The sequence below is a fragment of the Chryseolinea serpens genome (assembly GCF_900129725.1).
Taxonomy (GTDB): Bacteria; Bacteroidota; Bacteroidia; order Cytophagales; family Cyclobacteriaceae; genus Chryseolinea; species Chryseolinea serpens.
Window position 1 is genome coordinate 173,015 of the sequence record NZ_FQWQ01000006.1, and the last position, 115,343, is coordinate 288,357.

Below are 115,343 nucleotides of genomic sequence, written 5' to 3' on the forward strand. Positions count from 1 at the left end.
GCCGCCATAGCCTACGTTTACGGTGTCGGCGATGGTTTTTGTTTGCAGGTCAAAAACATCCTGGGTGAAGTCGCCGCTGCCCGAGTGGTTCAGACCTTTCAATTCCATGTAGAAGGGAAGGGACTTGTCGTCATACACCAACACGCCGTCCTGGATTTCCCAGTGGTCGATGCCGAATGAAAATTCGCTTGAGCCTTCTTCCGTTTTCGCGGTGTCGGACGAGGGGATGGCGATGTCGTAGTTGGCGCGGCCGTCTTCCATCACGATCACGTTGATCTTGGGACGCACCAGGGTGATCCCTTTCAACCGCAGCTGACTGCCGAAGAGAATTTCTTTCAGGTTCACCTCCACTTCAAATTTCTCGGTGGCAAAAAGCACGTCGCCTTCAAAGGGCGCGCGATTGATCACGCCCAGGTCGTTCAACTCGGCCGTGATGTTGGGAAAATTCCGGAAAAGTGTAAGATTAAATTTGTCGACGTCAAACATCACATCGGCATTCACCGACTTGGCCAGTTCCTTTTTTATAGCGGCCTGGATGTCATCTTTAAATACAATAGGAATGATAAAGGCAGCAGCCAGGATCAACACAACCAATCCACCGATAACAATAAAGGTCCATTTAAGCGCTTTTTTCATATATGAGATATTGTTTTTGAATAACGATTCAGGGGTTAAAGTTACTAAAGAGAAGGTTAAATCTGCCTAACGGAACGGCATGTTAAAATCGTGTGCAGGTCGTTCAAAGATTTTCTTATTCTTTTACAGGCTGTTAGGCGGGCTACGGCGGGTCAAAAAAGCTTGAGGAACCAGTCCATCATTTTGCGCACAGTGGCCGTATAGGGCGGGTAAAACACGTTGGCGGTGGTGAAGCCCTGGCGCTGTTTCATCACGGCCTTCTCGTTCGAAAAGGCCAGAAAGCCCGCATGCCCATGCGATTTGCCGATGCCGCTGTTATTCACACCACCAAAGGGCAAGTCCGGATGCATAAAATGAACGCCACAATCGTTCACGCACGCTCCGCCCGACGATGTCTCTTCCAGCACACGTGTCTCTGTTATTTTATCGTTAACAAACACATACAATGCCAAAGGCTTCTGTTTCCCGTTGACGATCGCCAGGGCTTCGTCGAGATTGTCGTAGGCCAGCACGGGCAACACCGGGCCAAAGATCTCTTCCTCCATCAGCCGCGCCTGCAATGGCACGCCCGTGAGAATGAGCGGGTGAATAAAACGCGATGCCGCGTCCATCTTTCCACCAAATTCTATTTTCGCCCCTTGCTCCAGGGCATTTTGCACCATGTCGTGGAGACGGTCGAAATGTTTTTGATTGACGATGCGGCAATAGTGCGCTGAGTTCTCGAAGGACTCGCCTTTTTCGGTGAAAAGCAGTTGGGTTTGTTCAATCAATGCTTTCGTAAAATCGGCCGCCATGGTCTTGTCTACGAGCACATAGTCGGGGGCGAGACAGGTTTGCCCGTTGTTCAGGAACTTGGTGAAGGCAACGCGTTTGGCGGCGTCTTTCACATGGGCCGACGCGGTCACAATCACAGGTGATTTGCCCCCCAACTCCAGGGTCACCGACGCCAGGTTTTCGGCGGCGGCTTTCATCACCACTTTGCCAATGGCAGGACTGCCCGTGAAAAAGATGTGCTCGAACGGAAGCTGCAAAAGCGTCTGCGAAACTTCCGGGCCTCCTTCCCACACCGACACCATGGCGCCATCGAAGATCTCGTCGGCCATCTGGCGGATCAGTGCCGACACGTGTGGCGTGAGTTCCGAAGGTTTTATCACCACGGCATTCCCCGCGGCCAGCGCCGACACGAGGGGCCCCACGCAAAGACTGAAAGGATAATTCCAGGGCGACAGGATCAGGCATACGCCACGCGGTTCGTATTGAATAAAAGAACGTGTGCCCAGCAGCGTGAGCGGCGCATCGATCTTGGTTGGTAGCGTCCATTCCTCCAGGTTGTCCAGGGCGTGCTTCAGTTCGGCGAGCACGTGGTAGATCTCGATCGCATCCACCTCCGTGGGATTCTTCCGAAAATCGGCATACATGGCCTCCTGGATATCCCGGCGGTGTTGGTGTATCCAGGCCCTGAGTTTTTCCAGGCGGGCTCTCCGGTTTTGGATGGGCTCTGTGCGCAGGCTTTTGGCCGCGGCCTGGTGACGGCGGAAGTCGTCGGCAGGGGAAATTACTGCCGGGGTGGGAGCGATGGCTTGCATCCCTCAAAATAGCCAAAAAACCACCACTTCACCTCATACATTACGGCCAGGTTATTTAACATGGATATTTGTTAAGTATATATTAACTTTAGTAACAGAGATTTAACATTAACGTAACATGAGGAGTTGGGCAGTTATTTTCTTTATCCCTTTTATGGCTTTTGGCCAGGGACAGGAAAGTGCGCAGACCTCCCGTCTCACCTATTACTTCACCCTCTACAGCCAGGCCGATGGCCCCACCACCGTGGATGTGGACGCAATAGCCGATTTTGCTAACAAGCTCGAACAAAAACGTACATCGTTCCGCAAGGAAAAAGACTTCCTGGAATATCTCTTTGTAAAAACCCATCGCCAGTTCCTCAAGACCTATGTGGAGCAGTCTTCTTTTCGCGACCTGACAGAGAGCAAAACCTACAATTGTCTTTCGGGAACGGCTTTGTATGCCTTGCTGCTGGACCATTTCCAAATTCCTTACCGGATCATGGAAACCAACTATCACATTTTCGTATTGGCCACCACGGCCGAGGGTACGGTGTTACTGGAAGCGACAGACCCGTTGCATGGTTTTGTGGATAAGGACAAATTTGTCGAGGCGAGGATCAATCAATACAAACAAAATGCCCTTCGCGATGGCGCGCCTTCCAAGACGTATTATAAGTACGAAGCCAATCTTTACAACGAAGTGAACCTCGATCAACTGTTGGGATTGTTGCATTATAACTTATCCGTCGTGGCCTTCAATGCACGCGAGTTTCCCGGGGCTGTTCAGCACTTGGGCAAAGCGTTGGATCTTTATTCATCGCCGCGCATCGAAGAGTTTTCGCGCATCCTCATCCTTTCGGTTGTGGCGAGCGACCTGGATGTGTCGGTAAAAGAAAAATATTTGCGCAGCATCCAATCGCTCCGCAAGAAGCAACTTGCCGTGACGGCCAGCGTCCAGTAAAAAAATCCAGTCTTAGTTCTCCAGAATGCGCAGCTCCACGCGACGGTTCAAGCGGTGGGCTTCCGGTGTGTTATCCCGCGACAGCGGCTGGCTTCCGCCAAAGGCTTTGGTTTTGATGCGGGCCTTGGCAATGTCTTTTTCCACCAGGTATTTCTTCACCGCGTCCACACGCATCTGCGACAGCTTCAGGTTTTCTTTTGGATCGCCCTGAAAGTCGGTGTGACCCTCCAATTGGATCACCATCTTTTTGTTTTGCTGCATCATGTTCAGCACGGCCTCCAATTCGGAATTCGAATCGGGGCTGAGCCGCGCCTTGCCCACTTGGAAGATGAGGTTATCGAGGCGGATCACTTTTCCTACTTCCGTGGAAGGGGCTGAGCTGCCCGCGGTGAGTTCGATGTCTTTGATCACGTTCCTTCCGTCTTTCGCTTCGGCGGGATCGAGCATGTATTTGGCCACCGAGTAGCCCGGGGCCTCCACGATGATCGAATATTTTTCGTTGCCGAACATGGGAAAGGAATACGCATTATTATTGAGCACACCAACCTTGTTGCCGTAGGGCAAGCTTTGGTAGGTGATGCGGGCCGTCACCGGTTCTTTGGTGCTGGCGCTTAGGATTTTTCCTTGGGCTACGATCAGACTGTCTTCCGTTTGGCAAAGGGAGCACGTGGTGATGAAGAAAAGCGGGAATACCAGCTTAAAAAATTTTCTTCCCATATAGGTTTATGTTTAAGATTATAGTTTCAAAATCTTGAATTCAACCCTACGGTTTTTCTTTCTACCCTCTTTTGTTTCGTTCGACTCTGTAGGTTTGGTTTCGCCAAAGAACAACACGGTCATGCGGTCTTTGGGTACGCCTTTGTCACTAAAATATTTCATGACCGCTTTTGCTCTCCGCTCCGACAGGCCGAGGTTGTATTGCTCGGGACCCGATGTATCGGTGTGACCGGAGATCTCAATCTGCATGTTCGGTTTATCGGTCATTAACGTAACCACGCGATTCAACTCAGGGAATGATTCTGACTTGAGAGTGGCTTTATCAAAATCAAAGAACACGTTGTTCAGCACAATCGTGACATTCTCGGCGATGGTCGCCACGGCGATCGGATCGAGGTTGAAGTTTTTATCAATCACCTGGTCGGCTTTAATATCGCGCGTGTCGAGGTTTTGACTTTCCGAAAGTTTTCCATCGGCTTCTGCGCGCAGGCCATAGAGGTGGCCGGCAGGAAGTCTGATCTCATACTCGCCGGTTTCGGGATTGGATTGCGCTATGCCCACGCCTTTGCCATCGGGCAGGCGTTCATACACGATCTTGGCGCCCAAGGGTTGGCCGGTGGTTTTGTCGATGATCTTGCCGCGAACCGTGACCCACGGTTCCGGATTTTTGATAATGGGCAGCTTCACGCGGAAGATGTCGGTGTTGGTTTCGCTCACGCCACGGGAGTAGTAGGCAAACTCGCTGGATGCGGGGATGTTGAAGAAGAGGTCTTCCAGGGGTGAGTTGATTTCCGGACCGAGGTTTTCGGGTTCGGACCAATTGGTCCAGGTATCGTCCAGGCGCTTGGACACGTAGATGTCGCTGCCGCCGTAGCCGCTAAAGCCGTTGGAGGAGAAGTATAAGGTCTTGTCGTCGGAGGCCAGGAATGGGGCGGTTTCTTCGTTGGCGGTGTTCACCACGTCGCCCAGGTTTTTGGGTTCGGTCCAGCTGCTATCCTGTTTCAAGAAAGAAACATACAAATCACGGCTGCCTTTTGTATCCTCGCGCTCTACCGACATGAGCAATGTCTGGCGGTTGTCGGTGAGAAAGTAGTTTGCCTTTTCGTTGACGTTGTAGTCGTTGTCGATGTTCAGCGCCTTGGGTTTGGACCATTGGCCGTTCACGTTGGAGCTGATGGAAACACCGGCTTCCATCTTGCCATTTTTGTTATACTTGTTGCCGAGCAACATGATGGCCGATTTGCCATCGGGTGTCACCGAGCGGATGGTGTTCACAAAGTTGGGGCCGGCGTTGTTGAACTCGCGTCCCATGTTCTGGGCCAACTGCCAGTGACCTGCCGAATCCAATTGAGAATACCAAATGTCTTCCTTGTCGTTCACCCCACCGACGTTTTGCGGGTGGTTCTTACGGCTGAAATAGAGTGTCTTTCCATCGGGCGACAGCAAGGGGTTTAACTCGCTGTACTCGCTGTTCACATTTTTGTCCAGGGCTTCGATGAGGATGCCGGAGGCCAGCAGCTGCATGGTGGGGATGTCCGCGATGATGGGGTAGTTGGAATCGGAGATCGCCACGGCGTCGATGCTGTAATAATCGGGCACGGCGGCACCATCGAACTCGATCTTGATGGCGGCTACTTTATACGATGTGGGATCCATGAACAAGTTGAGCATACGGCCTTTGAGGGGCACAGCGCTGGGGTTGAGTGTGTTCACGACATATTCTTTGCCGGCTTCGTCATAGGCCAGCACGCGGTAAATGGCGCTGGGGTTGTGTGATTCGGCGATGGCGATCTGACGGATGCTGATGGGGTTGTCGAAACCCAGTTTCAGGAATTCTTTGCGTTTGGGTTTGTCGGGGGCCCAGGCGTTTGGACTTTGGCCACCGGCCGGCAGCACGTTGGGCTTGCCCAGGGCCTGTTTAGCCGAATATTGGACGGGTGTTAGCTCTGACGAAAACTCGATAACTTTGGATGCCCATTGAACCACTTGGGCTTTTGATGTAAGGGTTATTCCCGCCAATAAGATCAGGGAAAGTAGAAAACGCTTCATGCACACGTCGGGTTAGAATTTCTAGTTTTAAACTTAGCTAAAAAAATCAAATTTCGGCCCAAAACAGTACATCAAAAAGGAATTAAAATCCTATTGCCCAATGTTTGAGCCCCCCGAGCCTTTACCGATCCTTTATTCCAGCGAGTGTTTGTTAAACAACAGGAAACCTACGTGTAATAAAATCCCCACCTGGTTCTCCTTGTCATCGTAGTAATTGACGCAAAGGCTGAGGGGTCCGATCGGTGAGTGGAAGACAAGATTGGCAGAGCCTGCAAAGAAGATCGTGCTCAGGTCTGCCACATTCACGGCGTCCTGGTTCGTGTCTTCCCTCAGGTATTCCCAGGGTTTGAACAAATAAGCTTCTACCCGGAAATCGAGCTTACTTCGAAGGGAAAACACGTTGCGTATGCCCCCGGCCAGGTAGTTGAACGAGCGGAAGTTTTGCAGGATAAGCGTCCGGCTGTCTTGTATGGGGAAGAAGGAGGGCGCATTGATGATGGTGCCAAAGTAGTTTTGGAAGGTCGGCTGGTTGGAGATCACTCCCTCCACCAGGAAACCCAGTTTGTACCAGCCGAAGTTCACGTACTGTTCGGCCGATCCCCTGAGCCGGAACCAGGAGTGGTGGAGCGACACGGGCTGCGTTTGCACCGACGTGTTGCCCGGTGTGAACCTTTCTTGTAAGGAAAAGTACTCGCCGGAAAACGAGTACGCTCTTCCCGCGGAGGCGTATTGCCGGCGGTTCAACGTGTTGGTCGAGAAACTCAGACCGGTTTTATACCCGCTCAGCCGGAGCTCGTCCAGTTTGTCGGTGCTGATAAAAACTTCTCCATTGATGTAACGGTCATAGGTGCTGATGCCCTCCATGCTCAAGATGGCCTTGAACGAATTTTTTACCGGCACGCCAACGTGCACACCATACTTCCGGTTGATGCGCCGCAGCACGGTGGGGTTCGAGGGCGACGACACGGGCTCCAGGAGATCGTCGTTGTTCAGGTAGTTCCAACTGTCGAACGCCACAAAGGGCTCCACATAAAATTGGTAGGGGAAGTCCAGACGCATTTTGATGAGCGCCGATTTATAAAAGTTTCCGGTTTGAAAGCCGACCGATGTGTGGGTTAATATTTTATTAAAAGAATAATAATTCAATCCCAGGAAAACGTTGCTGATGTCGCGCGTGGCAATGACGCCGCCGAATCCGATCTGGAAATTTTGCTGGGGCCGCCGCGTGAGTTGAAAATTGAAATTGTTCTTCTCGTGGTTGTACAGTATTCCCGGGTAGGTGTTGCTGAAATAATCCTCCGACACCAGGTTGAAATAGCCTTTTTTGATTTCGCTGTAGGTAAACTGATTTTGATTTTTCCGGTTGCGGAAGATCGCGCGTATATACCCCCGTTGGTTCGAGTTGTAGCCTTTGAAAAGCAAGGCATCAAAAGCCATGGGCACGTTCTTGTTGTTGAATCGGGTGCGTTTGGCCATCACATCCTCGCAGGTGGTCCGGGCGGCGATCTTCTGTTTGATCTCGGGCATCTGGCGCATCGTTTGTGCATAGCCGCTGTCGATGAAGCTTTTCACCTGCGCGAAATCGTAGGACGTGAAGCCTTTCAGGTTGGGCTGGATGTATACACCGTTCTTCGGAATGCGCTTGGGGTCCGATTTGTCGAGCAGCAAGTAGAGCAGGGAGTGCGAGATCAGCCGCTCGTCCTGATCGTAGGGATACTCGTCAAAGATCTTTCCCGACACGTTCACACCCACGATGACGTCGGGTTTGAAATCGCGTTGGGCCACGTCTACGGGGAAGTTGTTGTAGACCCCGCCGTCGAAAAGATACTTGCCGTCTACGCGGATGGGGTTATAGAAAAAGGGAACGGTTTGCGTGGCGCGAAGGGCGTCGCTGAGCGAACCCTTGGAAAGGATCACTTCGTTTTGGGTGAAAATCTCGGCCGCCACCGCCCGGAAGGGTACAAACAAGCTATCGAAGTTGTTGCGCGAGATGGCCGAGGCTTGCGCCATTTTTTCGGCCAGCACAAAATTGAGCGACACGTCGTTGGCGATGCTGGAGTTGAGCTGGAAATTGAAGGTGGAGTCGAGCGCCAGGTTCACTTTCAGGAACTGTGGCGTTTCCTCGGGACGATGGTAGTAGTAGTTGTAGCCGGTTTCGGGGAGGCCGTTGATCCAACGCAGGAATTGCTCGGAAAGCACCAGGTCTTCGATGGCCGAAGGGCTCATGCCGGCGGCGTAGCACCCCCCGATGATCCCCCCCATGGACGTGCCGACCACGTAGTCGACGGGAATTTCATTTTCTTCCAGGGCTTTCAGAACGCCCACATGGGCCAATCCCTTCGCAGCGCCTCCACTGAGCACGAGCCCCACGCGCTGAGCGTGGGCCAGAACTGCCGCAAAGAGAAGGAATACCAGTAGCGCGTGTCGCCTCATGAAACATTTGTTTAGCAAAAAAAGCTAAGAAATGCACATGATCTCCAAAGAGGAGCAAATAAAAGAAATGAGACGAAAAAGATTTTAAAGTGAAGCGATCGGATCCTGCTTCTGTTCCGGGAACGGAATAGCCTCCAGTTTCTTCACGAGGTTCTCCTTCACCTTGTTGAAGTCGGCCACATGGTCTTTCTTCACCGGTTCGGAGGGAGGAAGCTCTACGCGCAGCGCGTCCACTTGCACACCGTTGCGCCAGAAGCGATAGCAGAGGTGCGGGCCGGTGGCCAAGCCTGTGCTGCCCACATAGCCGATGGTCTGGCCTTGTCTCACGCGTGTTCCGGCACGAACGCCGTCGGCGATGCGCGACATGTGGAGGTATTGTGTGGTATAGGTGCCGTTATGGCGTACTTTCACGTAGTTACCGTTGTTGGATTTGTATTGTGCTTCTTCTACCACACCATCGCCCACGGTACGGATAGGCGTGCCCACGGGAGCAGCAAAATCGGTGCCCAGGTGTGCCTTCCAGCGTTTTTGTACAGGGTGAAAGCGGCTCATGGTGTAGCGCGAGCTGATGCGCGTGAATTCGATGGGATATTTCAAGAGCGCCTTACGGGTGCTTTTGCCTTGATCGTCGAAGTAGTCAACGCCGTCGCCCTGGTCGAAGGGGAATGCGTAATACGGGCTGCCAAAGTGTTCGAAGTAAATGCCGTTGATCTGTTTGATGCCTACGGATTGTCCTTCCACCTGTGCTTCTTCATAGATGAGTTTGAACTTGTCGCCTTTTTGGAGGCGCTGGAAATCTACCTGCCAGCCAAAGATGTCGACAAATTTATTAGTGAGTTCGTGGGAGATGCCCAGTTCTTCGATGGTTTCGCTAAGGTTGGAGCGGATCTCGCCGGCAACACCTTTTTCGACGATCACCACTTCGCGCTTGTGCACGTCTACCTTCAGCGAGTCGCCAAAACGGAAAACGATGTATTCAATAGGGTTGGGTTCATACACCAGCACCTGGGCCGTCTTGGCCGAGTCCTGGTTGCAGAGCAGTGTATATTTTTTGTTGGGAGCGATCTTGCGCACATCGAAAATGCTGCGCGAGATCTGCGACACCTGGTGGATCAGCTTAGCCGGCACGTTGTAGGCCGTTAAGATATCGCCGAGGCGCTCGTTGCGTTTGATCTTGTCTTCGATGATGGTGTAGTTGTCGACCACCATCCCATAAAGGATGCTGGGTTCTTTCGGGACAACCACCTGAGCGGTGTCGGCTTTAGCGGTTTCCGTTTCTACCAGGGTGGGGAGGTAATACCTGTTGACGAGGACGACTGCTACGGTGAGCAGGGCAATGATTAAAAATCCAAACCAGCGTTTTTTCTGCATGAGGGTCTTGTCTTTGAGCCTTTCGGCGTTAAAAAATAGAGTGACAAAGATACAAAGTTTAAAAAATAGACCTAGGCGATGTAAGAAACGCCTTGTAATTCAAATATAACGGATTGTTTCAGAATTAAAAATCTCACTGAAGGGGTCTTAACCCTTCTGGATCTGCACATTGTCCAAAAAATACCTCACCCCTGAAATGTGCGAATTCAGAGTTAAAACATCATTTTGAAGCCAGCTCGGTGAACTTCTTTTTGGCGCTGTCCAGGAACTTGACGAACTGTTTGACATCCTTCTTATAGCCGTAGGGCGACACCAACACTTTCTCGTCGTTGCCCTCCAGAATATAGAACGGCTGGGCATTGTTGTTCAAGTTGGTGATCTGAAGATCAGCATTTTGCTTGCCGATCGTCTTTTTCACCTTGTTGTCATATTTAGAGGTATACCATTGCGACTCGGGGAGTTCGGTTTTGTCGTCTACATATAGAGCCACGACCACGAAGTCGTTTTGGAGTCTCTTCAGTACCTCGGGATCGGACCAAACCACCGCTTCCATTTCGCGGCAATTGGTGCAGCCATGACCGGTGAAGTCTATAAAGAGTGGTTTTTTCTGTTGACGGGCGCAGGCCAGGGCCTGGTCGTAGTCAAAATAGCCCTGCAAACCGTGGGGCAGGTGTAGAAATTCGGCATACTTGGGTTCGTCGCAAATCTGATTTGCCTTCGTATTCTGTGAGATCAAGTCAAAGTCGTGTGTGTAAAGGGGTGGCAAATATCCCGCAAGGGCCTTTAAAGGAGCGCCCCACATGCCAGGAATGAGGTAAACCAAAAACGTGAAGGAGACCATCGCCAGCATCAGGCGAGGAACACTTACCCGTTTGTCTTCGACGTCTTTGCCCGTATCGCCGGGAAGCCGGAAGGCCTTCATAAGATATAGACCAAGCAAAGCAATGATGACAATCCAAATGGCAATGTTTACTTCTCTATCCAGTATTCTCCAATGAAAAGCCTGGTCGGCGATGCTGAGGAACTTAAACGCAAGACCGATTTCAATAAAGCCCAACACCACTTTCACGGCGTTAAGCCAGCCACCCGATTTGGGCAGTGTACTTAACCAGCTTGGGAAGAAGGCAAAAAGCGTAAACGGAATGGCAAATGCGAGTGAGAATCCAGCCATGCCAATGACGGGTTTCAGAACCTCGCCGCCGGCCGACGACACCAGGATGCTGCCCACCAAAGGACCCGTGCAAGAAAACGAGACCAGCACAAGTGTAAACGCCATAAAGAAAATGCCAACCCAGCCACCCTTTTCCGATTTCTGATCCATCTTGTTGATGAACGTGCCGGGCAGCGTGATTTCAAACAAGCCTAAAAAGGAAAGGCCAAAGACGATGAATACGAGAAAGAAAATAATGTTCGGTAGCCACTCCGTTGAAAGATGGTTGGCGGTTTCCGGACCCATGAGGGGTGCAACGGCCAAGCCGATCACCGTGTAAATAGCAACAATGGAAAGTCCGTAGACGATGGCATGCATTTTTGTTTTGCCTCCGCCCGTGAAGAAGCTTACGGTCATGGGCATCATGGGGAAAACACAGGGCGTTAGCAAGGCCACCAGACCTGCCACAAATGACAACAGAAAAAAGCCAAGGAAAGAATTCTTCGAAGGATCGTCTTTGATCAGAGAAGGATCAAATTGCGGACCTTTGTTTTTGCCGTAAGCCAATTTTGGTGAAGCATGGCCAACGGTAGCGTTAGCTGCGGAGTCAACTTTTGTTGTTGCTGGCGTTGTTTCCGTCGCAGCTGCTGTTACCGTTGTTGGTTCCGGGGAGGGAACCTGGGCTTCGGTTTTTATCTTTGCCGGTGTGGGGTTGGCGGATTTTTCACCGGAGTTTTTTTTTTCGCCTTGTACTTTGATGGGACCGACCATAAAATCGCCACCCACTTGTACACACACCTCGGAGCATGCCTGCCCGCCCCAGCTTCCAATGATCTTCAGGTCGGGCGACAGTATTTTGATCTTTTGGCGAAACTCGCCTTTTCCAATAAACACCCTCACATCGCAGTCGAAACTTTTATCGTGCTCTGCCTTATCGCCAACTGCCGTCAATTTGCCCACCAGGCTGAAGCTGGGGTGTTTCTCAAATTTCAGCGTCATCGGAATGGGGCCGCAGTCCTCATCAAAGCCTACAGAATAAAGATGCCAGTCTTTATCGATCGTGGCTTTAAACACCAATTCGATTTCATCGCCGACGGCCACGGCTTTGGTCGGTGTTTCCACGATGAGCTTCGCAGGCTCCAAAATCTGCGCCTGACTCGCGCCAAGGAGGGAAACACTAAAAATGAGGCTGTATGCAAACCGTTTCAACATGGGATCAAAGATTTTCGAGTGCTAAAATAACGAACGGTTTCTCAAAAAAGTTGATGCCACTCGTGTAAAGGTATTCCAGGCGACATTTCTAGACGTCTATTTCCACCTGGTGTTTCAGGATATCGTCCAGCGTTTCGCGTTCGCGGATCAGTTTGGCCTCGCCGTTGATGACCATCACTTCGGCCGGCCGGAGCCGCGAATTGTAGTTGGAGGACATGGAAAAGCCATAGGCGCCCGCGTTTTTCAGGGCCAGGACATCGCCTTCGCGCACCTCGTTGAGCTTGCGATCGGCCCCAAACGTGTCGGTTTCGCAGATATAGCCCACCACGGTATAGACCTTGTTGCCGCCCTTGGGATTGGAGACATTGAGAATGTGGTGATAGGAATCGTACATCATGGGGCGGATGAGGTGGTTGAGCCCCGAGTTCACCCCCACAAAGGTGACGGTGGGTGTGGACTTCACGATGTTGGCTGTCACCAAAAGTGTTCCGGATTCGCTGACGATATATTTTCCCGGTTCTATCCACAGTTCCAGTTTGCGTCCGTAGTGCTGGCAGAAGTCGGTGAATATTTTGGTGAGCTTCAGGCCCACGTCGTATACGTTGGTCACCATATCGCCTTCCTTGTAGGCCACTTTGAAGCCGCTGCCAAAGTCGATGAATTTGAGATCGGGGAAATCGTTGGCAACGCTGAAAAGGATCTCGGCCATTTTCAGGAAGATATCCGTTTCCGTGATCTCCGAACCGGTGTGGACGTGGAGGCCGTGAATGATGATGCCGTATTTATCCACCACTTCGCGGATCTGCGGAAGCTGGAAGACCGAAATGCCAAACTTCGAGTTGCTGTGGCCGGTAGAGATCTTATAGTTGCCGCCTGCCAGGATGTGCGGATTGAGGCGGATGCCACAAGGGTAAGTGTTCTTGTACTTCTCACCAAACTTTTGAAGCGACGACAGGTTGTCGAGGTTTATGCCCAGACCCATGCTGACGCCTTCCACGATCTCGCTGAAGTCGACACCGCTGGGTGTGAAAACGATTTCGTGTGGGGTGAAGCCCGCCTTCAGGGCGATGTGGGCTTCCTGGAGGGAAACCACTTCGATGCCCGCTCCATTTTTCCGGATCAATTTTAAGACGGAGAGGTTGGTGAGGGCCTTGGCGGCGTATTTGATATTTACGTCCGTGCCCGAAAAAGCATTCCGGAGGCTTTTGATCTGGTCGGCGATCTTGTTGGCGTCGTACACATAGAGGGGTGTTCCGAATTGCCGGGCGATGTCCAGCACGGGAAGGCCTTGGATCGAATAGGTTCCGTCTAACAGTTCCATTGGTAAAATTAAAAGTGTCAAATATACCGCACCGGGTCTTATATTCTGCGTTCCCCTTATTTAATTTGCCGCATGCAATTATTTTTCAGGGAATACGGCGCAGGCCGGCCGCTCGTTATCCTCCACGGACTGTTCGGCTCCAGCGATAACTGGCTAACCCAGGCCAAACTTTTCTCCACCCAATTCAAGGTATACACCGTCGACCAGCGCGATCATGGTCTGTCGCCCCACAGCACGGCCTTCGACTATCCCTCGATGGTGGCCGACCTCGCTGAATTTATCGACGCACACAACATTCAAAACCCGGTGATCATCGGGCACTCCATGGGCGGAAAAGTGGCCATGAATTTTGCGTTGGCGCATCCCGACAAGCTGGAGAAGTTGATCGTTGTGGACATTTCACCCCGGCTCTACGACCTGGAACACTACGTGATCGTGAAGGGATTGAACGCCATCCCCATCCAAAGCATCGGCTCGCGCAACGAAGCCGACGCCTTGTTGGCCGAATACGTGCCCGAATCCGACGTACGTCAATTTTTACTAAAAAATCTGCAACGCAAAGCCGAGGGTGGATTTTCGTGGAAGATCAACCTGCCCCTCATCAGCGCCCAGCTCAGCAACATTGGGGTGGACCTTCAGGTGCAGGGAACGTTTGAAAAGCCCACGCTTTTTATCCGCGGCGTTCGCTCGAAATACGTGCCCGACTCCGACTGGCCAAAGATCACCAGCATCTTCCCCAACGCCCGCCTCGAAACCATGGAAACCGGCCACTTGGTGCAGGCCGAAAAGCCCCAGGAGTTTGTGAACGTGGTAACGCAATGGTTGAACGCATAACCCAAACCCTTCATGGAACGCAAAGCCCTTCATAAAGACGGCCCTGTATTTTCGCGCATCGTAGTGGGCGCCTGGCGCTGGAACATCGCCACGGAAACGGTGGAACAACTTATTCACAAGGCGCTGGACGTGGGCATGACCACGTTTGATCACGCCGATATTTATGGTGACCACAGCAACGAAGAGATCTTTGGCCGGGTGCTGAAACAAGATCCCGGGCTGCGGCAGAAGATGGAGATCGTGTCGAAGTGCGGCATTAAGTTTCCTTCGGCCAAACGGCCCGAGTCTTGGGTGAAGCATTACAATACGTCGAAGGAGCATATTGTTTGGTCGGCCGAAAATTCGTTGAAGATGCTGGGCACCGACCGGCTCGACCTGTTGCTGATCCACCGGCCCGATCCTTTGCTGGACCCCGAGCGGGTGGCCGAAGCATTTTCTTCGCTCAGACAAAGCGGCAAGGTGCTGCACTTTGGCGTGTCCAACTTCACGCCCCCGCAGTTTGAAATGCTGCAAAGTTATTTGCCCTTTCCGCTCGTGACCAACCAGCTCGAAATTTCCATCACCCACCACAGTCCTTTGTTCGACGGCCATGTGGATGTGCTCATGAAGCACCGCGTGGCGCCGATGGCCTGGTCGCCTTTGGGGGGAGGTTCGCTGCTGGGTCAGCACCTGGAGCAGATCTTTTCGAAGGCCCCGGCCTACCAGGCAACACCCGCGCAGCTCTCCCTGGCGTGGTTGCTGCGACACCCGGCATCGATCTTCCCCGTGATTGGCACCACCAAACCCGAGCGTGTAGCCGAAAGCGCCAAGGCCACTGACATGCATCTGGATATTCAGGATTGGTTTGAGATGTTGAAGGCGGTTCAGGGGCGAGAAATGCCTTAAAGAGTCAAAGTATTTTATATTCGCGTTGCGTTATTTTTTTCGAACCATTCCGTGGTTTCCTCCGTTTAATTTAGCTTGACCTTTTCCCAACACGATGGGGTCGATTATTCGATTAGTTCCCGGTTTCTCTTTTAGTTTATGTATTTTCTTTTTTAGTTGTACTGCAACAATAAGCCGTACATTTTTGTATTCTTCCTTTATTACCCTTCATGGCCAAATCAACAGCGAAAAAGAAATTTGACACTACGGGCCACGATGTCATCGAGATTGTCGGTGCCCGTGAACACAACCTGAAAAACATTTCCGTCAGCTTTCCGCGCAACAAGCTTGTGGTGATCACGGGCATCAGCGGAAGCGGCAAATCGTCGCTGGCCTTCGACACGATCTATGCCGAAGGGCAACGCCGCTACATGGAAAGCTTCTCGGCCTATGCGCGCAGCTTCATGGGCAACCTGGAGCGCCCCGACGTGGACAAGATCAATGGGCTGAGTCCCGTCATTTCCATCGAACAAAAAACCACTTCACGCAACCCACGCTCCACGGTGGGCACCGTCACGGAGATCTACGACTTCATGCGCTTGCTGTTTGCCCGCGCCGGCGAAGCGTTTTCCTATATTAACGGCGAGAAGATGGTGCGCCAGTCGGAAGACCAGATCCTGGATTCGTTGCTGACGCATTTCAAAAACAAAAAGCTCGTACTGCTGGCACCGATCGTCAAAGGACGCAAAGGGCATTATCGTGAGTTGTTTCAACAGATCCGCAAGTCGGGCTATACCAAAGTGCGTGTCGATGGCGATGTGCAGGAGATCACGGCCAAGATGCAGGTGGACCGCTACAAGATCCACGACATAGAAATTGTAGTCGACCGCATTGTGGGCGACGACAAAGACCGCGCGCGCATTGGGCAATCCATCAACAAATCGCTGAAGGAGGGTAAGGGCATCATGATGGTGATGGAGGAAAATGGAAAGGTGCATCACTTCTCCAAATTTCTGATGGACCCCAAAACCGGGCTGGCCTATGATGAACCGGCGCCGAATACTTTTTCATTCAACTCGCCTTATGGCGCCTGTCCCACCTGTAACGGCCTGGGCCAGATCGAAGAGATCACGGAAGCTTCGGTCATTCCCGACAAATCGTTGAGCATTAGCCGGGGTGGCATTTTGCCGTTGGGAGAATATCGCGACATCTGGATCTTTAAAAAAATAGAATCCATTTTGAAGCGGTATAAAGCCACGTTGAGCACGCCCATCAAAGACATCCCAAAAGATGTGATCCAGATCATGCTCTATGGCGACGATGTGCCGGTAGCGGTGTCGTCGGTGAAATATCCGGGTACGGAATGGAATACAAAATTCGAAGGCATCATCAGCTTCCTGGAAAAGCAACGCGATGAAGGCTCGGAGGCGATCAAGAAATGGGTGGAGGATTTCACCATCGTAAAGACTTGTCCCGAATGTCATGGCATGCGTCTGAAAAAAGAGTCGCTTCATTTCAAGATCGACGACAAGAACATCGCCGAACTGGCTATGCTCGACATCACCGCGCTGCAGAAATGGTTCGAGGGTTTGGAGAAACGCCTCAACGAAAAGCAACGGGTGATCGCCACGGAAGTGTTGAAAGAGATCCGCAAACGCATTGGCTTCTTACTCGATGTAGGGCTTGACTATCTCAACCTAAACCGGCCCATCCGCACGCTGAGCGGCGGCGAATCACAACGCATCCGCCTGGCCACGCAAATCGGAACCCAGCTGGTGGGCGTGCTCTATATTTTGGATGAACCCAGCATTGGTCTGCACGCACGCGACAACGTGAAGCTGATCAAAGCGCTAAAAGATCTCCGCGACCTGGGCAACTCGGTGGTGGTGGTGGAGCACGACAAGGACATGATGCTGGAGTCGGACTACATCCTCGACATCGGTCCGGGTGCGGGCCGGCATGGTGGTCATGTGGTAGCGGAGGGGGTGCCGGAAGAATTTCTGAAAGGCAACAGCTCCACGTCGAAGTATCTGAACGGCAAACTCAAGATCCAGATCCTTCATGAGCGGCGCAAAGGCACAGGCCAAAAAATAAAGCTCACACAGGCGAGCGGCAACAACCTGAAAAATGTGGACCTCACCATACCGCTGGGCACACTCACGTGCATCACCGGCGTTTCGGGAAGTGGCAAGTCCACGCTCATCCATGAGACGTTGTTCCCGCTGCTCAATCAATATTTTTACAATTCGCGCACCGAGCCGCTGGCGCATAAAAAAATCGAAGGACTCGAGTTAGTCGATAAAGTGATCGAGGTTGACCAGTCTCCCATCGGTCGGACGCCGCGTTCGAATCCCGCCACCTACACCGGTGTGTTCTCCGACATCCGCGACTTGTTCTCGCAATTGCCGGAGGCCAAGATCAGGGGCTATAAAACCGGGCGGTTCTCCTTCAACGTGAAGGGTGGACGCTGCGAGACCTGCGAAGGTGCCGGCTTGCGCCTGATCGAAATGGAATTTCTTCCCGACGTCTACGTGCCGTGCGAAACCTGCAAAGGCAAACGCTACAACCGCGAGACGCTGGAGGTGCGCTTCCGTGGAAAGTCCATCAGCGACGTGCTCGACATGACGGTGGAAGAAGCGGTAACGTTTTTCGAAAATCAACCGAAGATCCTCCGGAAGATCCAAACCCTTAGCGAAGTGGGCCTGGGCTACATCTCCCTGGGGCAACACGCCACGACGCTCTCTGGCGGTGAAGCACAACGCGTGAAACTGGCCACCGAACTTTCAAAGCGCGACACGGGAAAAACATTTTACATCCTCGATGAGCCCACCACCGGCCTCCACTTCCAGGACATCGCTCACCTGCTGGATGTGCTGCAGAAGCTGGTGGACAAAGGCAACACCGTGCTGGTGATCGAACACAACATGGACGTGATCAAGTCGGCCGACTATATCGTGGACATGGGTCCCGAAGGCGGCGAGAAGGGCGGGCGTGTCATTGCCCTGGGAACGCCGGAAGAAGTTTCGAAGAACCCCGCCAGCTACACCGGGAAGTTTTTGAAGCTTGAATTGAAGGCCTGATCGTGTGAAAAATTTTATCCCGGGCCCCGAAAGGCAAGCGACCGATCTTTTCACACGGGTCGTTGCGTTTTCGTTTTTAGTGGGCATCGGCTTGAGCTTTAAACTCTGGGTTTCCGATCGGCAGTTTCCACTCGTGCCCGCGCATTCCTTTTTTCTTAGCGTGCTGCGACCCATCGATGGCTTCCTGCTGATCGTGCTCGCCGGTTCTTTGATGGCTCTGTTGTTCACCAAAAAACAAGGGGTGGTCGCCGTCATGCTGACATCGCTCATGCTGCTGGTGGCGGAAGATCAGATGCGGCTTCAACCTTGGGTGTATTTGTATTTTCTCATCTTCCTTCCCTTTGCTTTTTCGCAACCGTCCACGGATGCAAGCGCGCTCTCGCGATACCTTCAGTGGATCTTTGTGGCGTGCTATCTTTGGAGTGGCGTGCACAAGATCAATCCCAATTTTATCGACAAAACATTTCAGGATGTGCTGCGGAATTTGTTCAGCGTATCACTTCCTGAACGCTATAAATTTTTGGGTTATGTTATCCCTTTTATTGAGATAGCCGTCGGCTTCCTGCTGGTGTTTATCAAAACCCGGAAGACCGGTGTTGTTGCCGCAGTCGGCACGCATCTTTTTATCCTGCTGTATTTAAGCCCGCTGGGCATCGGTGGCAACTATGTGGTGTATCCCTGGAATGTAGCGATGATGTCGGGTGTTATTTTGCTTTTCTGGCGAAATGAGGAGACACTTTTCGCGTTTCCCAAGACCACCGTGTGGCGCGCGCTTCAGCTCGGGTCGTTTGTGCTTCTATTTGTGCTGCCGTTGTTGAATTTGGCTGGTCGTTGGGATCATTATTTATCGTTCTCGCTGTATGCCGACAAGACCCACCATTTGTTTATCGCCATCGAGGAAACGGAAGCAAAAAAATTGAATGGCCTCTACAGCAACTATGAGGTGACGTTGCCCGGGGTGCAGGGCGGCCGCATCATTGGCGCCGATCAATGGTCGATGGCCGAACTCCACGTGCCCGTCTATCCGGAGACACGGATCTTCAACACCATCGCGCGGCAATTTTGTCGGCACGATATCCCGGAAGGAAAAATGGTTTTTATGGAATGTCAGTTGCCTCTTTCGCGGAACGCGCTCCAGACGTTTGGATGCGACCTGATCCGTCACCCTAATTACACCAACCCTTGATTTGCATTTTTGACGGAAGCCAGTAGCTTGCACCCTATCTCCCCGCTATGAACGCACGAACCCGACAATATCTTTTCGCCTTCATTTTTTTTGCCGTGGGCATCTACCAGCTCACCCGGCACGATGCCCTCGAGGCGTCGCTTTATATATCGGCGGCGACAGCCTTTGTGTTCAACAGCCTGGCCATGGAGCCGCGGCTGTTGGCCTATAAAAAGGGGCTGGTCATCACCACCTGGGTGCTTATCATCGGCACCGGCCTCCTCCTGCTGTGGCTGGTGCAATTCAAGTACCTCTAACCATCCACATAAAAGAGCGGAAACCGTGGCGTTGTTTGCGTAACTTTACCTACCGGTAAATAGAGGCGTGAACAAACACAGAGTATATTGGTCGATGCAGATTGGCGGGTGGCTGTTGTACGCCCTGGTCCAAATTGTGGGCAGCTACCTGGCGTCGGGGGGAATTTCGACGAAACGCCTGCTCTTCCTCCTGGCCGAGGCCCTGTTGTGCCTGGGGGTTACCCACGGGTTCAGGGTGCTGCTGAACCGCTGGCGCTGGCTGTATCTGCCCATGCATAAATTGCTGCCCAGTGTCTCGGTGGCGCTGTTCATTATGGGGCTGCTGGTGTATTTCCTGCGCATCCCGGTGAACCTTGCGCTGGGTCGTTTGTTCAATCCCATGGATGCGTTGGATATTCAGCAAATCCTGGGACAATCTGTGTTCTATATCTTCGTTTTCTTTCTGTGGACGGTGTTCTATTTCACCTACCACTATTTTGAACGCTATAATAAATCGTTGAAGTACGAGGCTTCCATGATCGAGATCGAACTGAACAACCTGAAGTCACAGCTCAACCCCCATTTTATCTTCAATGCCCTGAACAGCATCCGGGCGTTGGTGGACGAAAATCCATCCAAATCCAAGCAGGCCATCAACCAACTCTCCAATATCCTGCGCAATTCGCTGGCGTCGGACAAGAAGGGGCTTACCAATTTTGAGGACGAGCTGAAGATGGTGAAGGACTACCTGGGCCTGGAGAGTATCCGGTTTGAAGAGCGGCTGAAAACGGAGTTCGACATCGACCCTGACTCGACGAAGTTCCGTGTGCCTCCACTGATGATCCAGACACTGGTAGAGAACGGCATCAAACACGGCATCTCTAAACTAACGCCGGGCGGTATTATCCAGCTGAAGACATTTGTCGCAGACGACCGGCTGAATATCCATATCCGCAACAGCGGCCACCTCATCAATGGGGTCAAACGCAGCAAATCGGGCCTGGGCCTGAAGAATACGGTGCAGCGTTTGAAGCTTATTTATGGGGACGAAGCCTCCTTCCGTATTGTAAATGAAAACGATAATTTTGTACTTACTGAAATAATCATTCCTCAAATCAATAGCCATGAGAGCATTAATCGTAGATGACGAACGTTTGGCCCGCAAAGAACTGATGAAGTTGCTGGAAGACCATCCCATGATTGAAGTGGTAGGCGAAGCCATGAACGCCGAAGAGGCCACCCAATTGGTAAACGACCTCAATCCCGACCTTCTTTTTCTCGACATCCAGATGCCGGGCAAAACGGGCTTTCAATTACTGGAGGAGCTCGACTCCGTTCCGCTGGTGGTGTTCACCACGGCCTACGATGAGTTCGCTTTGAAAGCATTCGAAGTGAATGCCCTGGACTATTTATTAAAGCCCATTCAACCCGAGCGTCTCGCCGAAGCGGTGGCCAAGCTGGCCGATAAAGAGCGCGCCAAGAACGCCGCCATCCGCGGTCCCGAAAAGAAGCTGGGCCTCAACGACCAGGTCTTTGTGAAAGACGGCGATCGTTGTTGGTTTGTGAGCCTTTCGAATGTGCGCCTGTTCGAATCGGATGGCAACTATATTAAAGTATACTTCGACAGCAACCGGCCGATGATCCACAAGTCGCTCAATGCGCTGGATGAGAAATTGGACGAGCGTGCTTTTTTCCGTGCCAGCCGAAAACATATTGTCAACCTCAGTTGGGTGGAAGGTATCGAGCCTTGGTTCAATGGTGGGCTGATGGTGAAGCTTCGCGGCGGCGACAAAGTGGAGGTGAGCAGACGGCAGGCGGCGAAGTTTAAGGACATGATGAGCTTGTAAAAATCAGGCTTAACGGATCCATCGCGAAGTCTTGGAAATTTAACTAACCGAGAGAATCACGCCGCAAATACGAGATTCAGCGACAATTGGTCGCCGTTGACTATTACGGCTATTCCTTTATTCGTGCCCGAATAGTTGGGCGTTAAGATCATAGCGATCGGTCGATACAAGAATCATACTTCCCAAGATGCTTCATTCCATTAACGTAAATCCTCATCAGACTACTCTATTTATAATCATCCTATCACTTTTGTGCTCCTATGTTAAGGAAGCAAATGCTGTCAATATCCACTCCAGTAAGACGATTAGACTAAAAGGATTTTCTGAACAATATAAAATCAACATAGAGCTCGATTCAACAATTGCTTCTTTTGGTCTGGATGAGGTTAGGATTGCAATAAACGGATTGAAAAATCAAAGACATTTTAAACCAGAACGCGATCAGAATCGAATTCGAATGGTTCTAAGTTTTCTGGATGAGAACCAAGACTACACATTGAATTATCAACTGGGTGCAAAAAAAATGATTTCACAAGGGGCAGCTTCCATGGAGGCTTCAGAACTCATTATGCGATATGTTTTTCCGAAGCTAATGAAAAGAGGTCATGCCAAATTGCTTAATAAGATAACGAAGCAATTCGAACAAAAATTAGTGTGCACGCACTACAAAGTGGACATGAGCGGTGAGCGCCATGAGGGATACGAGTACAAATTGTTGAACGACTTTATATTCTATACACACTTTATTTCAATATAGGCGTCTGACGACGGTACGCAGTCTGACACCGCTCGCGCTATTTCCCTTTCTTCCCCCGCTTCGTTTTCGCTGTCCTTCCTTTCTCATCAAAGACATCCCTCTTTTTCTTCGCCGGTGCACTCCCCTTATCAAGAGCATCCTTCCGCTTCGCCGCCAGATTCTTCTTGTCAAAAACAACCTTCTTCTTTTTAGGAGCATCCTTTTTGTCAGGGGTCCGCTTCTTCTCATGAAACGCCCCTTTAAAATCCGGATTCTCTTTTCGCTTTTGCCAATCGATATCCAACGCCATGGCCTGGGCCTCCTCGTAAGGCGTCTTCGTGATCTCTACTTCTTCCGGAATTTGTTTGACGGGAATTTTTTCACGGATGAGGGTTTCTATTTTTTCGATGTGATACAACTCCGACTTGGTCACAAACGTGATGGCCTTCCCTTCCTGGAACGCGCGGCCTGTTCGCCCGATGCGATGCACATAATCCTCATGCAAAGGAGGCACATCAAAGTTGATCACGTGCGATACCTTCACCACATCGATACCCCGCGCCGTCACATCCGTCGACACCAACACGCGCAGCTGTCCTTCTTTAAATTCAGTCACGGCGTTGATGCGGCTGTTCTGTCCTTTGTTGGAGTGGATCACTTTCACCGGACCCAACGCCTTTCGTTCGAGGAAATTGAAAACATTGTCGGCCACTTCCTTGGTGCGCGTAAAGATCATGACACGGTTAAAAGTTTCTCTATCCTGCAGCAGGCGCTCCAAAAAGTTGATCTTGGTGCGCATGTTGGGCACGTGATACAACTCTTGCTCTACCTGCTTGGCGGCGGTGGCTTGTGGCGTTACTTCAATCTTTACCGGAAACTCTAAAAATTCGGCAGATAACATTTCCACCCGTTCGGAAAACGTGGCGGAGAACAACAGGTTCTGTCGCTTGCGTGGCACCACCTCCAGGATCTTGCGCAGCTGGTGCATAAAGCCCATGTCCATCATGCGGTCGGCCTCATCCAAGACCAGGAATTTGATCTGCTTGGTGGGCAGTTCTCCTTTGAGGTAGAGCTCCAGAAAACGACCAGGTGTGGAGATGAGGATGTCTATGCCTTCGCGGATCTCCTGGATCTGTGTTTTGGGGCCGATGCCACCGTAGATCGGCAGAATGCGCAGGTCGGTATATTTCGCCAGGGCCCTCGTGTGTTCCGCGATCTGGATGGTCAGCTCCTTGGTGGGTGCCAGGATCACCGCGCGGGGCTCGTCGCCTTGTGCGTATTTCACTTTCATGAGGATGGGCAACAGGTAGGCTGCCGTTTTGCCGGTGCCGGTTTGCGCGATGCCGATCACTTCCTGGCCGCCCAGGACAAGCGGGATGCATTTCTGCTGGATTTCAGTGGGTGTTGTGAATCCCTGGTCAGCCACGGCGTTGAGCAGCTGTTTGTTGAGATTAAAACCTTCGAAAGTTGGGATTGCTGACACTTTAGCTTTTAATTTTACCGGCGATGAAGACAAAACTGATCACCAACGCAAATATAGTCAATGAAGGCAAGGTCTTTGAAGGCGACGTGCTTATAAAGGGACAATACATTGAAGCCGTGGGCAAAGACCTGTCCTCGCGGTCGGCAGACGTGATCATCGACGCTGCGGGAAAGTACTTGCTGCCGGGCGTAATCGACGACCAGGTGCACTTTCGCGAGCCCGGACTGACCCACAAAGGCAACATCCACTCCGAATCCAGGGCGGCCGTGGCCGGAGGGGTGACCAGCTTTATGGAAATGCCCAACACCAATCCGCCAACATTCACCCAAGCCCTGCTGGAACAGAAATACAACATCGCTTCCCAAAATGCCCTGGCCAACTATTCCTTCTTCATCGGCGCCGCCAACGACAACCTGGAGGAAGTGATGAAGACCGACATCACCCGTGTGTGCGGTCTCAAGATCTTTATGGGCTCGTCCACGGGAAATCTGTTGGTGGATGATCCGAAAGTTTTAGAACATTTCTTCTCGCGTTTCCCCTCGCTCATTGCCGCGCATTGTGAAGACGAGGGCACCATTAGAAAAAATACAGCCCTCTATAAAGAAAAGTATGGCGAAGATGTGCCCATCGCGTGTCACCCCCTCATTCGCAGCGAAGAAGCGTGCTATCTCTCTTCGTCGTTTGCCGTGAAGCTGGCCAAAAAACATGGCACGCGTTTTCATATTCTCCACATCTCTACGGCGAAGGAAACGTCGTTGTTCGACAACACCATTCCCCTCGAGCAAAAAAAGATCACCGCCGAAGCCTGTGTGCATCACCTCTGGTTCAACGATGCCGACTATGCGCGCCTGGGCACACGCATCAAATGGAACCCGGCTGTGAAAACCGCTCAGGATCAGCAAGCGATCCTGGATGCCGTGCTCGACGACCGCATCGACGTGATCGCTACCGATCACGCACCCCATACCTGGGACGAAAAGAGCAACACCTATTTCAAGGCGCCTTCGGGTGGCCCCCTCGTGCAACACAGCCTGGTGGCGATGCTCGAACTGTATCACCAGGGGAAAATAAAACTCGAAAAAGTGGTTCAGAAGATGAGTCATCATCCGGCCATTCTTTTCCAGATCGAGAAGCGCGGCTTTATCCGCGAGGGCTACTTTGCCGACCTGGTGCTGGTGGATTTGGATACCCCCTGGAAAGTAGGGCGCGAGAACATTGTGGCCCACTGCGGCTGGTCGCCTTTTGAGGGCGTAACGTTCCGTTCCCAGGTGGAGCGCACCTTTGTATCGGGCCACCTGGCCTATAGCCTGGGGGCGTTCGACGAGAGCAAAATGGGCGAGCGGCTCCGGTTTGACCGGAAATGATTTTAGAAAATCGTTTTTGCATATTTCAGCGGTCTGTCTAACTTTGCAGTCCTCAAATGGTGGATGTAGCTCAGTTGGTTAGAGCATCAGATTGTGATTCTGAGGGTCGCGGGTTCGAGTCCCGTCTTTCACCCCAAAATACTTGTAACCCTATGTTTATCAACAACATAGGGTTTTTTTGTTTCTCACCGATAGGAGCCGGTGCGTATATTTTGGCGGTTGGGCCCGGGTTAGGGTGTAGATGCCGGATTTTCTATTTCTTGCCCCGAAAGAATTTGATTTGATTGAGCCGGGTGACTGCGTCTTCGTCAGAATGCTCGCTGCCGTCCAGAATTTCGACGGATTTGAAATTGCCAAAATTTGAAACCACCGCTCGAAAGCAAGCTGTACTCCGGGCACAAGTCGCATTGGCAAATTATCCAGTAGTTCGGAACACCACTCATCTTCGAGGTCATGTTCAAATTCAACGGGCCGTTACACGCTGCGTAGGCAAATCGATTTTGTTCCAACCATGACTTTCTTTCTCTTTAGTAAGCGCTATCATTGTTCCTACATCTCACCGTACATCCAATAATTTAAGCTCTCACCCATATTGATCCCGACCACCTGACCAATTTTATAAAACTCATCTCCGATAAATTCTTTCTCCTCGGTGTCGTAGTATGTCGCGTTGAATCGCTCTAATCCTTTTATCAAGGTTCCCTTCATTTGTTCTTCGGGTGCATCGGACCGGACATCTGCCAACAGTTCGTCGAGACATACATTGGTCAACCGCGTCATCGCTTCGATGATTGCCGGATCGGATGGATTAAGTCCGCGCTGTTTCCATTCGGGATTTGTAAATTTTTTTCTTTCTCGTAAAACGATCAGTTTATTCAGTGCTTCTTTTTCTATCGCCATGTTGGTGTCCGTTAAAAATCATTGCGAAAAACATGCAGCTTCGAGGCTCAGATCTTTTTCACGCAATCGTTTGGTGCTCTTTTCTCTCTGGAACAAATTACTATAAATCCCCAACATCGCGAAGAGCGCATCGGCCCACTTTAAAGAAAAACTAAGCCAGAATCAATCTTGTGCTCCAATTATTTTTAGCTTATGTTTAATTCATGATCGCATATACTGAATTTGATGAGTTGACGCTGGAGGACAAGATCAGTACGCTCTATGAAAAAGGCACTTTTGTAATGGCCATTCGCTATTACGGCTATAAAATAAATTTATACTTGCTCGGTAATTTTTACCTCGAAGTATTCATCAATCACAAATTCTCGCTCATCGAGAAAATAATTCCGCTGGACCACATGCATACGCGGATGAAATTTTATTCCGACCAGATCAAATTGCCCAAAGAAGAACTTTAAACGGCTGAACGTCGCGTTTGTTTTCGGATTGGTACTATTTTTTTTGATCTATCATTCAAAAAAAAATAGCGCGATCGAATCGACGGCAATGTCATGCAGCCGACATCGTTTTTATTTTGAGTTGAATTTCTTTGAAGAAAAATTATTCAAAATATGAAATCATTCATGACCTGTTTTTTCCTCGTGCTGTTGCTGGCTCCTGCATTTGGACAAGAAGTATTCACAAAATCAGAAGCGGCTATTCAAGGCTACGATCCCGTGGCCTATTTCAAGGAATCAAAACCTGTGAAAGGGAAAAAGGAACTCAACTACACCTGGAAAGAATCAACCTGGCTTTTTTCTTCCGCACAAAATCTCAGTGACTTCAAAGCCAACCCCGAAAAGTTCGCGCCACAGTTCGGAGGCTATTGCGCCTATGGCATGTCGCAAGGGCACAAAGCATCAACCTCGCCCGATGCCTGGACCATTATCGACGGCAAGCTGTACCTGAACTACAACAAGGACGTGCAAGTGCTTTGGAAAAAAGATCCGGCCGGTTTCATCACGAAGGCCAACGCGAACTGGCCCACGGTGAAAACTGAAAAATTCGAGTAAATATTCAGATGTGAAAAACCCACTCGGCGTATAGTGGATCGGCGGCGTCAAAATCGTTGCGTACAAAAAACGTTCGGGGCAATACTTTCACACCCGAGCACTCCATCAGCATAAGGTTCCGGTATCCGGGACCTTTGCTTTTGGCGCTGTATCCATATTCCTGCCAGCACACCAGCACGATCTTGTTTTGCTTCGTGCGACAAACACCATAGGGATGAACGACTCTCGATCCCGTTTCCTTGAACAACTGTATGCTGCAAACGCGTTTGGATTGCGCGGCGTCGTAGAGTTGCTGGGTGATGACGCCGGTATCATAGTCAGGTAAAGGCATGGCTATCCGGTTAAATTTGAATTTCTAACGATCACTTGCATAACCTTCATACGGCAATTCAGGGATATGAACCACGGCATCGGGGCGCATCCCATGCTTACGTTCTTGATCTCGTGTTGATCCTTTGCCCGGTTAAAAATTGGGTGACAATAAGTACTTGGAATAGAAATCGTCGATGACGCGCACGGCTTCTTCCGGGGTATCGACCAGGTTAAAGAGATCGAGATCTTCTTCGTTGATCATCTTGTCGGTGACCAACACTTTCTTCCACCAGTCCAACAAACCCTTCCAGAAACTTTTGCCCACCAGTACGATGGGGAACCGGCCGATCTTTTTGGTTTGGATCAACGTCAAGGCTTCCGTCAGCTCGTCTAACGTGCCGAAACCGCCGGGCATGACGATAAAGCCCTGTGAGTATTTCATGAACATGACCTTTCTCACAAAGAAGTAATCGAACGTGATCAGTTTGTCGGGGTCGATATAGATGTTTCCTTTTTGCTCGTGGGGTAGATAGATGTTGAGGCCCACGGATTTTCCCTTGGCCCGGTTGGCCCCGCGGTTACCGGCCTCCATGATACCCGGTCCACCGCCCGTGATGACACCATAGCCGTGTTGCACCAACTGATAGGCGATCTCGTCGGCCATTTTATAATAGGGGTTGCTGGGTTTTACCCGGGCCGATCCGAAAATGGTGACACAGGGACCGATCTTGGCCAGCTTCTCGAGGCCCTCCACAAACTCCGACATCACCTTGAAGATCATCCAGCTGTTGGAGCCTTTGATCTCCGCCCAATCCTTGTCTTTGAAAGCCCTGCGGATGCGTTGCTCTTCTTCCAACGCCTCGGGACTTAACGATACCTCTGCAGTTTTCTTTTTCGTTTTCATACGTATACCTTGTACATAAAAAACGAATATACAAGGATGAAACGAAAAACAAGCGTCTTCTACTTTTCTCTTGTTCTAGGCGCATGTTTGGTCCTGTGCGGTTGCCAACCTAAACCCACGACCACCACCGGAACGACGTGGGCGCTGGTGCCGTTCGAAAAAGTTGATAGTGTCAATCCCATCCTCGTGCCCGGAGAAAATGTGTTCCAATGCCCCGTGCTGGGGAAAGCAGTGACGTGGGAAATCAAAGATGTTTTCAATCCCGCCGCCGTCGTTCGTGAAAATAAAGTGTACCTGCTGTTCAGGGCCGAAGACACCGTGGGCCGCTTTGCCGGCACGTCGCGCATCGGCCTGGCCACAAGCGATGATGGTCTCCATTTTTCAAAAATGAAGGAACCCGTCCTCTATCCCGACAACGACAGCCTGAAGCGTTTTGAATGGGAAGGCGGCATCGAAGATCCCCGCGTGGTGGAGTCTGAAGAAGGCCAATACATCATGACTTACACGGCCTACGATGGCACAACGGCAAGGCTATTGCTTGCCATATCGCCCGACCTGATCCATTGGACAAAGTACGGAACGGTGTTGCAAGGCAGCCACAAAGATACCTGGAGCAAGTCGGGCGCCATTGTCGCGCGACGCGAAGGGTCGAAGATCGTAGCCACAAAAGTGAACGGGAAGTTCTGGATGTACTTTGGCGACACAGACTTGTTTGCCGCCACGTCCTCCGACCTGCTGCACTGGACACCGGAACTGGAAAACGGAAAACTAAAGTCCGTCCTTAAACCGCGCAAAGGTTATTTCGACAGCTTTCTGGTGGAGAGCGGTCCCTATGCATTGCTCACCGACGCCGGCATCGTGCTCCTCTACAATGGCATGAATCACAATACCCAAGGCGACACCACGCTGGCCAAGGGTGCCTACTGCGGTGGGCAGGTTTTGTTCGCCAGGAATGATCCAACGCAAGTAATAGACCGGCTGGAGAAAAATTTCATCCGGCCCGACAAGCCTTACGAGATCACAGGGCAAGTAAATCAAGTGTGTTTTCTGGAGGGCATGATCTATTTCCACGACCGGTGGCTTTTGTATTATGGTACCGCCGATTCAAAAATCGGTGTGGCGGTCAAGTAAGGCTTCTGCTTTATTTTTTTGATGCTACCGGCGCGACCGGCCGTTTTTTTTGAAGCAAATTTACGAGGGCGTCGTCTACGTTTTCAAAAGCAAATTTGAATCCGGCGCGTTGGATTTTCTCACTCGACACTTTGCTTCCCCGCAGCACCAGGTCGGCCATTTCGCCCAACAGCAGCTTGAGGATAAACGAAGGAATGGCGGGAAAAATGATGGGCTTGCGCACCGCGTTTGCAATGGCCAGGGTGAGCTCCCGGTTTGTCGCGGGATGAGGCGCCACGGCATTGTAGGCGCCCTCCAGCGCATCGTTCTCTACGGCCATGATGAAGATGTTGCAAAGATCGTCGAGGTGGATCCAGCTCAGGTATTGATTCCCCGATCCCAGGGGCGCACCGGCATACCATTTTACGGGCCGCAAGATCTCATGCACCACACCGCCGTCTGCGCTAAGCACGATGCCAATACGAAGGCGCACCACGCGAATATTTAACTTCAGAAATGCATCCACCTCCTGCTCCCACCGCCGCGTGACCTGCGCCAGGAAATCATCGCCCGGCGGATCGTCTTCCGTATAGGTAATCGCTTCGTCTTTGAAACCGTAGTAGCCGACCGCCGTGGCGGAGATGATGGTCTTGACGGAGTGGTTGCCTTTTTTTAGTTCGTCGTAAAGCAGCTGCGTGGATTGGGTGCGGCTTTCGAGGATCTCGCGTTTGCGTTCTTTGGTCCAGGGTTTGTCAGCAATGCCGGCGCCGGCGAGGTGGATGATGGTGTCGGTGTCCTGGAAGGCACCGCGTTCGATGTAGCGCCGGTCAATATCCCAAACGAAGGACCGGGCAATGCCATCGCGCTTGGCGCGACCCAGGTGGGCCACACGGTGGCCATGGCTGTGCAACAAGTTGGTAAGCCGTGAGCCGATGAGGCCGGATGCGCCGGTGATGAGGATGCTGTGCAAGGATGCTTATGGATACGATTATGTACCGAAATTATAAAATTTCTTCAAAAAGAAAACCGCACTCCCGGGTGACGGATTTAAGAAGTCAAGGCGCTGCTAGGCTTTCGTTTTCCACTTCCGCTCCGCTTTGTCGTAATACACATTCGGGTCCGGAAACTCAACATACTCTTCACCGTTGCTGTTCTTCGTCCAATAGGGTTCGAGTGATTCACCCTTCACCATGCGATCGAACAACATGCCGCCTCTGCGCAGCAATGTGTCGGGCATCATTTTCCAGGTCCTGAAAATTTCTTCGTATTCAACTAACTCTCCCTTGTCATTCAGTTTGAATTTTCCACCCGTGGCGTGGCGCTTACCATAGAGACTTGCCGCTTCTTGAGAGATCAGGAAGTATGTTTCTCTACCTGCCGGATAGTAAAGCTCCAGCTTCGCGCGGCTCATTTTATCAAGATAGTATTCGTCGTATTGTTTGTCGAATTTCTCCACGTCGGAAGTGTTTTCGGGTGGCTTGGCCAGGTAGCGGATCAACTTGGTCATCACTTCATCTTTCGTCGCTGCCGTCAGGTGATCATCGGGGTTGTAGTTCGCTTTCTTATCGCATGAAAAAAACAGGAGGGCCAGGGCAAACAATAACAAATGGTTGTACTTCATATTCAGTTGGAATGCGTGCAAAATTAAAAAGACTTACCCAGAATAGGGTAAGTCTTTTTTACAATAATTCGTTTTTCTATTTACGCGATCGAAGCGATTAGTACGCTTTCACACCGGGTTGGAATTCAGTCCAGGTATCGGTCCAGTCGCTCGTGCCAAAGGCGCCGATGTAAGTCGGTGTCTTGTCGAAGAAAGTACCAAACTTGTCATCGCTATAGTCTGCGCCAGTAGCCAGTGTTCCGGAACCGGAGCTGAAGTCAGGGTTGACAGGGTATGCGCCAACTGCGCCACCACCCCAATAACTGGTCAGGGGTACACCATAACCAGCGTAAGGAGGCAACACAGACCCGGCAGGTGTTCCAGCTACTGCGGACCACTGTATAGCTTTTGTGGGGAACTGGCTGACGTTGTCGTTGGCAGCGTTCGTCCAGATGGTCTTCACAGCTGTGGCGTCGCCACTTGCCGTATTGGTGCTATATACCACACCCAGTTCACCGGAAACGGTACCCACTTCTTTTTCGGTGTTTGCAACGGCGATCGTCGCCAACAATACGTTGTTCTTCAATTTACCCAATCCGCTCTTGTAGGCTGCGATGGTAGCATCGTCATCCATACGGAGACCGGTAGTGAAGCCCGACAGATACGAGTTGAAGATAGAAAGGTTCGTTCTTCTGCGGATGTGCATGGTGTTCTGGAAGCTACCCGAGATCGTGCGTGAGTTCACATCTTTAGGACCCAGTACGGTGACGTTGGAGAACACAGCTTGCGTACAGCCATCGTGGCCACCGCCGGTTACGCCCGTTCCATCAAAGGTGAAGTCGCAACCATTCGTAGCGTTAGCATTGCCTTGGTTATCGCTTTCAAAAGCGTTGGAACCAGATTGGTCGGCATAGAAAGGATAGCGCACTACGAGGGCGAACTGAACATTTCCACGGAAACCGAAGTCCGTATCCAAATCGTCATCCCAAGCGCTGAAAGAAACAAGGTGTTTTGCATTTACTGTACCGCCGAACCATTCGAAGCTATCGTCACCACCATAAGATGATTGTACGTGGTCGATGGTTGTGCCGTTACCTACGCCGCCCATGGTCAAACCATTGGTTTCGTTATTCGGCGTGAGCTCGATACCGGCGTATTCAATTCTAACATAATTCAAGATTCCGCTGCTTTGGTCAGCATTGGTGGTAGGTGTAGCGCTTTCAGCTTTCGAAGAGCCATAGAGAACAGAAGGAGTGATACCTTCGATGCTAGGCTTGGTGTCCTGGTTCACCCATGCACTTCCCAAGAGGAGTACGCCGGCCCAGTCGCCACGATCACGGCCGTTTGCAGGCTGTGCCGAAGTGAATACTACAGGCTTTTCAGCTGTTCCGTTACAAACGAGTTGTCCACCGGGCTCAACGATCAACGCAGCTTTGGAAGCTTTGTCACCTTTAATAACCGTACCGGCGGGAACCGTCAACACGGCACCGCTCTTCACAAACACTTGGCCTACCAGCAAATAAGCTTTAGCTGCATCCAGGGTTTGGTTGGCACTGATGTTACCTTGCAAAGTGATCACCGGGTTACCCACGGTAATGGTTAATGTCACGGGAGCGGAATTCTGATTGGAGTTGTCCGATGCCGAAAAAACTACCGTGATGGTAGAACCTACAACGGCGGAAGCGGGGATGGCAATGACCACGTCCTTATCTACGCTGGTAGCACCAGCGAGGTCGATGGTTTGGGTTGAGCCGCCCGTAACGAGCAGTGATTTTCCACCTCCAGGAGCAGTCACAGTGGCTTTCACCGTAACATTTGCTCCAGGCACGTCTTGTGCAGTGGATTTGTCTAAGCTAACGGTGGGGGCGGTTGGGGTCGATGGATCGTCATTATTACAAGCGACGAATCCCAACATCGCAGAAAAAAGGAAAAGTCCTAAGATTTTTTTCATGGTGTCAGATTTAGAATGGTTCGAATTGAATGGCTCAAAGGTATGCGGACGATGTTCAACGGGTGTTAAACCCATTTTAACAAATCGTTACGTGTTGTTTCCCCGCGGTTAACATTTAACATTAAAAAATAAAAGAGGCCGGAGCCTCTTTACTTTTATCGTGTTGTCACGCACAACTATTTTTTCATAAACTTCCACGACCATGACAGCGTGAACAATTGCGATGTCTGATAAACCTGGATCGGGTCGTCAATTTTTTCATCGATCTTTTGGTTTTCGTCATTATCCTGGAAAATGCGATATTTTGCGTTGAGCACATTTTGTACGTTCAACTTTATTTCCATTGAATTCTTGAACTCCTTCGCCACCTGGAGATCAACGGCGTTGCGGGGTCTCTCAATCCAGGAAGGAGCAATAACACTTCCCACCGCCATGATCCGGTTGCCGATCACATTGTAGGCGATATTAACAGAATAGCCCAGGTCCGGATCGTTATAATACAATCCCGAGTTGATCACATAAGGCGATTGTCCCTGCAGCGGTCTTCGTCTTTTCTGGAAGGTCACATCAGGTCCCATATCCACCTCACTCTTCATCAGCGACGAATTGATGTTCACCGAAAGATTGCGGAGGAACTTAGACACGCCAAGGCTAGCCAGCGATTTCCGGACTTCCAATTCAACGCCTGTGGTGTAGGCCTTGGGCGCGTTTTGATAACTGAACTGGATATTACCCGATGCATTTTGTTGGTAGAATTCGATCGGGTTTTTAAAGTTTTTGTAAAACGCTCCAAAGCTGATCAACTCACCCGGGTTCGGATACAGTTCCCAGCGAAGATCGATGTTGTCGATCGTGGCGGGTTTGAGGGTGGGATTTCCGATCAGGTTCAGGTTATATTCAAATTGATAGAACAAGAAGGGCGCAAGCTCGCGAAACTCCGGGCGGTTCACCGTTTTGCTGTAGGCGACACGCAGCAACGACCGCTCTGTTAAATTATAGGCGATGTTCGCCGAAGGCAGTATCGACGTTTTTACGTTGTGCACCGGATCCAGATACGTCTCCAATTTCTGGTCGAAGTGTTCTACACGTACGCCTCCACCAATGTCAAATTTTCCAACCGGAACGTTACCCATGACAAAGCCCGAGGTAACAAGCGTCTTGCCGTGATAAACAAACGATGGATCGCTACCCTCCTGGATGGCAAACCCAGGGGATTGTGTCCCGTCGGCATTATTCGTGAACATATTCTGCTGCGAGAAAATCGTATTTATCGGCAAATAGGAAAGCTCGTTGCCATAGGCGCCGTCGAAGTTTGCAGGATACAAATAAGAGACATAGCGTGCGCTGAACGCGCGTTTCTTATAGTCCAGGAAATATCCGGCTTTCAGACTCGGTGTTCTTTTCTCGTCCAGGTTCCCAAATTTTTTCTCAAAGGTCACACTGTTCTGGTAGCCGTTGTCCGTTAAACTGGAAAAGTAGCGGTTGGCGTCAAAGAGGTTGGAGCCCGGAGGCAGGATCATACGAAACTCGCTACGCGTGTCGTCAAAATTTCTTCTGAACTTGCGGTAGTCGGGCTCACTCCGGTCAACATAGTTCATCGCTAGCATCCAGTTGAACTTCCCGGAGTTGTCTTTCAGCGAATAGGTGCCTTCTAATTGGCCCGAATAAATAAAGCGGCTGAGGTAATAATAGGAATTGTTATTCCACAAGCCGGGAAGCTGTGTGTAATCGTGTCCTTCGCGCAACGTTGTTTTGTTGTCGCCAATCTGTACCAGGAGGTTTTTGAACTCGATCTTATTTCGATCGCTCAAGTTGAAGAGCCAGTTGTGAATGAGGCTGATCTTAGTTTCGTGACTATAGTTGCTATCCTTGAAGTCGTTTTGAAAGTCTGATTTCGTTTCCGGATTCGTATCAAACGTTGTATAGCGATTAAAGCTCGCCTTGTAGTATTGATAGTTGACCGAGTAATTCAAAGAGGTGAGTGTGCTCGCCCGTACTCTTCCCAACATGACGTTGCGGGCATAACCAAAATTGAATCCATAGTCAACCGGCGCCCTTGACGTTGTGTAATCAAATTGATTGGAGAGCGACTTACCGGCTTGCTCGCGAAGCGGGGAAACCTGGCCGGTCGTCTTCAAGGCTTCCACCGAAGGGAATCCGCTGGGCAGTGACCGGAATCCATTATCGAATCCCAGGAAGTCCGTGGGACTCTTTGCCGACTCATTAAAATCCTTGAGCGTCGTGTTGGCGCGATAACCAAAGTTCAGGCCAAAGCTGGTATACTCATCGGAAGTCGTCTGCTTTGTCTTCACTTGGATAACACCCCCCGCAAAATCACCCGGTAGGTCGGGAGTTGCCGATTTATAGATCAACAACTGGTCGATGGCACCACTGGGAATAAGATCAAACGCGAAGGTTCTTTTATCCACTTCGGTGCTCGGTGCAATAGCGCCATTGATCATCACCTGGTTGTAACGGTCGGGCACCCCTCTCACTAATACAAACCGGTTATCCACGATGGTGACACCGGGCACGCGCTTCATCACCTGCGCTGCGTCGTTGTCGGGTAACTTTATGATTTGTTCGGCGGAAATACCGCTCACCACCAGCTTGCTTTCTTTAATGGCATTGATCAGCGACATGTCGTTGTTGATCTCACGTGTTGCCGCCACCACGATTTCAGTAAGCTCAGTGGCAGAATCTTCTTGCATGGGCACCTTAAGGTCGGTGCGTTTAGCGCTTTCCACCACCACATCGGCCACGATGTTGGCTTTGTAGGTGATGAAAGTAATCGCCAGCGTGTAGGTGCCGGGCTTCACATTGGCAATCGTGAATTTGCCCTCCACGTCCGTAACAGCTCCCACTTGTGTGCCTTGAATGATGACATTCGCGCCAACAATGGCTTCACCGCTTTTAGCATCTGTTACAATACCGCCGATGGTTCCGTTTTGAGCCCAGGCAGCAAATGAAATGATCAGGAAGGATAGAGACAATAGTATGCTTCGCAACATAGGGGGTAATTTGAGGCAAAGGTGAGGTCTTAATATTACCTGACGGGGACGGGTTTATTACCAAATTGTTAAGAGGGAAATAACGCCAACCCGAGTTCAAACCCACAAATTGACCTGTTTTGGGCTGCCCGGTGATAATCAGCGGTTTTCGAATATATCGGCTTAACAATTCTTACAAGTTTTTTTAATGTGCATAACGTCACCATAATAGAACAAAATAAACGTAGCCCTCCCGTTGACCAAAATTCAATTTGGTTTTTGATTGAAGGCGAAATATCCCTCGCAACTTCCATCCCCATCCATAAAAAAAATAGCCGCGACAACGTCACGGCTAGGCAGGTTATGAAAAGACAGAAAATTATTTCGTGATGGGCACTTTGTTCAGGATGGCTTTGATCACATCGGCCGTGCGCACGTTGTCGGCTTCCGCCTCGTAGTTGAGAATGATGCGATGGTTCATCACATCGCGGGCCACTTCTTTAATGTCTTCCGGCAACACATAGTCGCGGCCTTCCATGTAGGCCAGCGCTTTGGCCGACAGGTTCAGGTTGATGCTGGCACGGGGACTGGCACCGAATTGAATATACTGCGCCTGTTCATTGAGTTTATACTCCAGCGGATTGCGGGTGGCATACACCAGCTCGATGATGTAGCGCTCCAATGACTCGGAGATCTTCACTTTGTTCACCTGGTCGCGCACGGAGAAAATGTCCTCTTTGCTCAGGATGGTGCTTACTTTATAATCGAATTGCATGTTAGAGATCCGCCGCATGATCTCGATCTCCTGGTCTTTGGTGGGATAGTCCACAAATACCTTCATCATAAAACGATCGACCTGGGCTTCCGGCAGTGGATAGGTGCCTTCCTGGTCCACCGGGTTTTGGGTAGCCAACACAAGGAAGGGACGGTCGAGTTTGAAAGTGGTTTCGCCAATAGTCACCTGCTTTTCCTGCATGGCTTCCAGCAAGGCCGACTGCACTTTGGCAGGCGAACGGTTGATCTCATCAGCCAAAATGATGTTGGCGAAAATGGGACCTTTTTTCACGTCGAACTTGCCGTCTTTCTGGTTATAGATCATCGTGCCCACCAGGTCGGAGGGAAGCAAGTCGGGGGTGAACTGGATGCGTTGAAAATCGAGGTGCAATACTTGGGCGAGGGTACTCACGGTGAGGGTCTTGGCAAGACCGGGCACGCCTTCCAGCAGCACGTGGCCGTTGGTGAACAAACCAATGAGGAGGCGGTTCACCATGTACTCCTGGCCCACCACGACCTTGGCCATTTCGGCATATACCTGCTTTACTTTTTCCTTGTGTTCTTCGTGCTTTTCAATGGCCAGGGCTTCCATGGGAATTCTTTTTGTTTAAAAAATCAAAAATAAGGCAATTCTAAAAAAATGCCCTTGAAAAATGCGATGGGAGGGATTTTTTCGGGGAAAATGTTTTGCAGAGGGTTGGGGGGAGGTTTGGTGCTGTCGGGGGATGTGAGATGGAGGTAGGTCGAAGGGCTGGGTGGTGGAAGCTGCGTTTGTTGGTGAAGAACACCAACAAAGGCGGCAACAAGTTATAGAACCACTACCTCGGCTCCCCTTGGATTGGTGATGTAGGAGTGGATGAGATTTTTTACGGTGGGGGTTTCCACGCTGCGCTTTACGTAGTTCTTGGCCGATTCCAGGTCAGAGATGGAGGCCTGGCGATCGAAGAAGCCGAAACCTACGTAGGCTCCCCGCTCCACCAACACCAGCGATTGCTCCTCGATGTTTCTTCCCTTGCCGATGATGGCCACCGATTCGCCGTCTTCCTGGAAGGATTGGATGCATTTCACGATGCGCTTGTTGTATTTCTTGGCCGACTCCACACCCATACAGGCGCCGTGACATTCGCCGGCCTGATAGTCAAAGCACAGTCCTTTGGCCACTTGCAGTCCGCTGAGTTTTGGGCAAAGATCGAATTCGCGCACTTTCTGCCAGAGGAAATTCCAGGCATCTCCTTTTGCTCTAAAGCGCATGAGGGGACGTGCACCGCGGTTCACCACGTTCACCGAGAAACGCCGGTAGCCATTGCGGTCTTCGTATTCGAAGATGCCCCACTCTTCGGTCTTGAATTTTTGGGCCTGGTTGTACTTCGGCCACAAGCGCCGGATCTCCTGCGACTCGAGGATGAGTGCGATCAGTTCGTTGCCCGTCAGTTCGTAGTTGATGTGATGGATCTCGTTCCGGATCTTGGAGCGGCTCCATTCGCGGGCATCGCCGGTGAAGTGGCCGGCGATCCTTTTCTTGATGTTCAGGGCCTTGCCCACATAGATCACATGACCGCGGGCATTTTGGAAATAATATACACCCGGCAACGCGGGAAGCCGGTCGAATTCTTCTTTCGGCAGGTTGGGTGGCAAAATGGTTTCTCCCGAATTGCGCTTCAGTGTTTTCACAATGAAACCGTAATGGTCGCGGCGCAAAAGCTGGTCGAAGACCTTCACGGTGGCGGCAGCATCGCCCCCGGCCCGGTGGCGGTTCACAATTTCGATGCCCAGGCTTTCGGCCAGGCTGCCCAGGCTGTAGGAACGCAGACCAGGGATGATCTTCCGGCTGAGGCGCACCGTGCAGAGTTTTTTGGACTGCCAGTTATAGCCGGATTGCTCCAGCTCTTTTTTCAAAAAGGAGTAGTCGAAATGGGCGTTGTGGGCCACGAAGATCTTGCCGTCGAGACGCAGGAAAATTTCTTCGGCCACCTCCTGGAAGGTTGGCGCGTCCAACACCATTTCGGTGCTGATGCCGGTGAGCCCTGTAATATAGTAGGGAATGTTCCTTCCCGGGTTGACAAGCGTGTGGTAGGTATCCGTGATCTGGATACCGTCGTGGTGATAGATGGCAACCTCCGTGATACGATGGTTTTCTGCGTAGCCTCCCGTGGTCTCTATGTCAACAATGGCGTACATACGGGTGTAAGTTAAAATTTGACAATTGAACCTAAAAGCAGAAATTGAATCAAATTTTAATAACGCGAAAATGAGTGGAATTGTACGTTTTCTTTTGTCAGGGTTGGCCGTTTTGCTCACCGCCTACCTGCTTCCCGGCGTGCACGTGGAACATTATGGCTATGCTTTGCTGGTCGCGGCCGTGCTGGCCATTGTCAATTTCATTATCAAACCCATCCTGATCGTACTCACCATCCCCATCACCGTGCTCACCCTGGGCCTTTTTCTGCTGGTGATCAATGCGCTGATGATCTTGTTGGTAGATTCGCTCATCGACGGATTTAGGGTGGATGGTTTTTGGTGGGCGCTGGCGTTTAGTCTTATTCTGTCGGTTTTCAATAGCCTTTTTTCGGATTTGGCGGGGGAGAAGAAGCGGGATTAAACAAAACTCTCCCCGGGGCAATCCCGGTGAGAGCTGTTCAGACTACCAACTACATTTTAAAAAGCAATCATCCAACGTAGGGAGAGAGGGCCTTACATGTTTGGATTGAAATGCGGAAAACGGAGAATTTTTTTGAGGGAAGCGGTCGATCAATTCAACCTGGAATTTGACAGGAGATCGTTCCACTTTTTGTCCGGCTCGGGTCTCACTTGGTCGCTCACGATGCCGGCCAGCCGGTTGTCTACTTCTGTCATGACCAGCATGGCGGCCACACCCAGGGCATTGCCCAAGTGTTGCGTTTTTTCGTCTACTTCGTCGGACAGAAAAATGACGGGGGTGTTTCGGTTCACGGAATTGGTGCGCACGGAACGCACGAGTTCAAAACCTGTGACCACAGGCAGGTCGGTGCCGCAGATTATCAGATCGAAATGTTCGATTCGCGAGGTTAGGAGCCCATCCAAACCAGATTCTGTGTGAAGAACAACGGGATTGCAATTGCTAAGCACCGACTTTATTTGGCTAACGATAGTTTTCTGCCTGTGGACCACAAGGATTTTCATTGTCAGTATGTGTGGTGTTAAAAACATTTAGCTTTCCTGAAACCTCTATCAAGGTCGCTCAAGAATTCGAACGTTTGGAAAAATCGGGAAGGGAGGCGGCTGACGAGTTTGGAGGGTCAATGAAAAAAGGTGCCAAAAAGGTTACAAAAAACGACTTTTAGGGTCTGGGCATCCCTGGATCCTGGTAGTAAGATAATACTAGAAAAATAGTACAATTATACTACTCGCGCTTTCGGGAAATCAGGTGATCAACCCGGTCTCGTAGGCATATTTTACAAGCCCAACGATGTTATTGACACCCACTTTGTCCATGATGTTTACCCGGTGATTGCGCACCGTGTTTTCACTAAGGAACAGGCGTTGCCCAATTTCTTTCATGGTGAGCTCGCGGCAGATCAGCAGCAGGATCTCTTTTTCGCGATCGGTAAGTTCGGCTTGCTGGAAAACGGGGCGTTGCCCGGTTTTGCGGTCCTTCACATTTTTTCGCAGCACCGACGCCACGAGGTCGTTGTGATAGAAATCTTTTTCCACCACCGAGTAGATAGCTTTTTCCAGTTCGTCGGGTTCGGTATTTTTTAACAGGAACGCATGCACGCCCATCTCCATCATGTGGAGGATGAATTTGTTACTGTCGTGCATGGTGAGGATGATGATCTTTATTTCCGGAAATTTTTGAATGATCTGCTCGCTCGTTTCGGCGCCGTCCATCACGGGCATTTGCAAATCGACGATGACCACATCGGGTGCTTCATATTTGATGAGCGCGAGCAGTTCTTTGCCGTTTTCCGCGTCTTTCACTTCGCTCACGCGCTCGAAAGTTCGCAATAAATTTACCATCGCTTTGCGGAAAAGGGTATGGTCGTCGGCGATGTAAACTTTATACAAGGGCTTCATGAGGTATCGTGAGGGTGATCTTGCTTCCTTTCTTGCGATGCGGTTCAAAATCAAGATGGGCGTTGAGGAGCCGCACGCGGTTCTCGATGTTAAACAGGCCGAGGCCTTTACCACTATGGGTCACGTTGCGCTGCACCTCGATCTCGAAACCCACGCCGTCGTCTTCCACTTCGACGCGCAGGTTTTGGATGGAATATATGCTCACCTGGATGCCGGTGGCTTGCGAATGCTTGATGGCATTGTTGATCAGCTCCTGGATGATGCGAAAGATCATCAACTCCTTTTTGGGATCGAGGGCGGGCACGTCGCCTTCTTCGTGGAAAACGACCGGTAGCAGGGAGGTTGCCTGGAAGCGGTCGCAGATCTCGCGAACGGCCTGCACCAGGCCAAACTTTTCAAGTGTCGAGGGCATGAGGTCGCGGCTGATCTGTCGCACAGAGGCAATGGTGTCGTCCAGCATCTGTTTGGGTTGCTCAATGCTTTCAGGGTCCGGGATCTGGCGCGCCAGGGTGGAAAGGCCCACGCGAATGGTGGAAAGCATGCCCCCGATGCTGTCGTGAAGGTCGCCGGCCACGCGACGGCGTTCGTTCTCCTGCGATTCCAGCGCGGCCTCCATCATTTTTTGCTGATAGTCCAACTCCAGCTGCTGATGCTTCATTTGTTCCTGGATCATCTTTTTTTGATAGAACACCATGAACATGATGATGGCAACCGAAAGCAGCAACATGGCCACCGTGCCTACGGCTATGATGAGGGCAACCTGATATCCTGGGGATCCATCCATAACCTGCGGAATGTCTAAAAACTGTCTGCGGTGAAATTGTTAGGAAAAGTCCAGTAAATCAATAGATCATACTGAAATTTTCGAGAAATCACAGCAAACGATCGCCGGCAGTCGCAGCGAATATTCGCGCGAGACGTCGGGTGTTCAATCCTGCGGCAATCGCAGAAAAATTTTTGACCATCACCTCACCGGGACAATGACCCCTTGCGCGACACCCCGGGTTGAATTTTGCGCGGAGCAACGATCACATTTTTAAGATCTACGGATACGCCAATGATAATCAGGATCAGCTCAAGAATTTGCAGCAGATTGTGAAAGGTCCAATATAGCAACGCATCATTGAAGAAAAACCGGGTGAGGTATGCCGCGAAGAGATAAAGAAAAAACGACCCGGCGCTCTGCACCAGAAGGCCAGTGCTGATCCAAAACATGGGCACCCGTTGCAGGTGTCGCGCCGGCAGCTCGGTCAACAATTGGTAGAAGTATACCACGCAGCAAATAATGACAATGAAGTTCGAAATCGACGCCGTGTAAGAATTAAAGTACATTTTTTGAACGAAAAAGATGTTGACGTACCAAAAAATCATGAAAAGAATCACCACGACCAGAAAAGTCCAAGTATGCCTTTTTTGAAATTGGAGATGATAAATACGGCAAATGATCAGGAAAGAAATAGAGAGCAATATGTTGCTGGGGATATTGACTTCCATTCCCTTGGCATGATACCAGTCAACGCTGTAGTAAGCCAAGACCGGAAACAAAAAGTACAAGCCCCATAACTTGATCTGCGTTTCCCTTCTTCTATAAAACAAGAGGGAGAGCAATGCGATGAGGGCGTTTAGCATCATGATGATCCTCGCGGTCATCAGATATTTTTCTATGGTCATGGCGTTCGGGTGATCAAATTCTTCCGGATCTTCACCATCAGCAGGAATGCGTCTATAAAATCCAAGTCAGTAATTAAAAACGATGGCATCGATACCAAGAAAAAAGATACACCGATGGTCTGAACGATCATCATGAATTTTTTATGGTCATATATTTTTGATCGCAGCGCGGGTAGAAGTGACATTTTTAAGATCAACAGCCACACCGATAAGGATCAATATTTCCTGAAAAATATTCAAGATGTTGTGGAAGGTCCAATAAATCAACACATCATTGAAAAAGAATTGGGTCAGGTAGGCAGTGAATAGGTAAAGGAACAGTGCACCGGCCGCATGTATGAGAAACGCCGCACTAATCCAAAACATCGGCAGCTGCTGAAGGTGTTGCGCCGGAAGGTCGACCAACAGTCTGTAAAAATACGTGACGCAATAAACGATCAGGATCACATCCGAGAGCGCCACCGTATAGGAATTGAAATACATTTTCTGACCGAAGAACGCGTTTACAAACGCAAAGATTGAAAAGACAATAAAAACGGCCACAAACATCCGGGTATAGCGCTTCTGCAAGCCAAAATAATAGAGGTTCCACAGGATCACGAAATGACAACACGTCTCGATGTTTTGGGGAATATTCACGGGCAACCCGCGCAAGTTGAATAGGCCAAGGGAAAAATAGCCGAGGATAGGAGGGACGAAATTCAATCCGATCAGCTTTATTTCAATCGACCTCCTTTTGAAATGCACCCAGGAGAGCACCACGATGAGACCACCCAAGAGCATGATTACCTGCGCAATTACCAAGAATTTTTCTATCGTCACAAGTTCTTCATTACAGCAACCCGGCGGGGCCTCGTGTTTCTAAGGTCGACGACTACACCGATAAGAATCAAAATCTCCAGAAAAATATTCAAAAAATTGTGAAACGTCCAGTAAATCAATACATCGTCAAAGAAGAATTTAGTCAGGTAGGCCGTAAAAAGATAAAGAAAAAGTGCTCCTGCCGCTTGCATTAGAAAACCCGCGCTAAACCAAAACATAGGTAACCTTTGTAAATGTTGCGCGGGCAAGTCGATGAGCAGCCTGTAAAAATAGGCCACACAATAAGCAATAGCAATCACGTTGGAAATAGTAACGGTATACGAGTTGAAGTACGTCTTCTGTAAAAACAACATGTTGACAATCGCAAAGATTGAAAATACAATCAGCAAGGTTAAAAAGACTTTTGGATATCGTTTCTGCAACGCTAAGTAATACATGATCGTAATGATCACAAAATGAACGAGCATCTCGATATTCTGGGGTATATTCACCTGCATGCCTCGCAGATCGAGGAGGTCGATGCTAAAGTAGCCTACAACCGGCGAGAGGAAATTAAATCCAATCAATTTTATTTCTATTGCTCTCTTTTTAAAATATAAAAAAGAGAGCAATACAATGACGCTGGCCAAGACCATGATAATCTTAACTATTATCAGGAATTTTTCTATGGTCATGTCGTCTTACTTAGGGCAATAGGGTGGACATGGCAATGAACCGTCATAGGCACCATCTTGCAGCGCCGCGCTTTCTTTCCAAAGCAGGGTGCCATCTTCTTTGGTACCGACCATGATCAGGTCCACAACGTCTTTCTGAGCAAATTCACTGTACTTGAGCGCCAGGAAAAAACTGATGCCTGCACACTCATCTCCAGGCTGATTAAGAATTTCATTTATTGCATCCTTTCCAAAGAAAACCGACTTGGTGTCTTTGCCCTTATCGGCGCGGAGCTGGTCGTCATACTTTTTGATCATGGCCTCGGCTTCACCTTGTGAAATGCCGTTGCCCACGGTGGGTTTAAATTCGTCTGCCATAAAATTGAGGGTAAAGGTTAAGGGTTAAAATTACCCCTGAAAATAGGTATTTTTTTTAAACGGGATTTTTTGCTCTTCTCCTCCGGTCTATATTTGTCGCCTACGATACAACCATGCACAGCTCTTCTAAACTCACGCAAAGTGTTCATGCGGGCTCGCCCGGCGACCCTCAATTCAACGGCACCGTAACACCCGTCTATCCCTCTTCCGCATACGATTACGAAGGAGTACCCACATCACTTTACCCCCGCTACTTCAACACGCCAAACCAAAAAAATGTGGCCGAGAAGCTGGCGGCACTGGAAAACGCCGAAGACGGCATCATCTTCAGCTCGGGCATGGCGGCCATCATGACCGCCATCTTTGCTGTGATGAAAAAAGGCGATCACGCCATTTTCCAAAACGACCTCTACGGCGGCACATTCCACGCCGTGATCACCGAGCTTCCGCGCTATGGTATGGAATACACCCTGGTGGACGGCCAGGTGGCAGCCAATTTCGAGAAAGCCATCCGCCCGGAGACGAAGCTGATCTATATCGAAACACCGTCCAACCCAACCCTGACACTGACCGACATCAAAGCCGTGGCCGATATCGCCCGCAAGCACGGCATCCTCACACTGATCGATAACACCTTCGCCTCGCCCGTCAACCAAAATCCCATCGACCTGGGCATCGACATGGTGGCACACAGCGGCACCAAATACATTGGCGGTCACAGCGACATTTGCTGCGGGGCCGTGCTCACCTCCAAAGCGCTGGCCCAACAGATCTGGAAGAGCGCCATTAATTATGGCGGCTCGCTGGATGCCCACACCTGCTGGCTTGTGGAACGAAGTCTGAAAACCATCGTGTTGCGTGTTCGCCAGCAAAACCTCAATGCCCAGGCCATCGCCGAGTTCCTCACCACCGATCCACACATCGGCAAAGTCTATTACCCCGGCCTCGTCACGCACCCGGGTCACGCCCTGGCCAAGACACAAATGCCCGGCGGCTTTGGCGGCATGCTCTCGTTTGAGGTGAACCCCGACGCACATCTTTTTATGAGCAGGCTCAAACTGATCAAACGCGCCATCAGTCTTGGCGGCGTGGAGTCCACCATCACTTCGCCTGTTAAAACTTCGCACAGCAAGATGGACGCGGCCACACGCAAAGCCATCGGCGTGACCGACAACCTGGTGCGCCTTTCGGTAGGCATCGAAGAAACGGAAGATCTGATCAACGACATCAAACAAGCCCTGGCATAAGTCAATAACCTTTCATCATGATCGACATTCAAAAAGCTACTGTACGAGAGATCGATACCTTAATTGATTTCCAGCAAAAGCTCGCCTTCGAGTCCGAGGGGGTAACGCTCAACGGCGACGTGCTGCGCAAAGGACTGCAAGCAGTTTTCGCAGACCCCAACAAAGGTTTTTATTTTGTGGCGAAAGAAAACACCGAGGTAATCGGCTGCCACATGATCACATTCGAATGGAGCGACTGGCGCAACGGCATGGTGTGGTGGATACAATCGGTCTATGTAAAAGAAACCCATCGCAAAAAAGGCGTGTTCAAACTCATGTTCGACAACCTACTCAACATCCTGAGCACAGACCCCGGCATCATCGGTCTCCGTTTGTACGTAGACAAATCCAACGCAAGAGCTATGAAGGTATATGAAGCCATGGGTATGGATGGCTCACATTATACGGTGTATGAGCGCATGAAGGAATAAACCTGGCAACGGTCAAGGCCAGCAGGTGGAAGGCTACTCCACTTCAACCACCATTTCTACTTCAATGACCATGCCGTTTGGCAAGGCATTCACCCCCATGGCTGCGCGAGCATGCTTTCCTTTTTGCTCGCCAAACACGGCTACCATCAGGTCGGAAAATCCGTTCACCACTTTTGGCTGGTCCGCAAATTCCGGTGTGCAATTCACCCAACCGTTCACCTTTACGATACGCTTGACCTTATTCAAATCGCCTAGCTCTGCCTTCAGGGTGGAAAGAACGCCGATCGCCGTTTGACGGGCCGCCGCATAGCCTTGCTCGATGGTGAGGTCCTTCCCCACTTTGCCAAGCATGTAGGTTCCGTCCGCCTTGGCGGGTCCTTGTCCCGAAATAAAAAGGAGGTTGCCCGTACGCACCGCCTTCACATAATTGGCAATGGGCTTGGTGGGTGTCAGCAATTCGATATTCAATTCCTTAAACTTCTTATCAAAGTCGACACTTTGCGCCAGCGAAGCCGTATATAAGAAGGTGATAAAAAGAAGAGCAACAATATGTTTCATATGCGATAGTTTTTTCAGTTTTATATCCCCGCCCGTTCAACCTTTAACAAAAGCAGGCCGTGCCCGCCGAAGCTTTAGCGAAGGAGGGCCGTGCCCGCCGAAGCCTTAAAGAAGGTGGGCTGCGCCCGCCGAAGCTTTAGCGAAGGCGGGCCCTTCATCAAACTTAACCCTATTCCAAAACAATGCCCATAGCCAAACAAGAAAAATTCCGCTGTCCCTGGTCGCTCGGCTTCGACCAATACATCGAATACCACGACAAAGAATGGGGCGTCCCCGTCCACGACGACAACGTCCACTTTGAATTCCTCATCCTCGAAGGCGCCCAGGCCGGGTTGAGCTGGTCTACCATTCTCAAAAAACGTGAAGGCTATCGCAAAGCCTTTGCCAACTTCGACCCCAAAAAGGTGGCCCGCTTCACGGAAGCCAAATTGGAAAAACTATTGCTCGACCCCGGCATCGTGCGCAACCGCCTCAAAGTATACGCCGCCGTGAACAACGCCAAGCGTTTCCTGGAAGTGCAAAAAGAATTCGGCACCTTCGACAAATACATCTGGAGCTTTGTCGGTGGCAAACCGATCGTAGGCAAGCTGAAGACCTTAAAGGAAATCAAACCCACCACGCCGGAGTCGGACGCTCTGAGCAAAGACCTTATCAAAAGAGGATTCAAGTTCGTAGGCAGCACCGTCATTTACGCACACATGCAGGCCTGCGGGTTGGTGAACGACCACCTGGTAGATTGCTTCCGATACCACGAGGTGCCTAAGCGCTGAGTTAGTCCTGAGTCCTGAGTAGTTAGTCTTTAGTGATTGATCCTGGATGTTTTTACTAAGGACTAACTACTCAGGACTAACTACTCACTTGCGGGGCATCAGACCCTCGCGGTTGGCTGCGCCGATGGCAAATGTGGCCAGCATGACGGCGTTTTGTTTCAGGTCGGCCTCCACGGCGCGCTCATACATGTCCATGCTGGAATGCCAGCTTCGTGCAAAATATTCGATGGGGTCGGTGATGAATTGAAATCCCGGCAGCCCCACGTTGTCGAACGGAATGTGGTCCGTGCTGCCGGTGTTGCTCAGGCTTAGGGTGGACGTTCCGTCCTTTTCAAAGGGTTTTAACCACTCGCGAAAAATCGGGCGCACGTTTTCGTTGCCTTGCAGGTACACGCCGCGCCACCGGCCACCGCCGTTGTCGGTGTTGAAGTATACCGAGAACTTCTCTCCTTCCGCGGTCAGTTTCACGCTATCGGCCACGCGTTCGCCAAGATGCTTCTTCACATAACCCGTCGACCCCAGCAAGCCCTGCTCCTCGCCACCCCACAACCCGATGCGAATGGTACGGGAGGGCTGTACGCCGGCAGCTTTCAACAAGCGCATCGCTTCCATGCAAATGGCCACACCCACGGCGTTGTCGGTGGTACCCGTTCCGCTGTGCCACGAGTCCAGGTGGGCGCCAAACATCACGACTTCTTCTTTCTTATCTGTTCCGGGAATTTCACCGATCACGTTGAAGCCGTCTTCGGGTTTGGTGAATTCGGTTTCCATGGCAAGCTCGAGCTTCACCGTCAAACCTTGTTGAAGCTGTCGCACCAGCCGGTTGTAGTGCTCGGCGGCCACCACAATTTGCGGAAGGATCTCAGGGGCATTGTCGGCTTGTGCACTGACGCGCGCGCCGGTTGCCGTGGGATCGGTGGGGACGGTTGCCGCGCTGGCATAAAACGTTCCGTAACTTCCACGGCTGCCTTCCATCACCGCCAACGCTCCTTCGCTCTCACAGAGCCGCCATTTTTTGTAGGTCAACATTTCCGGCGCACCGGCCGCGAACCGTCGCCGCGAACCGCCGGAGCGATTGGATGCCGCGGCATTGGCCATCTTCAACAACGTGGAGTCGGTGAGCCGCGTAGCATCCGGTTTGAAAGCCGGCTTGGGCATGATGGGAAAATCGAAAAGCACGATCTTTCCTTTCAGCTTGCCTTTGTATTTTTCGAGGTCCTCTTCGGTCTTCACGTCCAGGTAGATCGCTTCGGTCTTGTGTGTCCCTTTCACACCGGGCGACCAGGCCTTGGGGTAGCCGATCACCGAAAAATAAACCGGCGCCATGACCTGCAGGCTGAATTTTTTCACAAACCATCCCCGCCCAAAAGGACCAAACGAATCGAAGTGCACATTTCCAACACCCCAACCCTCCAGGGCAGACTTAGCATAGTTCGCTGCATTCTTATAACCGGGTGAATTGGTCAGCCGCGGACCGTTCATGTCGGTAAGCATGCTCAGGATCTCCATCACCCTGGAATTCTTCAATCCTTCCTTTCTGAACTTCGACACCAGCGCCGTGTCCACCGCATCGCGATGTTGCGCCAGTAGTGTCGGGGCGGAAAGCATGAGCAAGGCAGCGTACAGATAGGAACGGAATTTTTTCATGGATGACACATTACAATTTGAAGGGTAAATTAGACTTCATTGCCTTGGATCGGGCTACCGCTTATTTATTTTTCGATGAAAGCAGAAAAATTCTTTCGAAAACCGGACAAGTGCCTGAACATTTTGAAACATTAAAATCGCGGAAGAAAGTGGCAAGGCAACGTCATGATCCTTTCTGTTTAAGCGGATGGTTCGTCGCTAATGTTTTTTGCTAAGCGAAAGGATGACGTCTTTCTTGGCCCGGTAAATATTCCAGACACCGTCTACATTCACCGCACCATCCGGCAGCGGCGAAACGAGGGGGCGCGAATACAACACGGAATCGTAGTCCTCCTGTCGGCCCTCTTTGTAAATTTTCTGGATGTTGTCTTGTGTCGAGCCCGTTTCCGCGCCGATCACATAGGCCTCGATGAGCTGGCGCTCCACCTCCATGGCGTTGCCCGAACCGGGCACGATCCAGCGCGCACGGGCATGGTAGTGGCGGGCAACGGAATCGGCCTTCGCCGGATCAAAATGCACCTTTTCCAGCGCCTTAAAAATCTCCCGCCCCTGATCCAACGCACCGGTCATGATCTCGGCATCCGACAGCTTCACAATTTGGTGCTGTTCCATGTCCTCGTGCATTTTCCGGCGTTGTTCGTCGGTCAGTTTGCCACCACACGCCACCAGGGCAAAAAGTCCTGCCAATACGATTTTTCTCATGGTCCCAAAGGTCCAACGGGCCGCATGAAAATCCAAGCCGCAAGCCCATATTTAGCGTCCACCCTCAGGCTAGGTTTTCCAGGGAAACAACAATATTCCGTGGACCCTTTACGTCTTTCTTTTTGTTACCTTTGCGGGTTCAATATTGGGTATGATCGAAAAACTGGAAGAAATCAAGCTGCGTTTTGAGGAGGTGGGCCAACTGCTGGCACAGCCGGAGACCGTGAAAGACATGAAGAAATTCTCTCAGCTCAGCAAGGAATACCGGGACCTGGAAAAGATCGTGATCAAATACAATCAATTCAAGGATGCCCGCAATCATTTGCAGCAGGCCAAAGAGGTGCTTCAAAAGGAAAAAGACGAAGAACTGCGCGAATTGGCAAAAATGGAGATCGACGAACTGGAGCCCAAAATAGAGCACCTGGACGGCGAGATCAAGGAACTGCTCATCCCCAAAGATCCCAACGACGACAAGAACGTGATGCTGGAAATCCGCGCCGGAACGGGTGGCGACGAAGCCGCCATTTTCGCGGGCGACCTCTGGCGCATGTACCAGCGTTTCTGCGAACGCCGTGGCCTGAAAATGTCCGTGCTCGACGTCACGGAAGGCACCGCCGGCGGCTACAAAGAAGTGATCTGCAGCGTCAGCGGCGAGTCTGTTTATGGCTTGCTGAAATTTGAATCGGGTGTACACCGCGTGCAGCGCGTTCCGGCGACGGAACAAATGGGTCGCGTCCACACCTCGGCAGCCTCGGTAGTAGTGATGCCCGAAGTGGAAGATGTATCCATCGAGATCAACCCGGCGGACCTGGAATATCAAACCGCGCGTTCCAGTGGTGCGGGTGGCCAGAACGTGAACAAGGTGGAAACCAAAGTGCAGCTCACTCACAAGCCCTCGGGCATCGTCATCACCTGCCAGATCGAACGCTCACAGCATGGCAACCGCGAGCGTGCGCTGCAAATGTTGAAGACAAAATTATACGAGATCGAATTGGAAAAACAACAGTCCGAAATCGGTGCCACCCGCAAGTCGATCGTGCGCACCGGCGACCGCTCCGAAAAAATACGGACCTATAATTATCCACAAAGCCGTGTCACCGACCATCGCATCGGTTACACGCAACACAATTTACCGGCCGTCATGAACGGCGACCTCGACGGCTTCGTTGAACAGCTGCGCATCGCCGACAGTGCCGAGCGCATGATGGAAGGCGCAACACAATAACCGCATCACTGCCGTGTAAAATATTTTATTAACTTGAATAGATTCCTTTTCAGTAAATTCGTTTCAAACTAAAAAAGCAATATGAGTAAAGGATTATTGATAACCCTCATTGTAGTCGGAGTGGTTGTTGTTTCAGTCTTAGGTTTTATTTCCTGGGGTAGCGGCGTTTACGACAGTGCCGTGAAGCTGCAGGAAAGCGTAAACGCCGAGTGGGGCGATGTGCAAGCCGCCTATCAACGCCGTGCGGACCTGGTGCCCAACCTGGTGGCCACTGTGAAAGGCGCTGCCGAAAATGAAAAAAGTATATTGGTGCAGGTAACACAAGCCCGCGCCGGCATCGTGAATGCAAAAACTCCGGAGGACCTGGAGATTGCTGGTCGCAAAATCAACACCGCCATCAACCTGGCATTCGAGGCGTATCCGCAGATCCGCTCCACCGAAAATTTCCAGGACCTGCAATCCCAATTGGAGGGCACGGAGAACCGCATCAATGTGGCACGTCAACGCTATAATGAATCCATAAAAGGATACAATAGTTTCATCCGCGGCTTCTGGAAAAGAAAGGCCCTGAGCTGGTTCGGTGGCGAAGAAGACTTCAGCACCCGAAAAGGATTCGAAGCTTCTCAAAGTGCACAAGATGCACCTCAAGTGAAATTCTGATCATACGATCTTACCTCTCCGCTTGCACGAAGAGGGGCCCCGCCAGAATTGGTGGGGCTTTTTTGTTTATTATTCTTTCACGGTTCACCTTTCAAATAAGAAATAAACTCTGGCGAAAAGAAATTTGGTAGATTCGTAGACCCACATAACACTACGCCTATGCTACGACCACTTTTCTTTTTTGTAACGCTACTCGTTTGTGGCCTCAGCGCCCAGGCCCAATACGAAGCCAACTGGAATTCGATCGACAGTCGTCCCGTGCCCACGTGGTTTCAGGATGCCAAGTTCGGCATCTTCATTCACTGGGGCGTGTTCTCGGTGCCCGCGTGGGGACCCACCAAGTCTGCCGTCTATGAACAATATGCCGAGTGGTATTGGTGGCGCCTGCTCGATCCCAAGGCGGCGACATACAAAGAGTTCAATGATTTTCACAACCGCACCTACGGCAAAGATTTCAAGTACCAGGATTTTGTAAAAGGTTTTACATGCGAGATGTTCGAGCCCGCCGATTGGGCCACCATCCTGGAACAATCCGGCGCCCGATATGTCGTGCTCACCTCCAAGCACCACGAAGGGTTCACCCTTTGGCCCAGCGCCCAGTCCTGGAACTGGAACGCCGTCGATGTGGGTCCGCACCGCGACCTGGCCGGCGATCTCTCCCAGGCCGTGAAAGCAAAAGGCCTCCACATGGGCTTCTACTATTCGCTCTACGAATGGTTCAATCCCCTCTACAAATCAGACGTAAACAAATACGTTGACGACCACATGATCCCCCAAATGAAAGACCTGGTGACCCGCTACAAACCCGACGTGGTGTGGACCGATGGCGAGTGGGACCACCCCAGCGAAACCTGGAAAAGCACGTCGTTCCTGGCGTGGCTCTACAACGAATCGCCGGTGAAAGAAACCGTGGTGGTGAACGACCGTTGGGGAAAAGAAACGCGGAGCAAACACGGTGGCATTTATACTACCGAATACGACCTGGTGCATGACCAAACCTCCGTCGGAAAAAAGATCGAACATCCCTGGGAAGAATGCCGGGGCATTGGCGGGTCGTTTGGCTACAACCGGAACGAACAACTCTCGGACTATTCGACATCCGAAAAGCTCGTACACATTCTGATCGACAAGGTAGCGCGCGGAGGCAATCTGCTCTTGAACATCGGCCCCACCGCCGACGGGCGCATACCGGTGATCATGCAACAACGGCTGGCGGATATGGGTGGATGGCTGCGCGTGAATGGTGAAGCCATCTATGGCACACGCTCGTGGGATAAGGCTCCGGCGGTGACAGCCGATACCAAAGTGTATTATACACGGAAAGGAAATGATCTTTATGTGATCTGCACAAAATTTCCGGAACAATCGCTCACGGTGAAGGGCGTAAGCAAAAACGCAAAAGTTTCGTTGCTGGGATATTCCGGCAAGGTGGCGCAGGCCGCCAGCGGAAGTGATCTCAAGATCACACCTCCTTCGCTAAATCCGGCCACTAACCCCTGTCAATATGCGTGGGTATTTAAAGTAGCAAACGCGCTGTAAAAATTTGAACCGCCTCACCTTCGCTAAAGCTTCGGCGAGCAAGAAAGGCGCAGAGGCGCAAAGTCAACGCAAAGCCCTTCTCTGCATTAACTTTGCGCTCTTTGCGTCTCTGCGGTTCTAAATGATTTTCGACAAATTAGTAAAGCTAGTGGTCACACTTTCCATCGACGGCGCCATGTCCTGCTCATAAAAGAAATGCTTCATCCCCGAGAGCTTGGCATTCTCAAACACCGGCTTAAACTGCACCACACCATTCCCGATCTCCGTGATTGTATTCAAATCGCTGGCAATATCTTTCACATGCCACAACGGGAACCGTCCCGGATATTGCTTGAACAAATCCACCGGATTCTGTTTCGCCTTCGTAGCCCACGCCAAATCAAGCTCCATCTTCACCAGCTCTTTATCGGTCTGCGACATGATCAAATCATACGGCCGCTTTCCTTCCACCAGGTCAAACTCCGTGGCGTGGTTGTGATAGGCAAACTGGATCTTCGATTTCTTACAAGCCTCCCCGGTCTTGCTAAAAATATCGATCGAACCTTTGATCTCGTCCAACGTGCCCACCGGTGCGCTGGCACAAACGAGATACGGCAGTCCGCCCTCCGCCGCTTCATCCACCAGCTGTTGATAATTGTCGCGAAGATTTGGCAGCGACGCAATGAATGCATATTCCGGGGGCAACGCCCGACCGTCAGGCATCTTGAACGGGGCGCCCATCACGTGGTGGCTGCGCCATTTCATGCCCGCGTCTTCGATCATGGTCTTCAATTCCTTTGGCTTCAGACCGTAGTAATATCCCTTGGGACTGAACGCCGTTTCGATGTCCTTGAACCCAATGTCGGCAAGCTTCTTGAAGGTTCCCTTCACGTCATCGCCCATCAACCTTAGCAAGGTGAACATCTGGATGCCGATGGGTTTAGCGGCCCCTTTCATAAAAGCAGAAAACGCATCCGCGCTTCCCGGCAACATAAGGCCACCCAATGCCAGTGCACCCGAGCCCTTCAAAAAATCTCTGCGATTGATCATGTCTCTGTCTGTTTAAATGAATCTTGATTTACTTATTTCGAATACGACAACCCAAAACCGAATTTGTACAGCGGATCTTTCGAGTCATAAGGCACATCTTCTTTTTGATTGCGCACGGCCTCCATCGAAGAGGGCAATTCAAAGGGCAGCTTGCCTTCGGGTTTTGCTTTTCCAAAGATCACATCCAACACCGCCGCGTCGCTGGCACCATAGTTGGCCACGAGCGCCTTTGCTTTGGCGCTGATCTCGGGGATCACCGCGGGACGGTCGAGATAGATGTCTACAATGGTGGGCACGGTGTTGAGCAGTTTGAGAATATCTTCTTTCTCTTTGCCTTTAAAATCCAGGTCGCCATGGTGAAACATCTTCGCCATAAAATTTTCGGTTTCCACAGGCACCCACGGTGTTTTCAAGCGAATGATGGCCAACTCCGCAGCCTCCGGTGTGTCGACCACTTCACCGTATTGCGCGGCCACGGCCTTGTCGATATTTTGAACAAAGATCTTTTTCTTGCCCGAGAGGGGCAGGGTTTTCGCATCGTTCTTTAGCAACGTGATGGCACGGCGCTGGGCTACTTCGCCTGCTTTCTTGAATTCTTCCTTGCCCACGATCTGTGTGGCCTTATCGACGTCCACATAGGGGTTATCGAACAATCCCAATTCAAACTTCTGACGGAGCAATCGTCTCACCGATTCGTCGACACGCTTCTCGCTTAACTGGCCATCCTTTACCAGCGCCACAACATGCTCGGGCACACTCTCGCCACCAAACTGATCCACGCCGGCGTTTATTACCTTCAACACTCTTTCCTTCTCACTCAAATTCTCAACACCCCACGCGCGGGCGGGCCACACCACGTTGCCCATTTTAGCATCGGTGATCAGACCCCAGTCGGTGCAAACCACGCCGTCGTATTTATATTTCTCGCGCAGCAGTTTGGTGATGATGTCTTTGTTGAAACTGAACGCTACGTTCTCGCTGGTCTGATCCGTCGGCACACCATAGTAGGGCATGATGGCCGCCGTCTTGGCCGCAAACGCCGCTTCAAACGGAATGAGGTGATAGTTGAAATTATTACCCGGGTAAACTTGTCCTTTTTGGAACTCGAAGTGAGGGTCAAGTCCTTCTTTTTGCGGACCTCCACCCGAAAAATGTTTCGTCATGCAAGCCACGCCGTTCTTGTCGAGAGTGGCGCCCTGGAAGCCGAGCACATAGGCCTTGATCATTTTGGCCGACAGGTTAGCGTCTTCCCCAAAGGTTCCGCTCACGCGAGGCCAACGCGGCTCCGTGGCCAGGTCGGCCATGGGGTGCAAGGCTTCGCGGATGCCCACCGCCAGATATTCCTGACGGGCAATGTCAGCAAACTTTCGTGTGAGCGCCTCGTCGCCAATGGCGGCAAAGCCAAGCTGCTCGGGCCACTGCGAAAAGGTCTCGGCCGACATCGCGAAGATGTTGTTGCTAAAATAATGGCGCGGGTCCGATGCCAGCGTAATGGGAATGCCCAACCGGCTTTCCTCTGCCATCTTCTGAATGTTGTTATACCAGGTGGCCAGAGCCTTCGTGCCCGGCGCTGCCCAGATGTTGAGGTGGTTCATTTTCTTGTCGCGGATCAGCGAGGGGGCGGTGGGTGCAAAGGCAAACATGCCGGTGCCCGGCCGTTCTTCAAGACTGCCGTCGTCGTTGAGACGCACGCCGTTGATGAACATCATGCCGGCCTTCTCCTCCAGCGTCATCTGCGACAAAAGATCATTGACCCGGGCCGCCACGGGCTTCGATGTGTCTTCGTACACATCCATCTTGCCGTTTTTATTGAGGTCGCGGTAGGTCGGGCGGGTGGCAAATGACAGACCCAGGACAGCCGCCAGCGGGATCGCCAGCAAGGTATAGCGGAAAGAAACCTTCATTTTTATTGTGTTTATGGTACACAATGATACAAATTTTCAATGTGTCTAAAGTACGCATTGAAAAATTTTTTATGCACCCCGCGGTTTCTCTATATTAGCAGCATGGGAAAAAAACCAGCGCAGAAGCTTAGTCGGCGCGAATTCTTTGAGAAAGGCCACCTGTATTACCTCACACACCTTTCCATCGACAATGTGATCTTCGGCTTTCACGACAACCAGCTCAAGGTATTGTTGCTGGAGTGGAAAGATACGCACCGCTGGTGCCTCCCCGGCGGATTCATTCTCAAGGGCGAGCACATTGAGGAAGCCGCGATCCGGGTCCTCCATCAACGGACGGGGCTCAACAACATTTACCTGCAGCAGTTCTACGCCTTTGGCGATCCAAACCGCGAACGGTCGAAGCATGGCATCGAGCCACCCGTGGAGGTGAAGAACAAATCATGGTTAACCGAACGCTTCGTCTCCATTGGCTACTGGGCCCTGGTGGAGTTTTCCAAAGTGGTACCCAAGCCCGACGAATTTTCAGAAACCTGTCAATGGTGGGACATTGAGAAAGTTCCAACGCTTATTCTGGATCACAACAACATCCTGGAGAAAGCCCTGGAGTCTTTGCGCCGGAATCTCAACGACTACCCTGTAGGAAGGGACTTGTTGCCTCCAAAATTCACCATGCCCGAGCTGCAACGGATGTACGAAACCATCCTCGACAAACAACTCGACCGCCGTAATTTCCAAAAGAAGATACTCGCCCTCGATATCCTGGAACGCCTCAACGAACGCAAACAAGGCGGCGCCCATAAAGCACCTTTCCTCTACCGCTTTGATCAGCGCAAGTACGAAAAGGCAATGAAGCAGGGGTTGAAATTTGGATTGCAGTGATTAGATGAAGCTGCTAATCCCTTAATCTTCGTCGGCATGCCGCACACAGGGTTGCTTTGACATGATCGATGGTGGCGATCGTTTCCGCCGCATCGGCCATCACACAACCCTCTGTTTTGCAATGGTCGAGCCCGAGGTTGTGACCGATTTCGTGGATACAAATTTTCTTTAAACGCTCCCTAAATTTCTTTTCGTCGCCTTTTATGCGAAAGGTAGACACCACACAACTCTGCCCCGGGCGATATCCCAAACCCATAATTCCCCAATCTGAATATTTCGTCACCGGTTTTTTTATGTTGCCGTCATCATCTCTTTTTGTAGTAGAGATGTCGTAGGACGTCACTCCTAAAATAAAGTCCAGCGAGTCCGGTCTTTGTTCGTCCTGGATTCTCAAAATCTTGTCCGCCCGATACCGGGGCGACTTTTCGTTCACAAAAGTCTGAGCAGGAATGGGGAGGGCCTTCAAGACATGGACCTTGAAGCCATACACTTTGGCAATGACCGCCGCGATGGTGTCTGCCTGGCTCCGGTTGAACGGTTCATAGGGCTGGATGCCCACGGTCGCTTTGGGAAAAGTTTTATCCTTTACGCTGCAGGAAATTAGCAACGGCACAATGACCAGTAGCACCAAAAATTTACCAACCCGGGGACCTTTCATGTATTCACATCTTCAAACGAAACTCATGAAAAAAACCCTGACCGTTTTTAAAGATCAGGGTTTCCTTTATGTCAATCATGAAGAGTCTTACAAGGTTCTCTTCACTTCGCGTTGCTCGTAGCTTTCGATCACGTCGCCTACTTGCATGTCGTTGAATCCGTCGATGCCGATACCGCAGTCGAAGCCTGTCTTCACTTCGCTTGCATCGTCTTTGTGACGCTTCAATGAGCCCAGCTTGCCGGCATACACCACGATACCATCGCGGATGAGTCGGATCGGGTTGCTGCGTTTGATGGAGCCATCGGTCACCATACAGCCGGCGATCGTTCCGATCTTGGAGATCTTGAACACTTCGCGCACTTCGGCGTTGCCCACGATCACTTCTTCGGTTTCCGGTGCCAACATACCCTCCATGGCGGCCTTCACATCGTTGATGGCGTCGTAGATGATGGAGTACAGACGGATTTCGATCTCTTCGTTGTCTGCTACACGGCGCGCAGCTGCGGAAGGCCGTACCTGGAAGCCCAGGATAATGGCATCCGATGCCGATGCCAACAACACATCCGATTCTGAGATCTGGCCCACACCTTTGTGGATGATGGCCACTTGTATTTCTTGTGTCGAAAGTTTCAACAGGGAGTCGGTAAGGGCTTCCACCGATCCGTCCACGTCGCCTTTCACGATCACGTTCAATTGCTTGAAGTTACCGATCGCCAAACGACGGCCGATCTCATCCAGCGTGATGTGTTTCTTCGTGCGGATGCTTTGCTCGCGCATGATCTGTCCGCGTTTCGTAGCCACTTCGCGTGCCTCACGATCCGTTTCCATGACCATCACTTTCTCACCGGCTTGAGGCGCTCCGTCAAGACCCAGCACCACCACGGGTGTGGAAGGTCCTGCTTCAGCCACTTTCTTTCCGGTGTCGTCGAACATGGCTTTCACGCGTCCGTAGTTTGCGCCGGCCAGCAAGATGTCGCCTACGCGCAAGGTTCCGGTTTGCACCATGATCGTGGCCACATAGCCGCGGCCTTTATCCAACGATGCTTCGATCACTGAACCGGTAGCCCGGCGATCGGGATTTGCTTTCAGGTTCAACAATTCTGCTTCGAGCAATACTTTTTCCAGCAGGGAGTCGATACCCTTTCCGGTCTTCGCAGAGATCTCGGAGCTTTGATATTTACCACCCCACTCCTCCACAAGAATATTGATCTTGGAAAGACCTTCGCGAATGCGTTCGGGGTTGGCCGAGGGCTTGTCAATTTTGTTGATGGCAATCACGATGGGCACCCCAGCCACTTGTGCGTGGTTGATGGCTTCTTTCGTTTGCGGCATCACATCGTCGTCGGCAGCCACCACGATGATGGCAATGTCCGTCAGCTTGGCTCCACGTGCACGCATAGCGGTAAACGCTTCGTGACCGGGTGTATCGAGGAAGGCGATCTTGTGACCGCTCTTGGTCATTACGTCGTAGGCACCTACGTGCTGCGTGATACCGCCGGCCTCGGATGCTGTTACTTTGGTATTGCGGATATAATCCAGCAATGAAGTTTTACCGTGATCGACGTGACCCATGATGGTCACAATCGGTGCGCGCGGTTGCAAGGCGTCTTGGTCCTCAACTTCCTCTTGCATATCCAACTCTTCTTCGGCAGAGGTGAATTGCACGGCATAGCCAAACTCGTCGGCAATGACGGTGATCGCCTCTGCATCGAGACGTTGGTTGATGGATACGAACATCCCCAAGCTAAGGCAGGTGGAGATGACGTCGTTCACGGAAACGTTCATCATCGAAGCCAAGTCGTTGGCGGAGATGAATTCCGTTACTTTCAGGGTCTTCGATGCTTCCTGATCTTGCAGCATTTGCTGCTCCTGCGCATCGGAGTTCGCCTGACGTTTTTCTCTTCTGTATTTGGCGCCGCCTTTCTTATTACCACCGCCGCTCAATTTGGCCAGCGTGGCGCGGATCTGATCTTGAATTTCTTTCTCGGTAGGCTCTGCCTTTTGAACGCGGGGAGGCTGAGGACCTCTGCCACGCTGCGGCGGTTGCTGCGGGCGCGGGCCACGCGGCGGACCTCCACCGGGCTGTTGCTGCTGCGGGGGTGCATTGCCACCGGGTTGATCGGTAGGGATGCGCTTGCGGGGGCGCTTGCCTTTGTTGTCTTTCTGTGTATCGGAAGAAGCTACGGGAGCATTCGTCTTCTTCTCCGGAAGCTGGATCTTATCCACGACTTTCAAGCCCTGCAAACGGTCTGCACGACCTTTAATGAGCTCCTGTTCGGGTTGTTTTTCAACCACGGGTTCTTCCTTGACGGGCGGCGGCACCACCACAGGTGGCTGGGGCTGCTCTACCGGCTTCTTGGGTTCTACTACAGCGACGGGCTCTTCAACTTTCTTAACTTCTTTCGGAGCTTCTTTTTCTACTTTCTTCTCCGGTTCGACAACCTTGGTTACGGGCTTTTCTTCTTCTACAACGGGCTTCTTTTCCAGTTCGATTTTGCCCACCACCTTGATGCCTTCCAGTTTCGGCTTTTCGCGCTCCACTTTTTCGGCCTTGGGTTCCTCTTTCGCCTTGAGGTCTTTGGAACCCAGGTTCTTGATCATGATGCTGCTTTCCTCATCATCGACCCGTTTTTTAGCCGTTTCTTTTTCCGTTTCCAGCACGACGTTGTCGGCATGTTTCACGCCGATAGAGAGCCCGGAGGCTTCCAGTTTTTCGGTGGCGGAAGAAGCAAACTCTTTCGACAAAAGAGTTACTTGCTCAGGAGTGAGCTTGGCATTGGGGTTGTTTTCTACCTCAAAGCCCTTCTTCGCCAGAAAATCCAAGATGGTGCCATGGCCCACATTGAGCTTCCTTGCTGCCTGACTCAACCTGATCAATTTTTCTTCTGCCATACTCAAATATGCCTGTTTTTTAAACACTTTAAAACCTATATCGCCGATGCCGCGAAATTTAACGTTGTATTCATGCTTGCATCACAGCCTCACCAACTTCTCTATCCAACTTGCGGCGAACAGATAGGTTCGCCCTCTATTCAAATTCCTTCTTCAAGATGCCCAGCACACCATCGACAGTTTCTTCTTCGAGGTCCGTGCGGCGCACCAATTCTTCTTTCGATAATGCCAATACACTCTTGGCGGTGTCTAAACCGATGCGGTTCAATTCGTCGATCACCCAGCTTTCGATCTCGTCAGAGAATTCGCTCAGATCCACATCCTCTTCCGATTGTCCTTCGGCCAATTCGCGGAATACATCGATTTCATAACCCACTAAACGGCTGGCCAACTTGATATTCAAACCACCTTTACCGATGGCGAGCGATACCTGATCGGGTTTCAGGTAAACAGAAACGCGCCCGTTGTCTTTGTCTATCTTAATGGAAACAATTTTCGCCGGACTTAGTGCCCGCTGAATGTAAAGTTCCAGGTTTTCCGTGTAGTTGATCACGTCGATGTTCTCGTTCTGCAATTCCCGCACGATGGCGTGAATCCGCGATCCCTTCATACCCACGCAAGCACCCACCGGGTCGATGCGGTCGTCATAGGATTCTACGGCCACTTTGGCACGCTCGCCGGGCTCGCGCACCACTTTCTTGATGGTGATCAAACCATCGTATACTTCGGGCACTTCCTGCTCGAACAGCCGCTCCAGGAAAACGGGCGACGTGCGCGACAGGATGATCTTCGGATTGCCGTTCACCATCTCCACCTTGTGTACGATAGCACGAACGTTTTCTCCCTTGCGGTAGCGATCCTTCTGGATCTGCTCGTTGCGCGGAATGGCGACTTCGTTGCTTTCGGCATCCGTCAACAGCACTTCGCGGCTCAACACCTGGTACACTTCGCCAGCGATGATCTCGCCCACGAGGTCTTTATATTTTTGGAAAAGGATGTCCTTCTCCAGGTCTTTCACTTTTTGAATGAGCGTCTGGCGCGCCGTAGTCACCGCGCGACGGCCGAAGTCGTCGATGAAGATCTGTTCCGAAACTTCTTCGCCCACTTCAAAGTCGGGCTCGATCTTGTGAGCCTCCGTCAGGCTGATCTTGTCAAAATCCCAAATGTCCTCGGAGTCATCATCCACGATCTCGCGGAAGCGATAGATTTCTAAATCGCCTTTGTCGGCATTCACGATGATGTCAAATTTCTCATCGGAGCCAAATCTCTTCTTAATCATGTTGCGAAACACATCCTCCAGGATCCGGATCATCGTGGGCCTGTCGATGTTTTTCTGCTTTGCGAATTCAGCAAACGACTGAATTAATTCATGTGCATCCATGGTTATGTCTATTTGAAACTTACTAACACAAATGATTTTTCGATCTCTGAAAAAGGAATATCCAACACCACCGTCTCTTTCTGCTTACCGGTTCCCGTTTCCTGGATCACTGCGATCTTGTCGTCGGCAACCTCGGTGAGTTTTCCCTCCACGATCTTGTCGCGAAGCTTCAATTTCAATTTCCGACCGATATGCTTTTTATACTGGCGATGGAGCTGCAGGGGCTGGTCTACGCCGGGGGTGGATACTTCCAGCATATAGGCTTCGTCCATGAGGTTGGACTCTTCCAATGCCTTACCAATTTCCCGGCTCAGGTTGGCGCAATCGTCGATGTTCACACCTTCGTCGCCATCCAGGGTGATCAACACCTTTTTAGGCCCCTTTCGTGCCGAAACCACCACATCCACCACAAAATGGTGTGGATTCAGCAGCTTCGAGACCGCGATTTTCCTGATTTCCTCCGCAATTTCCATCTGAAAATATTCTATAAACAAAGAGGGGACTGTTTGTCCCCCCTTGATAATTTATCAGAAACTTGCGCAAAAGTAAATCTTTTTTGGGTTTTTACCAAAAGCCGGAGGAATTCTACTGATTCTAATACCGATTTACAGGGTTTCTAGTTCCCGGAACAGGTTTTCCCGGGCTTGCCCTTCGTAACGCCTATGGAAGGTCTCTGTTTTGAAGATCGCCGGCAGGTCCAAAAAATGTTGCAAAACTTTTCGCCGCCCCGGCTTGTAGAGCAAATCCGGATAGATGGCATACTCCTTTCTGATTTGCTGATAGTATTCCCGGTAGGCCTCCCAAGGAGCACCCAAAACCGACAGATCGGCGTCCGTGAATAAATTCGTGTCGGGGTCTTCGCTTTTGTGATGGGATTTTGTGGCCAGGATATGGGCCACCACGCGTTCAACAGATTCCGGAGAATAGGACAGGGTCGTCAATCGCTTCCGGGCCAACTCGGCACTCTTCTCCTCGTTGTCTTTTTTCGTGGCATTGTAGACGGCATCATGATACACGATCGCAAAAACAATGGCCGCGAAATCTTCGATCTCTTCCCGCACACCCTCTAACTCGGACCTCATTTTTTCCAAATGCACCAGGTTATGATAGCGGCGTGACCGATGGCCATACTGTTTCTCGATCTCTGCCCACAGGGACTGAACCAGGGCAATATCGGGCGTTATCTTCGAAGCAGTGTCAACAAAAAGCTCGCCGATCATGCGGTTAGATGTATTCCGGCAAATTCTTCAGATAGCTGCCATAACCGCTTTTCTCCAACGGCTTGGCTAGCTGCAGAAGTTGATCCTTGGTGATGAATTTCATCCGGTAGGCGATCTCCTCAATGCATCCTACCTTCAACCCCTGACGTTGCTCGATCACCTGCACAAAATTGCCGGCCTGCATCAGCGAATCGAACGTACCCGTATCCAGCCAGGCGGTGCCGCGGCTCATGGGAGCCACTTTCAGTTTGCCCCTGCGCAGATATTCGTTGTTCACGTCGGTGATCTCCAGCTCGCCACGGGGACTTGGCTTCAAAGCTTTGGCAATGGCTACCACATCGTTGTCGTAGAAATACAAACCGGGGACAGCGTAGTTGGATTTTGGTTGCTTGGGTTTTTCCTCTATGGAGATGACTTTTTTGTTCGCATCGAACTCCACCACACCATAGCGTTCCGGGTCGAGAACGTGGTAGGCAAACACCACGCCGCCGTCGGGATCGCTGTTGGATTGGAGGATGTTCTGCATGCCGGAGCCATAGAAAATGTTATCGCCCAGGATCAACGCCACCTTCTCCTTGCCCACGAATTTCTCGCCGATGATAAACGCCTGCGCGAGGCCATCGGGCGAGGGCTGTACTTCATATTGAAAATTACATCCCAACCGCTTGCCGTCGCCGAGCAACTTTTCAAACATGGGCAGGTCATGCGGTGTGGAAATAAAAAGGATCTCCCGGATGCCGGCCATCATCAATACCGACAAGGGGTAGTAGATCATCGGCTTGTCATACACAGGCATGAGCTGTTTGCTCACCGCCATCGTCAGCGGATACAAGCGCGTGCCCGATCCACCGGCAAGAATAATACCTTTCATAGAGTGGGTTTTTATGCAAGCCTTAGGCCTGGTACATTTTAGAATAATATTTCAGATAATCGCCCGAGGTCACGTTTTTCAACCATTCCTGGTTGGCGAGATACCAATCCACGGTTTTTTCCAGCCCCTCTTCAAACGTCACTTGTGGCCTCCAGCCTGTTTCGGCGGTGAGCTTGGAGGCGTCTATGGCATAGCGCAGATCATGGCCCAGGCGGTCTTTCACATACGTGATCAGCTTGGCCGATGTTCCTTCCTCGCGACCCAATTTCTTGTCCATCGTGTAACACAGGAAGTTCACCAGGTCGATATTCCGCCACTCGTTGTTGCCACCGATGTTGTACACCTCGCCGGTTTTACCGGAGTGAAAGATGCTGTCGATCGCGCCGGCATGATCCTCCACAAACAACCAGTCGCGAATGTTTTCGCCTTTGCCGTAGACGGGCAGCGGTTTGTTGTTGAGAATATTGTTGATCATCAACGGGATCAGCTTCTCCGGGAAATGGAAAGGGCCATAGTTGTTCGAGCACCGGCTGATGCGCGTGGGCAAACTGAAACTGTTGTGAAAAGCACTTACAAAGTGATCAGAGCTGGCTTTGGATGCCGAATAAGGAGAACGCGGATCGATGGGTGTGGTCTCGGTAAAGAAACCGCCATGGTCTGCAGAGCCATATACCTCGTCGGTGGAAATATGATAGAAGACTTTTCCCTCATAGGCATTTGCCCACGAAGCCTGCGCTGCGCGGAGAAGATTGAGTGTCCCTAAAATATTGGTCTCGGCAAATTCCGTGGGATTATGCAGCGAACGATCCACGTGCGATTCTGCCGCCAGGTGGATCACGCCGTCGATGCCATACTTTTTGAAAACCTCGAACAGAAATTCGATATCGAGGATGTCGCCTTTTTCAAAGTGATAGTTCGGCTTCTTCTCGATGTCGCGCAAATTTTCCAGGTTGCCCGCATAGGTGAGCTTGTCCAGATTGACCACCGTGTAGTCGGGATACTTGTTGACAAACAACCGGACCACATGCGATCCGATGAAGCCTGCTCCCCCTGTAATTAAGATCTTTCGTTTTGTCATCACCGTGAAGGGTTAGCGTACGTATCTCTGAAAATCCTTATGATCGCGTTGGAAGAGTACTTCCTGCGGCAGGCTCTTGAAGTATTCGTAGGTGATCTTCAAGCCTTCGGCGCGCGACACTTTCGGCGACCACCCCAGCAATTCCTTGGCCTTGGTGATGTTGGGTTGGCGTTGCTTCGGATCGTCCTGGGGCAATGGCTTGTACACCACTTTTTGCTTGGTGCCCGTGAGCTTTACGATCTCCTCGGCAAAATCGCCGATGGTAATTTCATCGGGGTTACCGATGTTCACCGGCAGGTGATAGTCGGACATCAGGAGGCGGAAAATACCGTCCACTTCGTCGTCCACATAGCAGAAGGAGCGGGTTTGCGATCCATCACCAAAAACCGTCAGGTCTTCGCCGCGAAGGGCTTGCCCGATAAAGGCGGGAAGCACACGGCCATCGTTCAGGCGCATGCGTGGGCCATAAGTATTGAATATTCTGATAATGCGGGTTTCCAGGTTGTGATAAGTATGGTAGGCCATGGTGATGGCTTCCTGGAAACGTTTTGCTTCGTCGTATACACCGCGCGGACCAATAGGGTTCACGTTGCCGTAGTATTCTTCCGTCTGCGGATGCACCAGCGGATCGCCGTACACTTCCGAGGTAGAAGCCACCAGGATCCTGGCTTTCTTCGAACGCGCGAGACCCAGCAGGTTGTGTGTGCCCAACGAACTCACCTTCAACGTCTGAATCGGAATTTTCAGGTAGTCGATCGGACTGGCCGGAGAGGCGAAGTGCAGAATGTAGTGCAATTCTCCAGGGATGTGCACGAAGGTCGACACATCGTGATGATAGAATTCGAAATCGGCATTTTTAAAAAGGTGCTCGATGTTGCGCAGGTCGCCCGTGATCAGGTTGTCCATCGCGATCACATGAAAGCCTTCTTTCAGGAACCGGTCGCAAAGATGCGATCCCAAAAAACCGGCACCGCCGGTGATCAGCACGCGTTGCTTAGCCATGGATGACCTCCCTTCCAATGCTGTAATAGACGTATCCCTGTTCTTTCATAAAATTCAGATCGTATAAGTTTCGGCCGTCAAAGATCACCTTATTTTTCAGGATCGACGACAGCTTGTCGAAATCGGGTGTACGGAATTCGGGCCACTCCGTTGCAATGAAGATCGCATCGGCATCCTGTGCAGCTTCGTAGGGCGTGTGGCTGTATTGCACCTTGTCGCCAATCACTTTCTTTACGTTGTCCATGCTTTCCGGATCGTGCACCTTCAGGATCGCTCCCTCTTTCAACAACTCGTCGATGTTGTACAACGACGGCGCTTCGCGGATGTCGTCGGTGTGAGGCTTGAAGGAAAGTCCCCAGATCGCGATGGTCTTGCCTTTGAGGTTGCCATTGAAATATTTTTTGATGTGGGGAATGAGCCGTGTCTTCTGGCTTTCGTTCACATCCATCACCGCCGTCAGAATCTTGAATTCATAGTTCGCGTCCTCCGAAGACTTGGCCAGCGCCTGCACATCTTTCGGGAAACAGCTTCCCCCATAGCCGATGCCGGGAAATAAGAACCGTTTGCCGATGCGGCTGTCGGTGCCCACTCCTTTGCGCACAGAGTCCACGTCGGCTCCCAACAGTTCGCAGAGGTTAGCGATCTCGTTCATGAAGGTGATCTTGGTGGCGAGGAAAGAATTGGCTGCATATTTCGTCAGCTCGGCCGAACGTTCATCCATAAAAATGATCGGGTTTCCCTGACGCACAAAGGGGGCATACAAGGCTTCCATCACTTTGCGGGCTTTGGGAGAGTTCGTGCCCACCACGACGCGATCGGGTTTCATAAAATCATCCACAGCCACACCTTCGCGTAAAAACTCGGGGTTCGAAACCACGTCGAATTCAACTTTTGCGCCGACGGCTATTTTCTTCTGCACCTTTTCGGCGGTGCCCACTGGAACAGTGCTTTTGTCTACCACTACAGCATAGTCTTTCAGCAGTGGGCCGAGATCTTCGGCTACTTTCAGAACATATTTGAGATCAGCTGCTCCGTCGGCCCCGGGAGGCGTGGGGAGCGCGAGGAAAATAATTTTTGCGTCCTTAATGCCTTCTTCCAGGCTGGTGGTGAAAAAAAGACGACCTTGTTTGATGTTGCGGTCGAACAACTGCTCCAGACCGGGTTCATAAATGGTGATGCGGCCACTTTTTAGTTTATCGACTTTCGCCTGATCGATGTCTACGCAAGTGACTGTATTACCCGTTTCTGCAAAACATGTTCCGGTTACCAGACCTACGTAACCTGTGCCAACTACAGCAATTTTCATGATTAGAGGGGATTAAAGGATTTTTGGAATGCGAAATTATGAATTTTAGTGACACAAGTCGCCTGAACACGGCCTTTGGGGCATTTCTTAGCCACTTTTCTTAAGCAATCGATTTAACCTAACATTCGTTTGTTAGTTGAGATTTTAATCGTACTTTTATGCCCTCAAATTTTACCCTCTAACTATGCATGCATTAATGGACAACCCGATGACCGTGAACTTCCAGGAAACCGAAAACCAAAAGATGATCCGTGATATGGTTCGCGACTTCGGGGCCAAAGAGATAAAGCCAAACATGATGGATTGGGATGAGCGCCAGGAATTCCCCATCGACCTCTTCAAAAAAATGGGTGGCCTGGGGCTGATGGGCGTGCTGGTGCCGGAAGAATATGGGGGTGCCGGCTTTGGCTACCTGGAATACATCACCGCCATCGCCGAAATCTCGCGTATCGATGGCTCGATTGGTCTTTCCATGGCAGCCCATAATTCGCTTTGCACAAATCACATCCTGCTCTTTGGCAACGCCTCTCAGAAACAAGCCTACCTGCCCAAACTTGCCACGGCCGAATGGATCGGGGCCTGGGGCCTCACTGAGCCCAATACCGGTTCGGATGCCGGCAACATGCGAACGGTAGCCGTAAAAGATGGCGATTATTGGGTACTCAACGGTGCGAAAAACTTCATCACCCATGGCCGGTCCGGCAATGTGGCAGTTGTGATCGTGCGCACGGGCGCCGTGGGCGACTCGCGTGGCATGACAGCCTTCGTTATCGAAAAAGGCACACCCGGATTCACGTCTGGTAAGAAGGAAAACAAGTTGGGGATGCGCGCCTCTGAAACGGCCGAAATGATCTTTACCGACTGCCGGATCCACAAAGACCAGATGCTCGGCAAAGAAGGGGAAGGGTTTATTCAATCCATGAAAGTGCTCGATGGGGGCCGCATTTCCATTGCCGCCCTCAGCCTGGGCATTGCCATGGGGGCCTACGACGCCGCCCGGAACTACTCCAAGGAGCGCCATCAGTTCAATCAACCCATTTCGCAATTCCAGGGCATCGCCTTCAAACTGGCCGATATGGCCACGAAGATCGAAGCGGCCAAATTGCTCACGTTCCGGGCCGGCGATATGAAAAACCGGGGGTTGGACGTGAACAAAGAGTCTGCGATGGCCAAGCTCTACGCGTCCGAGGTGGCCGTTGAGGTGGCCAATGAGGGGGTGCAGATCTTTGGGGGCTACGGGTATACAAAAGACTTCCCGGCCGAAAAGTATTATCGGGATGCCAAACTGTGTACTATCGGCGAAGGCACCTCGGAGATACAAAAACTGGTCATTTCCCGGTCAATCTTGAAGTAGAGTTTGCAAAAAGACTGGCTGTATCCTATATTTGCAGCCCTAAATAAGAATTATGCTCATTGTTAACGTTAAAGAAAACGAATCCATCGACAAAGCCCTGAAGCGCTTCAAAAAGAAGTTCGAAAAAACCGGTGTTTTGAAGGAATTGCGTTCCAGAACAGCTTTTGAAAAGCCTTCGGTTACACGTCGTGCCCAGATCATCCGCGCCGCTTACCGCGAGCAGATGAGACTTGCCGAGACCAAAGTCTAAGGATTCTCTACCTTTTTTGACCTGAATACTTTGTTGATAGCTGAAAAGTTATCAACAATCTATCCTCATTATATACACTAATACCCTTTAAGCTTTCTTAAAGGGTATTATTTTTTTACATTGCTTCTACTGCTGGGTTTGGTGTAGCAAGCATGATAGAATCCTTCCTTAAATACGTCCAATTCGAAAAGCGGCTTAGCGCTCACACCGTGCTGGCCTACAAAACAGATCTCGATCAGTTCACGGTTTTTCTTGCCAACACATTTCCCGACTATACTCCCGAGACCGCAGACCACGGCGTAGTGCGCACCTGGATCATTCAATTGGTGGAAAGCAACCTGGACGCTGCGTCGGTGAACCGGAAAATTGCTTGCCTCCGCTCCTTCTACAAATTCCTGCTGCGACAAGAAGTGATCAGCAAGGATCCCCTGCAGAAGATCACCCAACTCAAAACAAAAAAGAGATTACCGTCCTTTGTCAAGGAAGGCGATATGGCCCATTTGCTGGACGACACCGAGTTCGGACCCGGCCTGGACGGGGTGCGCGACAAACTCATCCTGGAGTTGTTCTATGCCACAGGCATCCGTTTGTCAGAGCTGCTCACGCTGAAAGAAAATGAAATTGATCTTCATGGACGAACCATTAAAGTGCTCGGCAAAAGAAACAAGGAAAGAGTAGTCCCTTTCGCCGCCGGAATCGTTAATACTATCAAAGCCTACCGGACCTTGAGAAACAAGGAAGTGGAATTGAAAGGACACGGATATTTTTTTGTCACCAACACGGGCGAGCCCTGCTACCCGATGATGATCTACAGAAAGGTAAAAAAGTATCTTGGCCAGCACACTACAGCCGAGAGAAACAGTCCGCACGTTCTGCGGCATACTTACGCGACACACCTATTGAACAAAGGCGCGGAGATCAACGCCGTGAAGGACTTGTTGGGCCACAGCAGCCTGGCCGCCACACAGGTGTATACACACAACTCGATGGAAAAGCTGAAGAAGGTTTTCGATCAGGCGCATCCCAAAGCATAACATTATCTATGAACAGAGCATTATACCTATATCCACCACAAACCCACGGCGCATGACGAGATGATTTACTCACCGACTGCTGGCAGGTCGTAAGAAATGCCGGACTGTTTATTGTTTCACTTAAATTTTTACCATTATGAAATTACAAGTGCATTCCATCCACTTCGATGCAGACATCAAGCTGATCGATTTCATTCAGAAAAAGCTGAATAAACTGGAGACGTTCTACGACCGGTTGGTGGATGGTGAAGTTTTTCTGCGCCTAAACAACGAAGGAATTGAAAATAAAACAGTGGAAATCAAAGTTCGCGTCCCCGGCAACCAGCTCTTTGCCATCGAGAAGGCCCGTTCGTTTGAAGCGGCCACCGACCTGGCTGCCGATGCGCTGCGCATGCAACTCAAGAAGTTCAAGACCAAGGTAAACGACGGGCGCGCCTGATGCAGCGCCTGAAAATAGTTTCATAAAATTTTACAGGAAGGCCCCTTCGCGGGCCTTCTGTTTTTTTCATCCCTCCGAAATCGATAGAAGATTGCGTGATCGGCCGGTCTTCCGAAATCATGAGGATAAGCCGATTAATTTCGCCATCTTTGCGCGCCGAACTAATGACCGGGTTTTCCGGTTTTACTCAGTAAGGGTGAGGCATTTAGCAGCACCGGTTCATCTAAAAAAATACAACCATGGGAAGACCTCCAGTATTACCGAAGAAGAAAAAAGACGGGTTTTATCTTGAATTGCGTAACAAAGGCGCAAAGTCGGGCATTATCGTTATTCGCGACACCAAAGAGGCAATGATGCAAGCTGCCAGGCAGTATGAGAACACCAAGGATGTGATCATCCTGGGCGAACATAAAAATGGTAAAAAAGTAGAAGAAGGCCGCAAGAAAGTAGCCAGCGCTTAACGTTCAAACGGTTTCAATACTTCTTCCACACTTTTCGCAGTAACGAAGAATTCTAAAAGACGCAACAATACGCGATCCACTAACGTGTCCGGGCAAGAGGCACCGCTGGTCAGAATGATTTTTACGGGGCTTTTGTCGGGTAAGTAATGTTGCGTCTTTTCTTTCTCCTTCCGGTCATAATGGAAATGCCGGATCTCTTCGCGCGAACTAATCTCCTTTTCTGAATTGATAAAGTAGGTTGGGAATTTACGCTCGCACAATTCCACAATGTGCGATGTATTCGAGCTGTTATATCCCCCAATCACCACCGCCAGATCGGCATCCGTTTCCAATAATTTATAAGTAGCTTCCTGGTTGTCGTTCGTCGCGTAACACAGCGTATCCCTTGTGTCGGCAAAATGCTGCTTCAACGTCTCTGCGCCATATTGCTGGAGCATCAACTGCCGGAAGTAGTCGGCAATGGCTTGTGTTTCGGTGGCCAGCATGGTGGTTTGATTGACTACACCAACTTTCTTCAGATCACGTTCCGGATCAAAGCCCGCAGAATATTTTCCTTCGAACTCCGTGTAGAATTCCTGCTTCGATTTTTTTTCCGTGATGTAGGCCCCCAAAGCATGTGCGTCCTCCATGTCGCGCACAACCACAGAAGCTCCATAATGCGCGCTGTGCGAAAAAGTGGCGCGTGTTTCTTCGTGCTTGGGTTTGCCGTGGATGATGATGGTATATTCGTCTGTGCCCAGCTTCTCGGCGCGGTTCCAGACTTTTTCAACAAACGGGCAGGTGGTGTTGTATTGCTGAACTTCCATGCCCTTGGATTGCAACAGCTGCTCTATTTCCAACGTGGTTCCAAAGGCTGGTACGATCACCACGTCTTCCGGTTTCAGCGTGTCCCAGGGGATGAATTGGTTGCCTTCAGGGTCCATGATGAATTCGATGCCACGGCTTTGCAGATCCTGGTTCACCTCCTGGTTGTGGATCATCTGGCTGAGGAGGTACACGCGCTTGTCGGGGTTTTCCTCCAATGCTTTATAGCTGATCTCTATGGCGTTTTCCACGCCATAGCAAAATCCAAAATGACGGGCGATGTAAAATTGAACGGGACCGAAATCCAAAATGGTAGGGGAAAAATCCTGTTTGCGCAGGTCTTTCAAACGTCGCCACTCCTTGATCTTTCCGGTGATGGTCGACTTATAATGGGATGGAATCTCGAACTTTTTAATAACAATACGGTCTAAGCGTCTAACGGCAAAGTTAGCGTTTGTTGGGAAGGATAGTGAAGCGAAAGCCCATTATTCTCTTCTCCCGACGGTGCCGGGCAACGGAGAATAATGGGTTTCAATTTCTACAGAATTATGCTGCTTTGGAGAGCTTATCTTCCTTGATCTTGTTTGTCCTTACCTCTTTGGCTTCCAGGTCGAACCACTTCACTTCGACAAAATTGTTTTTGATGTACTTCAAAACCTCCACCACTTTTCCATCAATCTTGCTGCGAACACGTTCGCCTTTTCTAAACAATCTCCTCATAATAATTACTTAATCTATTGTTTACATCCTCAAGGCGTAGTTGAATTCTCGCGGAAGGTCTTCATACGTTCCAGAGAAAATCACCAGGTCGCCAGGTTTCTTTTTCTTTACGATGTCGTTGAACTCTTTTACGGATTTTACAGGTTGATCGTTCACTTTCGATACGATAAAGCCTTCCCGCATGTCGGTGTACTTGGATATTTTGCCATTTCCGAGGGCTTTTATCCGGACACCGTGATCAAGATCGAGTTTTTTTAGGACTTTTCCATCTATCTCCTCCAATTGTACGCCCAGGGCCGAAACTTCATCCTTTACGGCGGCGGTCACGGCTTCGGCTTTTCCATCCCTGTTTTTGAGTATCACGGGGATCGTCACTTCGCTTCCTTTACGGTTGACGACCATGTTCACCTTGTCGCCAGGACGGTGGCGACCGATGTACTCGATCAGGGCCGTGCTCGACTTGATGGGAGCTTCGTCTATCTTGATCACTACGTCGCCTTCTTTCAAACCGGCTTCTTTGCCAGAGCTATGCTCGGCGAAGCCGGAGATGTAGGCACCCTCATTTACTTTGAGATCAAATTCTTTTGCCAGATCGCTGTTCACACTACCAACAGACACGCCCAACCAGCCACGTTGCACCGCGCCGAACTTGATGAGGTCCTCGGTGATCTTACTCACGATGTTGGAAGGGACGGCAAAGCCATAGCCCGAATAGGATCCCGTGGGACTGGCAATAGCGGTGTTAATGCCTACCAAGCCACCGTTCAACTCTACCAGCGCGCCACCACTGTTTCCAGGATTGATGGCAGCATCGGTTTGAATGAACGATTCTATCGCCGTGTTGCCGCCTTGGCTCTGGCTCATGATGATGCTGACGTTTCTACCCTTTGCGCTGATGATCCCAGCCGTTACAGTAGACGTCAGGTTGTAGGGGTTTCCGACAGCCAATACCCATTCGCCAACTTTGGCCTTATCGGAATCCACAAAGGGAAGATAAGGAAGACCTTTCTGGTTGATTTTGATGAGGGCGAGGTCCGTGTCGGGGTCGACACCGATCACTTCTGCTTTGTAGGTACGGTTGTCATACAGTGTAACTTCCACCACATCGGCGTCCTGCACCACGTGGTTGTTGGTGACAATGTAGCCGTCAGCATTTATGATGACACCGGAGCCTGAGCTCTGGCTGGGCCCTTGGGGAACGCGAGGACCAAAAAATTCACGGAAAGGATCCATGGATTGGGTCTGTTCGGGGCGATGAGGACTATCTTGCGTAGATTTTATGAACACTACCGCCGGCATTACTTTCTCGGCGGCGGCCGTAAAGTCGAGGGGAATCGCTTCGCCTTTCTCGTCTACACGGTAGGCTACTTTTGACGCCGGAACACCGGTGAGGTATTCGAGCTTGGTCGCGGGGTCCTTTTTATCCAGCCATTGAAAAGATGCTATCGTGCAGGCGCTTCCCAGCACGGCAGCAAAAAAAAGAGAACCGAATTTTTTCATGTTGAGTCTAAATTTTAACCTGTTTTTACCCCATACAAAAACCAGGCAAAAGGGCTCCTGACGTAAATTTTGTCAGTTTTTTATGGCCTCTAACCGCCTTCTTTTCAGCGCCTTCTGTCATGGTTTGGAGGGATTGTCCTCTAAATACGAAAAGTTTCGGATTTAGGTTCGTCCCCGTCTGCCAATTTTACACGATCGGTTCACAGGGTCATTATAACCGGGGTTGGCCGGGATTGTTTTCAGGTACTCTGTCTTTATCTTTCATACCATGAGAAACACATGGCTGCTGGCTGTCTTCCTGTTGATCACCCCTCGGAGCACGGCTCAGGAGGTGAAGGACTTCCAATGGCTTGTGGGCACCTGGAAAATTTTAGGCAAGAATACAAACAAGGACAGCTACGAGGTTTGGAAGAGCGCAGGTGACAATACGTTGACAGGTATTTCCTACAATGTCAAAAATGCAGACACCCTGGTAACCGAAGAGATCAAGCTCTTGCGCAAGGGGCGTTCCGTGTACTATACCCCGGACGTTGCGGGGCCACAGGGAGAAGTTGAATTCAAAATCACTTCCTACGACGCCAACAGCTTTGTCGCCGAAAATCCCACCCATGATTTCCCAAAGAAAATACGCTACCATCGCCTGATCAAACAAGGAGAAGAAAGGTTGGAGGCGACGATCGAAGGTGGTGGCAAATCGATTTACTACACATTCGTTAGGGTGAAATAATTATCACCCCTATTTAGGTATTTATGTTGGTTTAGCTAACGTTTTCGGAAAAACGATGTCACAACACAAAACTTAGTAGCGGTCATACCGTAATCGGAGTTATGGAAGACCTATACCGTACCACCCATCCTTCGCACGGTGATGACAAAGATCACCAAAGACGCAAACTGAAACGGCTTCGTTTCATGCTCATTTTCTGGTTCGTTTCCTTTGTGATCGTTGTCCTCTGGTTTTACCTGTCCCCCAACGATTAAATCCCGCCCGTACATCTTTTTTAGATACTTTTGCCCCCTGATAGACACGCTACCATGATCATCCAGGGAAAGATTACGCTTAAAAAAGGCAAAGAGCACTCCATCGAGCGGTTTCACCCGTGGATATTTTCGGGTGCCATCCAAACCCTGGAGGGGGCTGTGGAAGATGGCGGGTGGGTAGAAGTGAAAAGCTATAAAGGCAAAGTGCTGGGCTTTGGTCATTATCAAAACGGAAGCATTGCTGTGCGCATGCTTTCGCAGGAGGCGGAGACACCTTCACAACATTTTTGGGTCGACAAGCTCCGCGCCGCCGTCACGCTGCGAGCCGCTGCAGGTCTCCCAGCTTCTTCGATCAATGCCTTTCGCCTCATCCATGGCGAAGGCGACGGACTGCCCGGCCTCATCATCGACTTATACGACGGTGTGGCCATCATGCAGGCACACTCCGTGGGCATGCACATCGACCGGCATGCCATTTCGGCGGCCTTGCAACAGGTCCTGGGTGAAGGTCTGAAGACGGTGTATTATAAAAGTCAATCGACACTGCCTGGCAAAATGCGCAGCGCCGACCAGGATGAATATCTTTTCGGGATGACGGCCGTGCCGCATGTGATCACCGAACATGGCAATAAATTTTTTATCGATTGGGAAGAAGGGCAGAAGACCGGATTTTTTCTGGACCAACGCGAAAACCGGAAGTTGCTCGGTGACTTTTCAAAAGGCAAGCATGTGCTCAACACGTTTTGTTATACCGGCGGGTTTTCGGTTTATGCGCTGCAAGCCGGCGCAGCGCTCGTGCACTCTGTAGATGCATCCGAAAAAGCAGTCGCGCTCACACGGAAGAACATCGACCTGAACGGGTTCAATGCCAACTACCACACCAGCTACGCGGAAGACACCTTCGACTTTCTCAAGGACAAGCAGGGCCAGTACGACGTGATCATTCTTGATCCCCCCGCATTTGCCAAACACCGCGACGCGCGTCACCAGGCCGTGAAAGGCTATCAACGACTTAACATGGAGGCGATGAAGGCGATCAAGAGCAATGGCATCCTGTTCACGTTCTCTTGTTCGCAGGTGGTGGACCGTCAATTGTTTTACGACACCATTGTGTCGGCGGCCATTCAAGCGGGAAGACAGATCAAAGTGTTGTATCACCTGGCCCAGCCCGCCGACCACCCCGTCTCTATTTTTCATCCCGAGGGTGAGTATCTAAAAGGGCTGGTGCTCTATGTGGCTTGATTTTAAGCCACACACAGCACCAGCGTTTCTCTTCGTCAATTTTTAATTTGTATTATTCTTTTGCCGGTATCGGCGGCGGTCCTTCAGGGATGTAGGCTTTATAGATATGTCCGTTGCGGCGGGTTTCAAATTCGGTTCGCATGTCTTTTCGCAGGGTCTCGTTTTCAAAGAGATCGACCATGGTCATGGCCAGCGATTTCGCGGCGAACACCATGCCTTTGTGACCAATGGACATGCCGCCACACGCAACCACGGCCCACGAGTGCCACGGAGCATTGGCAGGTGCAGTAGTAACTAAAGCCGTGATCTCCGGTACGATCCAGCTAATGTCACCCACATCCGTTGAGCCGCCGTCAGGGTTTTCTTTCGTTTCTTTCAGCGGGTGGATGGCACCATCGAGGCCTGTTTGTTTGCCTGTGCTCACCTCCTGGATCTTTTTGGCGAAAGCTATTTCTTCTTCCGTGTATTTTATAGGACCGAGTGTTTCCATGTTTTTCTGCAACGCTTCGGCGCCTTTCTTGTTCACCAGCAATTCATAGTCGCCACCGATCACGGTGATCTTTGACTCAACGCCCGCCATGAGGCCTGCGCCTTTCGCAGCTTCTCTCACGCGCGCAAACACATCCTCCACGCCTTCGCGTTTCGAGTCCCTGATCCACATCCAGGCCTTGGCGTATTCGGGCACTACGTTGGGTACATCGCCTCCCGCCTTGATCACATAATGCATGCGCACGGAGGGCTTCACGTGCTCGCGCATCATGTTCACACCGTCGAGGAAAAGCTCGAGACCGTCTACGGCGCTGCGGCCGTTCCAGGGATCGCCGGCGGCATGCGCTGCTTTGCCTTTAAATTCGATGATGAAATCGACCATGGCTTGGGAGCTTTGCATGTTGGCCGCGATCTCCACGTCAGGGTGCCAATCGAGGCAGATGTCGACGTCGGAAAATAATCCTTCGCGCGCCATGTAGATCTTTCCACCTACGGACTCCTCAGCCGGTGTTCCGTAGAAGCGGACGGTGCCTTTCAACTTGCCTTGCTGGATCTGTTCTTTTATGGCCACCGCAGCACCAAGACTTCCCGCACCAAACAGGTTGTGGCCACAGCCATGGCCGGGTGCGCCTTTCATGAGGGGTTCTTTTTCGGGTTGTGCTTTTTGTGAGATACCAGGCAGGGCATCAAATTCACCCATGATGCCGATGACGGGTTTCCCCGAACCAAATTCAGCTGTGAACGCCGTGGGCATTCCCGCCACACCGCGTTTCACCTGGAACCCTTGGGCCTCGGCATAGTCGGCGAGGGCCTTCGATGATTTCTCTTCTTTGAGCGCGGTTTCCGCATAGGCCCACACCTCGTCGCTGAGCTTTATCAGCTCCTGCTGATGCTTCTCTACCGACTTCATGACGGCGTCTTTGTTGGGATTGACTTTCTTGGATTGGGCGAATACACCGCCTGCCGCCCAGAGCGCGAGCAGCAGAAAAAATAGTTTCCTTCTCATAGGGTTCAACATTAGGTTAATGGTTAAGGTTGACCCAAGATAAAAAATTGAATTCTAGGAAAAAGCTTTTTGTCCGCTTTCTGCAAAGCGCGCCCCGTGCTGGCATGTTGATTTAGGATGGTCGCAAGCGCTTCCGCTCAGTTTTTCGAGTGTTCGCGTTGATAGTGCTCACGCAAAATGTCTTCGCCAAAATCATTGGTCAGGTCGCGCACCACGGTGTGAACGTGGTTGGCATTGGTTTGCGTGTTGTCATATTCGATCAGCAACATGGGGCCTTGGATGCGGTAGTAGTGGCCCGCTCCCGGTTGCAGGCTGCCGGCCCAGGCGAACGAGAGATTTTCGATGCCGGCCTTTTTTATTTTGGCCATCAGTTTGTCGGAAAATCCCAGTTCGTAATTCTTCACATACACGTCCAGCAATTTGAGGAAGGTGTTCTTTTGCGATTCGGTCATCGAGGTGTAGGGAAGGCCTTTCGGATCGAGGGGTTCTGCTTTGCGTTTGTCGAACGATACGATCTCGGGCAGGGCGGCTTCGGAGATCATGGCTTCCTTGCGCTGGGGATCAGAAAGGGAATTGATGAGGGTGAAGCCGAGGCTGGTCTCGTCCTTCAACACTTGCTTGCCTCTTTCCGGGCCTTCGCGCACGATGCCGGGGTTCGATCCAAAGAAAGATGGTGTGGAGGATTCGATGCGGTTGTTTGCGGTGGAAAAATTAAGGGCGATGTGATGGCCTTCGAAACGCCAGCCCCACGGCGCGCTGCCGGAGGGATCTCCGAAAATGGTAACGTAATAATTCAACGGGTCGCGGTAGTTGTCTTCGGGGCCGCGTTTCTCCACTTCCTTCAATACATTTTCGAGTGCCATAATGGCATTGGCCTTATTATAGCCTTGCAGGCTTACGGAAGCCTTCAACAAATCAAGCGCAGCCTGGCGCTGGGCTGGGGTGAAGTCACGGAAGCAGGCGCCGTTCCGCTTCGTGGGTACAAAATGCCAGTTCTGGCGTTCGTCGTCCTCCAGGGTGTAGCGGGCTTTGGCCTGGAGCTCCGGTGTGAGGCTGGCCAGGAAGGCGTTTGCTTTACCCGCCAGGTCCGACGTTTGGGCGTTCGCAAAAGTGCAGGCGAAAAATAAAAGGGCAATCCAGTTTTTCATGACGACGGGGTTAGTTGTGTTTTCCGATGCGACCCATTCTCTTTGCAGCGATCGTGTGAAATGTAAGGCTCCCGACATTTCACCCGAAATGGAAAATCCATATTTGCATTCTTTACGTATTTAAAATCTATACTTCAAAAAATGACTCCCTGCATTCCACAGCACCCAGACCATCGGATAAGCCATTTACACAAAAAAAGAATATCCATGAAGACAATTTATGGCGTCATGCTCTTTATCCTGATCGTCGGTCAGGCGCACGGCCAAAGCGACGATGTCCGGAAGAAACAATACAATGTCAAGAACGCTGTTGCGCTCGGGGGCTATGATGCCGTGAGCTACTTTGATGGCAAGCCGCAGGAAGGAGCGTCGGAATTTAAAACCGTCTACAAAGGGCTTGTCTATGAGTTCGTCTCACAGAGCAACCTCACCAAATTTACGGCAAATCCCGGCAAATATGAACCGGCATATGGCGGCTGGTGCGCCTTCGCCATGGGTGAGTCGGGCGAGAAAGTGAAGGTCGACCCCGAAACCTATACGATCCTCGACGGCAAACTTTATCTCTTTTATAATTTCTGGGGCAACAACACCTTGACGGACTGGAAAAAGAATGAGAAAAAATTGAAAGAAGCGGGCGACCGCAACTGGGACAAATTCGTTCACTGATCCAAAATTTTTTGAACAACTGCAGTGGCGCGCTGAAATATGAATCGTTTTCTCTTAACTTCGAAACTTAACTCCCCATTATGAACTTGAACCAGGCATGCGCAAACATTCTTGCCCAGCTAACCGAGTTGGTGAATCAAATTCATGAACCCGATTTTACAAAACCTGCCGAAACCCTGAGTCGCTCCACCATCGGACAACACCTGCGCCATACGCTGGAGTTTTTTATTTGTTTTGAAAATGGTTTTCACGGTGGCCTCGTCAACTACGACAAGCGCGCACACGACAAGCGAATGGAAAGCGACAAGTTTATAGCGCTCTCGACCATCGACCGGATCCAGGATTTTGTTTACCGGTTGGAAGAAAAAACCATGCAACTGGAAGTGGGCTATGACCTGGAGCGGGAAGATTTTATTACCATTGAAACTACCGCCATGCGCGAGCTGGTATACAATATCGAACATGCCGTACATCACATGGCCATTATGAAAATCGGCATTCATGAGATCGCGCCCTATGTTAAACTCGCGCCCGATTTCGGAGTAGCGGCTTCCACGCTGCGCTATAAAGAAATCGCTTATTCTACCGCCCATAGTTAGATCACTAAATGTCATTTGTCGAAACGGTAAAGCGCAGTAATTTTTTTATCAAACTCACCCATTGGGAATACTGGCCGTTCGGCATTGTGCAGTTTCCGGTGATGCTTTATTATGGCTGGCTCTCGTTGCGGGCACGATCGTTTTTCTTTTTCTCAGCGTCCAATCCGGGGATACCGATGGGTGGTATGTTTGGAGAATCGAAGTACGATATCCTCTCAAAAGTTCCGCGTACCCACACACCGACCACCATTTTCATTCCAGCCTCGTCGACAAAGGAAGAAGTGTTGTCGCGACTGCAAGAAGGCCATCTTGAATTTCCAATGATTTTTAAACCCGATTTGGGTGAGCGCGGATTTATGGTGAAACGCATTCAGTCCGCCGCCGATATTGAAGCCTATCTTCAGCAGATGAAATTCGACTTTATCGCACAAGAGCTGGTGGACCTTCCTTTGGAATTCGGCGTCTTCTACACCCGGTTCCCGCAAGAAGCACACGGCCGTGTGACCTCGGTGGTGAAAAAAGAAATGCTTACCGTGACCGGCGACGGCACCAGCTCGCTGCAACAACTCATTCTTGCCAAGGATCGCGCAAAGCTGCAATGGGAGACGTTGAGAAATACCTATCGCAACCGCCTAACGGAAGTGCTAAAGGCCGGGCAAATCCTGGAGTTGGTCTCCATCGGCAACCATTGTCTCGGCACAAAATTTCTCGACGGCACCAGCCTGATCTCGCCTGAACTGTCGGCTGCGTTTGACCGCATCAGCCAGCAAATTGACGGCTTTTATTTCGGACGATTCGATTTGCGCTGCGCCTCCGAAGCAGATCTGACGGCCGGGCGCGTGAAGGTGATGGAACTGAACGGCTGTGGCGCCGAGCCCGCCCACATTTATCATCCCGGCTATTCCCTGCGCAAAGGGCTTAGGGTGCTCTTTACACACTGGCGTAATATCTTTATTATTGCCCGGGAAAATTCAAGACGTGGCGTGCCCTATACTTCCTGGAAAGAAGGCGCGAGCTATTACCGGAAGTTCAAGGCGGCCACGCAAGCCAAATGATCGTACTGCTCAACTTTGTGATGGGTTTTGTTTTTAGCTTCATCGGCTCCATCCCGCCGGGTACGCTCAATCTTTTGGTACTGCAGTTGGGCATGGAGAAAAAGATCAACATTGCCTGGCGATTCATCCTGGCCGTGGCCCTGATCGAGTACCCGTATGCCTGGATTGCCGTGGCGTTCGAACAATTGATCACCTCCACGCCCGTGATCGTCGAAAACATGCAGTTGATCACGGCCATCGTCATGACCGTGCTAGGGATCTTGAATCTTTGGCCCACCAGCAATACTCCTTCTGCATTTTCTCAGAAATTTAACAACAGTGGTTTCCGACGGGGCATCATCTTGAGCATCCTCAACCCGCTGGCCATCCCGTTTTGGATTGGCACCACCGCTTACCTGAACGGCCAGGGATGGATCGAATTGAGCACTCCCCTCCGTCTTCACAGTTATGTTTTCGGAACGTCGATGGGTGTGTTGGTGATCCTGGTGTTGATGGCCTACCTGGCGCAGAAAGTGATCTCCGAGTTTCAACATAGTTCATGGTTGAAAAAGATTCCTGGCATCGCCTTGCTGGTATTGGGTCTTTACGCTTTCGTGCGATATTTGATGTAACCCAACTCTGCTCATGAAAAAACCGGCGTGGAAAATCTGGATCGATACGGGAGGAACCTTCACGGACTGTATCGCGCTTTCACCGGTTGGGGAATTAATACGGCTGAAAGTTTTGAGCAGCAGCGTGCTGCGGACACGAATCGGCCGCGCAGAGGGGAACAACATCACGGTATATCTACCGGCAGCAGTTTCCGCTGACTTTCTAAAGGGAATGAGCCTTCGTTGTGGAAAGGAAATTCGAACGATCACACAGTACGATCCCTCACAACAAAAAATATCGCTTGACAAGCCGTTGACAGAACGGTCGTCTATTGAAACTGCCGAATTATTCACGGGCGAAGAAGTTCCCGTTTTCGCCGCACGCTGGATCACACAAACCGGCCTACACGATACCTTTCCTTCCATCGAAATGAAGCTAGGCTCTACTCGCGGGACCAATGCTTTGCTGGAACGAAAGGGCGCACGAACGGCGCTGCTCGTTACAAAAGGTTTTAAGGATTTGCTACTGATCGGCAACCAGCAACGTCCGGATCTTTTTGCGCTAGCCATCAAAAAAGAAAACCCACTCTACACCGATGTGATCGAAGTAGACGAACGCATCGAAGCCAACGGAAACGTGCTGCAGCCCGAGCATGCAGACGAACACGGTAAGCTCGTTGCTCGTCTACAAAAAAATAAAATCGAATCCATTGCCATCGCATTGCTGAACAGCTATGCTAACCCGGTCCACGAACTTGGCATGGAACAAACCCTGCGAAACGCGGGGTTTTCATACTTATCGCTCTCCTCGAAACTTTCATTACAGATCAAAATACTACCCCGGGCCGAGACGGCGCTCGTCAACGCTTATCTCGATCCGATCATTCACCAATACATTTCCAAGATCCGTACGGTGTTGGTTTCGGCCGATCTGAAGGTGATGTCCAGTGCAGGCGGATTACTCCCCGCGGATGATTTTCAGCCGAAGGACAGTCTGCTCAGCGGTCCCGCCGGCGGTGTCATGGGGGCCCTCTTCAAGGCCCGGCAATCCGGCATCGACAAAATATTGACGTTCGACATGGGCGGCACCAGCACGGACGTGTCGCGCTGCAACGGGCGGCCCGACTACCGCTTTGAGGCCACGGTGGAAACACTCAAAATACTATCACCCTCGCTGGCCATCGAAACCATCGCCGCGGGCGGTGGCTCCATCTGTGCTTACGACGGGTTCCGCTTCACGGTCGGTCCCCACAGCGCAGGAGCCTCTCCCGGACCCGCATGCTACGGCGCTGGTGGGCCGCTTACGATCACGGATATCAATGCCTTGTTGGGAAGGTTGGATGAGGACAATTTTTCCATTCCCATCAAGCTCTCTGCCGCAGACGATGCATTGGATGAGTTACTAAAACGCGTTCGTAAAAAAAGAAAAACAGCGCCCGGCAAAGAAGAAGTGCTTGAATCGTTCATCGACATCGCCAACGAAAAAATGGCGGAGGCCATTCGAAAAGTTTCGCTTTCAAAAGGACATGATCCCTGCGAGTATGCTTTGCTCAGCTTCGGTGGTGCCGGCGGCCAGCATGCATGCGCGCTGGCTTCTATCCTGGACATGCAACACGTCATCATTCCCTACGACGCCGGGTTACTCAGCGCCTATGGCATCGGGCATGCACGGTTGGAAAGTGTAAAGGAAAAATTGGTGTTGAAGAAATTGCGCGAAGTGTTTCTCCAACTCGATGATGACTATCGGCTTCTTTCCGATCAAGCGAAAGAATCGCTGACCGCGAGCGCCAACGAACCGCTGCAAAATATCCAGGAACACCGGCTGATCTTCCTCCGGTTGAAGGGACAGGAAACTTCTCTGGAGATCGAATTCACAACGAAGGAAGAGCTGGAGAAAAAATTCATAACCCAATATAAAATCGTTTATGGTCACTGGCTAAGCGATCGCGACATCGAAGTGGAGTCGCTCCGCGTAGTGATGACCATTGGCACGGAGCCACAGGACGATGCGCCAAAAGGGAAAGCCTATGTCCCCGAACCGGCGAAACAAAAACGGATGTTCATCTCCGGCAAGTGGCGCAAATGCAACGTCTACCGTTGGGAAACGCTGTCGCCCGGAGCCCGCATCCAAGGCCCAGCCCTCATCAGCAGTCTCAACTCTACCGTGGTGCTGGAAGACGGTTGGACATTCGACCTGGATGAAAAACAAAACGCGCACATTCGCCATGAGCGCGTCACCAAAAAAAGAAAGGTGGCTTCACCGGAAGCGCAATTGGAGTTGTTCACCAACCGCTTCACCGCCGTGGCCCTCGAAATGGGGACATTGTTGCAACGCACGTCTTTCTCCGTCAATGTGAAGGAACGACTGGACTTCTCCTGCGCGGTGCTCGACGCCACGGGCAGCCTTGTGGTCAATGCGCCTCACATCCCTGTTCACTTAGGAAGCATGGGGGTGTGTGTTCGCTCCGTCATGAAAACACTCCCCATGAAGGACGGCGATGTGATCATCACCAACCACCCGGCGTTTGGTGGCTCGCATCTTCCTGACATTACATTGATCCGGCCTGTATTTTTCCGCAAACAACTCGTGGGCTTTGTGGCCAATCGCGCACACCACGCCGAGATCGGAGGAAAGAAACCCGGATCCATGCCGGCGGACGCCACATGCCTGGAAGAAGAAGGTGTGGTCATCGCCCCACAGTATCTCGTGAAAGGCGGCGTTCCCCAATGGGAAAAAATTGAATCGCTATTTTCAAACGCCCCCTATCCCACGCGGTCGCTCCAGGAAAACCTCGCCGATTTAAACGGCGCACTGGCCTCGCTCGTGCTGGGAGCTGATACATTGAAAACCTATTGCAAGCAATTTGGTCTGGCAACTGTGCACCGGTATATGCAATTGCTAAAGCAACATGCTGCAATGCTGATGCGTCAAAAAATAAAGACCTTCGGCAACGGGACGTTCAAAGCGAAAGAACTTCTGGACAGCGATGCCCCACTGCAGGTTTCCATCTTCAAAAAAGGAAAGACATTGCATTTTGATTTCACCGGTTCGGCAAACGTGCAACCCGGAAATCTCAACGCCACCGTGGCGATCGTCAACAGCGTAGTGTTGTATGTGCTTCGCCTATGGGTGGACGAGCCTGTTCCGTTGAACGAGGGGTTGTTGAAAGACGTGAAGCTTATTCTTCCTCCAGGCCTGCTCCATCCAAAATTTTCGAAAGACAACAAAAAGTCACCAGCGGTGGTAGGCGGCAATACGGAGATCAGTCAGCGCTTAACCGATACGTTGCTGAAGGCCCTGGGACTATCGGCGTGCAGTCAGGGCACCATGAACAATTTCCTGTTTGGGAACGAACGCTTCGGCTACTATGAAACCATCTGTGGTGGTGTCGGGGCAGGGCCCGGATTTGACGGCGCCGATGCCGTCCATCAGCACATGACGAATACGCGCATCACCGACCCCGAAATTTTAGAATTCCGTTATCCCGTGCGCTTGGAAAAATTTGAGATCCGTCGCGGCTCAGGCGGCAAGGGAAAATGGAAAGGTGGCGACGGCGTAGTGCGCGAATTCTATTTCAAGGAGGCCCTCGATATCAACCTGCTCACACAACATCGCACGGTTCAGCCCTTTGGCATGAAGCAAGGCGAACCCGGAAAAACCGGCGAACAATTCATCATCCGCCACCAGGGTGGGAAGAAAAAGCTTCAGGGCGTGGACGGTGCCCGCATTCAACCCGGCGACCGGCTAACGATCAAAACTCCAGGGGGTGGAGGCTGGGGCAAGCCTAAATAAAAAAGGCCACCGCGTGGGTGGCCTTTTTCTAAACTATAGGTCTTCGCGTCTTAGTATACGAGGCTATTCTCTGTCATAAATTCAGCGATCTGCACGGCGTTCGTAGCGGCTCCTTTGCGCAGGTTGTCGGCCACGATCCACATGTTGAGGGTGTTGGGTTGAGACTCGTCTCTGCGAATTCTTCCTACAAACACCTCATCGCGATTGTGCGAATTGATGGGCATCGGGTAGATGTTGTTCTTCGGATCGTCTTGTACGATCACACCTGGCGTTGTAGACAGGATCGAGCGTACTTCGCTCAGGTTGAAGTCTTCATAGAACTGTACGTTCACCGCCTCGGAGTGACCACCGATAGAAGGAATGCGCACCGTTGTAGCCGTTACGCCGATCGTGCTGTCACCCAGAATTTTTCTGGTTTCATTCACCATCTTCATTTCCTCTTTCGTGTAGCCGTTGTCCAGGAACGAATCGATGTGCGGCAACGCATTCATGTCGATCGGGTGAGGATATACTTTCGGGCCATTGATGCCTTTGCGTTCATCCATCATTTGCTGAACGGCGTCTTTGCCGGTGCCGGTCACTGACTGGTAGGTGGATACTACAATTCTCTTCAGCTTGTATTTCACGTGAAGCGGTGCCAACGCCATCACCATTTGAATGGTGGAGCAGTTAGGGTTGGCGATGATACGGTCGTCGATGGTCAGTTCGTGGCCATTGATTTCGGGCACGATCAGTTTTTTTGTAGGGTCCATTCTCCAGGCCGACGAGTTGTCGATCACGGTCGTGCCTGCAGCAGCATATTTAGGTGCCCACTCCAGGGAAGTGCCTCCACCGGCCGAGAAAATCGCGATGTCTGCACCCAGTTTGGCGCCTTCTTCAATGCTCTTTATGGTATAGTCCTTACCCTTATACTTTATAACCTGCCCTACCGATTTCGGCGAGGCAATCAAATGGAGTTCGTCAAATTCAAAACCTCTTTCCTCTAATACTTTGAGGATTTCCTGGCCCACAAGTCCGGTGGCGCCTACAACTGCGAGTTTCATTTTTTATTTATATTTAGAAAGTGTAAAATTAATCTTTCCCGTTGTGCTTATGAAAAACCACATGCAAATATGCAGGTTTTCAAACTTGCAATCGTTTACAGCAGCAATTTTTCTAACGCTTTTCGCTACGCTCCCCACCCAACAAATGTTCGCTCAGCTCTCGGATGCATTCGATGACGGCGATTTCACGCAGCAGCCAGCCTGGTCCGGAACGTCTGCATACTTTCAGGTGGTGACCCAACAACTCCGGCTGAGCGCTCCGCCTATAAATGGTCAGGCTTACCTTTCCACACCGAGCCATGCCCTGGAGGAAGGGTCCTGGGAGATCGATCTCTCGCTCGACTTCAACCCCTCCGCCACCAACTACGCTCGTATCTATCTTGCCTCCGACCAATCCGATCTCTCCGGACCGCTGAACGGCTATTTCATTCAAGCAGGTGGCGCGGCCGACGATGTGAGCTTGTACCGGCAAACCGGCCTCGTCATTACAAAGGTCATCGACGGACAAGATGGCTTGCTCAACCAGACCGCCGTCACACTAAGCTTGAAGGCGACACGCGACGCCAACGGCTTGTGGCAACTTTTCTCCGCCCTTGGATCGTCTCCCAGCACACTGGAGGGAACCGTCACCGATGAGGTCATTCTTTCCGCAGAATACTTTGGTGTGTCCTGTGTTTTTACGGCCACGCGCTCCGACAAATTTCACTTCGATAATTTCATCGTAACCGGTCATGTCGTCACGGATAAAACTCCACCCTTACTGAGCGACATCGAAGTGCTTTCCTCTAAAACACTTTCGCTGACGTTCTCCGAAAATCTTGACCAAACCTCCGCCCAGACTCCCGGAAACTTCAGTCTGGAGTCAAACGGGGAAGAGCCGGTTTCGGTTATGCTTCAGTCCGATGGCCGGACCATCGTGCTGGGATTTGCCACGGAGTTTGTCAATGGGCTACCAACCAAAATCTCAGTCACCGGAGTTTCGGATTTGGCTGGGAACAACATCCTGCCCGTCCAGCGGGAATTTACCTTTCTGGAGGTGATGGCTCCCGTCGCCAAAGACATTATCCTATCAGAAATCTTCCCGGATCCCTCGCCCAAAGTGGGACTCCCGGAGACCGAATTCGTGGAGCTTCTTAACCGCAGCCATCACCCCTTTTCGCTAAAAAACTGGAGCCTGACCGATGGCAGCTCGGTGACAGTTTTGCCCTCCAAAATCTTGCTTCCAGGCGACTATATCGTGCTCGCATCACCGAATTTAATCCTTACTCAAGTTCAAAATGTTATCTACCTGGCTAATTTTCCATCTCTAAACAATAGCGCCGATGACCTCGTGCTCAAAGACGATCATGGCCTGACCATCGATTCCGTTCACTATTCAGACACCTGGTACGGCGACGACGACAAGAAACAAGGGGGCTGGTCGCTGGAAATTATCGACCCCGACAATCTGTGTAGTGAGGCCCAAAACTGGACGGCAAGCGACGACCCCTCCGGTGGGACACCCGGAAGACCAAACTCGGTTTTAGCCTCCAAACCCGACCTCACGGGACCCAAGTTACTGGGCGCCGTTCCCGCATCGGCAAACGAACTGCTGTTGATTTTTGATGAAAAACTGACCAAGGTCTTGCCGGCGGTACCCAATTTCAAAATTGAACCCTCCGTAGAGGTCGCCCGTGTGTCGTTTATCGACGCCTCACTCACCCGCGTAAACCTCGCGTTGACTTCCCCGCTCCAGCCGGGCACGGACTATACCCTGACGGTGAGTAACGCTCAAGACTGTACCGGAAATAGCATGGCGGAAACCCGTCTATCCCTTGGCCTGCCCGAGGTTGCCGATAGTCTCGACGTCGCATTGAACGAAATCCTGTTCAACCCCAGGCCTACCGGCACCGATTTCCTGGAGATCGTCAATGTTTCAAACAAATATTTCAATCTTAAGAACTGGACGGTGGCCAACCGCGAAGAAGGGGTTGTTAAAAATGCCAAAGTCATCAGCACAACTGATTTTCTATTAAAACCTGGAGCCTATTTGGTGCTGACCGTTTCCGCTGACATCCTGAAAGGTGAGTATCCGCTTTCGGTCGAGGAAAATTTCCTGGAAGTGCCTGCATTACCTTCGTGGAGTGACGATGAAGGATCGGTTGCCTTACTCGACGACACGGGACTGTTGATCGATCATTTCTCCTATACAAAAAACCTCCATTCCCCTTTCATAAAGAACGACGAAGGTGTGTCGTTGGAACGCATTTCACTTGACGTACCGGCCTATGTTCCCACCAATTGGAAGTCCGCCAGTTCTACCATTGGGTTTGCCACTCCAGGTTATGTCAATTCTTCCGCCGTGCCTTCTTTGTTGTGGGACGAAAGTGCCGTACAGGTCACTCCATCGGTATTCATTCCGTCACTGGGACAACCCGACTTCACACAGATCCACTACGCCTTTGCACAAGGTGGCTTCGTGGCTAACGTGAAGATCTTCGATTTACAGGGGCATCGCATCAAGACGATTGCGAACAATGAAATCCTCGGAACAGAAGGATTTTTCCGGTGGGAAGGTGATAGTGATAGTGGCGACAAGGCGCGCATGGGGCCGTATATGGTTTGGTTCGAGATCTTTGATGGAGATGGGAAGGTGACAACGTTTCGGAAAGAGGTGGTGGTGGCGGCGAAGTTTTGAGAATCAGGAGCCAGAATCCAGGAGCCAGGAGCCAGGAGTAAGAGCCAGGAGTCAGTAGTCAGAGGCAGAATTCAGAAGTCAATCAGACGCGTGGTGAATTATTGGATTCGGACGCAGGTCCAGCTGGCTTCTACGATCTTTTCGTCCGCGTGGTAGCCGATGCCGGTTTGTTTGATCAGTTTGGGATTGAGGCGGAGGTTTTGGACGATCATGCGGAAGGGTTTTTCATAGGGGAGTCCTTTGAAAAAGTTGGCGAACTCGATGGCCGCGAGGGCGAAAAGGCCGTCGGTGAAGCCCAGTTTTTTTACGCCTGCGCCGCCGCATTGGGCCAGCGATTCGATCAACACTACGCCGGGAACGAAGCCAAATTCAGGGAAGCTTCCGTTTAGGAATGAGTCGGCGCTACTGAAGGTTTTTATGCCTGTGATTTCCTCCTGTGAAAACGAAAGCACTTCGTCTACATACAGAAATGGGTTCCGGTGCGGAATAAGGTTTTCTATTTCTTTCATAAGCAAGTTTACTAAAAACAGACAAAAATGTATGAGTTGTCTAGCCTTAGCGTTGTGTCAGTCTTTGAAAATAAAAACTTTGCCCTCGCCTTTCCGGGTGATGTAGCCCCGGTACATGCCGGGGGTGCAGAAGGGGAGGGCGAAATTTCCCTGGCGATCGAGGACGATCGCGCCGCCGTTGCCTCCGAGTGCGGGTAATTTTTTCAAGATCACGCTGTCGGCAGCTTGTTGCACGGTGAGGCCAGCATATTTCATGAGGCTCGCAATATCGTGGGCGGCGCTGAGTCGGATGTAGAATTCTCCCCAGCCGGTTCCGGACACGGCACAGGTAGCGTTCTCGGCGTAGGTGCCGGCACCAATGATGGGAGCATCGCCCACTCTGCCATATTTCTTGTTGGTCATGCCGCCGGTGGAGGTGCCCGCGGCGAGGTTGCCGTATTGGTCGAGGGCGACGCAGCCTACGGTCCCGAATTTTTTATCCTTGATGTACGGGTCGATCCATTGGGCTTCGTGGTTTTTTTCATTGGCTTTTGCTTTGATCAGTTGCTGGTAGCGAGTCGAATCGAAGAAGTAGCTGTTGGGCACGATTTCAAGGCCTTGTTCTCCGGCAAATTTCTCGGCGCCTTTTCCGGTCAGCATCACGTGCTCCGACTGGGTCATGACCGCGTAGGCGGCTGTGATGGGATTTTTTATGGTGGTGACACCGGCCACGGCGCCGGCCATGAGATTGCTGCCATCCATGATGGCGGCGTCCAGTTCGTTTATGCCTTCGCTGGTGAAGACGGCCCCTTTGCCAGCGTTGAAGAGGGGTGAATCTTCCATGATGCGAATGGCGGCAATGACAGCTTCGGTGCTCTTACCTCCACGCTCCAGCACCGCGTAGCCGGAGTCTAGGGCGGCCGTGAGGCGCTCGCGGTAGGCGGTTTCTTTTTCGGGGGTAAGATTCTCGCGGAGGATGTTTCCCGCTCCTCCGTGGATCACCAGAGTGATGGGACCGGGTTTTGCCTCGGTAAGGGCCACTTTCTTCCCGTTTTTTGGTGTACAGCCAACGGCGATCACGATCAGCAAAGGGAAGAGAAGTTTCACCATATAGCGAAAAACACGGGTTAAGAAGGCGGGGAAATTTAATCAGAACACCGGTTCGGCAATTAATTAAGTCAATATTTTTGTTTTCGTGCATGGACGCATAATTTTGCGCATCTTTTACCAAACGGAGAAACCCCATTATGGCTAAGAATAAGAAAACAACCTCGAAGGCAGCAAAGAAAGCTCCTGCAAAAGCTAAACCGGCAGCCAAAGCGAAAAAGACGGTCGCCGCGAAAGCTAAAAAAGCTCCAGCCAAGAAGGTTGTGGCCAAGAAAGCAGCCCCCAAAGCTCCGGCCAAAAAGGCAGTGGTAGCCAAGAAAGCAGCTCCTAAAAAAGTCGTAGCGGAAAAGAAAGCAGAGAAGCCCGTAGCGCTCAAGGTCGAGAAGGCCGCACCCAAGGTTGAAAAACCTGCGCCCAAGGCGGCTGTTGCTCCTAAACCGGTTGCCAAAAAGGTGGAATCCGCTCCCAAAAAAGTAGAAAAAGAAAAAACAGATAGGCCGGTGCAATCTGCCCCCGCGGCAACCAAGCCGGCTCCGCCACAATTAAACATTTTTCCTGTGCCAAATCAGAGACCTATCGCGCATAAGCAAGTGAAAGCATCGAGCGGTGAAGACAGAACGCGCTACTCCGAAGATGAACTGAGAGAATTTGAAACACTCATCAACAAAAAGCTGGACAAAGCCAAAGATGAGTACAGAATCCTGAAAGAAACCCTGAATCGCAACAACGACGAAGGAACCGACGCCACCTCGGGTGGAAATACGAAGGTGCTGGAGGACGGTGCTGAAACGGCAGAGAAAGAAAATCTCAGCCAGCTTGCAGCCCGCCAACAGAAGTACATTATGAACCTGGAAAATGCATTGATCCGTATCAAAAACGGCACCTATGGCATCTGCTCCGTCACCGGCAAGCTGATCCCGAAGGAACGCCTCATCGCTGTGCCGCATACGACGCAGTCGATCGAAGCGAAAATGATGCAGCAGGACTAGATTAGAGCCCCTTTCCCCTGTCTGGCGTTGCCGGACAGGGTGTTCGCCTTCTTACCGGAATTTTTACCGTATCTTTATCAACGCTGATTACCCGTGGACTTTTTACAAAACCATATCGAGGCCCTCATCTTTTGCACGCCCACGCCAATTAAAACGGCCGACATCAAGGCATGCCTTTCCGAAATGTTCAATGCAGACGTTCCGGAAGAAGACATTCAGGGTGCTATTCAGCGACTGGATGAAAAATTTCAGGGCGAAGAATTTTCTTTCCAACTTTTCAAATCGTCTGGCGGCTATCATTTCCTGACCAAGCCCGCCTACCAGGCCAGCATTGGCATTATGCTAAAGCAGCAATCGAAGAAGCGGTTGTCTACGTCGGCGATGGAAACGCTTTCCATCATTGCCTACAAACAGCCGATCTCGAAAACTGAAATTGAAAATATACGCGGTGTAAATTGTGACTATGCCGTACAAAAACTGCTCGACAAGAGCTTGATTGAGATCACCGGTAAGGCTGATACTATTGGGCGCCCGATGTTGTACGGCACCACGCCCAAGTTCATGGAGTACTTTGGAATTAATGATCTCGCGGAATTGCCAATCCCGAAAGATTTCGTGGCAGAAGTAAACACGATTGGCGAAAATCCAGAGACCGAAACCACAATTACCCCAGACCCCGAACCCGATGCCCAGATCTGATTCCTCAAGTTCATCACGCGGCCGCAAAGGCCCCTCATCTAAAAGCACAGGGGGAAGATCCGCCGGCCGTTCAGGTGACAAACCCTTTAAGAAGCCCGCAGGAAAATCGTTCCGCAAAGATTCCGATGGAGGTTCTTTTGCTGCCAAACGCAGCGCGAAACCTTTCAGCAAAGACCGCGACGACAAACCCGCTTTCAAAAAGAAATCTTTCGGTGACGAAGGCGGCACGAAAAGACCTTATAAGAAATTCGATAGCGGCGATAAGCCGTCGTTCGGTAAACGGACCTCCGCGTCATCGCGTGGGGAACGTCCTTTCAAAAAAGCGGGAAGTGACGATAAGCCTTTCGGCGATCGCAGGCGCTCGTCGTCCACTGGACCTCGCGAAGAAAGACCTTACAAAAAATTTAGCGGCGACGACAAGCCTTTCGGCGACAGAAGACGCTCGTCTTCATCCGGACCCCGCGAAGAAAAACCTTACAAAAAATCCAGTAGCGGCGACAAGCCCTTCGGTGATAGAAGGCGCTCATCCTCTGCAGGACCTCGCGAAGAAAGACCCTACAAAAGAGCCAGCAGCGACGACAAGCCTTTCGGCGACAAGAGACGTTCCTCCTCAGCACCGCGCGAGGAAAGACCTTACAAAAAAAGAGCTGACACTGGCGATAAACCTTCGTTCCGCGACAAAGATGCATCGCGTGGTGAAAGACCGTTTAAAAAGGCCGACGATGCTGAAGATCGTTCGCCAAGAAAATTCGACAGCGGAAATTTTGGCAAGCCCTACAAAAAAGCCTATCCGAAAAAAGACGATGAAGGCGAGAAGCCCGTTCGCCGCGAAAGAAGCGAAAGAAGTGCGCCACTGGAAAGCCGCAGCGACAGACCGGTAGAGAAGTTTGACAAGGCCAAGATCGTTCGCCGCAAGGCATCCGATAGCGCAACCGCTGCCCCTGCTAAAAGCAACGAAGCCGAAGCACCGGCACAGACGGGAAAGATCCGTCTCAATAAATTTATCGCCAACAGCGGCGTCTGTTCACGCCGTGAGGCCGACGAACTCATCACGATGGGATTGATCTCGGTAAATGGCAAGACCATCACCGAACTCGGCTATAAGGTAAATCCTGGCGACGAAGTACGTCACGAAAGCAAAGTGCTGCGCGCGGAGAAACCGGTTTACATTCTGATGAACAAACCGAAAGGATTTCTCACCACAACCTCCGATCCGCAGGAACGCAACACGGTGATGCACATCATCGCCAACCACGTGAAAGAACGCGTATACCCTGTCGGCCGCCTGGACCGCAACACAACCGGTCTCTTGTTGCTCACCAACGACGGTGACCTGGCCGACAAGCTCATGCACCCGTCCTACAACGTAAAGAAGATCTATAAAGTGGAGCTCGACCGCCCCATCACCAAAGGCGATGCGCAAACCATTCTCGAAGGTGTGAAGCTGGAAGAAGGCCGCGCCGTGGTGGATGATATTGCCATCGTTTCGGAAGATCGCAAAACCGTGGGCCTCGAAATTCACATCGGCTGGAACCGCGTGGTGCGCCGCATCTTTGAATCGCTGGAGTATCAGGTGGTGAAACTGGATCGCTCGGTGTATGCGGGGTTGAACAAAAAGGACCTTGGCCGCGGCGAGTGGCGATTCCTGACGAAGGAAGAGCTGATCCTCCTGAAGCACTACAAGTAGGTTCTAGGCGTTCTCCAGCACGATCTTAAACGTACTTCCCTTTCCCAATTCGGAATCTACCAGCACGATGCCCTTGATCTTGCGCAAAGCCTCTTGTACGATGTACAGGCCCAGGCCGGTGCCTTCCGTGTCGGAAGAGGCGCGGTAGAACATGTCGAAGATCTTCGAGATATTTTCTTTTGCAATACCCCTGCCGTTGTCCTCCACGGCAATCTCCACCACTTGTTTCACGCGTTTGAACGTTACCCGGATAAAAGGATTGGGTTGGTCCAGGTTGTGATATTTCACGGCATTGGCCATGAGGTTGTTCAGGATGATCTTCATTTGGTTGTAGTCGCTCTTGAACAGGTGGCTGTCTTCGGTATTATAGTCGAGCGAAATAGCGGAGGCGCCTTTGTTGAAGCGGATGTCGTTGATCGTGTCGTCCAGCAACCTGGAAAGGTCGAGCTCTTCCACTTTCAGGTCGATCTTTTTGCTGCGCGACAAACTGAGGATATCGCCCATGACGAGGTCGAGACGCTTGATCCGCTCTTCGATCATGTTCATGAAGCTGCGGGCCTTTTCTTCCTCCAGCTCTATTTTTCCCAGGTACGTAAGCCCGAGAATGGATGCTATTGGGGTGCGCAGATCGTGCGAAGTGCTGGACAAGAAGCTGTCGAGTTCTTTGTTTTCGCGGTTCAGGTTTTCGCGTTCGTCTTCGAGGAACCACATGACCATGCTCATGCCCATGAGACTGATCAGCAGCAAATCGACCGCGCCAAACAAGTCGAGCGCATTTACTTTTATGCCCAGTACGTTGAATAATTTGATCGTGAAATAATACAATTGGTAGGCACTAAAACTGATCAGCGAGCCCGAGAGCAACTGCTGACCAAATCCTTTCGAAAATTTCTTGTTCGTCCACACCACCATGCCGGCCATGAGAAAGCCGATGCCCGTGATGATGGCGCGACTGCCAAAGCTGAGCAAGTAGTATGAGAACGGTCCCGACAGGCTGAAGGCCACCACCGAGAAGAAGGCCAGTATAGAAGAAGCCGCCAAGATCATATTGAATCTTCGGCGGGGGAAGGCACGCTCATAGACCAACTCGTAGGTGCCCCGCAAAATGAGGATGATCTGCAGAAAACACGACAACTGTGCCACCACGCTGACCGCCTTCCGGAGAAGTGAGCCGGTGGGATCGAGGAAAACTGAAAGCACGCCCGAGCTGCCCAGGTAGATGGTGAAAGCCATCCAACTGAGGGCCCATGTGAAAAGGAACCGGCGGCGGGCCAGCTTGCCAAAATGTCTGAAAATAAAGTAAAAGATCAGGCCTAAAATCACTTCGGCCAGATAGATGTAGAGCAAACGGGTATGGTCTTCGGAGAGGTTAAGCGAACCCATTCAGTACGTTTTGATTAAGTCCCCACGGAAGGAGACCGGTTTCTATGCTAAATTACTAAAAATGACACGTGTGCGGATAAAAAAGAAAAAGCCTCCGAGGGGGAGGCTTATCTTTTGCGTGGTGATGGAGGGAATTGAACCCCCGACACAAGGATTTTCAGTCCTTTGCTCTACCAACTGAGCTACATCACCTAAAAATGAGGCACAAAAGTATGTAATTTTAGTTTCCATCCAAAAAAGGATCAGGTTTTATTAAGTACCGCTTTCCTTTTAAGATTTAAGAGTTTAAATCGGAATATGATTCAGCAGATCGCATTTATCATTGTTTTGGGGGCTGCCAGCTATTTCATCCGGAAACGTATTTTAGTGATCCGGGCCAATATTAAGCTCGGAAAACCCAAGGAGATCAAGGATCGGGGCGCCGACAGGATGCGAAACATGCTGCTGGTGGCTTTTGGCCAAAAGAAGATGTTCAAGCGGTTCATTCCCGCTTTTTTGCATTTTTTTATCTACATCGGCTTCCTCATCATCAACCTGGAGGTCCTGGAATTTATCATCGATGGGATGGCCGGTACCCACCGGATTTTCGCGCCTTATCTGGGTGCTCTCTATCCGTTCCTGATGAACCTGTTTGAATTCCTGGCCGTGGCGGTTTTGGTGGCCTGCGCCATCATGCTGATCCGGAGAAATATTATCCGGGTAAAGCGCTTCTGGTCGGCCGAGATGACGGCGTGGCCCCGTTTGGACGCCAACCTCATCCTGATCACCGAAATTGTTTTGATGACGGCCATTCTCACCATGAATGCTACCGACCAGGTGCTGCAAACAAAAATGCCCGAGCACTATGCCGCCACCGGCAAATTATTCTTTAGCGCGAATCTCATCCCGCTTTTCCAGAACATGGACGTCGTGCCCCTGGTGATCATCGAACGCTTTGCATGGTGGTTTCACATCATTGGGATCCTGGGATTCGCCATTTACGTGACTTACTCCAAGCACCTTCACATCTTCCTGGCGTTCCCCAACACCTACTTCGCCAATCTTGAAGCCAAAGGCCATATCCTCAACATGCCGGTGGTGACGAACGAAGTGAAATCGATGCTGGGCCTCACCGACGCTGCGGCACCCACGGGCCCACCAGCCGAGCCCGGGCGTTTCGGCGCAAAGGATGTGAACGATCTGACCTGGAACAACCTGCTGGCCGCCTACAGCTGCACCGAGTGTGGACGATGCACTTCCGAATGCCCCGCCAACCTGACGGGCAAAAAACTATCGCCGCGCAAGATCATGATGGACACCCGCGACCGCATGGAAGAAGTAGGCAAGAGCCTCAGCACGGGCGGGGCTGGGTTGGGCGATGGCAAAACGTTGTTGAACGACTACATCACCAAAGAAGAGATCAACGCCTGCACCAGCTGCAACGCCTGTGTGGAGGCCTGTCCGGTGATGATCAATCCGCTGGAAATTATCCTGGAGTTAAAACGCTACGTGGCCATGGAAGAATCGGGGTCGCCCGCTTCGTGGAATGCCATGTTCCAGAATATCGAGACCAATTTTGCGCCGTGGAAATTTTCGCCCGCCGACCGCTTCAATTGGGCCAATGAATTAAAGAACAAGTAAAGAAACACAAGGCATGTCAGACGTAACGTTTTCCGTACCCACCATGGCCGAGCTGGCGGCCAAAGGAGAGAGTCCCGAAGTGCTTTTCTGGGTGGGGTGCGCAGGCTCATTCGACGATCGCTACAAGCGCGTGACCAAGTCTTTTGTGAAGATCCTGCATGCCGTGAACATCAAGTTTGCCGTGTTGGGCACGGAGGAGACGTGTACGGGCGATCCGGCACGCCGGGCGGGCAACGAATTTCTTTTCCAGATGCAGGCCATGAACAATATCCAGGTGCTCAATGGCTATGGCATAAAAAAGGTGGTGACTGCCTGTCCGCATTGCTTCAATACGATAAAGAACGAATACCCGGAGCTAGGTGGAAGCTATGAAGTGGTCCATCATTCCACATTTCTTCAAAATTTAATTTCCGAAGGGAAGATCAAGTTGAAGGAAGGCGGCTCCTTCAAGGGACGAAAGATCACCTATCACGATTCCTGCTACCTGGGCCGGGCCAACAATGTTTATGAAGCGCCCCGTGCCGTGTTGGAAGCCCTGGATGCCGACTTGGTGGAAATGAAACGCTGCCGCACGACGGGTCTTTGCTGCGGCGCCGGCGGGGGGCAAATGTTCAAGGAGCCCGAAAAAGGAAATAAAGACATCAACGTGGCGCGCACAGAGGAGGCCCTGTCGACGGGTGCCGCGACCATTGCCGTGGCCTGCCCGTTTTGCATGACCATGATGAGCGACGGGGTGAAAAATAAAGAGCGCGAAGCCGATGTCCAGGTGAAGGATCTCGCCGAACTTATTGCCGAGGCACAAGGTTTATCCTGAAAATGAAGTAGCCATGTTTGTACCTTTCGAATCACTGGCCGACCACAGCCGCTTGTGGATCTACCAATCCAATAAAAAATTAAGCGCCGGAGAAATCGATATACTTTCCGACGCTTTGCGTGCGTTTACAGAGCAATGGACCGTGCACGGTCAACCCATGAAAGCTTCCTTCCATATTGCTCACAACCGGTTCATCATGCTGGCTGCCGACGAAGGATACAACGCCGCCAGCGGCTGCTCCATCGATGGATCGGTGCGCACCCTCAAGGTGTTGGGCCAGGAATTGAACGCCGACTTTTTCGACCGCACCCAGGTAGCCTTTCAATTGAACGATGAGGTGGTGGCGCTACCGCTGGCGGAATTGAAAAGTAAATATGAAGCAGGTTTGTGGACCGCGAAGACACCCGTCTTCAACACGCTGGTAGACACAAAAGGCAACCTTGCCGCACAATGGCTCACCCCGGCCGGGGCAACCTGGCTGAAACGTTATTTACCAAAAGAAACCATATCGGGCTAAGCCGGATATTTTGTAGTTTTATTCCATATTTTAGAGACTGTTATGAGGTTAAGATTTTTACTATGGATCGTCCCCGTTTTTCTGGTTGCCTGCAGCGCCGAAAAGAAAGCACAAAAAGCGTTCGTGTTTGGCAAATACCAGAATTCGATAGACCTCTTTAAGAAAATTCAGGCCAAGAATCCCAACAATGGCAAGGCCAACTATTTTATTGCCGAATCCTACCGTCTCTCCAACCGTGTTAAAGAATCCGAAGCCTACTATGCCAAAGCCGGCGGCAAAGGCATCGACAAAGACACTGTACAATACTATTATGCGGAAGCCCTGAAAGCGAATGGCAAATACGCCGAGGCAAAAGAGGTAATGAACAAACTTGCCGCCAGCGCAGCCACCCCCGCCATGAAGGACCTCGCAAAAGCGGGAGCCGACGGCATCGCGTATGTCGAGCAACTGGAGACCAAGACAAATTATTATAAGATCAAGAACCTGGAGTTGATCAACACGCCTTCCAGCGAGTACTCGCCGGTGTTCCTGAACAATGAATTGTACTTTACATCTTCCCGCGGCAAGGATCGCATCTATGAAGCCACGGGTACGCCCTTCACGGATATTTACAAAGTAGCCAGCCGTGGTGCCAATGTGGATGTCGCCACCGTTGCACCCCTCCCCACCGGCATCAATTCTGAAAGCATCAACGACGGTTGCATCACATTCTCGCCCGATGGCAAGACCATGGTTTTCGCCAAGGGCAACAACGGCAAGCGGAAAGGCACACTGGATGTGGACCTGTATATTTCCCGTTTCAGAAACAACGTGTGGACCGATCCGGTCATGATCAACATCAACCAGCCCGAATCCTGGGATTCGTCCCCGGCGTTTAGCCCCGATGGACGGACGCTGTATTTCGCATCGAATCGCAAAGGAGGTTATGGGGGCGACGATATTTATTCTGCACAGATGGATTCGCGTGGACGTTTTTCGAAACCGCGCAACCTTGGTCCTGAGATCAACACGCCCGGCAACGAGCTTTTCCCCTACATGGCGGAAGATATGAAGCTCTATTTTGCTTCCGATGGTCATCCCGGCTATGGAGGACTCGATGTCTTCGTCGTGAAGCGTGTGAATGGAAAAAATTCCATCGAAAACCTGGGTCAGCCCATCAACAGCACAGGTGACGACTTCGGCATGTTCCTGTTCAAACCGGATCGTGGTTTTATGACGTCCAACCGTGAAGGCGGTAAAGGCGATGACGATATCTATACGTTCGTCAATGAAGATCCCAATCTGAAAGTGGTGAATTACTACTTACAGGGTATTACTTATGGCAAGGACAAAGAGGAGAAGGTTCAAATACTGCCCAACACAAAAGTAACGGTGCTCGACGGCAAGGGTGAAGTGATGCAGGACTTTGTAACCGGTAACGACGGCAAGTTCTTGTTCCGGGTATACGAAAACGAAGACTATACACTGACCGGTACCAGCGATGGATACCTTATGAAACGTCAGACCTATACTACCCGCGGCCGATCGGTAGACCCAATGTCCTTAAAGGAATTGCTGACCACGATCACCTTCGATACAACCCTGGTGCTGGATAAAACTGAAACCGGCAGATCCTTCGTCCTCGACAACATTTATTACAATTTCGCTCGATGGGAAATTCGTCAAGACGCCGCTGTGGAGTTGGATAAGCTTGTGCAGTTGCTGATCGACAACCCGGAGATCAAGATTGAATTGGGTTCACATACCGACAGCGTGGATACTGAGTCCTATAACCTGGATCTTTCCCAGAAGCGCGCGAACTCGGCCGTCAGTTATATCATACAGCACGGCATTGCCCCCGACCGTCTCGTAGCAAAGGGTTATGGTGAATCCAAGCCCATTGCCCGCAATACCAATCCTGATGGCACCGACAATCCGGTAGGCCGCCAGAAGAACCGGAGAACTGAATTCAAAATCCTGGAAATCAGGGCTGTTCCGAAAACCCTCGAAACCGACGACTCCTTCGACGAGGACAAGTACTTTAAGAGCGATGGCAATTAGCGCCCGTGATATAAAACCGGGCGAAGCAAAATAGATGCGTTCAGGCAAAGATCGTTCCTTGTTCAATAAGTCAGAATCAAGTAAAGGGTTCCCGTCTTATCGGCAAGGCACAAACGCCAAGCTTAGTGGTAGCAAATAAGAAGGGCACTGCCCTCACTCAAACAAAAAGATCAACTGATATAACGCAAAAGAGGCCGCCTATATGGGCAGCCTCTTTTTTGTTTTATGCTTTTGATGAAAACGCTTACGCCGCCTTCTTCTCTGACTTCTTCATATTTTCCATCTTGATCTCTTTGTAGCGAACGATCTGGATCGCACCGACTTTGTGCAATAGTTTGATCACAATGTACGTCGGGTCGATCTCGTGCCAGCGGATGCCGCCGAAGTTTGCACGCGAGCCGTTCTTGTGGTGGTTGTTGTGATAGCTTTCGCCCATCATCAGGAAATCTACCGGGAGGAAGTTGCGTGATGTGTCGCCTACTTCAAAGTTTCTGTAGCCGTATTTGTGTGCAAACCAGTTGATGATGGCACCGTGAACAGGGCTCATCAGGAATTGGATGGGCAACAGGAGCCACAGCCACCAATGGTTGGCATAGACAGCATATACACTGATGTAGATACCAGCCCAGAAAATTCTGGATGGCCACGAGCGGGCAAATTTGTCGAACGCCTCCCAAGTGGGCACGCCTTCGGTGAAGCGCTTCTCAGGAATAAGCTTACGGTTGGCGATGTCGGAATAGATGGTCTTTGTTTTCCACATCATGTTCCAGATGGTCTCGTCGTATTTGGGGGAGTGCGGGTCGTCTTCGGTGTCGGCAAAGGCGTGGTGCATCCGGTGCATCACTCCATAGCCGTAGGCGCTAAGGTAGTTGGCTCCCTGGAAGATCCACGTGAGCACAAACGTTACCTTTTCGGCAAACGGGCTCATGGTAAAGGCTTTGTGGGCGGCGTAGCGGTGCAGGAAAAATGTTTGAAAGAACAGGGACAGATACCAGTGCGCTATAAAGAAGATCAGAATGACGGTCATGAAAATGTTTTATAGGTTTAAATTTTTTTACAAAAGTCCGCAAAACCACGGGGGCTTTTACTGCTAGACAAAGTCGAATCCGTTTTGTGACAGATTTGAAGAAAATTATTCGGATTTTTTTGAGGCGGCGTCAGAAACGTCCTTTTTGAGCTCCTGGACGAGTTCTGCGGCATTTCCAAAATCACAAGCCTTGCGAAAAGTCTCTAACAAGGTGGATTTATCGGGAAGTTCGAAGTTCAGTTTAGCCGTTTCCTCGCTCAGCTTTTTCTTGGCCCGGCAAAAGAGTTGGCGGCAGTGATCTTTTTTCTTGTCGAACGTGTCCTGGAGGGCTTCATAATCGAAGTCGAATACCTCCTTCAATAAGTAAACAGCCCGTTCCAGCGGCTCCAATTTGGCATGCAGGATCTTCATGGCCTTGGCCAGTTCTGCATCCAGGTCGAGGTGGGCGAAGCTGGTTTCTTTGAAACGTCCTATGATTTCGGCGATGGTATGCTGGTTTAACAGCTCTTCTTTTTTGTGCCGAAGGGTATTGATGTGATTGAGGCAGTTATTGCGCACCGCGCGGATGAGGTAGGCCCGGGTGTCCTCCACTTTTTTGGGGCCCAAACTCAGCCATTTCAGGAAAGTTTCCTGCACAATATCTTCCGCATCGGCTTTGCAGCGTACGATGTTGTAGGCAATGGCGTGCAACATCGGTTGGTAGAGTGTTATGGCTTGGTCGCGACTCATAAAATGGTAGTAAAGATACGACGATATGGGGGATAACACACCATGGTTTTAAGGCTTTTCGGCGGGATAATTCGCTACCATACAGTTGTTTGTCCTGCAAGATTAACACACTTGGACGAGCCATACCGCCGAAAAACATTACCTTTGCGGCGTGTAAGGATCATTTGATTTTTTTGCGCACTAGTTTTCGCCTTTTTTGGTTACAAGCGATATGACAGAATCAACCGTAAAACCCGAAGTCCGGAGCAAACCCATTATCGTGCAAGAGATCGCTTTTGCAGCGATGCATTTGCTTCCCCTCGGAGCACTTTACACAGGCGCTACCAAATTCGATTGGATCGTCTGTGCTGTGCTTTATTTTGCCCGTATGTTCTGGGTCACCGGTGGCTACCACCGTTATTTCGCCCACAAATCCTATAAGACCTCCCGCTGGTTCCAGTTCGTGATCGCCTTCATGTCGCAAACCACGGCACAGAAAGGCGCGCTCTGGTGGGCAGCCCATCACCGCCACCACCATCGCCACAGCGACACACCCTCCGATCCGCACTCGATGAAGATCTATGGCTTCTGGTATTCGCACATCGGCTGGATCGTGGGACCTGACTTTAAAGAAACAGACTACAAAGTGATTGGCGACTACGCCAAATATCCCGAGCTGGTTTGGCTCAACAAGCACTACCTCGTGCCGCCCACCATTCTTGCCTTGGTGGTGATGGCCCTCGGGGGCATCGTGAACGGTGGCAGCATCCTGGCCATGTTCACCACGGCCGGCTTCTCTTCGCTGTTTATCGGATTCTTCCTGAGCACCGTGATCCTGTATCACGCTACGTTCTCGATCAACTCGGTCATGCACAAGTTTGGGACACAGCGCTACGAGTCGAACGACGAGTCGCGCAACAGCGTATGGCTGGCGTTGCTCACCATGGGTGAAGGCTGGCATAACAACCACCACTATTATGAAACCGCTGCCCGCCAAGGATTTTTTTGGTGGGAGATAGACATCACCTATTACATCCTGCGGGGCTTTGCCGCCGTGGGTTTGATCTGGGATTTGAAGGAAGTGCCGAAGCATATCAAACTTTCCAAGAACAAGCAGGAAGCTGCTGCACTACGGAAAGCCTATGAGACGGAGAAGATCAATGCAGCATAAGGGTGCGGCCTGAAAAATCAGGCCGTCCTTTTTTTATACTTTTAATACGTGTACTGAACCATAGACAGACGCGCAGTAGTCAGAATACCGATGGGAGTTATTCCTCGTAGTATTCTTAAAAAAAATAAATTTTCATATTGTAAAAACATCTCAATTGACTTTCCAGGATTTTAAATTTGACGAGAAGCTGTTGGAGGGATTGTCCTCCATGGGTTTCAACAACCCGACGCCTATTCAAGAGCAGGCCATTCCCAGCATTCTCGAAGGACACGACCTTATCGCTTGTGCCCAAACCGGCACGGGCAAAACGGCAGCCTACTTGCTGCCCATCTTGAACAATATCATTCACGCAGAAAAACGGCACCTCAACACGCTGGTCATCGCTCCAACGCGCGAGCTGGCGCAACAGATCGACCAGCAGATCGAAGGCTTTGGCTATTTCATCGGTGTGAGTTCCATCTCCGTTTATGGCGGTGGCGACGGCGCCACCTGGGACCAGCAACGCAGGGCCCTGGAGCAAGGAGCCGACATTATCATTGCAACACCTGGCAGGCTCATCGCCTTGCTGGCGACAGGAAAAATAGTGCTCGATCATTTGGAGCACCTGGTGTTGGACGAGGCCGACCGTATGCTGGACATGGGTTTCTTCGACGACATCGTGAAGATCATCAATTATCTTCCCAAAGACCGGCAAACCATTTTGTTCTCGGCCACCATGCCGCCGAAGATCCGGACACTGGCCACCAAGATCCTCAATCAGCCAAAAGAAATAAACATTGCCATTGCCAAACCTGCGGCGGGTATCCTGCAGCAGGCCTACGTGGTATATGACGCGCAGAAAGCCGCATTGATCAAGCACGTGTTGAATACCAATACGTGGAACAGTGTGATTCTTTTTGCTTCCACCAAAGAGACTGTGAAGAAATTGGATGTCGCCTTTCAACGGGCGGGACTCCCCGCACGAGCTTTTCACTCCGACCTTGAACAAGCGGAGCGGGAACAAATTTTGAGAGCGTTCAAGAACAAGCAGATCAACATGCTGATCGGTACGGACGTTTTGTCGAGAGGGATCGATGTGGAGGGCATCAGCATGGTGATCAACTATGACGTGCCGCCCGATCCGGAAGATTATGTACACCGCGTCGGTCGCACGGCCCGTGCAGAGACAACGGGTACGGCCATCACTTTTATTAACGAAAGAGATCAGGGCAAATTCTATAGCATCGAAAACCTGATTGGCGACACCATTACCAAGTTGCCCTTGCCGGAATCTATTGGTGCCGGCCCGGCCTACGAGCCCCGCGCAAAACGCAACGGCAGCAGTGGCGGTGGACGAGATGGCGGTAGTAGCGGCGGTTTCAAGAAGAGAAAAAATTTCCGCAAAGGCCCGCCGCGGAAAAAATAATCTACTTTTTATTCAGCGCGATAATGACCTCGTTGAGCTTTAACAAAGCCTCGACGGGGCTTACTGTATTGATGTCTACTTTTCCCAACAATTCCTGGATTTCGGTGAACCGCGGATCGGATGCGAACAAGCTCATCTGCGGGGTAGGCTTTGGCATTTCCTGGATCTTTTTCCGTTGTTCATTTTTGTGTTTGTCCTTCTCCAAAAAATGAAGGATTTCGTTGGCGCGCAACACCACCTTGTTGGGCATGCCGGCCAGCTGTGCCACGTGAATCCCAAAGCTGTGTTCGCTGCCGCCTTCTTTCAGTTTGCGCATAAAGATGATGCGGTCGCCCACTTCCTTCACCGACACATTGAAGTTTCTCACGCGTACTAAATCCTCTGCCAGCTGATTCAGCTCGTGATAGTGTGTGGCAAATAATGTCTTCGGTCTGCAATCTTTGTGGTTATGCAGGTATTCCACAATGGCCCACGCAATGGACACACCGTCGTACGTACTGGTGCCCCGACCGATTTCGTCCATGAGGATGAGGCTTCGGTCGCTGAGGTTGTTCAGGATGCTGGCCGTTTCCGTCATTTCCACCATGAACGTGGATTCACCACGCGAAAGATTATCGGACGCGCCCACGCGAGTAAACACTTTGTCGACAATGCCTACCTCCGCCGCCTGAGCAGGAACGAAGCTTCCCATCTGGGCCATCAACACGATGAGTGCGGTTTGTCTTAGCAAGGCCGACTTACCGGCCATGTTGGGACCGGTGATGATGAGCAACTGCTCTTTGTCGCTGTCCAACAAGATGTCGTTGGGCACATAGGACTCACCCACCGGCAGTTGCTTTTCAATAACCGGGTGTCTTCCCGCCGTGATGTTAAGCACAAGTGATTCGTTGATCTCCGGTTTCACATACCGGTTCGCCTTGGCGATGATTGCAAAAGAAAGCAAGCAATCCAACTGTGCCAATACACGCGCGTCTTGCTGAATTTTTGGGATAAAATCCATCGCGCTTTGGATGAGGGCGGTGAAGATGCGTTGCTCGATCACGCCCAGTTTATCTTCCGCGTGCAGGATCTTTTCTTCGTATACTTTGAGCTCTTCGGTGATGTAGCGCTCGGCGTTCACCAGGGTTTGCTTGCGGATCCAGTCGTTGGGAACCTTGTCTTTGTTGGCGTTGCTCACCTCGAGGTAGTAGCCAAACACCTTGTTGTAGGAGATCTTCAGCGAGTTGATGCCCGTCCGTTCCACTTCCCGTTTCTGGATCTGCAGCAGATAGTCTTTGCCGGAAAAAGCGATCTTTTGCAATTCATCCAGTTCCGTATCGATGCCCTCCTTGATGAGCCCGCCCTGGTGAATGTTCAGCGGTGCATCTTCGCGCAGTTCGCGTTCGATTTTATCGAGGAGAATTTCACAAGGGTCAAGTTGATCGCCCAATTTTTTCAATACGGGAGAATCTTGTTTTTCCAATGCCTGTTTGATGGGCTGAATGCATCGGAGCGAGCGCTTGAGTTGCAACATTTCGCGCGGGTTGATGCGGTTCACGGCCACCTTGGAGATGAGGCGCTCCAGGTCAAAGATCTGTTTGAGCGGTTCGGTTAGCGCATCGGCCAGGGACGTGTCATTGAAGAAGTTTTCCACCACGGCAAGACGCTCGTCGATGGCGGCTTTTTCTTTTAAGGGGAGAATCATCCACTTCCTTAATTGGCGCGAGCCCATGGGGGTCAGGGTGCGATCCAATATGTCGATCAGTGGAACGCCGCCTTCTTGCTGGGCGTGCACGATCTCCAGGTTGCGGATGGTGAACTTGTCCAGCCACACAAATTTGTCTTCGTCGATGCGCGAGATCGAGGCAATGTGTGAAGTGTCCTTATGTTCGGTGTCTTCGAGATAGTGGAGAATGGCGCCGGCGGCGATCACTGCCTCGCCCATGCCTTCGATGCCAAAGCCTTTGACGGAAGCCGTCTTGAATTGCTGCGTCAGTTTTTCATAAGCAAAATCAAAGGCATATACCCATTCGTCCAGGGCATAGACACTGTATTCATCCCGAAAAAGATTTTCGAAATGCGCTTTGGACGATTTGCTGTAGATGATCTCGGAAGGAGCAAAACCCTGGATAAGTTTCAGTACATAATTCTCACTTCCCTGTGCGGCATAAAACTCGCCCGTGGAAACGTCAAGAAAAGCAACACCACAACTGTCTTTTGTCTTGAAGAGAGAGGCCAGGAAGTTGTTTTGCTTCCGGTCCAGCACGTTGTCGTTGAACGAGAGGCCGGGCGTGACCAATTCGGTGACGCCCCGCTTCACGATGCCCTTCACCGAGCGTGGGTCCTCCAATTGGTCGCAGATGGCCACGCGATGGCCGGCACGCACCAGTTTGGGCAGATACGTGTCGAGCGAGTGATGGGGGAAGCCTGCCAGTTCGGTTTCGGAAGCCGAGCCGTTGCCGCGCTTGGTGAGCACGATGTCCAACACCTTGCTGGCTGCCACGGCATCCTGACCAAAGGTCTCATAAAAGTCGCCCACCCTGAACAGCAACAGCGCACCGGGGTGTTTCGCCTTTATGGCATTGTATTGCTTCATCAACGGGGTTTCTACAGGACTTGTGGTTGTGGCCATAAGCCGCAATTTATAAGGCTGAAGCCATAATTAGGAATTTTTGACGCGCGAGTTTTCAGGTTTTAATACCGGTTTTTTCTTCCCTTCCGACGTAGGGGGTCTGGGGGTCGGGTGTTAATTTCGCGCCATGAAAAAATTATCGCTGGACGAGCTAGGGCGGATGTCGGTGGATGAGTTCAAGGAATCGCAGAAAATTCCCGTTTGTCTTGTACTGGACAACCTTCGCAGCCTCCACAACGTGGGTTCCGCTTTTCGCACCGCCGATGCCTTCCGGGTGGAAAAGATCTACCTGACCGGCATCACCGGCACTCCACCCCATCGCGAGATCCAAAAAACAGCCTTGGGAGCCACCGAATCCGTGGCCTGGGAATACTTGGAACATACGGCCGAACTCCTCAAAAAATTAAAGACAGAAGGGTACAGCGTCGTGATCGTGGAGCAAACCACGGCCAGCATTCCGCTGCACACTTTTCAGCCCGATCCGAACCAAAAATATTGCCTCGTCTTTGGCAACGAAGTGAACGGCGTCTCCGAGGAGGCCGTAGCCGAAGCCGATCTGGCCCTGGAAATACCACAGGCGGGCACGAAGCATTCATTGAATGTCTCGGTTTGCCTGGGCATTGTGGTGTGGGACCTCTATAAAAAACTGAACGACTGACCCGGCGGCTTCCCGGAGCATTTGAAATTATTTCGCAACTTTGCCCTTCACTTCGTAACCGAAAAGAACGTGTCCGATCGCTATACCCAACGCGGCGTTTCCGCCTCTAAAGAAGATGTTCACCAGGCCATCAGCAAGCTTGACAAAGGCTTGTTCCCAAAAGCGTTCTGCAAGATCGTTCCCGACTACCTGGGCAACGACGACACTTTCTGCACGGTAATGCATGCCGACGGCGCGGGCACCAAATCCTCGTTGGCCTATTTGTATTGGAAAGAGACCGGCGACCTCTCCGTCTGGAAAGGCATTGCCCAGGACGCCATCATCATGAACATCGATGACCTGCTTTGCGTGGGTGCCACAGAAAATATTCTCCTCTCGTCGACGATCGGCCGGAACAAAAATTTTATCCCCGGCGAAGTGATCTCAGCTATCATCAACGGCACGGAAGAAGTGTTGGAGATGCTGCGCCAACATGGGCTGGGCATTACCAGCACGGGCGGCGAAACGGCCGACCTGGGCGACCTGGTGCGCACCATCGTCGTGGACAGCACGGTGGTGAGCCGCATGAAGCGCGGCGCCGTCATCGACAACAGCCGCATTGCTGCAGGTGATGTGATCGTTGGCTTGTGCTCCTATGGCCAGGCTTCCTATGAAGATGCATACAACGGGGGTATGGGAAGCAACGGACTCACCTCCGCCCGTCACGATGTCTTTCATAAAGACTATGCTTCCGCATATCCCGAATCGTATGATAAAACCGTGCCCCCAGATCTTGTGTATACCGGTCGTTATAAAGTTACCGACACCGTGAAAGATGCACCGGTGAATGTGGGCAAGCTTGTGCTTTCCCCGACGCGCACCTATGCGCCGATCATCATTGAAGTTCTAAAACATCTCCGCAACCAAGTGCACGGCATGGTGCATTGCAGCGGGGGAGCGCAAACCAAGGTGTTGCACTTTATCGACGCGCTGCATGTGATCAAAGATAATCTCTTCGAGGTACCACCGCTTTTCAGAATCATCCATGAAGAAAGCGGCACGGCTTACAAAGAAATGTACAAGGTCTTCAACATGGGCCACCGCATGGAGTTGTACTTACCGCAACAACACGCCCAGCAGGTGATCGATATTTCCCGCAGCTTCAACGTGGAGGCTAAGGTCATTGGCCGGGTGGAGGCAGCTTCGCAAAAGCAGGTCACCGTGAGCAGCCCTTTTGGAGAATTTGTCTATTAACCTCGTTAACGCCCTTTCTACCCGCTTTTTCCGCTTTAGTAATTTCTGGCACTGCATTTGTTTTTCTCTAGTCAAAAGGAATTCATTCCTTCGAAAAATAAACCAAGTGCAGTATGAAAACGAAAGCAGCAAAACTTGCCCTCCTCCTGACGGCAATGTTTTTTATGGGTTTGAATGTAGAGTCGAACGCACAATCGCATGGACGTGGCAGAGGCCATGAGCAGCATCAATCCGGCAATCAGCACAACGGAAATTATAACCGTGACCGCCATCATGACGACTACGACAACGGCAGACGTTCGAGCTATTATGATCATCGCGGTTCAGCATACTGTCAACCCAGCTATCGCCGCCTGCCCCCTCAACGGGTAGTGGTGTATAGACAACAGGCTCCCCGTTATGTGTATTATCGTGACTATAATGTTTACTATGACTACACGCGTAACGCTTACATTTCTTTTTCCGGTCGCAATTGGGTGGTGACCACCACCGTACCTATCGGCATGCGATATGTGAACCGCGCCGGGCTGTCTTGCTCGAATGTGGATTATTATAACGACGACTTTCCGCAATATCTGGATCGCGGATGGTCTTACTAAAATATGGTTTTGGTTTAGGTTAAGGGTCGAATGCGAAAGGCTGCTCCGGGAGGGGCAGCCTTTTTTTGCTTTGAAGTATAATGTTCGCCAAATGTCCTAGCGGAGCAATTCGCGCGAGATCACCATCTTTTGTATTTCCGTAGTTCCTTCATAGATCTGCGTGATCTTCGCGTCGCGCATGAGACGTTCCACGTGGTATTCCTTTACATAGCCATAGCCGCCGTGGATCTGAACCGCTTCCGTGGTCACTTCCTGTGCGATTTGCGAGGCAAACAATTTTGCCATGGCTGCAGCTTTAACAAAATCTTTCTTTTGATCTTTCAGCCACGCAGCCTGGTGCACCAGCAGTCGTGCCGCGTCGATCTTGGTGGCCATGTCGGCCAGCTTGAATTGGATGGCCTGGTGCTCGGAAAGCGTCTTGCCAAAGGCCTTTCTCTCCTTCGAATATTTTACCGCCAGTTCATAAGCTCCCGCTGCAATCCCCAGCGCTTGTGAGGCAATGCCGATGCGGCCACCGTTCAGGGTGGTCATGGCGAAGCTAAATCCAAACCCGTCATCGCCAATGCGGTTTGCCTTGGGCACCTTCACATCGGTGAACATCAGCGAATGCGTGTCCGACCCACGGATCCCCATTTTATCTTCCTTTTTACCAACAACAAAACCGGGCATACCCTTTTCGACGATGAGGGCGTTGATGCCTTTGTGTTTTTTGGCTGCGTCGGTTTGGGCGATCACAACGTATACGCTGGCGGTACTGCCATTGGTGATCCAATTCTTTGTTCCGTTCAGCAGGTAATAGTCACCCTTATCCTCGGCAGTCGTGCGCTGACTGGTTGCATCGGATCCCGCTTCAGGTTCGGAAAGACAAAACGCGCCGATGCCCTGGACAGCAAGCTTCTTCAGGTATTTCTCTTTTTGTTCTTCGGTGCCGTATTTCTCCAGTCCCCAGCACACCAGCGAATTGTTCACCGACATGCAAACCGATGCCGATGCATCTACTTTCGAGATCTCCTCCATGGCCAGCACATAGGAAATGGAATCCATACCGCCGCCATTGTATTTGGGGTCCACCATCATGCCCAGAAATCCAAGTTCCCCCATTTTTTTTACTTGCTCTACGGGAAATTTCTGATGGGTATCGCGTTCGATCACGCCGGGTAGCAATTCATTTTGAGCAAAGTCGCGGGCGGCTTGCTGGACGGCAAAATGCTCTTCGGTTAATTGAAAATTCATATGCATTTAGGTTGGCCGTAAGAAACAAAAAAGGCCCGAGGTTTACTCGGGCCTGTAAGAATAAAATATCGTTTCGCGTGATCAATACGCCGCTGTCGCAAGCGAATTACCGGTCGCGCGAGCCGAGGAATAACATCACGTAATAGAACAAGGTCGTCAACGCACCGATGGCGGCAACCACGTAGGTCATGGCGGCCCATTTCAAAGCGTCTTTGGCCATGTCATACTCCTGGTTGTTCACGATGCCTCGGGCTTGTATCCAAGCCAATGCACGTTTGCTGGCGTCGAATTCCACAGGCAAGGTGATGAGCGCAAACAAAGCGAAAACGCCGTAACAGGCAATGATCACCAGCAGGGCCGTGCTCCAAGGCATCACGCCACGGAAAGCGAACGAACCGAACATCATGAGCATGAAGATGACGTTGATCACCTGCGCGCTCACGTTCTGGATCGGCACCAGGGCCGAACGAAGTTCCAGCATACTATAAGCTTTTGCGTGTTGCACAGCGTGACCGCATTCGTGGGCTGCCACTGCCGTTGCGGCGGCATTTCTACCATGGTAAACGGCCTCGCTCAGGTTGACTGTTTTCGTGCCAGGATTATAGTGGTCGGCCAACTCGCCTTGAACGCTCACCACCTGCACGTCGGTAATGCCGTTGTCGGCCAGCATGAGGCGGGCCACGTCGGCGCCCGTCAGGTCGCGGGTGAGATGAACTTGAGAATATTCGCGGAATTTACTTTTCAGCCGGTTACTCACCATCCAACCGATGGCCATAAAGAAAAGACCGATTATTAAAGCTCCCATTTATCTATAGTTTTTTAGTTGCCCCAAATATATCAAGCTTTGCGCCAAACTCGAATTCTATGACAAAACGGCATTTTTTGCAAAAACGCCACCCCTCAAAAGCCGACTCCCGCCACCCGGGGCGCCGCTAAAGCTTTAACAAAAGCGGGCTTGCCCGCTGAAGCTTTAGCGAAAGTGGGTCAAAATTTAAACGCCGCCATCAACAAAAAATTCGTCCCTGCCTGCGGGAAATAGTAATTCTCCCGGTACTCAGCGCCACCACCCAAATAGCCCCACGTCCACCCATTCGACTGATATTTCTCATTCAAGAAATTATTCAGCAACCCGCTCAATGCGATCTCGCGCATAAACGATGGGTGTATGGTATACGTCAACCTCAGGTCGTTAACAAAGTAGTCGTTAATGCGCCTGTTTTTATTGGATGTATTGTCCAAATATTGCGCACCCACATATTTTGCCAGCCAGGTAAGCTCCAGGTTTTTGAAAGGGCGGTAGGAAAAACCCGAGCCCACAATCACGTTGGGGGAGAAGGCGATGTCGGTGCTTTTATAGCTCCGTTTCACTTCCAGGTATTGATCGAAGTTCTGGCCATAGTCGTACAGCACTTCGTTGAAGTCGCGGATCCTATTGCGGCTCAGGGTCACGTTGGCCGTCCACGAAAATTGCTGCGAGATGCGCAACATTCCCTCTACTTCCACACCGGTGCGATAGCTTCGGTCCACATTGGTGCGCAAGGAAGCTCCAACATCGTTCACCTTGCCCGTGAGCACGAGTTGGTTGTGATAATCCATGAGATAGTAGTTGACGTTGAGCGCATAATTCCTTCCTGTGCGGCGATAGCCAACCTCCACGTTGTTCAGCGTCTCATGTTTGGGCACGATGCCGTTGGGGGCATCTACAAAATCATCGCGCACAGGTTCGCGGTTGGCCACGGCATAGGATCCGTAGAGTTGCTGGTTGTCGGCCAGGGCGTAGGTCAAGCCGGCTTTCGGATTGAAGAACGTGAAATTGGCATCGACGTTTATGGGATTTTGTTTGTTCTCTATACCCGATGTGGTGTAGAGAATTTTGCGAACCTGCAGATCCACATAACCGGAAAGCCTGTTGCTGAATTGATAGCTGGTCTTCAGGTAAACGTTGCCGTCGCGTTTGTCGGCATTGTTAAAATAATAGCGGTATTCCGTTGGAACGGTGGCCACCTGTGCCCAAATGATCTCGCCATAATGATCGCCTGTGTAGCGATTCCAAGCCCCACCCAAAATGACATTCCAATTGTCTTTGTCATAATTCAGAGAATAGGTCACTCCATAAAAATCATTGTTCAGCCACCGCCTTCTCACCAGGTCCGAAGAAGCGATCGTGGAATCGCCGATGACGACGGGCGACAATCCATAGGAAGCAAAATTGTCGTTGTAACGATATTCTTCATAATAGCCTTTGCCCTTGGTGTAGTGCAGCGACACATTGGCGGTGAGTGCTTCGTTTACGCGTTGTGAAAAATGAAGCTGGTAGTGATTTTGTGTGTAATCGTCTACTTGATTTTTGTACGTATACGGATTGAACGTGCGGCTATTGGAAGTAAGCAGGTTCTGTGTTTGCGCTTCATTCCAACCTTCGTTGGATGCCGTGGTCATCATGGCCTCCACGTCGTTGTTGAGCCGCGATTGTGGTACGCCATACCAGGCCTGATAGGTTCTTTCCTTTCCACCAAAGACCACCGCTTTCAACATGGTGCCTTTGTTATAATAGCCTCCCGAAAAATAATACGACTGCAGATTGCTGGAGGCTCTGTCGATAAAGCCGTCCGACTGGATCTTGGATACGCGCGCATCCACAACCCAATGATCGTTAAGCAAGCCCGAACCCAATTGAATGGTGTTGCGCAGTGTTCCAAACGATCCGGCAGAAGTGATGAGGCTTGCATACGGCGCATCGTTGCGCGTGTTCGTCTGCAAATTTATACTGGCACCGAACGCACCCGCACCATTGGTTGACGAGCCCACACCGCGCTGCACTTGAATGCTCTGCGAAGACGAAGCGATATCGGGTATGTCTACCCAATACGATCCTTGCGACTCGCTGTCGTTGTAGGGAATGCCGTTCACCGTGACGTTGATCCGGGTGGCATCGCTCCCGCGGATGCGAATGCCGGTGTAGCCAACGCCCGCGCCCGCGTCGGAAGTGGTCACCACCGACGGCGTCCAGTTCAAAAGCATGGGCAGGTCCTGTCCAAAGTTCTGTTTCTGGATGGCTTGTTTGCTCACGTTGGTGAACGTGGTGGGAGTTTTGTCGTTGGCGCGCGTGGCAACCACCACTACTTCGTCGGTCATCTGGGCCGATTCCTCCAGGCTAATGCTAACGGGACCGCTAAGCGGCACGGTAACTTTTTCTTGTTTCACGATGTAGCCGAGAAATCTCACGGCCAGGGTAAATTCACCGGCCGGAACTTTGGAGAGTGTGAACCTTCCGAACTCATCGGCTACGGCAAACCGTTTGAGTTCCTGCATTTCCACGGTTGCGCCGGGCAACGCGTGATGAGTTTTTGCATCTTCGACGGTCCCGTCGACAGCAAACTGTTGCGCATAAGCGCCTGCCGACCACAGCATGGCTGTGGTGACACATAATACTTTGAACATGTTGTTAAAAATGGTTTAAACCTGCAGCGCACAGGGGAATGCACCTGCTTACGTTTAACCTTGCCTTCCCTTCGGCCGCATTACCGGCATCAGGTTCTTTGGGTATGATCTCAGCCCGTTGTTTTATGGCACCCCTTGTCCTTTCGGACGCACAAAGGTATATGCTGAAATTTTTAATAATCAACCTTCCGGTCAAATACTTTTCGACAACGCAGTAAACAGCCTTATTTCAGGATATTTTTTTTCAAAGGAAATTGCAACTTTACGGACAAACCAACCCGCACCTCCATGTACAAAGCGTCGGTAAACCAGCAAGTTTTTAGTATCACGTCAGACGATGGGGCGTTCCAGGTGAACGGCCAACCCCTGAACTGGGACCTGGTAAAAATCTCGGACGGAAGATTCCACATCCAACTGGACAACAAAGGCTACAACGCCGAGGTGGTGGCGGTGGAAAAAGAGACAAAGTCTTTCCAGTTCAAGATCAACGGAAGACTGTACAAGGTTGGGCTGAAAGACAAGTTCGACCTGCTCCTGGAGCAGATGGGCATGAACGGTGCCGTGGGCAGCAAAATAAATAATGTGAAAGCCCCCATGCCCGGACTGATCATCGACCTGCGGGTAAAGGAAGGCGACCCGGTGAAAGCCGGCGATCCGCTGCTGATCCTGGAGGCCATGAAAATGGAAAACATCATCAAGGCTGCTGGCGACAGCGTGGTGAAATCGGTGAAGGTGAAAAAGGGAGAAAGTGTGGAGAAAAACCAGGT

The 115,343-nt window shown here is 51.1% G+C and carries 100 protein-coding genes, 2 tRNA genes, 1 pseudogene and 1 riboswitch (2 of these 104 running past the window's edge); of the genes and pseudogenes, 48 read left to right on the plus strand and 55 right to left on the minus strand.

The window, feature by feature from the left end; translation table 11 throughout:
- Positions 1-636: the beginning of an AsmA family protein gene (locus tag BUB30_RS32155; RefSeq protein WP_073142769.1), read on the minus strand. 2,370 nt of this gene lie to the left of the window's left edge; the window shows 636 of its 3,006 coding nt (coding positions 1-636); it begins with the start codon at positions 634-636; the stop codon falls past the left edge of the window.
- Positions 637-788: 152 nt separating this feature from the next.
- Positions 789-2,222 carry an aldehyde dehydrogenase family protein gene (locus tag BUB30_RS32160; RefSeq protein WP_073142770.1) on the minus strand — a complete coding sequence of 478 codons (1,434 nt, stop codon included), beginning with the start codon at positions 2,220-2,222 and terminating at the stop codon, positions 789-791.
- Positions 2,223-2,340: 118 nt separating this feature from the next.
- Between BUB30_RS32160 and BUB30_RS32165 the strand changes: the two genes are divergently transcribed.
- Positions 2,341-3,165, plus strand: coding sequence for a hypothetical protein (locus BUB30_RS32165; protein WP_143165173.1), 825 nt, complete (start codon positions 2,341-2,343; stop codon positions 3,163-3,165).
- 12 nt (positions 3,166-3,177) lie between these two features.
- Here BUB30_RS32165 and BUB30_RS32170 read toward each other — a convergent pair whose 3' ends face one another.
- The 6 genes from BUB30_RS32170 to lysA all read right to left on the minus strand — a co-directional run bounded on the left by BUB30_RS32170 (position 3,178) and on the right by lysA (position 13,418).
- The gene (locus tag BUB30_RS32170; protein ID WP_073142779.1) at positions 3,178-3,882 is read right to left on the minus strand and encodes an OmpA family protein; all 705 of its coding nucleotides are present in this window, start codon (positions 3,880-3,882) and stop codon (positions 3,178-3,180) included.
- Positions 3,883-3,900: 18 nt separating this feature from the next.
- Positions 3,901-5,931, minus strand: coding sequence for an OmpA family protein (locus BUB30_RS32175; protein ID WP_073142786.1), 2,031 nt, complete (start codon positions 5,929-5,931; stop codon positions 3,901-3,903).
- Between the two features lie 132 nt (positions 5,932-6,063).
- Positions 6,064-8,364, minus strand: coding sequence for a patatin-like phospholipase family protein (locus BUB30_RS32180; protein WP_073142787.1), 2,301 nt, complete (start codon positions 8,362-8,364; stop codon positions 6,064-6,066).
- A gap of 84 nt (positions 8,365-8,448) precedes the next feature.
- Complete coding sequence (locus tag BUB30_RS32185) at positions 8,449-9,735, minus strand: peptidoglycan DD-metalloendopeptidase family protein (RefSeq protein WP_073142788.1); 1,287 nt, start codon at positions 9,733-9,735, stop codon at positions 8,449-8,451.
- Positions 9,736-9,955: 220 nt separating this feature from the next.
- Positions 9,956-12,097, minus strand: coding sequence for a protein-disulfide reductase DsbD family protein (locus tag BUB30_RS32190; RefSeq protein ID WP_073142789.1), 2,142 nt, complete (start codon positions 12,095-12,097; stop codon positions 9,956-9,958).
- An 88-nt stretch (positions 12,098-12,185) separates the two neighbouring features.
- Positions 12,186-13,418 carry a diaminopimelate decarboxylase gene (lysA, locus tag BUB30_RS32195; protein ID WP_073142790.1) on the minus strand — a complete coding sequence of 411 codons (1,233 nt, stop codon included), beginning with the start codon at positions 13,416-13,418 and terminating at the stop codon, positions 12,186-12,188.
- 72 nt (positions 13,419-13,490) lie between these two features.
- Between lysA and BUB30_RS32200 the strand changes: the two genes are divergently transcribed.
- From BUB30_RS32200 to BUB30_RS32235, 8 genes are all read left to right on the plus strand, one after another.
- Positions 13,491-14,252 (plus strand): alpha/beta fold hydrolase, encoded by a 762-nt coding sequence (locus tag BUB30_RS32200; protein ID WP_073142791.1) that lies wholly within the window; start codon positions 13,491-13,493, stop codon positions 14,250-14,252.
- Between the two features lie 12 nt (positions 14,253-14,264).
- Positions 14,265-15,137: an aldo/keto reductase gene (locus BUB30_RS32205; protein ID WP_073142792.1), complete on the plus strand. Its 873-nt coding sequence runs from the start codon at positions 14,265-14,267 to the stop codon at positions 15,135-15,137.
- Between the two features lie 209 nt (positions 15,138-15,346).
- The gene (gene uvrA / locus BUB30_RS32210; RefSeq protein ID WP_073142793.1) at positions 15,347-18,196 is read left to right on the plus strand and encodes an excinuclease ABC subunit UvrA; all 2,850 of its coding nucleotides are present in this window, start codon (positions 15,347-15,349) and stop codon (positions 18,194-18,196) included.
- A 4-nt stretch (positions 18,197-18,200) separates the two neighbouring features.
- On the plus strand, positions 18,201-19,382 hold the full coding sequence (locus tag BUB30_RS32215; RefSeq protein ID WP_073142807.1) for a MauE/DoxX family redox-associated membrane protein: 1,182 nt from the start codon (positions 18,201-18,203) through the stop codon (positions 19,380-19,382).
- Between the two features lie 47 nt (positions 19,383-19,429).
- Positions 19,430-19,678, plus strand: coding sequence for a hypothetical protein (locus BUB30_RS32220; RefSeq protein ID WP_073142809.1), 249 nt, complete (start codon positions 19,430-19,432; stop codon positions 19,676-19,678).
- A 67-nt stretch (positions 19,679-19,745) separates the two neighbouring features.
- Entirely contained in the window at positions 19,746-20,804 is a 1,059-nt protein-coding gene (locus BUB30_RS32225) for a sensor histidine kinase (RefSeq protein ID WP_073142810.1), read from the plus strand.
- The gene (locus BUB30_RS32230; protein WP_073142812.1) at positions 20,782-21,504 is read left to right on the plus strand and encodes a LytR/AlgR family response regulator transcription factor; all 723 of its coding nucleotides are present in this window, start codon (positions 20,782-20,784) and stop codon (positions 21,502-21,504) included. The genes BUB30_RS32225 and BUB30_RS32230 overlap by 23 nt, the downstream gene beginning before the upstream one ends.
- A gap of 187 nt (positions 21,505-21,691) precedes the next feature.
- On the plus strand, positions 21,692-22,261 hold the full coding sequence (locus BUB30_RS32235) for a hypothetical protein (protein ID WP_073142814.1): 570 nt from the start codon (positions 21,692-21,694) through the stop codon (positions 22,259-22,261).
- Positions 22,262-22,298: 37 nt separating this feature from the next.
- Here BUB30_RS32235 and BUB30_RS32240 read toward each other — a convergent pair whose 3' ends face one another.
- Positions 22,299-23,723, minus strand: a complete 1,425-nt coding sequence (locus tag BUB30_RS32240; RefSeq protein ID WP_084138519.1) for a DEAD/DEAH box helicase — start codon at positions 23,721-23,723, stop codon at positions 22,299-22,301.
- A 23-nt stretch (positions 23,724-23,746) separates the two neighbouring features.
- Between BUB30_RS32240 and BUB30_RS32245 the strand changes: the two genes are divergently transcribed.
- Together BUB30_RS32245 and BUB30_RS32250 are read left to right on the plus strand one after the other, a co-directional pair.
- A complete protein-coding gene (locus BUB30_RS32245; RefSeq protein WP_073142815.1) occupies positions 23,747-25,087 on the plus strand; it encodes a dihydroorotase in 1,341 nt (446 codons plus the stop codon).
- Positions 25,088-25,146: 59 nt separating this feature from the next.
- Positions 25,147-25,223 (plus strand) — tRNA-His (locus tag BUB30_RS32250).
- A 413-nt stretch (positions 25,224-25,636) separates the two neighbouring features.
- Here BUB30_RS32250 and BUB30_RS32255 read toward each other — a convergent pair.
- Entirely contained in the window at positions 25,637-25,987 is a 351-nt protein-coding gene (locus BUB30_RS32255) for a DUF4844 domain-containing protein (RefSeq protein WP_073142816.1), read from the minus strand.
- A gap of 203 nt (positions 25,988-26,190) precedes the next feature.
- On the opposite strand from BUB30_RS32255, the gene BUB30_RS32260 reads away from it, so the two are divergent.
- Together BUB30_RS32260 and BUB30_RS32265 are read left to right on the plus strand one after the other, a co-directional pair.
- Positions 26,191-26,445 carry a hypothetical protein gene (locus BUB30_RS32260; protein ID WP_073142817.1) on the plus strand — a complete coding sequence of 85 codons (255 nt, stop codon included), beginning with the start codon at positions 26,191-26,193 and terminating at the stop codon, positions 26,443-26,445.
- A gap of 153 nt (positions 26,446-26,598) precedes the next feature.
- Positions 26,599-27,039, plus strand: a complete 441-nt coding sequence (locus BUB30_RS32265) for a YHS domain-containing (seleno)protein (RefSeq protein WP_073142818.1) — start codon at positions 26,599-26,601, stop codon at positions 27,037-27,039.
- Positions 27,040-27,043: 4 nt separating this feature from the next.
- On the opposite strand, the gene BUB30_RS32270 is transcribed toward BUB30_RS32265, so the two are convergent.
- Entirely contained in the window at positions 27,044-27,370 is a 327-nt protein-coding gene (locus BUB30_RS32270; protein ID WP_073142832.1) for a hypothetical protein, read from the minus strand.
- Between the two features lie 132 nt (positions 27,371-27,502).
- Positions 27,503-28,255 (minus strand): LOG family protein, encoded by a 753-nt coding sequence (locus BUB30_RS32275; RefSeq protein WP_073142834.1) that lies wholly within the window; start codon positions 28,253-28,255, stop codon positions 27,503-27,505.
- Between the two features lie 36 nt (positions 28,256-28,291).
- On the opposite strand from BUB30_RS32275, the gene BUB30_RS32280 reads away from it, so the two are divergent.
- Positions 28,292-29,386: a glycoside hydrolase family 130 protein gene (locus tag BUB30_RS32280; RefSeq protein WP_073142845.1), complete on the plus strand. Its 1,095-nt coding sequence runs from the start codon at positions 28,292-28,294 to the stop codon at positions 29,384-29,386.
- Positions 29,387-29,396: 10 nt separating this feature from the next.
- On the opposite strand, the gene BUB30_RS32285 is transcribed toward BUB30_RS32280, so the two are convergent.
- The 6 genes from BUB30_RS32285 to BUB30_RS32310 all read right to left on the minus strand — a co-directional run bounded on the left by BUB30_RS32285 (position 29,397) and on the right by BUB30_RS32310 (position 38,858).
- Positions 29,397-30,335, minus strand: coding sequence for a TIGR01777 family oxidoreductase (locus tag BUB30_RS32285; protein ID WP_073142846.1), 939 nt, complete (start codon positions 30,333-30,335; stop codon positions 29,397-29,399).
- A 96-nt stretch (positions 30,336-30,431) separates the two neighbouring features.
- Positions 30,432-30,986 carry a hypothetical protein gene (locus tag BUB30_RS32290; RefSeq protein ID WP_073142847.1) on the minus strand — a complete coding sequence of 185 codons (555 nt, stop codon included), beginning with the start codon at positions 30,984-30,986 and terminating at the stop codon, positions 30,432-30,434.
- Between the two features lie 97 nt (positions 30,987-31,083).
- Positions 31,084-32,916, minus strand: a complete 1,833-nt coding sequence (locus BUB30_RS32295) for a hypothetical protein (RefSeq protein WP_143165174.1) — start codon at positions 32,914-32,916, stop codon at positions 31,084-31,086.
- A 176-nt stretch (positions 32,917-33,092) separates the two neighbouring features.
- Positions 33,093-35,927, minus strand: coding sequence for a TonB-dependent receptor (locus BUB30_RS32300; protein ID WP_073142848.1), 2,835 nt, complete (start codon positions 35,925-35,927; stop codon positions 33,093-33,095).
- A 358-nt stretch (positions 35,928-36,285) separates the two neighbouring features.
- A complete protein-coding gene (locus BUB30_RS32305; RefSeq protein WP_073142849.1) occupies positions 36,286-37,272 on the minus strand; it encodes an AAA family ATPase in 987 nt (328 codons plus the stop codon).
- Positions 37,273-37,487: 215 nt separating this feature from the next.
- Complete coding sequence (locus tag BUB30_RS32310) at positions 37,488-38,858, minus strand: exonuclease domain-containing protein (protein WP_073142850.1); 1,371 nt, start codon at positions 38,856-38,858, stop codon at positions 37,488-37,490.
- Positions 38,859-38,928: 70 nt separating this feature from the next.
- On the opposite strand from BUB30_RS32310, the gene BUB30_RS32315 reads away from it, so the two are divergent.
- Positions 38,929-39,279, plus strand: coding sequence for a phage holin family protein (locus tag BUB30_RS32315; protein WP_073142851.1), 351 nt, complete (start codon positions 38,929-38,931; stop codon positions 39,277-39,279).
- Between the two features lie 149 nt (positions 39,280-39,428).
- Here BUB30_RS32315 and BUB30_RS32320 read toward each other — a convergent pair whose 3' ends face one another.
- From BUB30_RS32320 to BUB30_RS32350, 7 genes are all read right to left on the minus strand, one after another.
- Entirely contained in the window at positions 39,429-39,866 is a 438-nt protein-coding gene (locus BUB30_RS32320; RefSeq protein WP_084138520.1) for a response regulator, read from the minus strand.
- Positions 39,867-40,079: 213 nt separating this feature from the next.
- Positions 40,080-40,733, minus strand: coding sequence for a response regulator transcription factor (locus BUB30_RS32325; protein ID WP_073142856.1), 654 nt, complete (start codon positions 40,731-40,733; stop codon positions 40,080-40,082).
- On the minus strand, positions 40,717-41,517 hold the full coding sequence (locus tag BUB30_RS32330) for a sensor histidine kinase (RefSeq protein ID WP_073142857.1): 801 nt from the start codon (positions 41,515-41,517) through the stop codon (positions 40,717-40,719). The genes BUB30_RS32325 and BUB30_RS32330 overlap by 17 nt, the downstream gene beginning before the upstream one ends.
- Before the next feature lie 185 nt (positions 41,518-41,702).
- Entirely contained in the window at positions 41,703-42,404 is a 702-nt protein-coding gene (locus BUB30_RS32335; protein ID WP_073142859.1) for a hypothetical protein, read from the minus strand.
- 147 nt (positions 42,405-42,551) lie between these two features.
- Complete coding sequence (locus BUB30_RS32340) at positions 42,552-43,226, minus strand: hypothetical protein (RefSeq protein WP_143165175.1); 675 nt, start codon at positions 43,224-43,226, stop codon at positions 42,552-42,554.
- Positions 43,223-43,900 (minus strand): hypothetical protein, encoded by a 678-nt coding sequence (locus BUB30_RS32345; protein ID WP_073142862.1) that lies wholly within the window; start codon positions 43,898-43,900, stop codon positions 43,223-43,225. The genes BUB30_RS32340 and BUB30_RS32345 overlap by 4 nt, the downstream gene beginning before the upstream one ends.
- A gap of 6 nt (positions 43,901-43,906) precedes the next feature.
- Entirely contained in the window at positions 43,907-44,257 is a 351-nt protein-coding gene (locus BUB30_RS32350; protein WP_073142864.1) for a hypothetical protein, read from the minus strand.
- Between the two features lie 113 nt (positions 44,258-44,370).
- On the opposite strand from BUB30_RS32350, the gene BUB30_RS32355 reads away from it, so the two are divergent.
- The gene (locus BUB30_RS32355) at positions 44,371-45,504 is read left to right on the plus strand and encodes a trans-sulfuration enzyme family protein (protein ID WP_073142866.1); all 1,134 of its coding nucleotides are present in this window, start codon (positions 44,371-44,373) and stop codon (positions 45,502-45,504) included.
- A 17-nt stretch (positions 45,505-45,521) separates the two neighbouring features.
- Positions 45,522-45,974, plus strand: coding sequence for a GNAT family N-acetyltransferase (locus BUB30_RS32360; RefSeq protein WP_073142868.1), 453 nt, complete (start codon positions 45,522-45,524; stop codon positions 45,972-45,974).
- A 33-nt stretch (positions 45,975-46,007) separates the two neighbouring features.
- On the opposite strand, the gene BUB30_RS32365 is transcribed toward BUB30_RS32360, so the two are convergent.
- Complete coding sequence (locus BUB30_RS32365; RefSeq protein WP_073142870.1) at positions 46,008-46,532, minus strand: RidA family protein; 525 nt, start codon at positions 46,530-46,532, stop codon at positions 46,008-46,010.
- Between the two features lie 182 nt (positions 46,533-46,714).
- On the opposite strand from BUB30_RS32365, the gene BUB30_RS32370 reads away from it, so the two are divergent.
- On the plus strand, positions 46,715-47,302 hold the full coding sequence (locus BUB30_RS32370) for a DNA-3-methyladenine glycosylase I (RefSeq protein ID WP_073142871.1): 588 nt from the start codon (positions 46,715-46,717) through the stop codon (positions 47,300-47,302).
- Between the two features lie 84 nt (positions 47,303-47,386).
- On the opposite strand, the gene BUB30_RS32375 is transcribed toward BUB30_RS32370, so the two are convergent.
- Positions 47,387-48,949 carry a M20/M25/M40 family metallo-hydrolase gene (locus tag BUB30_RS32375; RefSeq protein WP_073142873.1) on the minus strand — a complete coding sequence of 521 codons (1,563 nt, stop codon included), beginning with the start codon at positions 48,947-48,949 and terminating at the stop codon, positions 47,387-47,389.
- A 198-nt stretch (positions 48,950-49,147) separates the two neighbouring features.
- Positions 49,148-49,651, minus strand: coding sequence for a hypothetical protein (locus tag BUB30_RS32380; RefSeq protein ID WP_073142874.1), 504 nt, complete (start codon positions 49,649-49,651; stop codon positions 49,148-49,150).
- A gap of 151 nt (positions 49,652-49,802) precedes the next feature.
- On the opposite strand from BUB30_RS32380, the gene prfA reads away from it, so the two are divergent.
- From prfA to BUB30_RS32395, 3 genes are all read left to right on the plus strand, one after another.
- The gene (prfA, locus tag BUB30_RS32385; RefSeq protein WP_073142875.1) at positions 49,803-50,876 is read left to right on the plus strand and encodes a peptide chain release factor 1; all 1,074 of its coding nucleotides are present in this window, start codon (positions 49,803-49,805) and stop codon (positions 50,874-50,876) included.
- Positions 50,877-50,957: 81 nt separating this feature from the next.
- The gene (locus BUB30_RS32390; protein ID WP_073142876.1) at positions 50,958-51,536 is read left to right on the plus strand and encodes a LemA family protein; all 579 of its coding nucleotides are present in this window, start codon (positions 50,958-50,960) and stop codon (positions 51,534-51,536) included.
- A 159-nt stretch (positions 51,537-51,695) separates the two neighbouring features.
- Positions 51,696-53,075, plus strand: coding sequence for an alpha-L-fucosidase (locus BUB30_RS32395; protein ID WP_073142878.1), 1,380 nt, complete (start codon positions 51,696-51,698; stop codon positions 53,073-53,075).
- A 117-nt stretch (positions 53,076-53,192) separates the two neighbouring features.
- On the opposite strand, the gene BUB30_RS32400 is transcribed toward BUB30_RS32395, so the two are convergent.
- Together BUB30_RS32400 and BUB30_RS32405 are read right to left on the minus strand one after the other, a co-directional pair.
- The gene (locus BUB30_RS32400) at positions 53,193-54,104 is read right to left on the minus strand and encodes a TIM barrel protein (protein ID WP_073142880.1); all 912 of its coding nucleotides are present in this window, start codon (positions 54,102-54,104) and stop codon (positions 53,193-53,195) included.
- Positions 54,105-54,136: 32 nt separating this feature from the next.
- Positions 54,137-56,008, minus strand: a complete 1,872-nt coding sequence (locus tag BUB30_RS32405) for a glycoside hydrolase family 3 protein (RefSeq protein ID WP_073142882.1) — start codon at positions 56,006-56,008, stop codon at positions 54,137-54,139.
- 102 nt (positions 56,009-56,110) lie between these two features.
- Here BUB30_RS32405 and BUB30_RS32410 point away from each other — a divergent pair, with 102 nt between their 5' ends.
- Positions 56,111-56,887 (plus strand): NUDIX hydrolase, encoded by a 777-nt coding sequence (locus tag BUB30_RS32410; RefSeq protein WP_073142884.1) that lies wholly within the window; start codon positions 56,111-56,113, stop codon positions 56,885-56,887.
- A gap of 13 nt (positions 56,888-56,900) precedes the next feature.
- Here the strand turns inward: BUB30_RS32410 and BUB30_RS32415 are convergent, their stop codons facing one another.
- The 9 genes from BUB30_RS32415 to BUB30_RS32455 form a co-directional block, all read right to left on the minus strand.
- Positions 56,901-57,545, minus strand: a complete 645-nt coding sequence (locus BUB30_RS32415) for a matrixin family metalloprotease (protein ID WP_073142885.1) — start codon at positions 57,543-57,545, stop codon at positions 56,901-56,903.
- An 87-nt stretch (positions 57,546-57,632) separates the two neighbouring features.
- Entirely contained in the window at positions 57,633-60,437 is a 2,805-nt protein-coding gene (infB, locus tag BUB30_RS32420) for a translation initiation factor IF-2 (RefSeq protein WP_073143459.1), read from the minus strand.
- 136 nt (positions 60,438-60,573) lie between these two features.
- Positions 60,574-61,818, minus strand: coding sequence for a transcription termination factor NusA (gene nusA, locus BUB30_RS32425; protein ID WP_073142887.1), 1,245 nt, complete (start codon positions 61,816-61,818; stop codon positions 60,574-60,576).
- 8 nt (positions 61,819-61,826) lie between these two features.
- A complete protein-coding gene (locus BUB30_RS32430) occupies positions 61,827-62,291 on the minus strand; it encodes a ribosome maturation factor RimP (protein WP_073142889.1) in 465 nt (154 codons plus the stop codon).
- Between the two features lie 132 nt (positions 62,292-62,423).
- On the minus strand, positions 62,424-63,038 hold the full coding sequence (locus BUB30_RS32435) for an HD domain-containing protein (RefSeq protein ID WP_073142891.1): 615 nt from the start codon (positions 63,036-63,038) through the stop codon (positions 62,424-62,426).
- A 4-nt stretch (positions 63,039-63,042) separates the two neighbouring features.
- Complete coding sequence (gene rfbA / locus BUB30_RS32440) at positions 63,043-63,909, minus strand: glucose-1-phosphate thymidylyltransferase RfbA (RefSeq protein WP_073142893.1); 867 nt, start codon at positions 63,907-63,909, stop codon at positions 63,043-63,045.
- A gap of 22 nt (positions 63,910-63,931) precedes the next feature.
- On the minus strand, positions 63,932-64,987 hold the full coding sequence (rfbB, locus tag BUB30_RS32445; protein WP_073142894.1) for a dTDP-glucose 4,6-dehydratase: 1,056 nt from the start codon (positions 64,985-64,987) through the stop codon (positions 63,932-63,934).
- A 12-nt stretch (positions 64,988-64,999) separates the two neighbouring features.
- Positions 65,000-65,989 (minus strand): UDP-glucuronic acid decarboxylase family protein, encoded by a 990-nt coding sequence (locus tag BUB30_RS32450; protein ID WP_073142896.1) that lies wholly within the window; start codon positions 65,987-65,989, stop codon positions 65,000-65,002.
- Positions 65,982-67,295 (minus strand): UDP-glucose dehydrogenase family protein, encoded by a 1,314-nt coding sequence (locus BUB30_RS32455; protein WP_073142898.1) that lies wholly within the window; start codon positions 67,293-67,295, stop codon positions 65,982-65,984. Before BUB30_RS32455 ends, BUB30_RS32450 begins: the two co-directional genes overlap by 8 nt.
- Positions 67,296-67,479: 184 nt before the next feature.
- On the opposite strand from BUB30_RS32455, the gene BUB30_RS32460 reads away from it, so the two are divergent.
- The 5 genes from BUB30_RS32460 (at position 67,480) to BUB30_RS32480 (ending at position 70,833) form a co-directional block, all read left to right on the plus strand.
- On the plus strand, positions 67,480-68,649 hold the full coding sequence (locus BUB30_RS32460) for an acyl-CoA dehydrogenase family protein (RefSeq protein WP_317044239.1): 1,170 nt from the start codon (positions 67,480-67,482) through the stop codon (positions 68,647-68,649).
- A 52-nt stretch (positions 68,650-68,701) separates the two neighbouring features.
- Positions 68,702-68,899 carry a 30S ribosomal protein S21 gene (gene rpsU, locus BUB30_RS32465; RefSeq protein ID WP_073142900.1) on the plus strand — a complete coding sequence of 66 codons (198 nt, stop codon included), beginning with the start codon at positions 68,702-68,704 and terminating at the stop codon, positions 68,897-68,899.
- Positions 68,900-69,051: 152 nt separating this feature from the next.
- Positions 69,052-69,933 carry a tyrosine-type recombinase/integrase gene (locus BUB30_RS32470; protein ID WP_073142902.1) on the plus strand — a complete coding sequence of 294 codons (882 nt, stop codon included), beginning with the start codon at positions 69,052-69,054 and terminating at the stop codon, positions 69,931-69,933.
- A gap of 136 nt (positions 69,934-70,069) precedes the next feature.
- Entirely contained in the window at positions 70,070-70,372 is a 303-nt protein-coding gene (gene hpf, locus BUB30_RS32475; protein WP_073142904.1) for a ribosome hibernation-promoting factor, HPF/YfiA family, read from the plus strand.
- A gap of 239 nt (positions 70,373-70,611) precedes the next feature.
- Entirely contained in the window at positions 70,612-70,833 is a 222-nt protein-coding gene (locus BUB30_RS32480; protein WP_073142906.1) for a hypothetical protein, read from the plus strand.
- Here BUB30_RS32480 and BUB30_RS32485 read toward each other — a convergent pair.
- The 3 genes and pseudogenes from BUB30_RS32485 to BUB30_RS32490 form a co-directional block, all read right to left on the minus strand.
- Positions 70,830-72,080: pseudogene (locus tag BUB30_RS32485) on the minus strand (4-hydroxy-3-methylbut-2-enyl diphosphate reductase); the annotation flags it as partial. The gene BUB30_RS32480 and the pseudogene BUB30_RS32485 overlap by 4 nt on opposite strands.
- A 103-nt stretch (positions 72,081-72,183) precedes the next feature.
- Complete coding sequence (locus tag BUB30_RS35380; protein ID WP_160143602.1) at positions 72,184-72,357, minus strand: hypothetical protein; 174 nt, start codon at positions 72,355-72,357, stop codon at positions 72,184-72,186.
- A 21-nt stretch (positions 72,358-72,378) separates the two neighbouring features.
- The gene (locus BUB30_RS32490) at positions 72,379-73,857 is read right to left on the minus strand and encodes a Do family serine endopeptidase (protein WP_073142910.1); all 1,479 of its coding nucleotides are present in this window, start codon (positions 73,855-73,857) and stop codon (positions 72,379-72,381) included.
- A 268-nt stretch (positions 73,858-74,125) separates the two neighbouring features.
- On the opposite strand from BUB30_RS32490, the gene BUB30_RS32495 reads away from it, so the two are divergent.
- Together BUB30_RS32495 and BUB30_RS32500 are read left to right on the plus strand one after the other, a co-directional pair.
- The gene (locus tag BUB30_RS32495; RefSeq protein WP_073142912.1) at positions 74,126-74,584 is read left to right on the plus strand and encodes a DUF6265 family protein; all 459 of its coding nucleotides are present in this window, start codon (positions 74,126-74,128) and stop codon (positions 74,582-74,584) included.
- Positions 74,585-74,892: 308 nt separating this feature from the next.
- Positions 74,893-76,080, plus strand: a complete 1,188-nt coding sequence (locus tag BUB30_RS32500; protein ID WP_073142914.1) for a class I SAM-dependent rRNA methyltransferase — start codon at positions 74,893-74,895, stop codon at positions 76,078-76,080.
- A 52-nt stretch (positions 76,081-76,132) separates the two neighbouring features.
- On the opposite strand, the gene BUB30_RS32505 is transcribed toward BUB30_RS32500, so the two are convergent.
- Positions 76,133-77,575 (minus strand): amidohydrolase, encoded by a 1,443-nt coding sequence (locus BUB30_RS32505; protein WP_073143462.1) that lies wholly within the window; start codon positions 77,573-77,575, stop codon positions 76,133-76,135.
- A 137-nt stretch (positions 77,576-77,712) separates the two neighbouring features.
- Positions 77,713-78,723 (minus strand): DUF3500 domain-containing protein, encoded by a 1,011-nt coding sequence (locus tag BUB30_RS32510; RefSeq protein WP_073143464.1) that lies wholly within the window; start codon positions 78,721-78,723, stop codon positions 77,713-77,715.
- A gap of 207 nt (positions 78,724-78,930) precedes the next feature.
- Between BUB30_RS32510 and BUB30_RS32515 the strand changes: the two genes are divergently transcribed.
- The 5 genes from BUB30_RS32515 (at position 78,931) to BUB30_RS32535 (ending at position 85,426) form a co-directional block, all read left to right on the plus strand.
- The gene (locus BUB30_RS32515; protein ID WP_073142916.1) at positions 78,931-79,389 is read left to right on the plus strand and encodes a YHS domain-containing (seleno)protein; all 459 of its coding nucleotides are present in this window, start codon (positions 78,931-78,933) and stop codon (positions 79,387-79,389) included.
- 80 nt (positions 79,390-79,469) lie between these two features.
- Positions 79,470-79,988: a DinB family protein gene (locus BUB30_RS32520; protein ID WP_073142918.1), complete on the plus strand. Its 519-nt coding sequence runs from the start codon at positions 79,470-79,472 to the stop codon at positions 79,986-79,988.
- An 8-nt stretch (positions 79,989-79,996) separates the two neighbouring features.
- The gene (locus BUB30_RS32525) at positions 79,997-81,043 is read left to right on the plus strand and encodes an ATP-grasp domain-containing protein (RefSeq protein WP_073142920.1); all 1,047 of its coding nucleotides are present in this window, start codon (positions 79,997-79,999) and stop codon (positions 81,041-81,043) included.
- Positions 81,040-81,654, plus strand: a complete 615-nt coding sequence (locus BUB30_RS32530) for a LysE family translocator (RefSeq protein WP_073142922.1) — start codon at positions 81,040-81,042, stop codon at positions 81,652-81,654. The genes BUB30_RS32525 and BUB30_RS32530 overlap by 4 nt, the downstream gene beginning before the upstream one ends.
- Before the next feature lie 13 nt (positions 81,655-81,667).
- The gene (locus tag BUB30_RS32535) at positions 81,668-85,426 is read left to right on the plus strand and encodes a hydantoinase B/oxoprolinase family protein (protein WP_073142924.1); all 3,759 of its coding nucleotides are present in this window, start codon (positions 81,668-81,670) and stop codon (positions 85,424-85,426) included.
- Between the two features lie 50 nt (positions 85,427-85,476).
- Here BUB30_RS32535 and BUB30_RS32540 read toward each other — a convergent pair whose 3' ends face one another.
- Positions 85,477-86,469, minus strand: coding sequence for an aspartate-semialdehyde dehydrogenase (locus BUB30_RS32540; protein ID WP_073142926.1), 993 nt, complete (start codon positions 86,467-86,469; stop codon positions 85,477-85,479).
- Positions 86,470-86,614: 145 nt separating this feature from the next.
- Here BUB30_RS32540 and BUB30_RS32545 point away from each other — a divergent pair, with 145 nt between their 5' ends.
- Entirely contained in the window at positions 86,615-89,146 is a 2,532-nt protein-coding gene (locus BUB30_RS32545) for a lamin tail domain-containing protein (RefSeq protein WP_073142927.1), read from the plus strand.
- Between the two features lie 98 nt (positions 89,147-89,244).
- Here the strand turns inward: BUB30_RS32545 and BUB30_RS32550 are convergent, their stop codons facing one another.
- The gene (locus BUB30_RS32550; protein WP_073142929.1) at positions 89,245-89,655 is read right to left on the minus strand and encodes a 3-hydroxyacyl-ACP dehydratase FabZ family protein; all 411 of its coding nucleotides are present in this window, start codon (positions 89,653-89,655) and stop codon (positions 89,245-89,247) included.
- A gap of 57 nt (positions 89,656-89,712) precedes the next feature.
- Positions 89,713-90,744 carry an isoaspartyl peptidase/L-asparaginase family protein gene (locus BUB30_RS32555; RefSeq protein WP_073142931.1) on the minus strand — a complete coding sequence of 344 codons (1,032 nt, stop codon included), beginning with the start codon at positions 90,742-90,744 and terminating at the stop codon, positions 89,713-89,715.
- Positions 90,745-91,331: 587 nt separating this feature from the next.
- On the opposite strand from BUB30_RS32555, the gene BUB30_RS32560 reads away from it, so the two are divergent.
- The 3 genes from BUB30_RS32560 to BUB30_RS32570 all read left to right on the plus strand — a co-directional run bounded on the left by BUB30_RS32560 (position 91,332) and on the right by BUB30_RS32570 (position 94,116).
- A complete protein-coding gene (locus BUB30_RS32560; protein ID WP_073143466.1) occupies positions 91,332-91,730 on the plus strand; it encodes a TraR/DksA family transcriptional regulator in 399 nt (132 codons plus the stop codon).
- Between the two features lie 93 nt (positions 91,731-91,823).
- Positions 91,824-92,429, plus strand: coding sequence for an SMC-Scp complex subunit ScpB (gene scpB / locus BUB30_RS32565; protein WP_073142933.1), 606 nt, complete (start codon positions 91,824-91,826; stop codon positions 92,427-92,429).
- Positions 92,416-94,116, plus strand: a complete 1,701-nt coding sequence (locus BUB30_RS32570) for a pseudouridine synthase (RefSeq protein ID WP_073142935.1) — start codon at positions 92,416-92,418, stop codon at positions 94,114-94,116. The genes scpB and BUB30_RS32570 overlap by 14 nt, the downstream gene beginning before the upstream one ends.
- Positions 94,117-94,119: 3 nt before the next feature.
- Here BUB30_RS32570 and BUB30_RS32575 read toward each other — a convergent pair whose 3' ends face one another.
- Both BUB30_RS32575 and BUB30_RS32580 read right to left on the minus strand, forming a co-directional pair.
- Positions 94,120-95,499, minus strand: coding sequence for a sensor histidine kinase (locus BUB30_RS32575; RefSeq protein WP_073142937.1), 1,380 nt, complete (start codon positions 95,497-95,499; stop codon positions 94,120-94,122).
- Positions 95,500-95,618: 119 nt separating this feature from the next.
- Positions 95,619-95,691 (minus strand) — tRNA-Phe (locus BUB30_RS32580).
- Between the two features lie 105 nt (positions 95,692-95,796).
- Here BUB30_RS32580 and BUB30_RS32585 point away from each other — a divergent pair.
- From BUB30_RS32585 to BUB30_RS32600, 4 genes are read left to right on the plus strand one after another with little or no spacing between them, the layout of a single operon-like run.
- Entirely contained in the window at positions 95,797-97,119 is a 1,323-nt protein-coding gene (locus BUB30_RS32585) for a 4Fe-4S dicluster domain-containing protein (RefSeq protein WP_073142939.1), read from the plus strand.
- A gap of 13 nt (positions 97,120-97,132) precedes the next feature.
- Complete coding sequence (locus BUB30_RS32590) at positions 97,133-97,933, plus strand: (Fe-S)-binding protein (RefSeq protein WP_073142941.1); 801 nt, start codon at positions 97,133-97,135, stop codon at positions 97,931-97,933.
- Positions 97,934-97,946: 13 nt separating this feature from the next.
- The gene (locus BUB30_RS32595; protein ID WP_073142943.1) at positions 97,947-98,450 is read left to right on the plus strand and encodes a hypothetical protein; all 504 of its coding nucleotides are present in this window, start codon (positions 97,947-97,949) and stop codon (positions 98,448-98,450) included.
- 42 nt (positions 98,451-98,492) lie between these two features.
- Positions 98,493-100,490 carry a CHU_0125 family OmpA-like outer membrane integrity protein gene (locus BUB30_RS32600; protein ID WP_073142945.1) on the plus strand — a complete coding sequence of 666 codons (1,998 nt, stop codon included), beginning with the start codon at positions 98,493-98,495 and terminating at the stop codon, positions 100,488-100,490.
- Positions 100,491-100,734: 244 nt separating this feature from the next.
- Here BUB30_RS32600 and BUB30_RS32605 read toward each other — a convergent pair whose 3' ends face one another.
- Both BUB30_RS32605 and BUB30_RS32610 read right to left on the minus strand, forming a co-directional pair.
- The gene (locus BUB30_RS32605; RefSeq protein WP_073142947.1) at positions 100,735-101,517 is read right to left on the minus strand and encodes an acyl-CoA desaturase; all 783 of its coding nucleotides are present in this window, start codon (positions 101,515-101,517) and stop codon (positions 100,735-100,737) included.
- Between the two features lie 105 nt (positions 101,518-101,622).
- Entirely contained in the window at positions 101,623-102,285 is a 663-nt protein-coding gene (locus BUB30_RS32610) for a sigma-70 family RNA polymerase sigma factor (protein ID WP_245804214.1), read from the minus strand.
- Between the two features lie 172 nt (positions 102,286-102,457).
- Between BUB30_RS32610 and BUB30_RS32615 the strand changes: the two genes are divergently transcribed.
- Both BUB30_RS32615 and BUB30_RS32620 read left to right on the plus strand, forming a co-directional pair.
- The gene (locus tag BUB30_RS32615; protein ID WP_073142951.1) at positions 102,458-103,396 is read left to right on the plus strand and encodes an acyl-CoA desaturase; all 939 of its coding nucleotides are present in this window, start codon (positions 102,458-102,460) and stop codon (positions 103,394-103,396) included.
- Between the two features lie 154 nt (positions 103,397-103,550).
- A complete protein-coding gene (locus BUB30_RS32620) occupies positions 103,551-104,801 on the plus strand; it encodes a DEAD/DEAH box helicase (RefSeq protein WP_073142954.1) in 1,251 nt (416 codons plus the stop codon).
- A 1-nt stretch (position 104,802) separates the two neighbouring features.
- Here the strand turns inward: BUB30_RS32620 and mutS are convergent, their stop codons facing one another.
- Positions 104,803-107,412 carry a DNA mismatch repair protein MutS gene (gene mutS, locus BUB30_RS32625; RefSeq protein ID WP_073142956.1) on the minus strand — a complete coding sequence of 870 codons (2,610 nt, stop codon included), beginning with the start codon at positions 107,410-107,412 and terminating at the stop codon, positions 104,803-104,805.
- A gap of 127 nt (positions 107,413-107,539) precedes the next feature.
- Between mutS and BUB30_RS32630 the strand changes: the two genes are divergently transcribed.
- From BUB30_RS32630 to BUB30_RS32640, 3 genes are all read left to right on the plus strand, one after another.
- Positions 107,540-108,070, plus strand: a complete 531-nt coding sequence (locus BUB30_RS32630) for an RNA methyltransferase (protein WP_073142957.1) — start codon at positions 107,540-107,542, stop codon at positions 108,068-108,070.
- A gap of 69 nt (positions 108,071-108,139) precedes the next feature.
- On the plus strand, positions 108,140-109,303 hold the full coding sequence (locus BUB30_RS32635; protein ID WP_073143467.1) for an AIR synthase related protein: 1,164 nt from the start codon (positions 108,140-108,142) through the stop codon (positions 109,301-109,303).
- A gap of 113 nt (positions 109,304-109,416) precedes the next feature.
- Positions 109,417-109,902 carry a hypothetical protein gene (locus BUB30_RS32640; protein ID WP_073142959.1) on the plus strand — a complete coding sequence of 162 codons (486 nt, stop codon included), beginning with the start codon at positions 109,417-109,419 and terminating at the stop codon, positions 109,900-109,902.
- A gap of 96 nt (positions 109,903-109,998) precedes the next feature.
- Here BUB30_RS32640 and BUB30_RS32645 read toward each other — a convergent pair whose 3' ends face one another.
- From BUB30_RS32645 to BUB30_RS32655, 3 genes are all read right to left on the minus strand, one after another.
- Entirely contained in the window at positions 109,999-111,135 is a 1,137-nt protein-coding gene (locus tag BUB30_RS32645; RefSeq protein WP_073142961.1) for an acyl-CoA dehydrogenase, read from the minus strand.
- Positions 111,136-111,241: 106 nt separating this feature from the next.
- The gene (locus tag BUB30_RS32650; RefSeq protein WP_073142962.1) at positions 111,242-111,940 is read right to left on the minus strand and encodes a zinc metallopeptidase; all 699 of its coding nucleotides are present in this window, start codon (positions 111,938-111,940) and stop codon (positions 111,242-111,244) included.
- A gap of 179 nt (positions 111,941-112,119) precedes the next feature.
- Complete coding sequence (locus tag BUB30_RS32655) at positions 112,120-114,576, minus strand: TonB-dependent receptor (protein WP_073142964.1); 2,457 nt, start codon at positions 114,574-114,576, stop codon at positions 112,120-112,122.
- 49 nt (positions 114,577-114,625) lie between these two features.
- A riboswitch (TPP riboswitch) is annotated at positions 114,626-114,722 on the minus strand.
- 142 nt (positions 114,723-114,864) lie between these two features.
- Here BUB30_RS32655 and BUB30_RS32660 point away from each other — a divergent pair.
- Positions 114,865-115,343: the 5' portion of an acyl-CoA carboxylase biotin carboxyl carrier protein subunit gene (locus BUB30_RS32660; RefSeq protein WP_073142966.1), read on the plus strand. 16 nt of this gene lie beyond the right edge of the window; 479 of the gene's 495 nt are visible here — the first part of the coding sequence; it begins with the start codon at positions 114,865-114,867; its stop codon lies off the right edge, out of view.

What these genes read in the sequence shown, in the direction of transcription:
- prfA (WP_073142875.1), top strand. Translation starts at nt 49,803, where the DNA reads ATGATCGAAAAACTGGAAGAAATCAAGCTGCGTTTTGAGGAGGTGGGC.
- BUB30_RS32185 (WP_073142788.1), bottom strand. Translation starts at nt 9,735, where the DNA reads ATGCAGAAAAAACGCTGGTTTGGATTTTTAATCATTGCCCTGCTCACC.
- BUB30_RS32310 (WP_073142850.1), bottom strand. Translation starts at nt 38,858, where the DNA reads ATGTACGCCATTGTTGACATAGAGACCACGGGAGGCTACGCAGAAAAC.
- BUB30_RS32490 (WP_073142910.1), bottom strand. Translation starts at nt 73,857, where the DNA reads ATGAAAAAATTCGGTTCTCTTTTTTTTGCTGCCGTGCTGGGAAGCGCC.
- BUB30_RS32470 (WP_073142902.1), top strand. Translation starts at nt 69,052, where the DNA reads ATGATAGAATCCTTCCTTAAATACGTCCAATTCGAAAAGCGGCTTAGC.
- BUB30_RS32530 (WP_073142922.1), top strand. Translation starts at nt 81,040, where the DNA reads ATGATCGTACTGCTCAACTTTGTGATGGGTTTTGTTTTTAGCTTCATC.
- BUB30_RS32365 (WP_073142870.1), bottom strand. Translation starts at nt 46,532, where the DNA reads ATGAAACATATTGTTGCTCTTCTTTTTATCACCTTCTTATATACGGCT.
- BUB30_RS32180 (WP_073142787.1), bottom strand. Translation starts at nt 8,364, where the DNA reads ATGAGGCGACACGCGCTACTGGTATTCCTTCTCTTTGCGGCAGTTCTG.
- BUB30_RS32345 (WP_073142862.1), bottom strand. Translation starts at nt 43,900, where the DNA reads ATGACCATAGAAAAATTCCTGATAATAGTTAAGATTATCATGGTCTTG.
- BUB30_RS32190 (WP_073142789.1), bottom strand. Translation starts at nt 12,097, where the DNA reads ATGTTGAAACGGTTTGCATACAGCCTCATTTTTAGTGTTTCCCTCCTT.
- BUB30_RS32175 (WP_073142786.1), bottom strand. Translation starts at nt 5,931, where the DNA reads ATGAAGCGTTTTCTACTTTCCCTGATCTTATTGGCGGGAATAACCCTT.
- BUB30_RS32205 (WP_073142792.1), top strand. Translation starts at nt 14,265, where the DNA reads ATGGAACGCAAAGCCCTTCATAAAGACGGCCCTGTATTTTCGCGCATC.
- BUB30_RS32275 (WP_073142834.1), bottom strand. Translation starts at nt 28,255, where the DNA reads ATGAAAACGAAAAAGAAAACTGCAGAGGTATCGTTAAGTCCCGAGGCG.
- BUB30_RS32605 (WP_073142947.1), bottom strand. Translation starts at nt 101,517, where the DNA reads ATGACCGTCATTCTGATCTTCTTTATAGCGCACTGGTATCTGTCCCTG.
- BUB30_RS32235 (WP_073142814.1), top strand. Translation starts at nt 21,692, where the DNA reads ATGCTTCATTCCATTAACGTAAATCCTCATCAGACTACTCTATTTATA.
- BUB30_RS32305 (WP_073142849.1), bottom strand. Translation starts at nt 37,272, where the DNA reads ATGGAAGCCCTGGCCATTGAAAAGCACGAAGAACACAAGGAAAAAGTA.
- BUB30_RS32410 (WP_073142884.1), top strand. Translation starts at nt 56,111, where the DNA reads ATGGGAAAAAAACCAGCGCAGAAGCTTAGTCGGCGCGAATTCTTTGAG.
- BUB30_RS32395 (WP_073142878.1), top strand. Translation starts at nt 51,696, where the DNA reads ATGCTACGACCACTTTTCTTTTTTGTAACGCTACTCGTTTGTGGCCTC.
- BUB30_RS32355 (WP_073142866.1), top strand. Translation starts at nt 44,371, where the DNA reads ATGCACAGCTCTTCTAAACTCACGCAAAGTGTTCATGCGGGCTCGCCC.
- BUB30_RS32400 (WP_073142880.1), bottom strand. Translation starts at nt 54,104, where the DNA reads ATGATCAATCGCAGAGATTTTTTGAAGGGCTCGGGTGCACTGGCATTG.
- rfbB (WP_073142894.1), bottom strand. Translation starts at nt 64,987, where the DNA reads ATGACAAAACGAAAGATCTTAATTACAGGGGGAGCAGGCTTCATCGGA.
- BUB30_RS32600 (WP_073142945.1), top strand. Translation starts at nt 98,493, where the DNA reads ATGAGGTTAAGATTTTTACTATGGATCGTCCCCGTTTTTCTGGTTGCC.
- BUB30_RS32575 (WP_073142937.1), bottom strand. Translation starts at nt 95,499, where the DNA reads ATGGGTTCGCTTAACCTCTCCGAAGACCATACCCGTTTGCTCTACATC.
- BUB30_RS32640 (WP_073142959.1), top strand. Translation starts at nt 109,417, where the DNA reads ATGAAAACGAAAGCAGCAAAACTTGCCCTCCTCCTGACGGCAATGTTT.
- BUB30_RS32245 (WP_073142815.1), top strand. Translation starts at nt 23,747, where the DNA reads ATGAAGACAAAACTGATCACCAACGCAAATATAGTCAATGAAGGCAAG.
- hpf (WP_073142904.1), top strand. Translation starts at nt 70,070, where the DNA reads ATGAAATTACAAGTGCATTCCATCCACTTCGATGCAGACATCAAGCTG.
- BUB30_RS32590 (WP_073142941.1), top strand. Translation starts at nt 97,133, where the DNA reads ATGTCAGACGTAACGTTTTCCGTACCCACCATGGCCGAGCTGGCGGCC.
- BUB30_RS32165 (WP_143165173.1), top strand. Translation starts at nt 2,341, where the DNA reads ATGAGGAGTTGGGCAGTTATTTTCTTTATCCCTTTTATGGCTTTTGGC.
- BUB30_RS32615 (WP_073142951.1), top strand. Translation starts at nt 102,458, where the DNA reads ATGACAGAATCAACCGTAAAACCCGAAGTCCGGAGCAAACCCATTATC.
- BUB30_RS32455 (WP_073142898.1), bottom strand. Translation starts at nt 67,295, where the DNA reads ATGAAAATTGCTGTAGTTGGCACAGGTTACGTAGGTCTGGTAACCGGA.
- BUB30_RS32515 (WP_073142916.1), top strand. Translation starts at nt 78,931, where the DNA reads ATGAAGACAATTTATGGCGTCATGCTCTTTATCCTGATCGTCGGTCAG.
- BUB30_RS32510 (WP_073143464.1), bottom strand. Translation starts at nt 78,723, where the DNA reads ATGAAAAACTGGATTGCCCTTTTATTTTTCGCCTGCACTTTTGCGAAC.
- BUB30_RS32375 (WP_073142873.1), bottom strand. Translation starts at nt 48,949, where the DNA reads ATGAAAAAATTCCGTTCCTATCTGTACGCTGCCTTGCTCATGCTTTCC.
- rpsU (WP_073142900.1), top strand. Translation starts at nt 68,702, where the DNA reads ATGCTCATTGTTAACGTTAAAGAAAACGAATCCATCGACAAAGCCCTG.
- BUB30_RS32495 (WP_073142912.1), top strand. Translation starts at nt 74,126, where the DNA reads ATGAGAAACACATGGCTGCTGGCTGTCTTCCTGTTGATCACCCCTCGG.
- BUB30_RS32585 (WP_073142939.1), top strand. Translation starts at nt 95,797, where the DNA reads ATGATTCAGCAGATCGCATTTATCATTGTTTTGGGGGCTGCCAGCTAT.
- BUB30_RS32430 (WP_073142889.1), bottom strand. Translation starts at nt 62,291, where the DNA reads ATGGAAATTGCGGAGGAAATCAGGAAAATCGCGGTCTCGAAGCTGCTG.
- BUB30_RS32280 (WP_073142845.1), top strand. Translation starts at nt 28,292, where the DNA reads ATGAAACGAAAAACAAGCGTCTTCTACTTTTCTCTTGTTCTAGGCGCA.
- BUB30_RS32200 (WP_073142791.1), top strand. Translation starts at nt 13,491, where the DNA reads ATGCAATTATTTTTCAGGGAATACGGCGCAGGCCGGCCGCTCGTTATC.
- BUB30_RS32520 (WP_073142918.1), top strand. Translation starts at nt 79,470, where the DNA reads ATGAACTTGAACCAGGCATGCGCAAACATTCTTGCCCAGCTAACCGAG.
- BUB30_RS32230 (WP_073142812.1), top strand. Translation starts at nt 20,782, where the DNA reads ATGAGAGCATTAATCGTAGATGACGAACGTTTGGCCCGCAAAGAACTG.
- BUB30_RS32300 (WP_073142848.1), bottom strand. Translation starts at nt 35,927, where the DNA reads ATGTTGCGAAGCATACTATTGTCTCTATCCTTCCTGATCATTTCATTT.
- BUB30_RS32350 (WP_073142864.1), bottom strand. Translation starts at nt 44,257, where the DNA reads ATGGCAGACGAATTTAAACCCACCGTGGGCAACGGCATTTCACAAGGT.
- BUB30_RS32265 (WP_073142818.1), top strand. Translation starts at nt 26,599, where the DNA reads ATGAAATCATTCATGACCTGTTTTTTCCTCGTGCTGTTGCTGGCTCCT.
- BUB30_RS32480 (WP_073142906.1), top strand. Translation starts at nt 70,612, where the DNA reads ATGGGAAGACCTCCAGTATTACCGAAGAAGAAAAAAGACGGGTTTTAT.
- BUB30_RS32645 (WP_073142961.1), bottom strand. Translation starts at nt 111,135, where the DNA reads ATGAATTTTCAATTAACCGAAGAGCATTTTGCCGTCCAGCAAGCCGCC.
- BUB30_RS32450 (WP_073142896.1), bottom strand. Translation starts at nt 65,989, where the DNA reads ATGGCTAAGCAACGCGTGCTGATCACCGGCGGTGCCGGTTTTTTGGGA.
- BUB30_RS32460 (WP_317044239.1), top strand. Translation starts at nt 67,480, where the DNA reads ATGCATGCATTAATGGACAACCCGATGACCGTGAACTTCCAGGAAACC.
- BUB30_RS32260 (WP_073142817.1), top strand. Translation starts at nt 26,191, where the DNA reads ATGATCGCATATACTGAATTTGATGAGTTGACGCTGGAGGACAAGATC.
- BUB30_RS32650 (WP_073142962.1), bottom strand. Translation starts at nt 111,940, where the DNA reads ATGGGAGCTTTAATAATCGGTCTTTTCTTTATGGCCATCGGTTGGATG.
- BUB30_RS35380 (WP_160143602.1), bottom strand. Translation starts at nt 72,357, where the DNA reads ATGAGGAGATTGTTTAGAAAAGGCGAACGTGTTCGCAGCAAGATTGAT.
- BUB30_RS32390 (WP_073142876.1), top strand. Translation starts at nt 50,958, where the DNA reads ATGAGTAAAGGATTATTGATAACCCTCATTGTAGTCGGAGTGGTTGTT.
- BUB30_RS32630 (WP_073142957.1), top strand. Translation starts at nt 107,540, where the DNA reads ATGAAAAAATTATCGCTGGACGAGCTAGGGCGGATGTCGGTGGATGAG.
- BUB30_RS32295 (WP_143165174.1), bottom strand. Translation starts at nt 32,916, where the DNA reads ATGAAAAAAATCTTAGGACTTTTCCTTTTTTCTGCGATGTTGGGATTC.
- BUB30_RS32435 (WP_073142891.1), bottom strand. Translation starts at nt 63,038, where the DNA reads ATGATCGGCGAGCTTTTTGTTGACACTGCTTCGAAGATAACGCCCGAT.
- BUB30_RS32160 (WP_073142770.1), bottom strand. Translation starts at nt 2,222, where the DNA reads ATGCAAGCCATCGCTCCCACCCCGGCAGTAATTTCCCCTGCCGACGAC.
- BUB30_RS32255 (WP_073142816.1), bottom strand. Translation starts at nt 25,987, where the DNA reads ATGGCGATAGAAAAAGAAGCACTGAATAAACTGATCGTTTTACGAGAA.
- BUB30_RS32360 (WP_073142868.1), top strand. Translation starts at nt 45,522, where the DNA reads ATGATCGACATTCAAAAAGCTACTGTACGAGAGATCGATACCTTAATT.
- BUB30_RS32335 (WP_073142859.1), bottom strand. Translation starts at nt 42,404, where the DNA reads ATGACCATAGAAAAATATCTGATGACCGCGAGGATCATCATGATGCTA.
- BUB30_RS32220 (WP_073142809.1), top strand. Translation starts at nt 19,430, where the DNA reads ATGAACGCACGAACCCGACAATATCTTTTCGCCTTCATTTTTTTTGCC.
- nusA (WP_073142887.1), bottom strand. Translation starts at nt 61,818, where the DNA reads ATGGATGCACATGAATTAATTCAGTCGTTTGCTGAATTCGCAAAGCAG.
- BUB30_RS32380 (WP_073142874.1), bottom strand. Translation starts at nt 49,651, where the DNA reads ATGAGAAAAATCGTATTGGCAGGACTTTTTGCCCTGGTGGCGTGTGGT.
- BUB30_RS32595 (WP_073142943.1), top strand. Translation starts at nt 97,947, where the DNA reads ATGTTTGTACCTTTCGAATCACTGGCCGACCACAGCCGCTTGTGGATC.
- BUB30_RS32270 (WP_073142832.1), bottom strand. Translation starts at nt 27,370, where the DNA reads ATGCCTTTACCTGACTATGATACCGGCGTCATCACCCAGCAACTCTAC.
- BUB30_RS32170 (WP_073142779.1), bottom strand. Translation starts at nt 3,882, where the DNA reads ATGGGAAGAAAATTTTTTAAGCTGGTATTCCCGCTTTTCTTCATCACC.
- lysA (WP_073142790.1), bottom strand. Translation starts at nt 13,418, where the DNA reads ATGGAACTGTTAGACGGAACCTATTCGATCCAAGGCCTTCCCGTGCTG.
- BUB30_RS32320 (WP_084138520.1), bottom strand. Translation starts at nt 39,866, where the DNA reads ATGTTTTTAACACCACACATACTGACAATGAAAATCCTTGTGGTCCAC.
- BUB30_RS32370 (WP_073142871.1), top strand. Translation starts at nt 46,715, where the DNA reads ATGCCCATAGCCAAACAAGAAAAATTCCGCTGTCCCTGGTCGCTCGGC.
- BUB30_RS32500 (WP_073142914.1), top strand. Translation starts at nt 74,893, where the DNA reads ATGATCATCCAGGGAAAGATTACGCTTAAAAAAGGCAAAGAGCACTCC.
- mutS (WP_073142956.1), bottom strand. Translation starts at nt 107,412, where the DNA reads ATGGCCACAACCACAAGTCCTGTAGAAACCCCGTTGATGAAGCAATAC.
- BUB30_RS32535 (WP_073142924.1), top strand. Translation starts at nt 81,668, where the DNA reads ATGAAAAAACCGGCGTGGAAAATCTGGATCGATACGGGAGGAACCTTC.
- BUB30_RS32330 (WP_073142857.1), bottom strand. Translation starts at nt 41,517, where the DNA reads ATGGATGGATCCCCAGGATATCAGGTTGCCCTCATCATAGCCGTAGGC.
- BUB30_RS32290 (WP_073142847.1), bottom strand. Translation starts at nt 30,986, where the DNA reads ATGAAGTACAACCATTTGTTATTGTTTGCCCTGGCCCTCCTGTTTTTT.
- BUB30_RS32315 (WP_073142851.1), top strand. Translation starts at nt 38,929, where the DNA reads ATGAGTGGAATTGTACGTTTTCTTTTGTCAGGGTTGGCCGTTTTGCTC.
- BUB30_RS32550 (WP_073142929.1), bottom strand. Translation starts at nt 89,655, where the DNA reads ATGAAAGAAATAGAAAACCTTATTCCGCACCGGAACCCATTTCTGTAT.
- BUB30_RS32525 (WP_073142920.1), top strand. Translation starts at nt 79,997, where the DNA reads ATGTCATTTGTCGAAACGGTAAAGCGCAGTAATTTTTTTATCAAACTC.
- uvrA (WP_073142793.1), top strand. Translation starts at nt 15,347, where the DNA reads ATGGCCAAATCAACAGCGAAAAAGAAATTTGACACTACGGGCCACGAT.
- BUB30_RS32545 (WP_073142927.1), top strand. Translation starts at nt 86,615, where the DNA reads ATGTTCGCTCAGCTCTCGGATGCATTCGATGACGGCGATTTCACGCAG.
- BUB30_RS32505 (WP_073143462.1), bottom strand. Translation starts at nt 77,575, where the DNA reads ATGAGAAGGAAACTATTTTTTCTGCTGCTCGCGCTCTGGGCGGCAGGC.
- BUB30_RS32570 (WP_073142935.1), top strand. Translation starts at nt 92,416, where the DNA reads ATGCCCAGATCTGATTCCTCAAGTTCATCACGCGGCCGCAAAGGCCCC.
- BUB30_RS32540 (WP_073142926.1), bottom strand. Translation starts at nt 86,469, where the DNA reads ATGAAACTCGCAGTTGTAGGCGCCACCGGACTTGTGGGCCAGGAAATC.
- infB (WP_073143459.1), bottom strand. Translation starts at nt 60,437, where the DNA reads ATGGCAGAAGAAAAATTGATCAGGTTGAGTCAGGCAGCAAGGAAGCTC.
- BUB30_RS32655 (WP_073142964.1), bottom strand. Translation starts at nt 114,576, where the DNA reads ATGTTCAAAGTATTATGTGTCACCACAGCCATGCTGTGGTCGGCAGGC.
- BUB30_RS32555 (WP_073142931.1), bottom strand. Translation starts at nt 90,744, where the DNA reads ATGGTGAAACTTCTCTTCCCTTTGCTGATCGTGATCGCCGTTGGCTGT.
- rfbA (WP_073142893.1), bottom strand. Translation starts at nt 63,909, where the DNA reads ATGAAAGGTATTATTCTTGCCGGTGGATCGGGCACGCGCTTGTATCCG.
- BUB30_RS32325 (WP_073142856.1), bottom strand. Translation starts at nt 40,733, where the DNA reads ATGAAGCCCTTGTATAAAGTTTACATCGCCGACGACCATACCCTTTTC.
- BUB30_RS32415 (WP_073142885.1), bottom strand. Translation starts at nt 57,545, where the DNA reads ATGAAAGGTCCCCGGGTTGGTAAATTTTTGGTGCTACTGGTCATTGTG.
- BUB30_RS32405 (WP_073142882.1), bottom strand. Translation starts at nt 56,008, where the DNA reads ATGAAGGTTTCTTTCCGCTATACCTTGCTGGCGATCCCGCTGGCGGCT.